Source organism: Mesorhizobium sp. M0491 (assembly GCF_040321265.1).
Lineage (GTDB): Bacteria > Pseudomonadota > Alphaproteobacteria > Rhizobiales > Rhizobiaceae > Mesorhizobium.
The window spans coordinates 112,860-209,276 of record NZ_JAMYRE010000014.1 but is presented as its reverse complement, the minus strand read 5'-3'; the positions used below and the strand labels follow the sequence as shown (position 1 = coordinate 209,276).

76 protein-coding genes, 1 tRNA gene and 2 pseudogenes (1 of these 79 cut by a window edge) are annotated in these 96,417 nt (G+C 62.4%); 28 read left to right on the top strand and 51 right to left on the bottom strand.

The features are described 5' to 3' along the window. Nucleotides 1–85: 85 nt before the first annotated feature. Nucleotides 86–418 (bottom strand): annotated as a pseudogene (locus NKI69_RS20015) (four helix bundle protein); the annotation flags it as partial. Nucleotides 419–467: 49 nt separating this feature from the next. Beyond that, a complete protein-coding gene (locus NKI69_RS20010) occupies nucleotides 468–1,904 on the bottom strand; it encodes a glutamine synthetase family protein (protein ID WP_023809183.1) in 1,437 nt (478 codons plus the stop codon). Between the two features lie 163 nt (nucleotides 1,905–2,067). Here NKI69_RS20010 and NKI69_RS20005 point away from each other — a divergent pair, with 163 nt between their 5' ends. After that, complete coding sequence (locus NKI69_RS20005) at nucleotides 2,068–2,781, top strand: HAD family hydrolase (RefSeq protein ID WP_023809182.1); 714 nt, start codon at nucleotides 2,068–2,070, stop codon at nucleotides 2,779–2,781. Between the two features lie 67 nt (nucleotides 2,782–2,848). Here NKI69_RS20005 and NKI69_RS20000 read toward each other — a convergent pair whose 3' ends face one another. From NKI69_RS20000 to aceA, 3 genes are all read right to left on the bottom strand, one after another. Next, a complete protein-coding gene (locus NKI69_RS20000) occupies nucleotides 2,849–3,301 on the bottom strand; it encodes an ANTAR domain-containing protein (protein ID WP_023809181.1) in 453 nt (150 codons plus the stop codon). A 230-nt stretch (nucleotides 3,302–3,531) separates the two neighbouring features. Next, nucleotides 3,532–3,774: an SMc00767 family acetate metabolism repressor gene (locus NKI69_RS19995; RefSeq protein ID WP_006202762.1), complete on the bottom strand. Its 243-nt coding sequence runs from the start codon at nucleotides 3,772–3,774 to the stop codon at nucleotides 3,532–3,534. 59 nt (nucleotides 3,775–3,833) lie between these two features. Then, on the bottom strand, nucleotides 3,834–5,123 hold the full coding sequence (aceA, locus tag NKI69_RS19990) for an isocitrate lyase (RefSeq protein WP_023809180.1): 1,290 nt from the start codon (nucleotides 5,121–5,123) through the stop codon (nucleotides 3,834–3,836). Between the two features lie 227 nt (nucleotides 5,124–5,350). On the opposite strand from aceA, the gene NKI69_RS19985 reads away from it, so the two are divergent. The 6 genes from NKI69_RS19985 (at nucleotide 5,351) to NKI69_RS19960 (ending at nucleotide 12,355) form a co-directional block, all read left to right on the top strand. Beyond that, on the top strand, nucleotides 5,351–6,793 hold the full coding sequence (locus NKI69_RS19985; RefSeq protein ID WP_023809179.1) for a helix-turn-helix domain-containing protein: 1,443 nt from the start codon (nucleotides 5,351–5,353) through the stop codon (nucleotides 6,791–6,793). Nucleotides 6,794–6,942: 149 nt separating this feature from the next. Beyond that, complete coding sequence (locus NKI69_RS19980; protein ID WP_023809178.1) at nucleotides 6,943–7,893, top strand: DMT family transporter; 951 nt, start codon at nucleotides 6,943–6,945, stop codon at nucleotides 7,891–7,893. Nucleotides 7,894–8,227: 334 nt separating this feature from the next. After that, the gene (locus NKI69_RS19975) at nucleotides 8,228–9,325 is read left to right on the top strand and encodes a polyamine ABC transporter substrate-binding protein (RefSeq protein WP_023809177.1); all 1,098 of its coding nucleotides are present in this window, start codon (nucleotides 8,228–8,230) and stop codon (nucleotides 9,323–9,325) included. A gap of 84 nt (nucleotides 9,326–9,409) precedes the next feature. After that, nucleotides 9,410–10,549: an ABC transporter ATP-binding protein gene (locus NKI69_RS19970; protein ID WP_013530249.1), complete on the top strand. Its 1,140-nt coding sequence runs from the start codon at nucleotides 9,410–9,412 to the stop codon at nucleotides 10,547–10,549. 8 nt (nucleotides 10,550–10,557) lie between these two features. Then, on the top strand, nucleotides 10,558–11,532 hold the full coding sequence (locus NKI69_RS19965; protein WP_023809176.1) for an ABC transporter permease subunit: 975 nt from the start codon (nucleotides 10,558–10,560) through the stop codon (nucleotides 11,530–11,532). Between the two features lie 4 nt (nucleotides 11,533–11,536). Continuing rightward, nucleotides 11,537–12,355: an ABC transporter permease gene (locus NKI69_RS19960; protein ID WP_013530251.1), complete on the top strand. Its 819-nt coding sequence runs from the start codon at nucleotides 11,537–11,539 to the stop codon at nucleotides 12,353–12,355. Nucleotides 12,356–12,378: 23 nt separating this feature from the next. Here the strand turns inward: NKI69_RS19960 and NKI69_RS19955 are convergent, their stop codons facing one another. Next, nucleotides 12,379–14,232 (bottom strand): AsmA family protein, encoded by a 1,854-nt coding sequence (locus NKI69_RS19955; protein WP_023809175.1) that lies wholly within the window; start codon nucleotides 14,230–14,232, stop codon nucleotides 12,379–12,381. A gap of 272 nt (nucleotides 14,233–14,504) precedes the next feature. On the opposite strand from NKI69_RS19955, the gene NKI69_RS19950 reads away from it, so the two are divergent. Continuing rightward, nucleotides 14,505–16,463, top strand: coding sequence for an acetoacetate--CoA ligase (locus NKI69_RS19950; protein ID WP_128302645.1), 1,959 nt, complete (start codon nucleotides 14,505–14,507; stop codon nucleotides 16,461–16,463). 261 nt (nucleotides 16,464–16,724) lie between these two features. On the opposite strand, the gene NKI69_RS19945 is transcribed toward NKI69_RS19950, so the two are convergent. After that, nucleotides 16,725–20,498, bottom strand: a complete 3,774-nt coding sequence (locus tag NKI69_RS19945; protein ID WP_352722411.1) for a PAS domain S-box protein — start codon at nucleotides 20,496–20,498, stop codon at nucleotides 16,725–16,727. Between the two features lie 247 nt (nucleotides 20,499–20,745). On the opposite strand from NKI69_RS19945, the gene NKI69_RS19940 reads away from it, so the two are divergent. The 6 genes from NKI69_RS19940 to NKI69_RS19915 all read left to right on the top strand — a co-directional run bounded on the left by NKI69_RS19940 (nucleotide 20,746) and on the right by NKI69_RS19915 (nucleotide 27,566). Continuing rightward, nucleotides 20,746–21,204 (top strand): phasin, encoded by a 459-nt coding sequence (locus NKI69_RS19940; RefSeq protein WP_352722410.1) that lies wholly within the window; start codon nucleotides 20,746–20,748, stop codon nucleotides 21,202–21,204. Nucleotides 21,205–21,562: 358 nt separating this feature from the next. Beyond that, a tRNA-His gene (locus NKI69_RS19935) sits at nucleotides 21,563–21,639 on the top strand. A 515-nt stretch (nucleotides 21,640–22,154) separates the two neighbouring features. Then, nucleotides 22,155–24,704, top strand: a complete 2,550-nt coding sequence (locus tag NKI69_RS19930) for a caspase family protein (RefSeq protein ID WP_023809172.1) — start codon at nucleotides 22,155–22,157, stop codon at nucleotides 24,702–24,704. Between the two features lie 17 nt (nucleotides 24,705–24,721). Next, entirely contained in the window at nucleotides 24,722–25,021 is a 300-nt protein-coding gene (locus NKI69_RS19925; RefSeq protein ID WP_245273064.1) for a hypothetical protein, read from the top strand. A 186-nt stretch (nucleotides 25,022–25,207) separates the two neighbouring features. Next, nucleotides 25,208–26,314, top strand: coding sequence for an OmpA family protein (locus tag NKI69_RS19920; protein ID WP_023809170.1), 1,107 nt, complete (start codon nucleotides 25,208–25,210; stop codon nucleotides 26,312–26,314). A gap of 7 nt (nucleotides 26,315–26,321) precedes the next feature. Beyond that, the gene (locus NKI69_RS19915; RefSeq protein WP_023809169.1) at nucleotides 26,322–27,566 is read left to right on the top strand and encodes a caspase family protein; all 1,245 of its coding nucleotides are present in this window, start codon (nucleotides 26,322–26,324) and stop codon (nucleotides 27,564–27,566) included. Here NKI69_RS19915 and NKI69_RS19910 read toward each other — a convergent pair. Further along, nucleotides 27,548–28,177 (bottom strand): DUF6931 family protein, encoded by a 630-nt coding sequence (locus NKI69_RS19910; RefSeq protein WP_352722409.1) that lies wholly within the window; start codon nucleotides 28,175–28,177, stop codon nucleotides 27,548–27,550. The genes NKI69_RS19915 and NKI69_RS19910 overlap by 19 nt on opposite strands. Nucleotides 28,178–28,338: 161 nt before the next feature. Between NKI69_RS19910 and NKI69_RS19905 the strand changes: the two genes are divergently transcribed. After that, a complete protein-coding gene (locus NKI69_RS19905) occupies nucleotides 28,339–28,875 on the top strand; it encodes an OmpA family protein (RefSeq protein ID WP_127321072.1) in 537 nt (178 codons plus the stop codon). A gap of 37 nt (nucleotides 28,876–28,912) precedes the next feature. On the opposite strand, the gene NKI69_RS19900 is transcribed toward NKI69_RS19905, so the two are convergent. From NKI69_RS19900 to tagH (NKI69_RS19865), 8 genes are all read right to left on the bottom strand, one after another. Then, entirely contained in the window at nucleotides 28,913–30,526 is a 1,614-nt protein-coding gene (locus NKI69_RS19900) for a caspase family protein (protein WP_023809167.1), read from the bottom strand. 216 nt (nucleotides 30,527–30,742) lie between these two features. Further along, nucleotides 30,743–33,112: a M23 family metallopeptidase gene (locus NKI69_RS19895; protein ID WP_023809166.1), complete on the bottom strand. Its 2,370-nt coding sequence runs from the start codon at nucleotides 33,110–33,112 to the stop codon at nucleotides 30,743–30,745. Further along, complete coding sequence (locus NKI69_RS19890) at nucleotides 33,109–33,519, bottom strand: DUF1036 domain-containing protein (protein ID WP_023809165.1); 411 nt, start codon at nucleotides 33,517–33,519, stop codon at nucleotides 33,109–33,111. The genes NKI69_RS19895 and NKI69_RS19890 overlap by 4 nt, the downstream gene beginning before the upstream one ends. 105 nt (nucleotides 33,520–33,624) lie before the next feature. Then, on the bottom strand, nucleotides 33,625–36,093 hold the full coding sequence (locus NKI69_RS19885; protein WP_023809164.1) for a serine/threonine-protein kinase: 2,469 nt from the start codon (nucleotides 36,091–36,093) through the stop codon (nucleotides 33,625–33,627). After that, on the bottom strand, nucleotides 36,093–36,872 hold the full coding sequence (locus NKI69_RS19880) for a PP2C family protein-serine/threonine phosphatase (RefSeq protein WP_023809163.1): 780 nt from the start codon (nucleotides 36,870–36,872) through the stop codon (nucleotides 36,093–36,095). Before NKI69_RS19880 ends, NKI69_RS19885 begins: the two co-directional genes overlap by 1 nt. Nucleotides 36,873–37,037: 165 nt before the next feature. Then, a complete protein-coding gene (gene tssM, locus NKI69_RS19875) occupies nucleotides 37,038–40,595 on the bottom strand; it encodes a type VI secretion system membrane subunit TssM (protein ID WP_023809162.1) in 3,558 nt (1,185 codons plus the stop codon). Between the two features lie 22 nt (nucleotides 40,596–40,617). Then, nucleotides 40,618–42,117 (bottom strand): type VI secretion system protein TssL, long form, encoded by a 1,500-nt coding sequence (tssL, locus tag NKI69_RS19870; protein WP_352722408.1) that lies wholly within the window; start codon nucleotides 42,115–42,117, stop codon nucleotides 40,618–40,620. Nucleotides 42,118–42,420: 303 nt separating this feature from the next. Then, on the bottom strand, nucleotides 42,421–43,467 hold the full coding sequence (gene tagH / locus NKI69_RS19865; RefSeq protein ID WP_352609940.1) for a type VI secretion system-associated FHA domain protein TagH: 1,047 nt from the start codon (nucleotides 43,465–43,467) through the stop codon (nucleotides 42,421–42,423). 240 nt (nucleotides 43,468–43,707) lie between these two features. Between tagH (NKI69_RS19865) and NKI69_RS19860 the strand changes: the two genes are divergently transcribed. Genes NKI69_RS19860 through NKI69_RS19850 form a run of 3 tightly spaced genes read left to right on the top strand, consistent with a single transcriptional unit; the run spans nucleotide 43,708 to nucleotide 47,642 of the window. Continuing rightward, nucleotides 43,708–46,035: a type VI secretion system Vgr family protein gene (locus tag NKI69_RS19860; RefSeq protein WP_023809159.1), complete on the top strand. Its 2,328-nt coding sequence runs from the start codon at nucleotides 43,708–43,710 to the stop codon at nucleotides 46,033–46,035. Between the two features lie 10 nt (nucleotides 46,036–46,045). After that, nucleotides 46,046–46,468, top strand: coding sequence for a DUF6484 domain-containing protein (locus NKI69_RS19855; protein ID WP_502900183.1), 423 nt, complete (start codon nucleotides 46,046–46,048; stop codon nucleotides 46,466–46,468). Nucleotides 46,469–46,478: 10 nt separating this feature from the next. Then, on the top strand, nucleotides 46,479–47,642 hold the full coding sequence (locus NKI69_RS19850) for a hypothetical protein (RefSeq protein ID WP_023809157.1): 1,164 nt from the start codon (nucleotides 46,479–46,481) through the stop codon (nucleotides 47,640–47,642). Between the two features lies 1 nt (nucleotide 47,643). Here NKI69_RS19850 and NKI69_RS19845 read toward each other — a convergent pair whose 3' ends face one another. The 18 genes from NKI69_RS19845 to tssA are packed head-to-tail and all read right to left on the bottom strand — an operon-like array spanning nucleotide 47,644 to nucleotide 67,629. After that, on the bottom strand, nucleotides 47,644–48,687 hold the full coding sequence (locus NKI69_RS19845) for a hypothetical protein (protein WP_023809156.1): 1,044 nt from the start codon (nucleotides 48,685–48,687) through the stop codon (nucleotides 47,644–47,646). Beyond that, nucleotides 48,684–49,769 (bottom strand): DUF2169 family type VI secretion system accessory protein, encoded by a 1,086-nt coding sequence (locus NKI69_RS19840; RefSeq protein ID WP_050592625.1) that lies wholly within the window; start codon nucleotides 49,767–49,769, stop codon nucleotides 48,684–48,686. The genes NKI69_RS19845 and NKI69_RS19840 overlap by 4 nt, the downstream gene beginning before the upstream one ends. 3 nt (nucleotides 49,770–49,772) lie before the next feature. Then, nucleotides 49,773–50,252: a hypothetical protein gene (locus NKI69_RS19835; protein WP_023809154.1), complete on the bottom strand. Its 480-nt coding sequence runs from the start codon at nucleotides 50,250–50,252 to the stop codon at nucleotides 49,773–49,775. A 3-nt stretch (nucleotides 50,253–50,255) separates the two neighbouring features. Continuing rightward, a complete protein-coding gene (locus NKI69_RS19830; protein ID WP_023809153.1) occupies nucleotides 50,256–50,681 on the bottom strand; it encodes a hypothetical protein in 426 nt (141 codons plus the stop codon). A 9-nt stretch (nucleotides 50,682–50,690) separates the two neighbouring features. Next, on the bottom strand, nucleotides 50,691–51,536 hold the full coding sequence (locus NKI69_RS19825) for a DUF4150 domain-containing protein (protein ID WP_196815287.1): 846 nt from the start codon (nucleotides 51,534–51,536) through the stop codon (nucleotides 50,691–50,693). Between the two features lie 19 nt (nucleotides 51,537–51,555). Next, complete coding sequence (tagF, locus tag NKI69_RS19820) at nucleotides 51,556–52,089, bottom strand: type VI secretion system-associated protein TagF (RefSeq protein ID WP_050592624.1); 534 nt, start codon at nucleotides 52,087–52,089, stop codon at nucleotides 51,556–51,558. Then, nucleotides 52,086–55,622, bottom strand: coding sequence for a type VI secretion system membrane subunit TssM (gene tssM / locus NKI69_RS19815; protein WP_023809150.1), 3,537 nt, complete (start codon nucleotides 55,620–55,622; stop codon nucleotides 52,086–52,088). Before tssM (NKI69_RS19815) ends, tagF begins: the two co-directional genes overlap by 4 nt. 1 nt (nucleotide 55,623) lies before the next feature. Then, nucleotides 55,624–56,946, bottom strand: coding sequence for a type IVB secretion system protein IcmH/DotU (gene icmH / locus NKI69_RS19810; RefSeq protein WP_023809149.1), 1,323 nt, complete (start codon nucleotides 56,944–56,946; stop codon nucleotides 55,624–55,626). Between the two features lie 4 nt (nucleotides 56,947–56,950). Continuing rightward, nucleotides 56,951–58,285: a type VI secretion system baseplate subunit TssK gene (tssK, locus tag NKI69_RS19805; protein ID WP_023809148.1), complete on the bottom strand. Its 1,335-nt coding sequence runs from the start codon at nucleotides 58,283–58,285 to the stop codon at nucleotides 56,951–56,953. 39 nt (nucleotides 58,286–58,324) lie between these two features. Beyond that, complete coding sequence (gene tssJ, locus NKI69_RS19800; RefSeq protein ID WP_023809147.1) at nucleotides 58,325–58,777, bottom strand: type VI secretion system lipoprotein TssJ; 453 nt, start codon at nucleotides 58,775–58,777, stop codon at nucleotides 58,325–58,327. Nucleotides 58,778–58,780: 3 nt separating this feature from the next. Continuing rightward, on the bottom strand, nucleotides 58,781–60,253 hold the full coding sequence (gene tagH, locus NKI69_RS19795; RefSeq protein ID WP_023809146.1) for a type VI secretion system-associated FHA domain protein TagH: 1,473 nt from the start codon (nucleotides 60,251–60,253) through the stop codon (nucleotides 58,781–58,783). Then, the gene (gene tssG, locus NKI69_RS19790; RefSeq protein WP_023809145.1) at nucleotides 60,250–61,317 is read right to left on the bottom strand and encodes a type VI secretion system baseplate subunit TssG; all 1,068 of its coding nucleotides are present in this window, start codon (nucleotides 61,315–61,317) and stop codon (nucleotides 60,250–60,252) included. Before tssG ends, tagH (NKI69_RS19795) begins: the two co-directional genes overlap by 4 nt. Continuing rightward, nucleotides 61,281–63,155, bottom strand: a complete 1,875-nt coding sequence (gene tssF, locus NKI69_RS19785; protein WP_023809144.1) for a type VI secretion system baseplate subunit TssF — start codon at nucleotides 63,153–63,155, stop codon at nucleotides 61,281–61,283. The genes tssG and tssF overlap by 37 nt, the downstream gene beginning before the upstream one ends. 1 nt (nucleotide 63,156) lies before the next feature. Beyond that, nucleotides 63,157–63,912: a type VI secretion system baseplate subunit TssE gene (gene tssE / locus NKI69_RS19780; protein WP_023809143.1), complete on the bottom strand. Its 756-nt coding sequence runs from the start codon at nucleotides 63,910–63,912 to the stop codon at nucleotides 63,157–63,159. Next, complete coding sequence (locus NKI69_RS19775) at nucleotides 63,899–64,360, bottom strand: Hcp family type VI secretion system effector (protein ID WP_027035516.1); 462 nt, start codon at nucleotides 64,358–64,360, stop codon at nucleotides 63,899–63,901. The genes tssE and NKI69_RS19775 overlap by 14 nt, the downstream gene beginning before the upstream one ends. 47 nt (nucleotides 64,361–64,407) lie before the next feature. Beyond that, nucleotides 64,408–65,913, bottom strand: a complete 1,506-nt coding sequence (gene tssC / locus NKI69_RS19770; protein ID WP_023809141.1) for a type VI secretion system contractile sheath large subunit — start codon at nucleotides 65,911–65,913, stop codon at nucleotides 64,408–64,410. Nucleotides 65,914–65,916: 3 nt separating this feature from the next. Beyond that, nucleotides 65,917–66,456 (bottom strand): type VI secretion system contractile sheath small subunit, encoded by a 540-nt coding sequence (gene tssB / locus NKI69_RS19765; protein ID WP_023809140.1) that lies wholly within the window; start codon nucleotides 66,454–66,456, stop codon nucleotides 65,917–65,919. 6 nt (nucleotides 66,457–66,462) lie between these two features. Beyond that, nucleotides 66,463–67,629, bottom strand: a complete 1,167-nt coding sequence (gene tssA, locus NKI69_RS19760; protein ID WP_023809139.1) for a type VI secretion system protein TssA — start codon at nucleotides 67,627–67,629, stop codon at nucleotides 66,463–66,465. 322 nt (nucleotides 67,630–67,951) lie between these two features. Between tssA and tssH the strand changes: the two genes are divergently transcribed. After that, nucleotides 67,952–70,759, top strand: coding sequence for a type VI secretion system ATPase TssH (gene tssH, locus NKI69_RS19755; RefSeq protein WP_023809138.1), 2,808 nt, complete (start codon nucleotides 67,952–67,954; stop codon nucleotides 70,757–70,759). Nucleotides 70,760–71,490: 731 nt separating this feature from the next. On the opposite strand, the pseudogene NKI69_RS19750 reads toward tssH, so the two are convergent. After that, nucleotides 71,491–71,706 (bottom strand): annotated as a pseudogene (locus NKI69_RS19750) (L-2-hydroxyglutarate oxidase); the annotation flags it as partial. A gap of 318 nt (nucleotides 71,707–72,024) precedes the next feature. Between NKI69_RS19750 and NKI69_RS19745 the strand changes: the two are divergent. Continuing rightward, nucleotides 72,025–73,371 (top strand): NAD(P)/FAD-dependent oxidoreductase, encoded by a 1,347-nt coding sequence (locus NKI69_RS19745; protein WP_023809136.1) that lies wholly within the window; start codon nucleotides 72,025–72,027, stop codon nucleotides 73,369–73,371. Between the two features lie 57 nt (nucleotides 73,372–73,428). On the opposite strand, the gene NKI69_RS19740 is transcribed toward NKI69_RS19745, so the two are convergent. The 6 genes from NKI69_RS19740 to NKI69_RS19715 all read right to left on the bottom strand — a co-directional run bounded on the left by NKI69_RS19740 (nucleotide 73,429) and on the right by NKI69_RS19715 (nucleotide 79,850). Then, nucleotides 73,429–74,697, bottom strand: coding sequence for a D-tagatose-bisphosphate aldolase, class II, non-catalytic subunit (locus NKI69_RS19740; protein ID WP_352722407.1), 1,269 nt, complete (start codon nucleotides 74,695–74,697; stop codon nucleotides 73,429–73,431). After that, nucleotides 74,697–75,683 (bottom strand): tagatose kinase, encoded by a 987-nt coding sequence (locus NKI69_RS19735; protein ID WP_128302642.1) that lies wholly within the window; start codon nucleotides 75,681–75,683, stop codon nucleotides 74,697–74,699. Before NKI69_RS19735 ends, NKI69_RS19740 begins: the two co-directional genes overlap by 1 nt. A gap of 156 nt (nucleotides 75,684–75,839) precedes the next feature. After that, complete coding sequence (locus tag NKI69_RS19730) at nucleotides 75,840–76,469, bottom strand: HAD family hydrolase (RefSeq protein WP_292336009.1); 630 nt, start codon at nucleotides 76,467–76,469, stop codon at nucleotides 75,840–75,842. Continuing rightward, nucleotides 76,469–77,989 carry an FGGY-family carbohydrate kinase gene (locus NKI69_RS19725; RefSeq protein ID WP_352722406.1) on the bottom strand — a complete coding sequence of 507 codons (1,521 nt, stop codon included), beginning with the start codon at nucleotides 77,987–77,989 and terminating at the stop codon, nucleotides 76,469–76,471. Before NKI69_RS19725 ends, NKI69_RS19730 begins: the two co-directional genes overlap by 1 nt. 160 nt (nucleotides 77,990–78,149) lie before the next feature. Continuing rightward, on the bottom strand, nucleotides 78,150–78,950 hold the full coding sequence (locus NKI69_RS19720) for a BtpA/SgcQ family protein (protein ID WP_023809131.1): 801 nt from the start codon (nucleotides 78,948–78,950) through the stop codon (nucleotides 78,150–78,152). A 39-nt stretch (nucleotides 78,951–78,989) separates the two neighbouring features. Next, nucleotides 78,990–79,850 carry a DeoR/GlpR family DNA-binding transcription regulator gene (locus NKI69_RS19715; RefSeq protein ID WP_352609946.1) on the bottom strand — a complete coding sequence of 287 codons (861 nt, stop codon included), beginning with the start codon at nucleotides 79,848–79,850 and terminating at the stop codon, nucleotides 78,990–78,992. A gap of 164 nt (nucleotides 79,851–80,014) precedes the next feature. Here NKI69_RS19715 and NKI69_RS19710 point away from each other — a divergent pair, with 164 nt between their 5' ends. The 6 genes from NKI69_RS19710 to NKI69_RS19685 all read left to right on the top strand — a co-directional run bounded on the left by NKI69_RS19710 (nucleotide 80,015) and on the right by NKI69_RS19685 (nucleotide 85,999). Further along, nucleotides 80,015–80,815, top strand: a complete 801-nt coding sequence (locus tag NKI69_RS19710; protein ID WP_352722405.1) for an SDR family NAD(P)-dependent oxidoreductase — start codon at nucleotides 80,015–80,017, stop codon at nucleotides 80,813–80,815. 175 nt (nucleotides 80,816–80,990) lie between these two features. Beyond that, entirely contained in the window at nucleotides 80,991–82,166 is a 1,176-nt protein-coding gene (locus NKI69_RS19705; protein WP_023809128.1) for an ABC transporter ATP-binding protein, read from the top strand. Further along, entirely contained in the window at nucleotides 82,163–82,987 is an 825-nt protein-coding gene (locus NKI69_RS19700) for a carbohydrate ABC transporter permease (RefSeq protein ID WP_081734746.1), read from the top strand. Before NKI69_RS19705 ends, NKI69_RS19700 begins: the two co-directional genes overlap by 4 nt. Nucleotides 82,988–83,082: 95 nt before the next feature. Then, nucleotides 83,083–84,378 (top strand): ABC transporter substrate-binding protein, encoded by a 1,296-nt coding sequence (locus NKI69_RS19695; RefSeq protein ID WP_352722404.1) that lies wholly within the window; start codon nucleotides 83,083–83,085, stop codon nucleotides 84,376–84,378. Between the two features lie 113 nt (nucleotides 84,379–84,491). Continuing rightward, on the top strand, nucleotides 84,492–85,406 hold the full coding sequence (locus NKI69_RS19690) for a carbohydrate ABC transporter permease (RefSeq protein WP_128302633.1): 915 nt from the start codon (nucleotides 84,492–84,494) through the stop codon (nucleotides 85,404–85,406). Between the two features lie 59 nt (nucleotides 85,407–85,465). Beyond that, a complete protein-coding gene (locus tag NKI69_RS19685; protein WP_352555009.1) occupies nucleotides 85,466–85,999 on the top strand; it encodes a hypothetical protein in 534 nt (177 codons plus the stop codon). Between the two features lie 44 nt (nucleotides 86,000–86,043). On the opposite strand, the gene NKI69_RS19680 is transcribed toward NKI69_RS19685, so the two are convergent. The 10 genes from NKI69_RS19680 to NKI69_RS19635 form a co-directional block, all read right to left on the bottom strand. Next, on the bottom strand, nucleotides 86,044–86,637 hold the full coding sequence (locus NKI69_RS19680; RefSeq protein WP_352722403.1) for a hypothetical protein: 594 nt from the start codon (nucleotides 86,635–86,637) through the stop codon (nucleotides 86,044–86,046). Next, nucleotides 86,634–87,224, bottom strand: coding sequence for a L,D-transpeptidase (locus tag NKI69_RS19675; RefSeq protein WP_352722402.1), 591 nt, complete (start codon nucleotides 87,222–87,224; stop codon nucleotides 86,634–86,636). Before NKI69_RS19675 ends, NKI69_RS19680 begins: the two co-directional genes overlap by 4 nt. Continuing rightward, complete coding sequence (locus NKI69_RS19670) at nucleotides 87,208–88,371, bottom strand: CpaE/TadZ family protein (protein WP_352722401.1); 1,164 nt, start codon at nucleotides 88,369–88,371, stop codon at nucleotides 87,208–87,210. The genes NKI69_RS19675 and NKI69_RS19670 overlap by 17 nt, the downstream gene beginning before the upstream one ends. Further along, nucleotides 88,368–88,991, bottom strand: a complete 624-nt coding sequence (locus tag NKI69_RS19665; protein ID WP_352722400.1) for a TadE/TadG family type IV pilus assembly protein — start codon at nucleotides 88,989–88,991, stop codon at nucleotides 88,368–88,370. The genes NKI69_RS19670 and NKI69_RS19665 overlap by 4 nt, the downstream gene beginning before the upstream one ends. Then, the gene (locus tag NKI69_RS19660) at nucleotides 88,985–89,479 is read right to left on the bottom strand and encodes a TadE/TadG family type IV pilus assembly protein (RefSeq protein WP_352722399.1); all 495 of its coding nucleotides are present in this window, start codon (nucleotides 89,477–89,479) and stop codon (nucleotides 88,985–88,987) included. The genes NKI69_RS19665 and NKI69_RS19660 overlap by 7 nt, the downstream gene beginning before the upstream one ends. Before the next feature lie 7 nt (nucleotides 89,480–89,486). Then, nucleotides 89,487–91,010, bottom strand: coding sequence for a TadE/TadG family type IV pilus assembly protein (locus NKI69_RS19655; RefSeq protein WP_352722398.1), 1,524 nt, complete (start codon nucleotides 91,008–91,010; stop codon nucleotides 89,487–89,489). Between the two features lie 70 nt (nucleotides 91,011–91,080). Then, nucleotides 91,081–91,353 carry a hypothetical protein gene (locus tag NKI69_RS19650; protein ID WP_352722397.1) on the bottom strand — a complete coding sequence of 91 codons (273 nt, stop codon included), beginning with the start codon at nucleotides 91,351–91,353 and terminating at the stop codon, nucleotides 91,081–91,083. A 4-nt stretch (nucleotides 91,354–91,357) separates the two neighbouring features. Next, complete coding sequence (locus NKI69_RS19645) at nucleotides 91,358–92,803, bottom strand: type II and III secretion system protein family protein (RefSeq protein WP_352722396.1); 1,446 nt, start codon at nucleotides 92,801–92,803, stop codon at nucleotides 91,358–91,360. Nucleotides 92,804–92,857: 54 nt separating this feature from the next. Continuing rightward, a complete protein-coding gene (gene cpaB / locus NKI69_RS19640; RefSeq protein WP_352722395.1) occupies nucleotides 92,858–93,880 on the bottom strand; it encodes a Flp pilus assembly protein CpaB in 1,023 nt (340 codons plus the stop codon). A gap of 92 nt (nucleotides 93,881–93,972) precedes the next feature. After that, complete coding sequence (locus NKI69_RS19635; RefSeq protein WP_352722394.1) at nucleotides 93,973–94,188, bottom strand: Flp family type IVb pilin; 216 nt, start codon at nucleotides 94,186–94,188, stop codon at nucleotides 93,973–93,975. 530 nt (nucleotides 94,189–94,718) lie between these two features. On the opposite strand from NKI69_RS19635, the gene NKI69_RS19630 reads away from it, so the two are divergent. Further along, the gene (locus NKI69_RS19630) at nucleotides 94,719–96,107 is read left to right on the top strand and encodes a TadA family conjugal transfer-associated ATPase (RefSeq protein ID WP_352722393.1); all 1,389 of its coding nucleotides are present in this window, start codon (nucleotides 94,719–94,721) and stop codon (nucleotides 96,105–96,107) included. Nucleotides 96,108–96,142: 35 nt separating this feature from the next. Continuing rightward, a protein-coding gene (locus NKI69_RS19625) for a type II secretion system F family protein (protein WP_352722392.1) crosses the window boundary here: on the top strand, nucleotides 96,143–96,417 show its start. Its footprint extends 658 nt past the window's final position; the window shows 275 of its 933 coding nt (coding positions 1–275); it begins with the start codon at nucleotides 96,143–96,145; the stop codon falls past the right edge of the window.

The window sequence follows — 96,417 nt, the reverse complement described above, 5'->3', positions numbered from 1 at the left end:
CGCGAGCACAAGAAGCTCGCTCTACGCCAAGCCGCATGACCAGCTTCATGATCGCCCATTTTGCAGAACTTGACGCACACAACCAGAGCGTTCCTACGCTCTCACTGCGGGTCATCAGTGGTTCGACCGTCTCGTGCGAGGCGATTCCGACGCGTTGCGCGATCAGCAGATGGGTCTCCAGTTCCTTGAGGGATCCCTGGGCGATCCTGAGAAATTGCTGATAGGAAGCTCGGCTTTCTCGCCCGTAACCTTCGGCAGTGTTGGCGGGAACGGAGGTGGCTGCACGGCGTACCTGAGTCGTCAGTCCGTAGAGCTCATCCCTTGGCCAAGCTCTGGTTGTTTCGTAGATCGATACCGCCAGATCCATAGCTTGCTGCCAGACAATTAAATCCCTGTACGATTCAATCTTGGCCGCCATCCTTGCCCTACTGCCCTACTGCCCTACTGCCTACTGCCCCCTTACTCCCCTACACATTCAGCAACAGATACTCCCGCTCCCACGGGCTGATCACTTCCATGAAGGTCTCGAACTCCGCCCGTTTGATCGCCGCGTAGGTAGCGGCGAAGGACTTGCCCAGATGCGCGCAGAGTTCCTCGTCGCCCTCGAACAGGTCGACGGCTTCGAGCAGGCCGCGCGGCAGGTCGATCTCGTCGGCATTGGCGGTGGTCAGCACGGGAGGCTCGGCCTTGATCTTGTTGGTGATGCCGATCAGCCCACAGGCAAGCGATGCCGCAAGCGCTAGATAGGGGTTAGCATCGGAGGACGGGATGCGGTTTTCGACGCGCCGAGCCGCCGGATCCGAACGTGGCACGCGAAATGCCGTGGTGCGGTTGTCATAGCCCCATTTGTTGTTGACCGGCGCCGACGCCGCCTGTGTCAGCCGGCGGTAGGAATTGACGTAGGGCGCGAACATCACCAGCGCGTTCGGCACATGCTTCTGCATGCCGCCGATAAAGTGGAAAAAATCGTCGGTTTCCGAGCCGTCAGCGGCCGAAAAGATGTTCTGTCCAGTCTTCTTGTCGATGATCGACTGATGGATGTGCATGGCGGAGCCGGGTTGCCCCTGGATCGGCTTGGCCATGAAGGTGGCGTAGATCTCGTGCTTCAGCGCCGCCTCGCGAATGGTGCGCTTGAACATGAACACCTGGTCGGCCAGTTCGATCGGGTCGCCGTGGCGCAGATTGATCTCCAACTGGCCGGCGCCTTCCTCGTGTATCAGCGTATCGATCTCCAGGCCCTGGCTTTCGGAGAAATGGTAGATGTCGTCGATCAGTTCGTCGAATTCGTTGACGCCGGCGATCGAATAGCCGGCGCCGCCGCCGATCGCGCGTCCCGACCGGCCGACAGGCGGGGTCAGCGGATAGTCCGGATCGGGATTCTTGCGCACCAGGTAGAACTCGATCTCGGGCGCCACCACTGGCTTCAGGCCGAGCTTGTCATAGGCAGCCACCACACGCTTCAACACGTTGCGCGGCGTGAACTCGACTGAGCGTCCGTCCTGGTGGACGAGATCGCAGATGACCGCGGCCGTCGGGTCTTCTTCCCAGGGCACCACCGTCAGCGTCGACAGGTCCGGCATCAGTTTGAGGTCGCCGTCGTCTTCCGGGTAATGGAAGCCGTTGCCATCCTCGGGGTAGCCGCCGGAAATCGTTGTCATGAAAACTGCCGACGGCAGCGCCAGCGAGGTGTTGGAGGTGAATTTCTTCGACGGCATCATCTTGCCACGCGCGACGCCGGCCTGATCAGGCGTGATGCACTCGATATCCTCGATGCCGCGCCACTCCAGCCAGGCGCTGACTTCCTTCCAGTTCTTGACGCCCCGTTGGTTTTTCACGAAGGCAGGCGTACGGACACGTCCTCCGCGGCTCGACGGACGGACTTCCTTTTTTGCAGGCGGCATCATTCACCAGATTGGGTTGCGGATTGTGGAGTATAGCCGTGCCCCCCTGTGGAAGGGAAGGGGAGCCGCGTCGGGCATTGGCCGGTGCGGTTGAAAATCACGCCAATCGGCCTAGTTTCGGCCGTTGCAATTCCAATCGAGGCCCAAATCTTAATCGAGAAATTGAATGCGGCCCAACGGCAAACTGACGACGATCGGATTCGATGCCGACGACACGCTGTGGCAGAACGAGCAGTTCTTCCGGCTGACGGAAAAGCGCTTTGCCGCCATGCTCGTCGACCATGGCGAAGCCGAGCATATCTCGGCACGATTGCTGGAGGCCGAAAGGCGCAACCTCGCCGTCTATGGCTTCGGCATCAAGGGATTTACCCTGTCGATGATCGAGACGGCGATCGAGGTCACGCAAGGCCGCGTACCGGCCTCGGTCATAGCAGAGATTCTCGATGCCGGCCGCGAAATGCTGAGTCATCCGATCGAGGCCTTGCCGCACGCCCGCGAGACGGTCGAAAAGCTTGCCGGCGCATTCCGGCTTGTGCTGATCACCAAGGGCGACCTCTTCGATCAGGAGCGCAAGCTGGCTGGCTCTGGCCTTGGCGATCTGTTCGACGCGGTCGAGATCGTCAGCGACAAGAATGCCGCCACCTATAGGAGGATCTTCAGCCGCCACGGCGATGGTGCCGCGAAAAGCATGATGGTCGGCAACTCGCTGAAGTCGGATGTGGTGCCGGCCATCGAGGCCGGCGGCTGGGGTGTCCATGTGCCGCACGAACTGACCTGGGTGCTGGAGCATGTCGAAGCGCCGGTAACCGAATCGAGGTTCCGCCAGATATCCGATCTCGGACAACTGCCCGGATTGATCGAAAGCATCATCGATCCGTGATTGCCGGGCCTTACCTAATTTGCTCAATTCCGGACGGAAAACCGTTACACACTTTCCCGCAATTAGCTTAGCGGCCGATGAGGCGATCGATCACCGGTTGCAACCGTTCGGGCGTGATCGGCTTGGCGACCACCACGTCGATGATACCAGACAGGCCCAGACTTTCCGTCGCGCCATTCTTGGTTGACAGCAGGATTACCGGTGGCAGCGATTTGCCCGAGGCGCGGCGCAACGCGGCGATGCTGGACATCAGGTTCTCGCAGTCCTTGTTGTCGGCGCCGCCGTCAAGGACAACCACACCGGGAATGAGGGACCGCAAGATCCTTGCCGCCGTGTCGGGAGATTCCGAAATCGGCTTGAGCCCGGATCGCTCGACGATCTTTGAAATCACCACGCGATTGATTGGCGATTTCCCGACGACAAGCACCTGCGACGGATCACGGATCGCCTCGGCGCTCGAGTCACGGGTCGCCAGATTCGGATGTCTTGGAGTCTCGCCTTCGCGGTTCACCGGGCACACAAGTCGGCCAAGAAGCTCGCCCCTATTTCAATGCAGAGTTGAATCCGGAGCGCAATTGGCGTGAGATCGGAGCCTATGTCAAGTTGAAATAAAAGTACCCTAAATCATCGCCGGGAGCAGTGAATTTCAAGCAACGCTACTGTACTCAACTGTCCACACGTGAGCTTGATGAAAAGAAAATTCACCTGCGTAGAGGCTGCGCAGGTGAAGGGTCGGTTGCATGGATTCGGTCAGCCGTGGCTCTGCTGCGTGACGATGACCGGGATCAGCAGATCGCCCCAGTTGCCGTCGCCGCCGTGATGTCGTGCCGAGCGCACGAGCTCGACCGAGACGCCCGCCTCGACCGCCTTCATCACCGACTGGTTGAGGCGGTGCAGGTCGTTGGCCAGCATGCGGATCGTCGCCTGCTGGTCGACGCTCATCGTCGTCGACTGTTCCTCGGCGCGTTCCTTGACGCGGCTTATCGATGCCATTGGTCTTCTCCTTGTGTTCCAAGCCCTGTTGGGCGTTCCCTCTGTATTTCTGCGGTCCGCTATTCCGCGGCTGGTTTGAACTGCGCGTGCTCGGTCGATTCATGCATGGCGGTGGTCGACGACTTGCCGCCGGTGATCGCCATAGACACGGCGTCGAAATAGCCGGTGCCGACCTCGCGCTGGTGCTTGGTCGCGGTGTAGCCATTGGCCTCGGCCGCGAACTCCGCTTCCTGCAACTCGGAATAGGCCGCCATCTGCCGTGCCTTGTAGCCGCGCGCCAGCTCGAACATGCCATAGTTGAGCTGGTGGAAGCCGGCGAGCGTGATGAACTGGAACTTGTAGCCCATGGCGCCGAGCTCCTTCTGGAATCTGGCGATCGTCGCGTCGTCGAGGTTCTTCTTCCAGTTGAACGAGGGCGAGCAATTGTAGGCGAGCAGCTTGTCGGGATGATGCTTGCGCACGCCCTCAGCGAATCTCCTGGCCTGTGCCAGGTCGGGTTTCGAGGTCTCGCACCAGATCAGATCCGCGTAAGGCGCATAGGCGATGGCGCGGGCGATGCAGGGCTCGATGCCGTTCCTGACATGGTAGAAACCTTCCACCGTGCGCCCGGCGTCGTAGTCGACGAAAGGCTGGTCGCGTTCGTCGATGTCGGAGGTGAGCAGCTTGGCGGCTTCCGCATCGGTGCGCGCGACGACCAGGGTCGGCGTGCCCATCACGTCCGCCGCCAGGCGCGCGGCATTGAGGTTGCGGATGTGCGCCGCGGTCGGGATCAGCACCTTGCCGCCGAGATGGCCGCATTTCTTTTCCGACGCAAGCTGATCCTCATAGTGGACGCCGGCGGCGCCCGCCTCGATGAAGGCCTTCATGATTTCGAAGGCGTTGAGCGGTCCGCCGAAGCCGGCTTCCGCGTCGGCAACGATCGGCGCGAACCAGGTCTCGACCGAAAGCCCGTTGCCTTCGGAGGTCTCGATCTGGTCGGCGCGCTGCAGCGTGCGGTTTATGCGCTTGACCAGTTCGGGCGCCGCATTGGCCGGGTAGAGCGATTGGTCCGGATACATCGCACCAGCCGTGTTGGCGTCGGCGGCAACCTGCCAGCCCGACAGGTAGATTGCCTTCAGCCCGGCGCGCACCTGCTGCATCGCCTGATTGCCGGACATGGCGCCGAGCGCGTTGACGAAGTCCTCCTCGTGGATCAGCTTCCACAGCCGGTTGGCGCCCATTTCGGCGAGGCTCTGGCGGATCTGCACCGAACCGCGCAGGCGCTTCACATCCGCCGCGGAGTAGGGCCGTTCGATACCGTCGAAGCGACCTTCCGGGGCCGATGGGACGAGGTTGTAAAAATCAGTCATTGGTCACTCCGAGGGATTGCTGATCTGTGTCAAGGCGTCAAGAATTTGGGGTCGTTGGGTATGACTGGATTTACATTTCTGCGCGAAATCAGCCACATAAATCCACAAAGCCGGCAGAATATAAGAGAAAACCTGTGTTGTGTTTGACAGAGGTGCATTGTAAATTTGTCATTGTTGTAAAAGGCCAAAGCCCAGAAAATTCGTGTAAATGCTGTAAAGGACAGTCCGTGGCTGACCAGAAGATCTTCGCCGGGCCGCGCATCCGCCGCATCCGCAACGCCAAGGGCCTGACCCAGACGGCGATGGCCGAGGGTCTTGGCATTTCGCCATCCTATCTCAATCTGATCGAGCGCAACCAGCGGCCGCTGACGGTGCAGCTGATCCTCAGGCTGGCCTCCGTCTACAAGGTCGATCCACACGAGCTGCAGGGCGAGGCGAGGGGATCTGTCGCTGCCTTGAAGGAAGTGTTCACCGACCCTCTGCTGGTCGGCGAGTTGCCGGGTGATCAGGAACTGATCGAGCTTGCCGAGGCGGCGCCCAATGCGTCCGCGGCGGTGATAAAACTGTTCCGCGCCTATCGCGAGCAGGCCGAGCGCCTGTCCGATCTCAACGAGCTTTTGGCGCGCGAAGGTCGGGCGACGGCGCTTTCCGGCGCCCGCCTGCCGATCGACGAGGTGCACGAGATTTTCGAGCGCCGGCCGAACCATTTTGCTGCCCTCGAGGAGGAGGCCGCGGCGTTCACCTCGGTGCTCGATCCCGGCGACGATCTGTTCGGCGCGCTGAAGGCCTGGCTGAAGCGCGAATATGGCATCGTGGTCAAGGTGCTGCCGGTCGCGACCATGCCGAACTGGCGCCGCCGTTATGATCGTCATTCGCAGCGCCTGTTCCTGTCCGAACGGCTGTCGCCGTTCGACCAGTTGCGCGAAGTCGCTATGGAGGCCTGCCTGATCCGCATGACGGTCGCGGTCGCCGGCGAGATCCAGGCGCTCAAGCTGAGCACCGACGAGGCGCGCCGCCTGGCCCGCTTCGAACTTGGCCGTTATGCGGCGCATGCGCTGATGATGCCCTATCAGGCCTTTCATGCGGCTGCCGTGCGCGCCCGCTACGACATCGATGTCCTGCGTTCGCGCTTCGGGGTCTCCTTCGAACAGGCAGCCAACCGGCTGACCATGCTGCAGCGGCAGGGTGTCTCCGGCGTGCCGTTCTTCATGCTGGAGGTCGACAATGCAGGCAACCGCTTCCGCAAGGCCGGCAGCCAGGGGTTTCCACAAAGCCGCTTTGGCGGCGGCTGTCCCAAGCTGCCCGTGCATGTTGCCTTCACCCAACCCGGCCAGATATTTGTCGAGACGGTGGAAATGCCCGACGGCGCCGAGTTCCTGTGCATCGCCCGCACACTGGAAGGGCCGCAAGGCGCGTTCTCGGAACGCCCGCGCCGCACCGCATTGCTGCTTGGCTGCGACATCGGCTTTCGTGACGACATCGTCTATGGCGCGGCATTACCCGGTGCGGCAATCACCGCAAAGGCTGGCAGTATCGCGGCGACGCCGGTCGGGCCTGCCTGCCGGCTTTGCGAACGCGTCGGCTGCCTGGCGCGCGCCGAGCCGCCGGTGACGCGCCCGCTCGGCCTCGACGAGATGGTGACGGGCCTGAGTGCCTTCGATTTCCAGTAGCCGTGTTCCTCTGAAATAGGAGCAAGGTGCCACAATTGTCGCCGGCCGCTGGCTCAGTTCCGGCCTGCGCCTTTGCGTTACGCGAACAGAGCATCTTTTTGTCGTCCCTTGCGCATCGTCCCGTCCACAAAAGCCCGACAGTCGCGCTCATGATCGATACCGCATCGCCGATCGTCGCATCGCCAGCCGTCTCGCCGCGCGAGGAACGCGTCGGCATGCTTTTGGTCTTCCTGTCGGCGCTGATGTGGAGTTTCGGCGGCACCATCGCCCGCTTCATCACTGTCGGTGACAGCTGGACGGTCATTTTCTGGCGCTCCGTCTGGGCAGCCGCCTTCCTGGTCTGCTTCATGGTCTGGCGTGACGGCTGGCGTGGCACGCTGAAGCTGTTCCGCGACATGGGTCTGCCCGGCCTTGCCGTCGGGATCTGCTTCGCCACCGCATCCACAGCCTTTGTCGTCGCGCTGGCCTACACCACCGTCGCCAACATCCTGTTGATGCAGGCCGGCGTGCCGTTGCTGGCGGCGCTGTTTGCCTGGGCATTGTTTCGCGAAAGGGTTGGTGTCGCGACATGGGTGGCAATCGCCGCCGTCATCACCGGCGTCGCCATCATGGTGTCGGAATCGCTGGATGGCGCCGTCTCGCCCATAGGCGATGGGCTGGCGCTGTTGATCGCGGTCATGTTCTCGGTCGCCACCGTCATCACCCGGCGGTTTTCCGGCGTGCGCATGACGCCGGCGACGTGCCTCGGCACCATGCTCGCGGCCGGCTTTGCCGTCTCGCAGGCATCGACCTTCGCCGTGTCGGTCAGCGACATGGGCTTTCTGTTTGCCTTCGGCGTGGTCAATCTCGGCCTCGGCCTCGCCTTCTTCGCCACCGGAGCGCGGCTGATACCGGCGGCCATCGCGGCGCTGCTCGGCACGTTCGAACCGATCCTCGGTCCGATATGGGTCTGGCTCATCCATTCCGAGGTGCCGTCGGGGCGCACCATCATCGGTGGCGCGGTTGTGGTCACGGCGCTGCTCGTCCATATCGGGCTCGAATTCAAGCGCCAGGCACGGCCCGAACGCGCCGGGGTCACCGGGGTGCCGTCGCCTAATTGAAGCGGCCTGCAGCTTTGCCATTGACAACGTCGCTGCAGCACGGGCAGGCTGGGAATACGGCAACAACAAGACAGGCGTATCTTGCCAAGTCTCCCAGCCGGTCCGATCGAGACCGGACCATATCGTCGTATCTCTGCCCGCGCCACGGCGAAAGCCTATGACGGTATGCCTCCCAGGCCGCCTCAGGGGCATCGAGCCATCTCATCGAACCGCCTGCATGGTGTCGGCAGTTCGCGCTTGTCGCCCCTTGGAAAGCTCAATAGTCTGAAGAAAATGCCGGTCGCGCTGATATCGCGACGAGCCGGTGAAGGAACACTCATCAAAGGAGAATAGCATGATCCGCAAAGCGCTCTGGCTTTCGGCTACCTCGGCATTCCTGACACTTTTCACCGTCGGCGGTCACGCCGCGGATCGTGTCGTCAACGTCTTCAACTGGTCGGACTACATCGACAGTTCGATCATCGACGATTTCACCAAGGAAACCGGCATCAAGGTCGTCTATGACACCTTCGATTCCAACGAAATCCTGGAAACCAAGCTGCTTGCCGGCGGCAGCGGCTACGACGTCGTCGTGCCCAGCGGCAACTTCCTCGCGCGCCAGATCCAGGCCGGTGTGTTCCAGAAGCTCGACAAGTCGAAACTGCCCAACATTTCCAACATGTGGGATACGGTTACCGAGCGCACCGCCAAGTACGACCCCGGCAACGAATACTCCGTCAACTACATGTGGGGCACGGTTGGCATCGGCTACAACATCAAGAAGGTGCAGGCGGCACTCGGCACCGACAAGATCGACAGCTGGGATGTCTTCTTCAATCCCGATAGCCTGGCCAAATTGAAGGACTGCGGTGTCTACGTGCTGGACTCGCCGGCAGATATCATCCCGGCGGCTCTGAAATATCTTGACCTCGACCCGAACAGCACGTCACCCGATGATATCGCCAAGGCCGAGGAGACCTTGCTCAAGGTCCGGCCTTACATCAGGAAGTTCCATTCCTCCGAATACATCAACGCGCTCGCCAACGGTGATATCTGCCTGGCGGTCGGCTGGTCGGGTGACGTGTTCCAGGCCCGCAACCGCGCGGTCGAGGCCAAGCAGGGCGTCGAGATCGGCTATTCCGTGCCGAAGGAGGGCGCTCAGATGTGGTTCGACCAGATGGCGATCCCTGCCGATGCGCCGCATGTCGCGGAGGCGCTCGAGTTCATCAACTACATGATGAAGCCGGAAGTTATCGCCAAGTCGTCGAACTACGTGCTCTACGCAAACGGCAACAAGGCCTCGCAGCAATTCGTCGACAAGGCATTGTTGGAGGATCCTTCGGTTTATCCCGATGCCGAGACCATAAAGAAGCTCTACACCGTCTCGCCGTACGATCCCAAGACCCAGCGCGTCATCACGCGCACCTGGACCAAGATCGTCACTGGCCAGTAAGCAATCCGACACGGTCCCGGCAGCCACCTGCCGGGACCGTTTCTACCTGGGGCAAGAAGCAAGAAAATCAGGACGGAGTGGGACATGAAATCGCTTGGCAGCATCCGCAGGGATTTTGCACCGTGGAACGACCCGAATGCCAAGCCGTACATCCAGTTCGACAACGTCACCAAGAAGTTCGGTGACTTCACCGCCGTCAACAATCTGTCTCTGACCATCTTCGAGCGCGAGTTCTTCGCGCTGCTCGGCGCCTCCGGTTGCGGAAAGTCGACGCTGCTCAGGATGCTCGCCGGCTTCGAGGAGCCGACAGCCGGCCGCATCCTGCTTGACGGCCAGGACCTGCGCGGCATCCCGCCCTATCGGCGGCCGGTCAACATGATGTTCCAGTCCTATGCGCTGTTCCCGCACATGACGGTCGAGAACAACATCGCCTTCGGCCTCAAGCAGGACGGCATGCCGAAGCCCGAAATCGCATCGCGCGTTGCCGAGATGCTGAAGCTGGTCAAACTCGAGCAGTTCGCCAAGCGCAAGCCGCACCAACTATCCGGCGGCCAGCGCCAGCGCGTCGCGCTCGCCCGCTCGGTCGCCAAACGGCCGAAAGTGCTGCTGCTCGACGAGCCGCTTGGCGCTCTCGACAAGAAGCTGCGCGAAGAGACGCAGTTCGAACTGATGGACCTCCAGCAGAACCTCGGCCTGACCTTCGTCGTCGTCACCCACGACCAGGAAGAGGCGATGACCATGGCCGATCGCATCGCCATCATCGACAAGGGCGAGGTGATGCAGGTGGCAACGCCGGCCGAAGTCTACGAGGCGCCGGGGTCGCGCTTCGTCGCCGGCTTCGTCGGCAATGTGAACATGTTCGAGGGCAAGATCGCGCGTGGCGAGGCCGGCAGCGCCAGTATCGACGCCGGCAACGGCATCACCATCCGCACCGACAATGCCGGGACGGCCGGCGCCGGGACGGCCGTCACCTTCGCCATCAGGCCCGAAAAGATCAAGGTGTCGTCGAAAAAGCCGGCCGAGGCGGTCAACGCCATCGAGGGCGAGGTCTACGACATCGCCTATCTCGGCGACATGACCGTCTATCATGTCAGGCTGGACGACGGCCAGGTGGTGCGCGCCAGCACCATGAACGCGGCCCGCATCACCGAGGATCCGTTGAGCTGGAACGACCGCGCCTGGGTTTCCTTCCGGCCCGACGCCGGCGTCGTGCTGACGCGGTAGGGGCGACCATGTCGAGCGCCGCCGTCACCACCGCATCAGCCTCTCCGACGACCAATGCCGGCAAATCCATCCTCGCCAGGCTGGGTGCTGCCTTCGTTGGCCGACTGGTCATCATCATCCCTTATGTCTGGCTGCTGTTCTTCTTCCTCATTCCGTTCGTCATCGTCTTCAAGATCTCGCTGTCGCAGACGGCGATCGCCATTCCGCCCTATACGCCGGCGCTCGATTTCAGCGGCGGCGTTTCCGGGTTCCTCGCCCAGCTGAAACAACTCAGCCTCGACAACTACGCCTGGCTGACGCAGGACGCGCTCTACTTCAACGCCTATGTGACCAGCGTCATCATCGCCGCGGTCTCGACGGTCCTGACACTGCTCGTCGGCTATCCCATCGCCTACGGCATGGCGCGCGCGCCGGCGACGATCCGCCCAACCTTGCTGATGCTGGTGATCCTGCCGTTCTGGACCTCGTTCCTGATCCGCGTCTACGCCTGGATCGGCATTCTCAAGCCCGAAGGGCTGCTCAATCAGCTGCTGCTCGCCACCGGCGTCATCCACCAGCCGCTGATCATCCTCAACACCTATACGGCGATCTTCATCGGCATCGTCTATTCCTACCTGCCGTTCATGGTGCTGCCGCTCTATTCCGCGCTTGAGAAGATGGACTATTCGCTGATCGAGGCAGCCAAGGATCTCGGCTGTCCGCCGACCAGCGCGTTCTGGAAGATCACCTTCCCGCTATCGCTGCCCGGCGTCATCGCGGGCTGTCTGCTGGTGTTCATTCCGGCCGTCGGCGAGTTCGTCATTCCCGATCTGCTCGGCGGATCGCAGACGCTGATGATCGGCAAGACGTTGTGGAACGAGTTCTTCGCCAATCGCGACTGGCCGGTATCGTCGGCCGTCGCCGTCATCCTGCTGTTGCTGCTGATCGTGCCGATCATGCTCTTCCAGCGGGCCCAGGCGCGCGCTCAGGAAATGGACAGGTGACCTCATGAACGCCACCTGGAGCCGCTTCAACATCACCTCGATCGTGCTTGGATTTGCCTTTCTCTATCTGCCGATCGTGCTGCTCATCGTCTTCTCGTTCAACGAATCGAAACTGGTCACGGTCTGGGGCGGTTTCTCGACCAAATGGTACGTCTCGCTGTTCCACAACCAAGGCCTCATGGACGCGACCTGGGTGACGGCGCGTGTTGGCCTGATCTCGGCCACGGTTGCGACGGTGCTGGGCACCCTGGCGGCACTCACCTTGACCCGCTACACGCGCTTCAAGGGCAGGGTGCTATTCTCCGGCATGGTCTTTGCGCCGCTGGTCATGCCGGAAGTCATCACCGGCCTGTCGCTGCTGCTGCTCTTTGTCGCCGTCGGGCTCGACCGCGGCTTCCTCACCGTGACGCTCGCCCACATCACGCTGACCATGTGCTTCGTCGCCGTGGTCGTGCAGTCGCGCCTCATGACCTTCGACCGCTCGCTGGAAGAAGCCGCGATGGATCTTGGCGCAACGCCGGTGAAGACCTTCTTCCAGATCACATTGCCGGTTATCATGCCGGCGATCGTCTCCGGCTGGATGCTGGCTTTCACCCTTTCGCTCGACGATCTGGTCATCGCCAGCTTCACCTCCGGGCCGGGCGCGACGACGCTGCCGATGAAGATTTACAGCCAGGTTCGCCTCGGCGTGACGCCGGAAATCAACGCCGCCTGTACCATTCTGATCGCCGTCGTGGCGATTGGCGTCATCATCGCCTCGCTTGCCAACAAACGGCGTGAGGTGCAGCGCCAGCTCGACGAGCAGGCCGCGCAGCGCGGGTGAAAGATAGGAGGCGCGGTGGCGGCCTATTCCCCCGAAACGCCGCGGCTGATCGGGGAAATGAACGGCGTGCTCCATGTCCCGCCGACGAAGAACGACGACTGGTTGGGACCTTGCTGGCCGTTGGCCTGCGTTGCCGCCTGCTCAGGCTGAATGACGCCGCCGGACAAGGCCAGTCCGCGCCCGGCGTAGGACGCGATGCCGGACAGCCAGATCTTGTACTTCGCTGAATTGGCCTCGGCCTTGTCGATCCGCGCCACGCCCTTCGAAATGGTGGCCTTGATCTCGGCGCCGTCGATCGGCAATGTTCCGTCAGAGACATCGTCGAGCGCGAAGAAGCCGCCCTGTTCGGTATGTTTGAGGAAGGCCGGCAGGTTGAGCTTGCTCAACGCACCCGGCCCGAAGGTCGCCGAGACCGAGCCGTCGGCATTGTCGAAGATGGAATCCCAGGTTCTGCCCGGCCCCTTGAGGATCACCGAGACGGTGCCCGTGCCGACTGGCACCAGCCGCGTCATCCCTGCCGCCGTACCGAAAGCACCGCCGTCGATGTCGGACGCCAGAAGGCGGATTTCGACCTGCGAGCCTTCCGGCTTGCGATCGAAGCGAAGGCTGGTCTGGATGTTGCCGCCGAAGGCCGAGGCATCGGAGATGTCGAAGACGGACAGACCATCCTTGACCTGGGCGGTGGCGGCGACGTCGGCGAGCTGGATCGGCCCCGCCGTGGCGTGCGCTGCCGACAGCCTGAGATCGAGATTGATCTTGTCGGCGAAACTTGTGTCGATTTCGCCGGGCCCCGCCCCTCCGGTCGGCACCAGCGGGGTGAAGGCTGACAGAAACGATCTGAGGTCGAGCGTGTCGAAGGCGAGCGTGCCGGAGATTACCGGTTGTGCTTCACCAAGCGAGAGGTCCAGTGCACCCATCCCCGGATTGTTGTCGAGCGCAATCGCCGTGTTGTCGAACTTGACGCGCCCGCCGGTCGCGGTGATCTTGCTCGAAATGCTGACCGAGCCGATCGCCGCACCCGGAGCGATGCCGGCCTGCGACCATTCCAGGACACGCCGCAGCGAGGGTGCCGAGAACTTCGCCTGACCGTCGAAATAGGTATTTTCAGACATGCTGGCCGTGCCGTCGAACGAGAAGGTGGCGGGTGCCGCCTTGAAGGACAGCGTCAGCGGCGCCGTGCCGCCGGCAAACAGCACAAGCGGTCTGGCCGAGGCGACGTCCAGCGCGACGCTTTCGCCCCGCCAGATCCCTGTTGCCGACAGCGTCGCATTGCTGTTCATCGCCGCCCAATTCGCCTGACCGTTCAAACTGCTCAGGATCTCGACGTCCTTGCCGCCGATGGAGGCGACCATACGGCCGTCGCGAAACTCGACCGTGCCGAAGGTGTCGGTAGGCAGCTTGTCGAGGTCCGGCTTGGCGGGGTCGGCATTGACCACGCCGCGCGCCGTGTCGATGGAACGCGTGATGCGCCCGCCGGTGGGGACAGCGGGCAGGAAAAGGCCGGCAGGTGTGCGCTGGACCCGGATCGTCGGCCGCACCAGCCGCGCCGTCGAAAACACCACGTCGCCGCGTAGCGCCGCCATGGCGGAAAGATCGACCTCGACCCGTTCTGCCTCGACCACAGGCGGCGCCTCGGTGTCGGTCCATTGTGAAAGCGTCACATCGGTCAGGATTGCGCGGAATGTCGGCCAGACCTCGATGCGCGGCGAACCGTCGATGGCGACACGGAAGCCGCTCCACGCGCTCATTTCCCAGGCGATGCGGTCGCGCACGATACGGGTGGAGGCGATCAGCGGCAGGGCGGCAACGACCAGCGCGACGACGATCACGGCAGCGCCGATCGCCCATATTCCGCGCCGGATCATAGATGATGGCATATGGCCCCGTATGCTTCCATTCCGACAAATCGCCCGACGGGTGTAACCCCAGTCGTCACCACGACCCCCAGTCGTCACTACGACTGCAGTCGTGACCACACTTCCGGCCGCCACCACGACTTCAAGTTGTCACTACGACTTAGGGCTGAGGCATTTCAAGTCTTTATGGCCCGGCGATGGCATTTGCGCACATCTGGTCGCATCAGCCGAACAAAATCTTGCTCTGCTGCGCTGCGATATGCATAAGCGATGGCGACCGTGGAGGAACGATCATGGCTGCCGGACAACCGCTCTGGACCCCGACGCAAGACCAGATTGACGCAGCACCCTTGACCGCCCTCACCAAGGCCGCCGGAGTGAAAGCCGGCGTAGCGTTTTCCTCGTATTCGCAGCTTCACGCCTGGTCGGTCGAGGACCGTGAAGGGTTCTGGAGCCTGATCTGGGATTTCTGCGGCATCGTCGGCGACAAGGGCGATAACCTGCTCGTCGACGGCGACAAGATGCCCGGCGCTTCTTTCTTTCCCGATGCGACACTGAATTTCGCCGAGAATCTGCTGAAGAAGACCGGCTCAGGCGACGCAATCGTGTTTCGCGGCGAAGACAAGGTCGAGCGCCGGCTGTCCTGGAACGAGTTGCACGCGCTGACCTCGCGGCTGCAGCAGCTTTTCCTGTCGCTCAAGGTGAAGAAGGGCGACCGCATTGCCGCCATGATGCCCAACATGCCGGAGACCGTCGCCGCCATGCTGGCCGCCGCCTCGATCGGTGCCGTCTGGTCGTCCTGCTCTCCCGATTTCGGCGAGCAGGGCGTACTCGACAGGTTCGGCCAGATCGAGCCCGTCGTCTTCATCGCGCCGGATGGTTATTGGTACAATGGCAAGGCGATCGAAGTCGCCGACAAGATCGCCGCGGTCGCGGCCAAGCTCGGCACTGTCCGCAAGATCCTGGTCGTCGACTATCTCGGCACATCGAGCGATGTCGCCGGGACCATCGACAAGGCGGTAGCGCTGGAAGAGGCGCTGTCGCCCTTCGCCGGCAAGCCTGTCACTTTCGAGCCGCTGCCGTTTTCGCATCCGCTCTACATCCTGTTTTCGTCGGGAACGACCGGCATTCCCAAATGCATCGTCCATTCGGCCGGCGGCACGCTGATCCAGCATGTCAAGGAACACCGGCTGCATGCCGGTCTCACCGATGGCGACCGCTTCTTCTACTTCACCACCTGCGGCTGGATGATGTGGAACTGGCTGGTGTCGGGGCTCGCTTCGGGTGCCACGCTGCTGCTCTATGACGGTTCGCCCTTCTATCCCGACGGCAATGTGCTGTTCGATTTCGCCGATGCCGAGAAGATGACCTTTTTCGGCACCTCGGCCAAATTCATCGATTCTGTGCGCAAGGCTGGTCTCAAGCCGATCCGCACGCATGATCTGGCCACTGTGCGGGCAATCTCCTCCACCGGCTCGCCGCTGTCGCCGGAAGATTTTCGCTTCGTCTATGACGGCATCAAGAAGGACGTGCACCTGGCCTCGGTCTCCGGCGGCACCGACATCGTCTCCTGCTTCGTGCTCGGCGTGCCGACGCAGCCGGTCTGGACCGGCGAGATCCAGGGACCCGGCCTCGGCCTGGCAGTCGATGTCTGGGACGACGACGGCAGGCCGGTCCGGCAGGAAAAGGGTGAGCTGGTCTGCGCAAAAGCCTTTCCGGCTATGCCGATCGGCTTCTGGAACGACCCCGATGGCAAGAGGTACCGGGCGGCCTATTTTGAGCGCTTCGACAATGTCTGGTGTCATGGCGATTTCGCCGAATGGACCGAGCATGGCGGCCTCATCATCCATGGCCGCTCCGACGCCACGCTCAACCCGGGCGGGGTGAGGATCGGCACGGCGGAGATCTACAATCAGGTCGAGCAGATGCCTGAGATCCTGGAAGCATTGTGCATCGGACAGGACTTCGACAACGACGTGCGCGTCATCCTGTTCGTGCGGCTAGCCGCCGGCGTGCAGCTCGACGACGATCTGGAAAAACGCATCCGCGCTAAGATCCGCAGTGGCGCCAGTCCCCGCCATGTCCCGGCCAGGATCGTTGCCGTGTCGGATATTCCCCGCACCAAGTCGGGTAAGATCACCGAACTCGCGGTGCGCGATGTCGTGCATGGCCGCGCCATCAAGAACAAGGAGGCGCTCGCCAATCCAGAGGCGCTCGAGCTGTTCAAGAACCTGCCTCAGCTGGCCGAGTAATTGGCAGCCGGCATGGTTAACGAAATATCTCGCTAGAATTTACCTAGATTTCATGAGTGGTACACATTCGTAAATTTTCCGGCGCCCCGGTAAGGAGTTGTTAAGGTCCGGCGTCGATAGTCGCACGTAACTTGAGGGAGAAATCCCGTTCCTCAGCCCCGAGGATCCGAATTCGCTCAAGCCCCCGTTGTGACAGCAATCCCATCTCTTAAGGCGTCCTTTGGGCGCCTTTTCTTTTTATCGGGACCGTAGAGGGCTGACCTATTCCGCGAGCACACGGGTCGACGGAAAAGCCACCTCGACCAGGGTGCCTTCGCCCGGTGTCGAATTGATGGTGAACCGGGCACGGTTGGCTTCCACCATCGCTTTGGTCAACGGCAGTCCAAGCCCGGTCCCGTCGCCGCGTCCGCGCTTCAGGGCGTTGATCTGCTTGAACGGCTTCAGCGCCTGCTCGATCTCGGCATGGCTCATGCCGATGCCGGTGTCGCGCACCCGCATGACGACGTCGCCCGACGTCTCATAGGCGGTCGAGACGATCACCTGGCCGCCGGCCTGGGTGTAGCGGATGGCATTCGACAGGATGTTGAGCGCGATCTGGCGCACGCTGCGCAGGTCCGCCACCACTTCCGGCAGCCGCGAAGCGAAGCTGGAGCGGATGATGACCCGTTCGCGGTTGGCCTGCGGCTGCATCATCGCCACCGTTTCGGCCAGCGTGTCGTTGAGCGACACCGCCTCATAGGCCATCTCCTGCTGGCCAGCCTCGATCTTGGAGATGTCGAGCAGGTCGTTGACCAGGTCGAGCACATGATTGCCCGAGCGGTTGATGTCGCGCAGATAGTCGCGGTAGCGGTCGTTGGCGACAGGTCCGAATTTCTCGTCGACCATCAATTCCGAAAAACCGATGATGGCATTGAGCGGGGTGCGGATCTCGTGGCTGATGCGGGCCAGAAAATCGGTCTTCTGCGAGGACGCGCGCTCGGCCACCGCACGTGCCTGCGTCAAGTCCTCTTCGGCCCGCTTCCACTGCGTGATGTCGCGAACGACGGCGCAGAAGCCGCTGTCGTTGGGCAGCCGGCCGATGGTCATGAACAGCGGAATGAAGCGTCCTTGCGATTCGCGCCCGATCACCTCGCGGCCGTCGTTCATGACACTCGCCACGCCGGGCTCGGACAGCCCATTGAGATAGTCGCGTGCCGCGCGCTGGCTTTCAATCGCAAACAGCGAGGCGAACGGCTTGCCGGTCACATCGTCGCTGTCGAAGCCGAACAGCGCTTCAGCCGGCCGGCTGATCGATCGGATGGTGCCGTCACGGCCGATCAGCACGACGCCGTCGGTGGCGGTGTCGATAATGGTGCGCATCTCGGCGATGCGCACCTTGAGCTCGGAAATGTCCGGCTGCGTCTGCTCGTCGCCAACCACATGCAGGCTCGCCGGCGCATCATCCTCGCCGGAGCGTCGCACGACCAGCATCAGCGCCTTGCCGTCGCGCCAGGGGACAGAGCGCAAAATGGCCTCGATCGGGAATTCCTGTCCGTCACGTGTTTTCAACCGCAGCGCGCGATCGGTGCCGTCGGAAACGCCGTCATCGGCGTAGGGGTCGGCAAACAACGCGCCGAGGCCGCCGGCATCCGCCAGATCGTCAAGCGCCTCGTAGCCGGTCAGGCTGAGGAATTCCTCGTTCGCATAGTGCAACTGGTCTCCGGAATGGATGAGCAGCGGCACGGGCAGCTTGCCGAGCAGCGACGTGTCCGGAGCCTTGTGTTCATCTCCGGCGGAAAACGCCGACGGTACGAACCCTTCGGCCTTGAGCGGCGGCACCTGCAGGCGAGGGCGCTCGACGCGTATTTCCGCCGCGTCGCCGCCTGCATTGACGGTTTCCTCGGCAACCGCCTGCTCGTCGGGCGGCGCGGCTTCCTCGTCGGGCTGCGCCCAATCCTCACTGTCTTCGGCATCGCGAAAATCTGCTGACGTCATGCTGTCGTCATCGAGGCCATCATGTGTCGCGTCAGTGGCTTCAGGCTTTTCGCCGGGCGAAACGGCAGCGGTGTTCTCTGGTTCCGCTGCCACGGGGCCACGTTCGTCATCTTGGCCGGCATAGTCGAGCAACGAGCCCGTCACATTCATCCCAGGGGGGGCTTCACGAGCCGCTTCGTCCGCGTGACCGTCAAGCCGTACCAGATCCCGCTCGTCTTCGGCATCGACATCGGGTGGCTCGACCGGTTCGTTCTCTGGCCCTGACGCAGGGATGACGCCGCTGTGCATCGGGTCGTCGGACGGCTTGACCGGAGCCTCGGCCTCCGCTGTCGACGCCTCCGCAGTCTCAGCCTCAGGCGGCTCGACCGGAGCACTATCCTTCTTCAGCCGCTCGCCGATTTCGCGGAACGCGCTGCGTTCCAGGGTCGACAGACCCTTGTCATTGGCTGGCTGGCGGTGTTCGGCGAGCCGGATCACCTTGTCGGCAAAGCGCCGCTCCTGTTTCGGCACGATAGTCAACGCCGGCACCTCGCCCTTGAACGGATCCGATGCCTGCGTGTCCTCGGCCTTGGGCTCCTCAGCGTTCGGCTGTTCGGGTGCGGGTTGGATGGCTTGTGGTTCCGGCGTTGCCGGCGCCTGGCTATTGGGCACCAGCGCCATGCCGATGGCCTCCGGATCGACGACCGCGTCGCTGGCGCGGGCGACGCCGAAGCCGCGGAAACCCTCGAAGGCGCGGCTGCGGCCATAGACAGGCAGCGCCGCCAGGTCGACCGGTATCTTCAGATCGGTGCCGACGACCGGCCACAGCACGGAGCGCCCGGACCAGGTATCGCGCCGTTCGAGGAGCCCCGATATCTCGCCGGAGGGGTCGAGGCCGAATGTAGCGGCGACATCCCTGAAGCGGCGGCCGATCACGTCGGCCGCCGGCTTGCCAACGATGTCGGCGAATTCCGGCGACAGCGCGCTGAACTTGCCTTCGGCATCGGTGCGCCAGACGAAGCGCACCGGCGCCGCTGCGCTGTCTATCGCCGAGACGGTCGTCGGCGTGGCCGTGGACTGGACTTCCAGGGCGGCCGGCTCTTGAGGCGCTTCAGGTCCGGACGCGGCAGGTCGCGGCGCCTGTTGCCCTCCGTCTTCGCCGGCGTTGAAGTACCAATGGTCGTGCTGCGCGGGCATACGCTCTGCTGCCGGCTGATCGCCGTTGGCCGCCGTCGGCGCCTGTCCGATCGCATCGGCGATCCCATGCTGCTGCGATGCGGCGATGTCGCCGGCCGGCTGCGAGGCGCTCGGTTCGTCGGTCGGTGCCTCGCGACCCTGTTCCGGCTGGGAGGCCGCGTCGCCAGCAGGTGCCGTCTCGGCAATGGTTTGCGTAGGATGTTCGCCCGCAGGGGTGGTGTCGTCGAGCTGGTCCTCGTCAATCACCACCAGCAGATGCCGCTCCTCGGTCAATCTTGCCAGCCCCGCTGGATAGGAGGCCGTGCCGCCGGGGACAAGGCGCTTGACGATGCGGTCGCTCTCGGCTGCGACGTCGGCAACCAGTGCCGCCAGCGTCTCCGGCAGGATGCCCAGTGCCGAAAATCCTTCCGAGGCCGCCTCGACGCTGCCCCTGGCATCGACAAAGGCGATGAAATGACCATCCTCGGTGAAGCCGCTAATGGCGCGCGCGGCGATTTCGCTGGCATTGCGTGACCCGGTCTGAGCCGCCGGGACTGCCAGCATGATCGCCTTTTCGGCGTCCGGCATGGTCACCGCACTGGCCAGGAAGCCGACGGCGCGGCTGGTCATTCCGGTCGCCAGCCGCACCATGATGGCGCGGTCACTGCCAATCTCGGGAAATCCGCTGGTCGCCATGATCTGGCGCCTGGCGATCACGGGCAACTGCGCCGAGGCGCCGATGATCGCCTCGATGTCGGGATACCCGAACATCGCGGCTCCTGGCCCGTTGGCCCAGATCACCTGCTCCAGATCCGCCGACAGGATCGCGATCGCGTCGCCTGCCGCAAAGCGCTGGCGGACCGCGTCGAGCACGGCGACATCGAGGAAGGAGTATTCGGACGGCATGCGCTTGGCGGACCTCACGGAGCGGCGATTTTGCAGTTAACGCTTTGTTAATAAAAGCCGGAGGCGCGAAGGTCCACAAGCCAGAACGTGCAAAGGCCGGAATCTGGGCTCTTGGTTAACGGCCCAAAGAAATTTATGGTGCACTGCAACAAAGATATTGCAATGCACAAAATTTGCCTTTATATTGCCATCATACATGAACGAGACGGCTTTCTGTCAAAGCCGCTGCCGCTGAAAAGGATGGAAAATGTCCAGGACCAAGACCGCCGAGACGATCGAAAACGTTGAATTCCCGAGCTTCGACGCTTCCAAGGCCACCGACCAGATCCGCGCTTTCGCCGAAAAGGGCGTTGAGCAGTCGAAAGAGGCCTACGCCAAGCTGAAGACCGGCGCCGAGGAGACCCAGAAGGCTCTGGAGTCGACCTACGAGACCGCCAAGACCGTTTCCAACGACCTGTCGCTCAAGACCATCTCCGCTTTGCGTGCCAATGCCGAGGCCGGTTTTTCCCACCTCGAGGCCCTGATCGGCGCCAAGTCGCTGTCGGAAGTCGTCGAGCTGCAGACCGCCTTCCTGCGCAAGCGCGTCGAATCGACCGTCGAGCAGGCCAAGGACTTCCAGGCCGTTGCCTCCAAGGCGGCCGAGGACGTCTCCAAGCCGATCAAGACCGCCTTCGAGAACGCGATGAAGGAAATCAAGGTTGCCTAACATTTGCGCATGATCGGAAGATGCAACAAAAGGTCGCATTTTCTTAAAAACGATCGGGTGTATGATGGCAGCCATCAAGGAATACCCGGTGAGTGGAACCTCCTCCCTCTGCTCCCCGGGGTGACCAGCCAGCACCTCCTCCCGCTGGCTCGTAACAGGAAAAGGCCGGCACCTCCTCCCGCCGGCCTTTTTCTTTGTCCGGCGCCTGGTCTTCTTGCCAGGCAAATGCCGCGTCGATGTGGGGAAGTGACCTTTGCTTTCCAAAAGCCTTGAATTAGAATCCATAAGCCCGTAAGGACGCATCGCCGAACGACAGAGCGGGCGGATGAGTTTCTGTTTCGATCCGCTCGGGCAACGTGCCGTTGTAGCTCAGATGGTTAGAGCGCCGGATTGTGGATCCGGAGGTCGCTGGTTCGATCCCAGCCAACGGTACCATCGGTTTTCCAGTAAGTAATTGAATTTATTGTAAAAGTTTACCTTTGGGACATAATTTGTATCACAGTAGGTCTCACAATGTGTATCACAAATAGGAACTGGGTGCGCTCGGAAGCGACGCGAAGTGATTGATACCAAAAAGCTTTTTTGCGACACGCGATGATCATTGTCGGAAACCGCAGGATTCTTGGCGAAGAAAATCGAACCGGAAAGGCTTCGGTGGACCGCTTCCCGTCCACCGTGGGAGCCGATGGATGGCATCAGGCGCACCCGTCGTTGGATTGGGACTTGGCGGGTGCGTCGGATCCAGACAGCCATGCCGGCGCCGTTTGACACTCATTGCGGATGGCTCGGCTCTGAGGTAATTTAGATCCTGATCGGATGGGAAAGTGCCTGCTGTCGCGACGGTTTTTTGTTTTCTGTTCCTGTCTCGGCTGATTGTGAGCTCTTTAACAGCCTTGATACCGCAACCTTGGGGGCTTGTGGTCATCAGGTAGCGACGGTGGAAACAGGCCATGCTCCGACTTTGCGGATTCATCGCGGTCTTCTTCGTAGCGGCCCTTACGACCTTCGATGCGTCGGCCGATCGACGGGTCGCCCTGGTGATCGGCAATTCCGACTACCGGCAATTCCCGGCGCTGAAGAACCCGGTCAAGGATGCCGAGGACGTCTCCAAGACGTTTCGACTGGCAGGGTTCGAAGTTTTCGTTGCAAGCAATCTCACCAAGCTGCAGTTCGAAGAGCAGTTCCGCAATTATCTTGCCGCGATCGATGGCGCCGACCTCGCCGTCGTCTACTATTCCGGTCACGGTTTCCAGATCGGCGGCGAAAACTTCCTGATTCCCGTCGATGCCTCGTTGAAGCAGGCGGCGGACATCGAGGTCCAGGCCATCAAGCTCAACGATGTCCTGGAACAGATGCGTTCGAAATCGAAGATCCAGGTGATCGTCCTCGATGCCTGCCGCAACAATCCGTTCCCGCGCAAGAATTACTGGCTGAGAGACCAGCTTATCACCTCCGGCAACGCCGGGCTCGCGCAGGTCAGAAGCTCGCTGAACACGCTCATTGCCTTTGCCACCGAGCCTGGGGCGGCGGCCTATGACGGCAGCGGCGACCTCAGTCCGTTTTCGGCGGCGTTTTCCCGTCGCGCGCTGGCCCCGAACCAGGAGATCCGCACGGTCATGGCGGCGGTGCGCCGGGATGTGGTGGAGGCAACAAAAGGCCTGCAGGTTCCCTGGGAGAACTCGTCGCTGATCGACGAAGTGGTGCTGATGCGCCGCAGCAACCGCCCCTCGCTGCCGCCGGTGCTGGAGAAAATCGTGTTGTCGGGAGTGGGCCCAGTCGATCTCGGCCTGCCGGAACCGGTCGATGTCGACGGCGGAACGATCACCGTGAGCATCGAGAGACCACCTGCTCTCGGCCGCCTCATGCTGGACGGCGAACCTGTCGAGGTTGGCGAACCGATCCAGGGCAAGGACCTGCCGCGTTTGCAGATGGATGTGCCCAAGGGGGTCGACGCGCAGGACGAGGTGGATATGCTGGCCTACGCCACGCATGACAATTGGGGCGGTCAAAGCCAGGGCATCCTGGTGTTCCGGGTCAAAAGCGGCGAAGGCGCCCATGGCGAACAGGTCATGGCCTCGCTCGCGGCCGAGCAAAAGCAACAGGTGGTGGAGCGCGGCATTCATATCACAGGTGCCGCCGAGGCGATCGAAAACCGTGACATTGATGTTCCCGTTGGCGTGGGCCCGGTTGCGCTTAACCTGGATTTCCCGACCGACGATCCCGCGGTCAGTCTCAAAGTTTCGGCATATCCCGCGACAGGAACCCTTTCGCTCCCCGACAGAACCCTGTCACCTCAGTCCAGCCTGATGGCCGCTGAAGTCGACCGCCTGCGCTACGAACCTCAGATCGGCGTAGCCGCGCCGGTCGAGGTCGGCTTCGAAATCCGTGCGGACAGCAGTTCGTCCAAGCCCGCCACGATGAAACTGTCGCCAACCGTCGATCCGTGCGACTCCGCCGCCGGCGAGCCTCTGGACCTGCAAGGCGTCGTTCCCGGCCTGCTGCCGAACGAAATCGGCGCCGGCGCCGTGGAGGTTTGCGAAGCCGCTGTGAAGGCTTATCCCGATGTCCCACGCTTCCGCTACGAACTGGGGCGCGCGCTGCTCGCAACTGGCAAGGTCGAGGAAGCGAAGACAGCCATCGAGGAGGCCGCCAAGAAGGGACATGTGCGTGCTGTGTTCGAACTCGGCTACATGTATGCGACGGGAACCGGTCTGGTCATCGACCGCACGCAGGCCAACGCGCTTTACGCCGCGGCATCCGACAAGGGCGATCCCTACGGCATGACGTCGTGGGGCCGCGCCTTGTTCAATGGCTATGGCGTCAAGCCTGATACCGCCAAAGGTCTGGACCTGCTGCTCAAGGCGGCCGCGATGGGGCACACCTATGCCATGAACGATCTCGCCGCGATCTTCACGGAAGGCCGCAACGGCGTGACCGCCGACCCGGCCCGTGCAGTTGCCTTCCTGGAGGCCGGCGTCCAGCGACAGGACATGTATTCTATGAACCTTCTCGGCCGTAACTACCTGGCCGGCGTGGGTGTCGAAAAGGACCCCAAGCAGGCGCAGGGGCTATTCCAGAAGGCTATGGATCTAGGCCAGCCCTACGCTCCGGCCAGCCTTGCGCGCATGTACCGGGATGGCGTTGGTGTCGAGCAAAACCTCGACGAAGCGCAAAGACTGTTCGAGTTGGCCACGGCACGCGGCGATCAGTCCGGCGCATATGATCGCGCAGCGCTCGAAATGCAGAAGGGCGCCAATGCCGACCAGACGATAGCGGTGCGCTATCTGGCCTTTGCGGTCGCGCTTGATCTTCGCAAGGAATTGCCGGGTGCCCAGACGACGCTGACGAAATTCGAAGTGAAGACGAAAACGGCCGCGCTCAAGCAATTGCGTGGCGAACTCAAGTCGAAGATCCCGGCGAAGGGCTCGCTTGACGACCAACTGGTCAATGCGGCCAGAGCGGTCTGGGAGCAAGCCAATCCGCGTCGGGACTTGTTTTGATCAGTGAGGAGGCAATCGTGGGCAGGGCAGTGAAGCAGGCATTGATCGCCACAGTTCTATCCGGCGCTCTGGTGGCAGTAGCGGGCTGCATGTCCGTTGCGCCCGCGCCCAAGGCCGAACCGACGGTGACGACGACAAAGCACAGGCCGAAGCTCATTCGCACGACGACCACGCCAAAGATCACCAGGCAGAAGAAGGCTATCGCCAAGAAACTCGTCGAACCGACTGAGGAAACCGCACCTGTCGTCGTTCCACCTTTGGGCGGCGGCAATGGCGGCACCGGTGGCACTGGTGGCGGAGGCGGCGGCTGGGGATAATGCTAACAGCAGGTCAGGGTTTCGCGGCACCGCTCGCCGAGGCCGCCTGCCACCATTTGACACGCCAACTCTGCCCCCGGACCTTGACCGGAAGACCGGCTGCAACTGCTCGCCAACCAGCCGCAAGTGCTCTATGCTCTCGCCAGGTGTCGTGTCGATACGGTGGTCCTGGTCAGGGGGCGTTCCATGTTCGAAGTCGTCGCATTCTGGTGGAAGACGAGGCTGAAAGGCCCCGCCACACGAGGTCTTGGCCTGATCGTCGCGCTTTCCGGCTTGCTGCTACTCGCATCGCAAGCCGCCAACGCAGCGCCGAACTGGACGCTTGATCCCACGGCTTCGGTGATCACCTACCAGTCGGTGAAGAAAAACACGATCGTCGAGACAAACAAGATCAGGAACATCACCGGCACGCTCAGCTCGGCGGGTGATGCCAAGGTCACCTTCGACCTCAATTCGGTCGATACCGGCGTCGACCTGCGCAATGTCCGCATGCGCTTCCTGTTTTTCGAGACATTCAAATACCCGACGGCCGAGCTGACGGCCAATGTGGATCCCGCCGCATTCGCCGATCTCGCGACAAAACGCAGGGTGAAGTCGACGCTGCCTTTCCGTCTCAATCTGCACGGCGTCGACAAGGACCTCGAGGCCAGCATCGTCGTCACCATGATCAGTGACGACATGGTCTCCGTTGCTTCGGAAGCTCCCGTCGCGGTTCACGTGGAGGATTTCGGCTTGCTGCCGAACGTGGACAAACTCCAGCAGGCGGCCAACGTCACCAACATCGTGCCCACCGCGTCGGTGTCGTTCGATTTCGTCTTCACCGCCGACGGCAGCAAGCCCGCTGCAACCCAGACCGCCGCGGCGAGTTCGACCGATGTAGGTCCCGTTGCCACCGACGCCGCCAAGGCGAACTTCAGCGATGAGGAATGCTTGAACAGGTTTGCCGTGCTCTCACGCACCGGCGCCATCTACTTCCGGCCGGCCAGCGCGCGGCTCGATGCGAAAAGCCGCCCATTGCTGACGGAGGTCGAAGGTGTCGTTGGCAAATGCCCAAGCCTGAAGGTCGAGATCTCCGGCTATACCGATTCCGATGGATCGCCGGACGCAAACAAGCAGTTGTCGGAGCGGCGCGCCCACGCGGTTGCCGACGCCTTGATTGCCGAGGGTATTCCGCGCAATCAGGTCAGCGCCGCCGGCTATGGCGAGGAGCGGCCGGTTGCCGCCAACGATACGCCGAAGAACAAGGCGCTCAATCGGCGGATCGAGTTTTCCGCCACCAAGCCCGTGAACTGAGGTTCCGGTGAGGTCCGATCTGATCGCCTGTTGCGGTGGCCTCTTTCGTGCCGCCGGGCTTGCCGCGCTTGCCTTGCTTTTGACTGTAACAGCCGCCAGTGCCGAGCGCCGCATCGCGCTGGTTCTGGGCAATTCCCAGTACCAGCACGCGGCGCCGCTCGCCAATCCGGTGCGCGACGCCCAGGCCATGGCCGAACGCTTGAAGAAACTCGATTTTGAGGTCGTTTCCGGCTTCGACCTGACCAAGCTGCAGACACAGGCGACGATCGTGCAGTTCGCGAAACAGGTGCGCGGTGCCGACATCGCGCTGTTTTTCTATGCCGGCCACGGCCTGCAGGTTGCGGGCAAGAACTATCTGCTTCCAGTCGACGCTGCGCTGGAAGATGAAACCTCCGTCGACTTCGAAGCCGTGTCGGTTGATTTCGTTTTGCGCCAGATGTCGCGAGAGACCAGCATCAGTCTGGTGTTTCTCGACGCTTGCCGCGACAATCCCCTCGCCGAGGTGCTGGCCAAGACCGCGGGCGTCAACGGCGCCAGCAGCGGCCTTGCCGAGATCCCGGTAGAGAATGGTGGCACCGGCACGCTCGTCGCTTTCGCCGCCAGTCCCAATCAACTTGCCTATGACGGGTCGGGCGAACATTCGCCTTTCACCTCGGCGCTCCTCAAGCGTATCGGCGAATCCAACGTCTCCATCACCGACGCCATGAACAGGGTCACCAGCGACGTCTTCAAGGCAACCTCCGGCAAGCAGCGTCCCTGGATCAACGTTTCGCTGAAAACGGATGTCGTTCTGCACAAGGTCGATCTCAATGCGCCGTTGATCGTGGGCGAGGCGAGCGCACCTCCAACCGAAGGCGGCTCCGACGCAAGCAACACCGGCGCTGCAGGCGCATCAGGCCAAAGTGACGACCAGCTTGCGCTCGATGTGCTGCGTCAGAAGATCCCCAGGCTGGCTTCGGACGATCCGATCTTTTTCGACCATCCGATCGATTTCGGTGATCCGGCAATCGATGGCAAGAGCATCGCCCAGCTGATCAAGGGCAAACCCCTGTTCAGCCCGGTGGAGGGATTGGACAAGTCGGTATGGGAGGACAAACATTGCGACGGCTGCCATGAATGGGACGAGGCACGGCTATGCGAACAGGCGAAAAATTTCGCCACCAACGATGCTTCTGTTTTGCGCCTGCAACATCCACTTGGAACGCGCTTCAAGGTGGCGCTTGCCAAATGGGCTCAAGGTGGCTGCAAGTAAGCATCCGCCGATTGGCGCAGGGCCTCGATCTCGGCCATCTGGATGCCCATTTCGACAAACGCGGAAAGAACGGCAAAGCGGTCCACCAGTGCGACACGCGCCAGCCCGGCCAGAACACCCGCATTGATTGCATGGGCGGCAGGAAACGGCTGCAAGGCCGATGGTGCTTCTGCGCCGACAACAGATCCGACAATAAAGGAACCATTGTCACGCCATCCCGCCGCCCGGGCAATCCAGGCTCCCGGCGTTGTTGGCGGCGTTGCCTCTGCCTGGCTCACCGCGGGGCGATGGCTGTCCGGTTCACCGACCCAGTCGCGAACATAGGCGAGCAACTCTTGATCAGTTCCATCGAGCAACTCGCTCAGATGGCTCAGGCATTCATGCGCCCACCAGACCGCAGCCCGGTCGGGAAGCAGGTAGGCACAGAACGTGATCGCCTCTTCGGGAACGCGCCCGGCGAGCAGGTCGCGGCAAAACTCGATCGATTGCTGTTCGGTTGGAAGGGCTCTCATGTCCCGGGCAATAGCGGGACAAGCCATGAAGAGATCCTGTGCCGTTTTGAATCGGAGCTCATTGGCCATGACCGCCACGCCTTCATCGAGAAGCTCCAACCACTCAAGCCCCAGGCGCGGCGCGGGTCAAGTCTCAACCGGTGACGCTGCAACAACTGCCGGCACCGCCGCATCCCCTGGCGTTTATCGACAGACAATTGCCCCGGAATTTGGTATGATCACCACCATCGAAATCGGATGCTCAAACAGGAGTAACCGCTATGCAGTGGGGCAGTTCAGCCTTGGTGTTGGCAGTCGTGTTTTTCTCGACTCACGCTTCCGCCGACCCTGTTCAGAAATCAGAAGACATCGTGAAGTTTTTTGCCGGCGCCGCCGACCTCGGCAAGTCGCGAGGAATTTGTGTAGGAACCGAGGAAGAGTGCAAGAGCAAGACCAAGGCAAAAGACGCGCCGGCCGAAAAATCCAGCCTCGATATGCTGATCAATTTCGGGTTGGATTCGGCCGAACTCGACGCGACAGCGCGCAGTGAACTCGACGAGTTCGCCAAGGCCCTGAAGGACAGGCGGCTGAGCACATTCAACTTCGTTGTCGAAGGCTACACCGATGCCACCGGCACGGTCCACTACAACGAGGGCCTGTCGCAACGGCGAGCGCAATCGGTGGCAGCCTTCCTGACGGCCAATGGTGTCGAGGCCGCCCGCATCAACCCGATCGGCATGGGCGAAAAGAATCCGCGCAGCCCCAACCCGTACGATCCGGCTAACCGCCGCGTGGAAATGCGGATAAAGACGCAATAGCACCTACCGCGTGCCACTGTTCCAGGAACGCCGGCGGTCAGTTCTTGAGCACGCCGCCCACAGCCACACCGGTGCCGAAGATCAGCGCCTTGGTGAGGAAGTCGTTGTTATCCCGGGGCGGCGGAAGATCATCATCCTGCCGCACCACTGTGTCCCGGTTGCGCCGCTTCTGAACGACCTGCTGTTGTTTGCGGGGTTTCTGTGCCACCGGTCTCTGCGTGCGGACCTTCTTTACCACCTGTTTTTTCGGCTGCGTCGCACGGGCCTGATCGGCAGCATATCTGGCGCGCACGGTTTCCATCATCGGATCAGTCTGGATCACGAGGAATGCAAGTTGCTCGCGTGTCAGATAGCTGGTCTGCGGCAGGCCGTTCTCCACCTGCCAGATACCGATCGCCTGGCGGGTCTGTGGGCCTATGTTTCCGTCGACGCGGCCAAGCTCGTTGCCCAACGCTTCGATGCGCAATTGCAAGTCGATGCGACCCTGGCGGTCGAGGCCAATGGCATTTTCCGTCAACTCGGTGCCCGGTGTTTGCTTCACCTCGTCGGGGACGCCGACCGAGGTGCGCACTGCGGAGCCGGAACTGGCGTTCGCCTGGTCCGTATCGAGTGCCGCGACCTGCCGGTTCTGGGCTTCCGGGTCGTTCAATTCGTCGATGTTCAGCCGCGCCACCGTGGCGAAGCGGCCGTTTGGGAACTGCTCGAGATAGGCCTCGTAGAACGGCACCGAGTTGCGCTTGGAGGCTTCATCCCAGAGCCGCTGCTCGACTTCCCAGGAAGGCGGGTCACCAACCACCAGCGTGGGGGCGGTTGCCGCCCCGGCATTGGCAGGCTGTGCTTCAGGCGCCGCCACGACAACGGGTTTTCCAATGAAGACCTCGCGCCCCAGCGACGCGTTGTGCCAAGGCCTCTGGCGACCTTGCGTCGTCTCGGTCACTTCGCCGCGCACGCGCGTCAGCGCGCTCTGGATCTCAATGCCGGGTTCGGTCAGGTGCCTGGCGAGCGCCGTGGAGTAAGGGCTGTTGACGCCGTTGCCGTCGAAAGCGATGGCGCCCGGATCCGTTGCATAGGCGATCAGGATGCCGCCCGTGCCTACGCCGTCCGATCTTGCTTCGATCGGTGCCAGACCGGACCCCAACGAACGCGACTTCGGCAGCGAGGCGGCCAACGTCCTGGCGAGTGGATTGTCGCGGCAGGCATCGAGTATGATGACGCCGACCGCCGGATCAGGCGGCAGCGCCGCCAGGAAGTCTTCGACCTGAATGGTGCGGGTCTTGAGATAGGCCGGCGACGTCAACTCGGCGTCGACCGGTATCAGGAAATTCTTGCCGTCGACCTGCATGCCGTGCCCGGCATAAAAGATGACGGCGAGGTCGGCATCGTAAGACTGCTCTGTGAACCGGCTGATGAGGCTGTGCATGCCGGCATTGTCCTGATCCATCCCCTCGATCACCTCGAAGCCGGCATTGCGCAGCGTGGAGGCGATGAGGTGCGCGTCGTTGGCGGGGTTGGGCAAAGCGACAGCATGAACATACTTGCTGTTGCCGATGACCAGTGCGACGCGCTTGGCGTCGGGCGCGGCTGCCTCAGCGCTGAACGCGGCAAGGATAAAAAGGAGAAATCCGCTCAGAAATACGATGAACGCTTTCATGGACCAGCCCTCCGCCCAGCAGGGCGCACTGTTGATGTCTGCGCATGCTCAATTTCGTCAGCGACAATGTCGCTTATGCCAAAATGGCTCTTGGGCGTATGTGATCCTGACCACGGTCTTGGTTCACAAAGGACCCGAAAAAAGTTGTCCATAGTAACACTTTGCAGCCGGAACACCAATGGTCTGACGGTGAACTCATGAACCGCGAGGGCAGGTTCAAAGGGTATTCTGAAGCGAGCTTATGACGGCCGTGATGGCTTGCTTGTATTCTTCGAACTCTGGCGACGTCTGGCGCACTTCCGTCGTGGTCGATACCGGTTGGCCTGCGCCGGTCCCCGCGGGGCTGAGCTTTCGGCCCATTTTCCTTTCGGCCCAGTCCACGACATAGCCGGCGGTCTTGCCGGTGAGGAACGGGTTGGCCTGAATGACGGCCGACCCGAGCACGGCGCTCAATTGCGCCGAACTCGACGCCGACAATACCTGATGGGCGCCTTCCATGCCCAGGAAATGGCAGAGATAGAGCCGGCCGGCTGTGATCTGGTGGCCTCGCGCCCGAAGATAGGCTTCACCCTCGCGCGCAAGATTGCGCACCATCTCGCGCGAGATCGTGTAGTCGTAGCGCAGAGCAAGGAGATCCGCATTTGAAAGTGTGCGCGCCAGTTCGGGACGGTAGGTGTTCATCATCCTGATCCAGGTCTTCGATATGAATTGGCCGGCACCGGTTGCTGAAGAAAGCGGGTTCTTGGCGCGGGCGCTGCCACCACTTTCGACATGAACGATACGGTCGGTCAGTGTTTCGACAGCAGGATCGCTCGTTGCGACCGCGGCGGTCACCGTGCCCAGCGGGTCGATCGCCCCGCCATTCTGATAGAGTTCGAAATGCAGATGCGGCCCGGTCGACAGGCCGGTGGTGCCGATATAGCCAATGATGTCGCCGGCCTTCACCTTTGTGCCGACACCGCTTGCTATCGCGAATTTCTGCATATGCGCGTAGCGCGTCTCGCGTCCGTTGGCATGCGCAATCTTCACCAGGTTGCCATAACCGCCGCCGTCGCCCTGGAAGGTGACCTCGCCGTCGAAAGCGGCCGCGATCGGCGTACCCACCGGAGCCGCCCAATCGACGCCCTTGTGGATGCGAACCACGCCCAGAATTGGGTGCTTGCGTGGACCGAAGGTGGACGTCATGACCCCGTTGACCGGCGTGACCATGCCGTTGATGACCGTCAGCGAGCGGATCTGATCGTCGCCGGTAACGCATGCAAACTGACCGTCGCTCTGCTGGAAGACGAAGCATTCGAAGCTCTTTTCAGCACCCTGCACGCCGACATACAGCACGCGTCCGTCGGTCTCGCCCTTGCCGCGCGGCGTTTGTGAATAGATCAGGACAAGGCGCTGGTCCTCGCTGGCGAAGGCGTCCAGGTCCCGTCCTCTCGATAGGTACATGATCGCTTCGCCGATCACGCCGGTCGGAACTTTGTTGCGCGCCGCCGTCGAATAGATTGCGTCGAGCAGGCGATATTGCCGCTTGTGCGTGCCTTCTTCCGGTGCACCCGAATAGTTGAACAGATCTTCGCGGACCCAGGGATCGACACCCGATACGAATGCACCCGCGGCGTTGCGCGTCAGCGTGCCGACAAAGACGCTCTTGGCGTAGATCGACACCTGCATGAGCGACATTGTTGTCGTCTCGCGCGTCGGCCTGAAACCACGCATGGCGACGACATAACCCGGTTCCAGGCCTTCCCGGTTGAAAAGCGCCTTCAGCGCTTCGCCCGCCCGCCTGGCGTCCTCGACGGAGAAATGCGCATCGAGCGCAACGCTGTCCAGGCTGCGGTCGTTGAGGATTTTCACGAACGTGTCTTCGGTCGCCTCGAACCGCTGATACTCATTCGTGACGGTTGCGACACTCGTGTTGTTTTCGATCTGTGTCTTCTGGAATGCGGGCAGGGCTGCTTCGCCTGCATCGATTGTTTCACCCCAGCCGGCTTCGGGATCGTCGGTGCCCATCTGCTGCCCCGAAGCAGCCGGAGCCTCGTTGGGGGCAGGCGAGGGCTGAAGATCGTTCTGCAGATCCCCCGCCGGCGGCTGAAGATCGTCCTGCAGATCGTTGGACGGCGGCGGGGCGGTCTGCCGTTGCGCCTGGAAGAATGCGAAGTCTTCCTGCGTCGACGGTATCGTCGTCATGAATTTTTCGCTGGCGCTGAGCATCACATCCGACAGGATTTCGATCTGCGGAGAAATCCCGGCCTGATCGAGATCCGCCGGCTTCGCGATCGAACGGCCCCTCGACGTGGCGTCGGCGTCGGGGGCAAGGGTGATCCACATCGGGTCCCCGGCAAGGTCGATAATGGCAGGCACATAGACCGATGCATCGGCCGGCACGTCGTCCACCCCTTCGACCGCGTGAAGCTCTTCGTCTTCGTCGCCGAACGACCAATAATCGGCGGTGAGGTAGAAGCCCACGGCGATCGACAGCATGATGATCGCGGCAAGACCGGCAAGCAGCCGGCGCCAGAGCCTGCGTCTGCGAAGCGCAAGGCGCGCCTGCTTCTTCTGCCTGAAGCTCGTGTCGATAGTGTGCGTCACGGGCTGTTTCCGGTCAGGAAGAACGTCCACCGCGCCTGTTCGAGCGTATCGACTTCGAGAAATTGCGCCGCGATATGGCCGCGTTGCCAGCATTCGTCGATGCCGCGGGTCGAGAAACGCCTTCGCTCGATGCACATTTCGGTCGATCCCGTCAGGATCGCGTGGCCGAAGACGTCCGTTGCGTAGATGTAGATGTAGCGGTTGGTCAGTTCCTCGCGAATGACATTCACGCACTGATTGGCGCCGATGGTCCACCAGCCGTCTGTCTGATCGGCATTGTCGACCTTCTGGCCGACTGCGAGATTGACGACGTCGAGTGTCTGATTGCAGACCGTGAATTCGGCTCGCGCTTCGCCGGATGACAGCACAGCCAGCAGCGCGGCGCCCGCGATGACCGCAAGCTTCATGTGGCCCGCCAAGGCGAGCAGGGCGCGAACCGGTTCACACTGCTTTATGGGCAGGTCGGCAGACGAGTGGGGCAAACACGAGCAGCGTTCCATCGGGCGCCCATGCTATCCGCCGAGCCGGAAATACTTGGCAGTGGCTGAGAACTGAGATCCGTTGGTCTCGATTTCCTCGAGAATTTTGGGTAGCAGCGCCGAGGCTGGCGTCGGCGCCGAGAATGCGGCCGCCTCAATATCCTGGGGTCCCGTGATCACCATTATGATCTGCGGCACGGCCTTTCCAGCGGCCTTGTCGGCGGCGCCGAGGCCAATCGGGATGCTGAAGGTGGCTTTGTCCGACTGTGCGACGATGCGATCGTCGAGATTAAACACCATGCCCTTGTGATCGATCAGCAACACGCTGGAAATGAGCCCGCCACGCGTCACCAGCGTGCCGCTGATCGGCGTACCGTTCGGCACCGACGTCCGGTCGAGAACAAGCTGCGGCTTGTCGGCCGCGGTCTGTCCCAGAAAGCGCAGAAAATTGGTGACTTCGCACTGGCTCGGCTCAATGAGGCGGACGCTGATGTCGGGCTCCACATGGAATTTCGCCTGGAAATCGCCCAGCATGCGTTCGAATGGCTGGACCGCTGTTCCAAATCCTTCGATCGCGGCTGCGGTGTCGGTTGGCGAATTCATGGTCGCATAGAAACAGTCGCCGCCGCCGAAGTCGCGAACCCAGGAGACTCGTTGCGCGATGTCGTCCACGGCCGGAGGAATGGCCGGTTTGGGTACGTTCAACGCGACGACAGGTTGGTCCGGCTGCTTGGCCGCCGGTGGCACAGTCTTTTGGCTCTCGGCGTTCGCGGCATCCGTCTGGCTTGCAGTGGGTTTGGGCGCCGGCCCGGCAACCTTGGGTTCTGCCGGCTGGCTGATCTGCGGCTCCGGTTTGGGCTTTGGGCTCTCCACAAACTCTGGCTGGGCCGGCGGTGTCTTTTCGGATGGCTGCTGCGCGTCCGTTGCCGATGACTCCGGGGGGCCCGCGGTTTGCGCGGGGACAGTGGGCTTGGCCGGCTCCGGCGTTTGCACTGCCTTGGCATCTGCCTGGCTTCCAGCCGGCGGCACGCCCGCCTCTGTTTGCGGTTGCGCTTCCATTGCCGGCGGTTTCTCAGATTCCTCGGTCTGCGAAGGGAGTTCGGCGGGCTTGGCCGGCTGCGGCTTTTGAGCCGCCGAGGCATCTGGCTGGTTTTCAGCCGGCGGTACGCTGGCCTCCGGCTGCACGGGCGGAACTGGCTTTGCCGGCTCAGGGGCGTTCGCGACTTTGTCCGTGAGGGTCGGCGCCGAAGTTTCCGGTGTAGGCTTTGACGGTTCGGGCGCGGAAAGCGATGTCTTGCCGGCAATCGGCGTTGCCGGCGTCATGAAGCCGCTCAGATACAGGCCCGCGCCTGAGGCGACAGCTAGTGTCGCCAGGGCAGCGATCGCGATAGTTGGGGTCTTTGTGGATTTCTTGGGCATATCCGCAGTGACCGCGCGCGGAGGGCCGGCGACCGGCGAAGGCAGCGGTTCGGACAAATGCGCGGGCCGGACATGCGGGACGAAGCGCTGCTCGCCCGGGCCCGTTGCCGTCGGCGCGTTGCGTCCCGCGACATTGGATGCCTGGCCGCCCTTGGGATCAGGAGTAAGGGTTTGCCCGGCTGGCCGGTTGCGGGGTGTGATGGACGTCGGCGGCGTTGTTCCTTCGTCTTCGCCACGCGTCATCCTGGCGATATCAGCCATGCTGACCGGCCGGTCTCGCGGATCCGGTTGCAGCATGGCTTCGACAATGTCACGAAAATCGTCGTCGATATCAGAGAGGTCAGGCACGGCCCGGCGCTTTTCGATGATCTCGAACTGCGATCCGCTCATGTCGATCGGTTTCCCGCGCAGAGCGGCAGCCAGCACCAGCCCAAGGCTGTAAATGTCGGACTGTTCACTGACGTCGCCGCTGTACAGCCCGAGCTGTTCGGGCGAAACGTAGTTGTACTTTCCCGCGAACTTCCCGCCGATCAGTGTCTCCCCGCCCACGGTCGCCGATCGCGCTATACCGAAATCGATGATCTTTGCGCGGTCGACCCGGCCCCCCGGCAGGATGATATTGTCCGGCGAGAGGTCGCGATGGATTGCTCCCGCTTGATGCACGGCGCTCAGGCCGGATGCGAGGCGATGGCAGAGCTTGCGCACCTCATCCGTCGGCATCGGACCACGTCGCATGATGTCGTACAGCGACTCGCCGTCGACGAATTCCATGGCAAGGTAGGGACGGCCGATCCCGGGATCGATGGTGAAGACGTGGTATCGCACGACCGCATCATGCGACAGGTGGTTGAGGATCGAGGCCTCCTTGCGGAACAAGGACAAGATCGTCTGGTCACGGGCAAATTCGGGCAGCACGATCTTGATCGCGACATGGTCGCCGGTCTGGATGTTGTGGCCGCGATAGACCTCGCCCATGCCGCCGAATGCGATCCGTTCGTCAAGTTCGTAGATGCCGCTGAGCTGCGTACCGACAGCGGTGTTGGCCACTTGCGGCGATATTCGCGTCTTATCATCGGCGCTCATCAGCCTCGGCCCTCCGCTCTGGACAGATCAGGGTGGAGCGATTGTCCATTGCGCCCGTTCCCAATCTTAACCAGCACAATGGTGACATTGTCCGTTCCGCCTCGCGCCAGAACCGTTTCCAGCAGGTTTTCTCCGGCCGCCTGAGGTGTAGCCGACACGACGGCGGCCTCGATCTCGGGGTCGGTGACATGTGCCGTCAGCCCATCGGTGGCCAGCACGAAAATGTCTCCCGGCATCAGTTCGCCCTGCTGGAAATCGATGACGAAGTCGTCACTGACCCCGATCGCATGTGTGATGACATTGCGGCGTGGCCAGGTGAGCGCCTCGACCGCGCTGATCATGCCTCGATCCAAGAGTTCCTGCACTTCGGTGTGGTCTTTCGAAATCTGCGAGATCGCGGCGTTGCGGATCAGATAAACCCGGCTGTCGCCCGCCCACAGGCAGGCAAATCGTCCGTCCATCGCCAACAGGGCGGCGACCGTGGAGCCGATGGTGATGCCGCGCGATTCCGATATGCTGCGGATTTCGGCATTGGCCCGGCTCAGCCTGTCCTCGAAGCGGGCCCGAAGATCGGGTGCCGAGCTCGCGATGCCGATTGTTGACAGATGATCGACGATACTGGCGGAAGCGACCTCTCCGGCGTCATGTCCACCCATTCCGTCGGCTACCACCCAGAGGCCAGTTTGTGGCTCGACTAGATAGCTGTCTTCATTGAGCTCACGGACACAGCCTTTGTGGCTCACGCCGAAGCTTTCGATGGAAAGGGCGACAGTATTCAAATTGCCACCAAGCGCTTTTCAAGCGTCCTTCTGCGGCGCACCTTTGGACGCTCGCTGGCGCCACTTTGCCACAGGCTCGAACATTAAAGTACCGAAAACTAAGGAAAACCGGGGTTTGAACTCTGGTCAGCGGATCGGCGCCATGATCAGCAGATCAAACCCATCTCAAAACGCCTTGGGACAGCTGAATCCGGAAAGGGCCGGGAGGAAGAAGTGGTTGGAGCCTGAACCTGTCTGGAGCGTATAAGTAACGTCGCGTCCGCCAATCACGAAGCGTGCTTGCATGTTGCTGTCGTGGCCGGTGACGGCAGCCTTGTCCAGAAGTCGCTTCAGGGCCCACGGCCCTTCGAACTTGATGGCGGATTCGCGGCCTGGCATCTCCGGCGTCAGGCTCAGACTGGCGGATCCGGAAGCCGCGCCGCTCGGCCAGGTCACTATGCTCGGCATGTTGCCCGCTTGGTTGCTCTGGACGGTCTGGCCGTCGACATCGAGCACCGCCGCATCGGCATCGCCATGCAGTGAGAAGGGCGTGAAGGTCACGCTCACCGAGGGCACCGAACCGCCCTGGGGAAAAAAGGCGCTACGGATTTCGGCCGCCAGCTGGAAGTTCTTCAGCGTCGACTTCGACAGGTCGCGGCCGAAGCGAGCATCCTGTTTCCAGCTCCAGTCCTGACCGGTCATATCGATCAGCGATGCGAGGTTCTGTGCGAAGAACCGGTCCATCAGCCCGCCCGGAGCGAACAGTTTGGCGAAATCCGCCATCGCGATGTCCTCGGTGCCATTGCGGGCGAAAGGATAACGGCCGTTGACCGCCGCCTCGCAGGGCTGTGTGACCGTCTGGTCGAGCATCTGGTTCAAATTTGCCACCGAGGTCTCGGTGACGTTGCCTTCAAACTCGTCTGCCGTCGCATTGACCATCCGGCCGAGTTGCTTGGGCAGTCGCGAGACATTGGCGCGAAGGGTGGCTATCTGGAGCTGCAGGTTTGCGTTGACGCGTTCCGTCTGGGAGGGGACGTCGGTCGCCAGTTGCAGGCTCTGGTAGATATCGCGGAAATTCTGGGTCAAGGCATCGATCGGGCGGTGTCCGGCAGCACCGCTCACCAGGGCCTGGAACGGCCTGAATTGCGCTTCGATGTTGGCCCCGGGATTCTGGTTTTGCGCGCTTAAGGATCCCGTGCCGGCACGGGTTTGCGATTTTCCGGTGGCGATTTGTATGCCGATGCGAGCCAGACCCTTGGCCACGCTTGCTGCGTCCTGTAACTGGCCCGCGCCGCCTTCAACCCCGGTGGCTGAGTCCTTGCCGGAAGCAGCGTCCCGCGTCAGAGCGGTTTCGTCGGCGATCGCCGTAAACAGCAGTTCGATCGGCGAGGTTGGCGAGGCGACGGCGGAAAGCGCGATATAGCGCGGCTTGTCCTTCAGCATCGCCTTGAATTTCAACCCGTCGAGAACGCTGTTCCACGCCGTTGCGAACTCCTTGCCATAGCGGTCGAGAAGTTCGGGACCGAGCTTGGGCAACTCCTGATCGATGCCGCCTTGCTCGCCGCCGCCACCGAGGACCCACTGGTCGTCGACGAGCGTCTGGGCAATGCGCGAGAGTTGCACGAGATAGAAGCTGTTGAAGCCGGCATAAGTATAGAGGCCGGGAACACGAAGGCCTGACAGATCGCCGCCATCGACCCGCTCGAACAGTAACGGGGCTTCCGGGCCGCTTTTCAGGGAAACAGAAAAATCATCCAGAGCTGCCGCGTATACTGCGGATTTGACCAAAGCCGAGGCACGGTCGGCAAGGCTCATGCGCCCGAGCGACCGTTGAGCGGCTTGGACGAGCGGCTGGTTGAGTTCGAAAACCGGATCGTAGGCGTCGTCCAAGGCAAGCATGGCACCCAGGTGCTTTTCGAGATGCTCGCGTCCTTCGCGGTTGTTTTCACCTGGATACCGGTTCTGCTCCCAATCGTGCTTCATCCAGGAAATGATCAACGCGTCGTCGACCTTCGGCGCCTTGCCGCCAAGCATCAGGTAGATTTTCAACGGCTCGTAGAGCGCGGCGGGATCGGCCATCCTGGCCTGGATCGTCCGCTCGGCCTGGATCAGCAGGCGCGATCGGAACATTCGTTCCAGCGCTTCCCGGTAAGCCGTCTTGGATGCCGAAAGAAGTCTCTCCCGCTGGCTGAGGCCGAACGTCTCCTCGATCGGTGTCGGCACGTCGCCGGTTTCGAACCCAGCCGGCAGATTGCGCAACTGGTCGAGCGGGCCAATGACGTTTTCGAGGTCGACATCGGTGACCTCGGTGCTTTTGAGCAACGCGTCCGCCGTCTGGCGATACTGGCTTATGGCCTGCGTGGTGGAGGCGATCAGCGACCTGTTGGCTGTGAAGCTCAGGGCTAGGGTGCCGAGGGCCGCCGCAGCGATCAACGCGATGGCGCCAAGGCCGGCGAACCTGGCGATCGTTGCACGTCTTACAGCTGATTTGTCATACGAAACCCATCCGGATTCGGCAAAAATGACGCCCGTCAGCAGATCGTGCAAAAAGAAGCTTTTGCCGGTTCCGGAAAGATGGGCGCGGGGGCTGCTGCCGAAATTGCGACCGATCGCGCCCAACACCTGATCGATTGGCGTTCCCTCTTGCGTGCCTGAAGAGAAGTAGAGTCCACGCAAGCTGACATTCACCTGGCTGCGGGTCGGATCGAACAGGCTGGCGATGAAATTGGTAATTCGCTCCTTCAGCGCGCCAAACTGCGCCGGAAAGCCAAAGATGGATATACGCGCGACCGGATCGGCCTCTTCCTGGAGGCGGTCAGGCATCTCCTCCACCAAGCGTCTTGCCAGTGCATCGAATTCGGCCGGAGCCTCGGCGGCCATATTCTTGTTGCGATCCGTGGTCTGGAATGTCGCGCCCCAGACCTTGCGCCGGCGCGGCTCGTCGAAGCCGCCGAAGTAATCCATGAACCCTGAAACCAGGTCGGCCTTGGTGAACAGCAGGTACACGGGAAACTGGATTTTCAGCGTCTCGTGGATTTCCCGCAGACGACTGCGTATCTCGACGACGTGAGCGTCAAGCTGCTGATCGTCGAGGCTGACGAGGTCGGCGAGGCTGATGGCCAGGATGACGCCGTTTATCGGTTGCCGTGCGCGGGCTCTCTTGAGCAGTGACAAGAAGGCAAGCCAGCTCTTCTTGTCGGTCTCGGCATTGGAATCCTGCGTCGTGTAGCGTCCGGCTGTGTCGATCAGGACGGCCTGGTCGGTAAACCACCAGTCGCAGGAGCGTGTTCCGCCAACGCCCGCAACTGGCTGGGCATCACCCGAACCGGCCAGCGGAAAATTCAGACCCGAATTGACCAGCGCCGTTGTCTTGCCGGCACCGGGCGGGCCGATGACGATGTACCAGGGGATCTCATAAAGGAAATTGCGTTTGCCGCTCGACCGCTTGAGCGCCGCCACGGCCTCATTCACGCGGGCCTCGAGCACCCGCGAGTCGTCATCGCGGTCGTCATTGTGTGTGACCACGGTTTCGAGTGCTTTTTGCGCTTTTCTCGCTTGCCAGAAACGCAGGCCGTAGAAAAGCGTGAGCGCTGCCACGATCACCCCGATGATAGTCGCGCGCAGCCAGGCAGGCCCGAGAGGACGGGTATCGGCGAAGCGGATCAAGGGTCCGGCAAACCACACTGCCGCCGCAAAGCCGGCCAGCGCAATCATGCTGAATATCCGCAGCAGCCAACGCGTCATGGCCGCTCCCGACTGGCCGTGCTCACAATGTTTCCTCCTTGGCGATCATCACATCGACACGGCGGTTCTTGGTGCGGCCTTCCGGCGTCGCATTGTCGGCGATCGGTTCGTCCTCGCCCTTGCCGTCCACCGTTAGTCGCGAAGGATCACTGAACTTCGGTGCCATCATTGCTTCGACGGCCTTCGCTCTGGCGACGGAGAGATCGAAGTTGGACTTGAATGGGCTCGATTTCCGCGGCTTCACATTGTCCGTATGGCCGACAATCCTGATCGGTCCGCGCTCGGGTTCCAGAGCCGCGGCGATATCTGCGGCAATGGGCTGGAACTCCGGCTTCGCCTCGGCCCTGCCGGACTGGAACAGCAGGAGATTGTTGATTTCCACAACGATGAAGTCGCCCTTCGTGCCGATGGTCAGCCCGCCGCCTTCGACTTCCTTGGCCAGTGCCGAACGGATGCGATCGATCTGCGTGGTTGTGGCGACGGGTGGGACGATTTTCGCCGGCTTCGCCAACGGCGCCACGCTGGCCCGTTCGATGGTAATCGGCGTCGATGGGTTGAGCGCCAGCAATTCACCGGCGGCAGCGTCGCCTTCGTTGGTGATGAAGACCCGCAGTGCGAAGAACGCAGCAGTCAGCAGCGCCGACACGGCTGCCGCGACGACCCAGAGCGGCAGGCCTGTCGACGGCTGCGTCATGGTCGACGCCAAGCCCTGCCAGTGGGGCGAGATGTCCGCGTCCGCGCGTGCCCTGAAATAGCGAAGCGTTTCGTAGACGTCGCGCCGAACGCGTTCGAGATTGCTGTCTTCGCGCGTCAGGCCCCGGTACTGGCCCTCGAACCCCAGCGACAGGCAGACATGCATCAGTTCGAGCAGATCGTAGTGTGCCTCGGGACTGGCCAGGACCTTGTTCAGCGCTTCGAAGAAGCCTGTGCCGCTGGGCTCGACGTGAAAGAACTGCGACAGCATGCTGTGCTGCGCCCAAGTATCTTTCTGTGGCCAAGGCAGGTTGCCGACGAGATCGTCGGCGGTTTCGCAGAGGATGAATTTCGCAATCCGCGCATCCTCTTCGGCAACACCTGATTTCTCGACTGTCCTGTCGAACCTATCGATCGCCTCAGTGACATGTTCGGCCAACGGCTCGGCTTGTCTCTCGACGGGGATAAGCCTGAACTGGCCGAACAGCATCAGCAATGGTGCGGCCGCGGCAAGGATCGGGTTTGCCGCGGAATATCTGACACTGTCCGTGACATTGAGCAGGGTCTCCTGCCGTAGAGCTGCCTCGGAAGCGCCGCTTCCTGCCGAAGCGGAAGGGGCTCCTTGATAAATCACTGTCCCGGATGCCCAGCCCGGCGGTGTATGCCGGCCGATGCCGGGATCGAATACGGTCGAATCCTTGATCTGCGAGGTTTGCCCGTCATCCGCGACGGGCACTTGAGGGACCGGCGCCGGTTTTCGCTCACGCCGTGGAGGGGCGCGAATGACGGTCTTGCCAGCCGGGCCGAAAGGATCGTCCTTCGAACTCATGGACGATCGTCCATGCAGGCGGTGTGCCCGCGACTGGGTGAGACAGGCGCAAAACGGTTTCTCGTCAGGTGAAGGAAACGCAACCCCTGCCGACCCTGACAGTGTCCGGAGGAAGGTAGGCTATATCTTACTATCCCGCCGAAAGATGACATTTGCCGCAGACCCCCAGGTCGATCAGCCTTAGCCGCTTAGCGAATTGTCGTATGCGATCGTAATCTCACAAACTCTCGATTGGAACCGGATGCCGCGCACCAAAGAGGTTTTCTTCGTCGACTTCAGCCTCGCATCCCCCTTTGGGCCTGTCTATTTCTGCTTGTCGGCCTTGGCATAGGCCTCGCTGAAATAGGCCAGGAATATGTCCAGCATGCCGTTCTCGTGGGCTTCCTCCATGGTTCGCCAGGTCGCGACAAAAGCGTCCCAGGCCTGGCTTTTCTTAGACGAGAACGATGTCGGGGGGAGTTTCTTTCCGATCGCCTCGGGCGACAGATCGTCGAGCAGCCGCGACAGCGCAGCTTGCATGGCGGCATAGGTGGCGAATTCGTGCGTCTTGAGATCGCGGAATGCATCTTTGATGCTGCGCCTGGCATCCAGATAGCCGGCCCTGCGGCGGGCGAACATGATTTCGAGGATGTCGTCGGTTCCCGGGCCGAACTTCAGGGGGTTGTTGTCGGCGGCGCTGATCATCGTCCGTTGTGTGCTCTTGGCCAGTATTTTCGCGGCCGTGCGCGCTTTCAAAAGCATGGTCAGTTCCTCGACCACAGTCCGCAGGACCGTGCCGATTTCGGCGGCAACTTCATGCGGATCGCGCGATTGAAGCAATTCCGGCGAGATGCCGGCCGCGATCGCGATTTCCCGCAGCACTTCGTCTCTGGTCGAGGGGAGAGGCGGTTGCGACGAGAACGCCGGAGCCGGAACCCGCTGCCCGGAATGTTGCTCCGAAGGAGTGAAGAACGGCTCGGCGGCGAATTCGAGCGGCCGGCCTGTCGCGGCCGGCATTTCTCGTTGTGTCGAACTGATATGGCCTGTCGTGGCGGGCTCGTCGTCGATCGATACGAAGATGACATGGCGGCCGATCAGCACCCGGTCGCCATGGCTCAGCCGATGCGGGCCGGTCATGCGCTGGCTCGATCCGTTGATGTAGGTTCCGTTGCGCGAGACATCGTGCAGCCAGAAAGCGCCTGCCTCGTAGCGAACCTCGCAATGCCGGCCGGAGATGAACTTGTCGGGGTCCGGCAAGGTCCAATCACAAGCCTCGCGTCCGATTTCGAAGCCGCGATCACGCGCCGCGTAACTGGTCGAGATGCCCGCAGGCAAGGCGTCGACATTGTTGATTTGCAGACTGATATACATCGAGGATCGCCGTCGAACGCTGATCGATACTCCACATTCTAGCAGTTTGCACATCCAACAGGACAGCGGCGTTTCGAGCCAATGCATCGGCAGGGTAAGGTTTTTCCGCTGTGCATCTCTTTGGTCGGCCGGACAACATGTGGTAGGCTCAACATAGCCTGGTGCGGCGGGCCAAAAAGTTCCTGGATGCGGGAACTTCAAACCCACTGCCGGCGGCCGCGTCCAGGAGGGGCACGACCCATGCCGAACGAACGTGCCACGGTTGTGCAAACACCGGTTGGCGCCGAGCTGTTGACCTTCACGCATCTTGTCGGTCGCGATGAGATCAGCCGTTGTTTGGCCTATACGGTAGGGTTCGTCAGCCCCAGCCCCGATATCGATCCGCTGAAGATGCTGGGGGGTGTCGTTTCGGTGGAAGGCGAATCCGATCCGAAACGTTGGTTCAGCGGTCTTGTGTCCGAGTTTCGCCTGACCCGCATAGAAGACCGGCTGGCCTACTACGAAGCGGTCGTCAGGCCGTGGCTCTGGTTCCTCGGCAACACCACCGATTGCCGTATTTTCCAGAACAAGAGCGTCGTCGACATCGTCAAGGACGTCTTCAAGAAATACAGCACGGCGGAGTTCGATCTGCGTCTGCAGGGTTCCTACCCTCCGCGCGAATACTGCGTACAATATGACGAGACCGATCTGGATTTCGTCCAGCGGCTGCTCGAGCATGAAGGCATCCTGTATTTTTTCGAGCATGACGAGGGCAAACACACGCTTGTCCTGACCGATGCGATGAGCAAGCTGAAGCCGGCGCCGGGCTACGAGAAAGTACCTTATCATTTTGAAGGGCAGGGCTCCCGGCGCGATGTCGAATACATCACCGAATGGATACCGGGCAGTTCGGTGCGTCCGGGCGCCTATGCCCACACCGACTATGATTTCAAGAAGCCGGGCGCCGACCTTATGGCCAAGTCGGCCCAGCCGTTCAGTCACAAGCTGGCCGCCGGCGAAAACTACCGCCAGCCCGGCGCGCATCTCGAAGTCGGCCGGGGCGACAACCTGGCCGCGATCCGACGCGAGGAGATCCAGGCCGTCCACCAGCGTATCGCCGCGGTCGGCACCGTGCGCGGCCTGTTTTCGGGCTGTACGTTCAAGCTCGATGGCTTTCCGCGCGAGGACCAGAACCAGGAGTATCTGGTGGTCAGCGCCGAATACAGGCTGTTCGATCCGGGATACAGAAGCCATGCCGACGTCGACAGCGAGAACTTCAAGGTGATCCTGGGCGTGGCGCCGACCGCCTTGCCCTATCGTCCGCCACGGATCACGCCCCGACCGATCATGCGTGGGCCGCAGACGGCGACCGTGGTCGGTCCGTCAGGCCAGGAAATATTCACCGACAAATACGCCAGGGTGAAGGTGCAGTTCCACTGGGATCGCCTGGGCAAGAAGGACGAGAACAGCTCCTGTTTCGTGCGGGTCTCACAGACCTGGGCCGGCAGCGGCTGGGGCTTCATCCAGATACCGCGCATCGGCCAGGAGGTGATCGTCGACTTTATCGAAGGCGACCCTGACCTGCCGATCATCACCGGCCGGGTCTACAATGCCTCGCAGATGCCGCCCTACGGGCTGCCGGCGAGTGCCACGCAATCCGGCTGGAAGTCGGACTCCTCGCTCGGCGGCGGCGGCTACAACGAGCTGATGTTCGAGGACAAGGCCGGCTCCGAACTGGTCAATTTCCAGGCGCAGAAGGACCACAACCTTCTGATCAAGCATGACCGTACCAAGCTGGTGCAGCACGATCAGTCGGACCGCATCGACCACGACGCCAAGCATTCCGTCGGCCACAACCTCGACGAGGACGTCGGCAACAACAAGACAGTCAAGGTCGGCGTCGACCAGACAACCGACATCGGCAAGAACGATACCGAGACGGTGGGCGTCAACCGCTCGCTTACGGTTGGCTCGAACGAGACGATCGGCATCGGCGCGAACTCGACGGAGACGATCGGGTCCAATCACACGCAGACCGTCGGGTTGATCCAGACGATCACCGTGGGCGCGGCGCGAGTGGATTCAGTGGGCGCAGCGGAAACCCGAAGCGTTGGCGCCGTCCAGACGAATCAGATCGGCGCATCGCGCTCGATGACAGTGGGGGCCGGACAGACTCACACCATCGGAGCGGCGGACAATTGGACAATCGCGGCCGCGCAGAGCGTGAAAATCGGCGCGGACCAGAGTTTCGCCATCGGCGGCGCGCAGTCGTCGCAAATCGGCAAAGGCAGGTCGGCAAAAATCGGCGCTGACGACGCAACCGATGTCGGAGGCGGGCACGCGCTCAAGGTCGGCAAGGGCAGCGGAATCCAGATTGCGGACGACAGCTCGATCAAGGTCGGCAAGAACCTGGTGATCGAGGCGGGTGACTCGATCACACTCAAATGCGGCTCGGCGTCGATCACGATGAAAAAGGACGGCACCATTGTTGCCGACGGCAAGGACATAACGCTCAAGGGCAGCGGCAAGATTACCGTCAAGGCCGACGGCGACGTGATCGTCAAGGGAAGCACCATCAACAACAACTGAGGGCGTCATCATGGAAGTGCTGGATCGTATCGACGGCGTCGTGATCGGCCTGCTGATCGGTTTCGAGGGCGGGGCACCGCTTGTTGTCTTCGTTGGCAATCCGCGCGAGACGGCGATTGCGGCGCGCAGCCTGACTGAACTGGACATTTCGGCGATCGGTTCAGAACTGGCCCTTCTGTTCGAGGAGGGTGATCCAACGCGGCCGTTGGTCGTTGGACGCATCGTCGATCCGGCGCACAAGAACAGGGAGCCGAAAGTCGCTCGCGAAGGCGACCGTGTCGTCATCACCGGAGACGAGCGCATAGAACTGCGCTGCGGCCTGGCGTCGATCATTCTGGAAAAGAATGGCCGCGTGACCATTCGCGGCAGCCAGTTGACGAGCCAGGCCAGCGGGACCAACCGTATTCGCGGTGGGGCCGTGCATCTCAATTGAGGCGTTGCCTATGCACCGCGTCGCGACCATCGCCGCCATCGTGGATCAGCATGCCGAGGACGCGGCTTTCCTGTGGCTGCGCCGTCGTCGGGAGATCGACGGTCCAATCCTCGACGAAACCGATATCGGTCGCATAGACCAGCGTCTCGAAGCCAATCTTGAAGGGCTCATGGCAGCCGGCAAGGCCGGTTGGGAAGCTGCTCAAGCGCGCTTTGCTGACTACGCCGAACCAGGCGAACTTTTCGTGCTCGGCACTCTGGCAATGCGTTGGAGCGATGCCAAACTGGTAACCTCCGCAATCGACGCCGGCGTAAGCGTGGGTGAAGCCGGCTTTTCAAGCTTGTCCGCTGCGATCGCGCGCACGCCGCGCGATAACCTGCGTCCCTTCGTGGCGCAATGGCTGGACACAAGCGATGCGCGACTACGCTGCCTTGGGCTGTCTGCGCTCTGGCATCACCGCGTCGATCCGGGACCGCGCCTGCATGATCTGGCCAGCCATTCCGACGCGAACGTCCGCCGGCGCGCCGTTCGGCTCGCCGGTGGGCTCGGGCGGCGCGACCTGCTTCCGGCAGTCCTGGCTGGCCTTGATGGCGAGACGGCGAGAGAACGTCTTGCGGCCGCCTTCGCCGCTTGCCTGCTTGGTGAGGCGCGGTCCGCGCACCCAGTGATCGACAAGATCGTGCTGACGGAGACGGACCAAGCGGAGGCGGCGATCGAGATACGCCTGCTGACAACGCCGCCCAAGGCCGCGAAAGGTTGGTTGCAGACGCGCCTCGGCCAGCCCCTGCTACGCGTGGCGGCAACGGCGTCGATCGGCCTGTTTGGCGATCCGTCGGTGATGCCCTGGCTGATCGAGAAGATGCGCGAACCGGAACTTGTCTTTGCCGCCGGGCTGGCGATGCGCGATCTGTTCGAGGTGGATTTCAACGACACCGACCTGTTCACGATAGACCCGGCCGATTTGGGGAAGGCGTTTGAATCTCTGAACCACAGCCCGTTGCCTGTCGCCGATCGCGTTGCTGCTTGGTGGGACGAGGGACGGGGCGGGCGCGGCCGCACGCCTTTCCATTCGATGCGCCGGTTGCGGCTCGACGCGTTGCGCGCGGCCATCGCGGCAACCGATACGCCGCTGACCGATTGGCGCAGGACGCGCCGGTTCCCGGCCTGGATGTAATCTATCGGCGGTTCGCCCGCGCCACGACGGCGGCGGCGCGCAATCCGTTCTCGGATGCGACTTCGCACATGGCAATCGATCCCGGCGCATAATTCTGGACAAGACTGTCGGCGGCCAGCATCAGCGCCAGCGCGCCGCTGGCCGCGCCGGTGTCGCCGACCGTCATCGCCGGATAGGCCGTCGCCATCAGGGTGCGGTGCGTGCGATAGAAGCGCGGTCGGGCAATCAGCATCTCCCAGCCATGATAGCGCTCGCCATTGCCGTTCGAGACGACGAAGTCGATGTCGGGTTCCGATGGTCCCGATCCCGAAACGGCGTCGCGCAGCGCGCCGAGCATGGCGCGGCCCTGGCTGTAGCGCTCGGAAAGGATGCTGTCCGTCTCCTGGGCCATGCCGATGCCATGGATAGCGGCCACGACAGGCTCGCGGCCAGGTTCCCGCAGCAGCCGCACGAAGACGGCCGCCTCGCCAGGAACCAGTCCTTGGGCGTTGTCCGCGCCCTGTAAACGTCCGGTCCGGCTGAGCCGGCCGAGGTCGGTGTGGTTGACGAGGCTGTCGACGCCACCGAGCAGCACTTGTGCGGCGCCTTGATCCTCCATCAGTGCAAGCGCCCGTTCTATCAGTCCCACACTTGCCGCCGCGCCGCCGTCGATGACGCACGAGGCGTGGTGGAATCTCAGGCCTGTTGCGTCGACAACCGCGGCCAGGAAATCGCGCGCCGGAATATCAACGAAAGCCGGATGGTTGCGAAAGCTCTCCGGCGTCGTGATGAGCAGCGCGGTGGCCGCCGCGACCCCCGGCTCGCCCGCGCCGAGCGCTTCGTTGATAGCGCGGGCGGCCATGTTGACCAGCCATTCGCCTTCGTTGCGGCGCAGATGCCGGTGAGTGGGTATGCGCGCGACTACCTGTGGCACTCCGAACGGTTCGGCGAGCGTGATTTCCTCGAAGGCCGAAAGGCTCGCCCGAATGGCTGCGATCGTTTGCCGCGCGTTCAGCCCGGCGGGCGTGACGGCGCCGCCGCCGGCGACGTAGAGCGGCCGCTTCATGGCTGCCACACGGCGCGGTCGACTGTGCCGTCGCCGCCACGCGGGCTGAGATAGCTCTTGCGCTTGCGCCGGGCCACGAGAAAGGCGGGCGTGACATGGCCGAAGACGATTTCCCGCAGCGCCGGCGTGTTCCGTTTTGTCACGTGTGAAAAGCGCGCTTTCAGTGTGACGCGCCACAGATCCGGCTCGACAATCACCGTGTCCGCGGCAAACGGACGTTCCTCGACCCGGTCGTCATAGATCAGCCGCACAGGCGCAACGATGCGCGGCAGGCGGAAGTCCCAGCGGCCGTTCGGTGTCATGCCGATGATCGTGACAGTCTCACCGCCATGGATTGCCGGCAGGTGCTGGTCCGCCGGGGCGCACAGATTGTAGCGCGGATCGAAATCCCCGGGAGGCAGTGGCCACTGCGTGTCGATCCAGGCTTGGTCGTAGGTGCCCGCGAGCGGCAGTCTCGGCATCCAACCCCGCCCGAGCGGGCCGAAGCTGGCCGGTCTGGGCCGATCGGAGGGACTGAGATAAGGTTCGGCGGGGTAGGTGACATTCGGGGCTTGTGTTCGCACTGCCGGATCGGCGGACGAGGCATGGTGATAGCCGACGCCGACCGGGTTGCGTCGGTCAAGCCGGCCATCTGGCAGCGTCCCACCATAGGCGCGCTCGTAAACGATCGGCATGGTTCGGAACAGGGCCGGCGCACTGTAGCCGCCGGCATCGTAGATGCGGTCTCCGACAACGTTGAGCACCTTTTGCAAGCCACCGACGCGGAAACCGACCTGCATCTCCGCCACCGGACGGCGGTTCGGCGCGTGCGCCGAACCGTTGACAAGGATTTCGGCGGCCGGCTTATGCGGCGCAATATCGGCTTCGTAGCGATTGGAGGAATTGGCTGGATCGCCGAACGGGATATCCCAGAGCGCGACCGGCATCTGGTCTTCGCAGACGTCCAGTGCCGGTGCGCCGTCGAGCGCATCGAAGCTTGCCGAGAACATGACGACCAGGACTTCCTGGCCGTCGGCGTCGAGTTGCACATGTGTTGCGGTGGCGAACGGCGTGCGATTCTCGATCCCGACCGCGAACGCCATCGCTCAGCACCAATTGCCGTGTTCGTCGAGGCCGATCGGCCAGTAGGGCATCGCGGTCAGCAGCGTCGCATAGTCGTCATGGCCGCCCTGGATCAGCCACTCGAGAAGTAACACTTCGGGAGGCACCGCACTCGACGCGGAACGCCGGTTTTCCTTGTCGCACGCGAGCCAGTACTTGCGCACGAGCCAGACCACCCTCGGGTGGCCGGCGGGGCCGGCAAGCCCCTTGGCCTCGATCGTTCGGAGGATTGCCTCGCCCATCGGCAGGCCGGTCTCCATGCGCTCCTCGACACTCGCGTTCCATGTCTCGGACGCGACAGCGAACACGTCCACGAAATCGAGCAGATAGGCGGCGAACAGGCTGCGATGTCCAGCCGAGCCGGTCCCCGGCGCCGTCCCTTCCGCGCGGCCTCGGACGTCACCGGGCGCGCGCAGCAGCCGGTAGGTCCCGTTCTGGATGTTGTGGTTGACGAGCAGTGCCATCGCTCAGGACTCCTCGAATTCCGGATCTTCCCCGATGGGAATGAAGTCGAACGGCCTCATGAAGTCCGCCAGCTCGGGCTCGGTGTCGCCCAGCCAGGAGAGGAGCAACGTCACGGGTGGGACCGGCCCGTCCCCCTCGCTCCCTTCGGACAACTGCTTGGCCTCGGAGCCCCACATCTCGCTCCTCCCGGGCTCCGGCCCGCCGCCCGAAAGCAAGTCGTTCAGTCGCGTCGTTTCGAAGTAGTACTTCCGAAACAGGGCAATGACCCGAGGGTGACTCGCTGGTCCCGCCGGCCAGCGGGCGTCGACAAGCTCCCTGTTGACTTCCTGCGCACGAAGGTCATGCCACCATTCCAGCAATGGTGGCACGACGATCTTCAACTCGTCTGTCCAACGATCATAGATGTCTTGATACGTTATCGAGATCATTTCATATCTCTATATGCCCAGGCCGCCAATGTGCTTGTTCATCGCATCGTAAAGCTCGCGGCGATCCAGTGCGCGCATATCCTGGGACTGCTCCATGCTGTGAGCATGACAATGCGGCTGGCACGGAAGGTCGCGCATCCGCTGGGCGAAGCTGCCCGGATCGTGGCACGCTCCCATCTCCCACGCGGTCTTCTGCGGCGGCTGGTGATCGGCGATCATCGTGACCTTGCCGTCAGTCTGCCTTTTGATTTTCTTGTCAATGTCCTTCAGCGCCTTGTCCTTGGCTGGGCCTGAAGCCCGACGAAGGATGTTGGCGCGGTCCTTCTTGCACTGCCAGCAGGTCTGCCCCTGCACGGAAGCGCGCTGGGTCTCGGTCGTGGGGGTATAGTCCTCCGAGTACTTGTAGTCGCGCGGGCAGTCTTCCTTCATCGCGTCCTTGCCCAGCACCACCGAGAAGTCGACCATGGCGGACACGTCGACCGTGTTCGGCAGCGGGCTCGCGGTATTCTGCTCCATCGGATCGCCGTGGCGGCAGACTCCCTTGCCCTCGACCTTGACCGTGAACGACCAGAGCTTGAACGAGCCCTTACCCTTGATGCGATGGGTGACCACGCCGGCGCCAAGTCCAGGCGTGGCCGCTTCGTTGCCCGTACTCAGCGCCACTTCGGAAGAGTTCTCCAGCGCCGTCGGTGTTCCCTGCACCTTGACGCTCTTGCTGCCTTTGATGAGATCGCTGGCCGAAAGCATGTTGACATATGGAACCGGCACCGGTCCCGCTGGCGGCGGCGGCGGGCTGAGGCAGACGTCGCCCGGCGCGACGCCCTTGCCGCCGCTTGCCTGGTGGAAGAAGCCCATCTTTTCGGCGTAGACCGTGTTACCCATGGCTCAGGACCCCGCCGTCTCCGGCGATGCCGCGCATCGCGGGCAGGGCATTTTGAGCAAGGTCGTGGATGTCGGCGAAGCCGAACTCCCTGACCTCCCAGTCGTCGCTCCAGAATGCGATCTTGTCGGTCGCGGCGGCGGCGCCCGGAGGTGGCAAAATCTGAAGGCTTTCGGCCAGCCGGGTCTGCGCCCAGTAGTTGTCGACGCAGTTCTGAAGAAGCGAGGCCACTGCATCGTACCACGGGTCGCCCGGCTCCGGCGGGGCCCCAAGCCGGACGATGGCGAACGGATAACGGCGGCCGACGCGATCCTCGCTCATGCGCCAGACGCCGGCACAGGGCTGGTCGCCGAAAATGCCGCCCTTGACGATGAAGCGCCAGACACGCGAATCCAATTCCCCCTCGTCTGGCCTCTCGCGCAGTTCCATCGACATCCACCGGTCCCAGCGGTCGATGAACGCTCGCGGCAAGTTCGCGGCGACAAAATCTCCGGTCGCCGGAATCTTGCCGAAGAAGCCGGTGCTCATATCTGCGGCGGACATGAGAATTTCTTGAACATTTGCAGGTTGTAAGGGTTTTCGACGCTGGCGGCCTTGAGCTCGAAATCGGCGTACATGCCTTTCGTGCCCAGCCGCAGGCTGTAGACATCGGACAGCGAGGTTCCAGTGAATCGGCCGCTGCGCAGCATCCTCAGCCACGCCCAGCTGCCGGTCTCGTTGAGCATGATTTCGGGCGAACCATCGATGGGCTGGAAGGCGAGCGAGATGACCCCGGTGCCCTCCTTGCCGGGCCAGGTCATCGGTTGCGGCCGCGTCGCGTTGTTGAAGTAGACGAGGGTCTGGCCATCGAGATTGAGCGTTACGCGCGTGACGTTCGGAGACAGGTCCTTGGGTTCCAGCGTGAAGCTCATCACCGGTCCTGTACCGCCGGGAAAGAGATCGTCGCGTATCCGCCTGGCCTGCTCGAAAGCCGCCAGCGCCGAAGGGTCGAGGCCGAAATCGGCACGCCATTTCCACGGCTGGCTGGCGGTGTCGACATAGCTGATCAAATGGTCGTTGGTGAACGCGTCGATCAGGCCCGCCGGTCCGAACAGGCGGGCGAAGTCGCGGACATTGACGTCCACCGCGCTTTCGGGACTGAACGGATAGCGGTCGTTGAGCGCCGCCTGGCAGAAGGGCAGGATGTCGGCGCGCCAGATGGCGTTGAGCTCCGAGGTGACCGCCTTTTGCGTCAACCCGCTGGTGTCGCCGGCGACACCGCCGAGCCAGTCGTCGACCGGGTCGGGCAGGATTTGCGCTTGCCTTGCGACCGCCCCCGTCAGTTCGGCGAGGCCGCCTTGCTTCTTGATGGCATCCTGGGGATCGGGATTGGCCGTGACCGTCTGCAAAACGTTGGACAGCGCCGTCAAAGCCACCACCGCGGCGTCGAGTGCTGGCGGCTGGCCGTCGACCTCGGCAATAGCACCTTTGAGCGGCTTGAAGTGTTCGGCCACCAGGTTGCCGGTAAGATCCACCTCGTCAGCTGAGCCCGCGCGTGGAAGCAGCTTTGCCCCCGTTTTGACGATCTTGCCGAGCTTGCCGAGTTTGCCGAGCAGTTTCGAGCCGCCCTTGGCCGCCGCCTTGTCGTCGGCCGGCGCTTCATCGGACCGGGTAAGCTCGGTCTCCTGAACGACCGCCGTGAGCAGGCGTTTCAGCGCTGAATCGGCGCTGGAAAGATCCTTCAGATTCTCACTGGCGACATTGAGGTCGCTCAACGGCGCCAGCCTCATATCGCGCAGGAAGCTGTCCCACTGTGCGATATAGTCGTCGTAGTAGAGCTTCAGGATGTCCTCGGACAGCGCCGACACGGACGTTTCGGAGTTCTCGGAGCAGCCCCCGGCGAAGACCGCCCGATCCAGCGCCGCTTGTGCTGCCACATCCTCGATCCGGTCGAGAACGGCGTCATGGAAGCCTGCATAGGTGAATGCTCCCGAAATGCCGACGCGAAGCGTCTTGCCGGAGCGACGCGCAAAAACCTTGGCGCCGTTGGGACCGGCGAAATTCGCCGGAATCCATTCTTTGAGCCCGGCCACTACCGGATCGGCCAGCAATTGCTTGTAGGCACGCGCCGGCAATGAAATCGTGCATACCGTTTTCAGCGCTTCGGCAACCAGCGCCTGGTCGGGCTCGATATAGCTTTCGTCGACCGTCATCCGGCGGATGGCCGCAAGCTGATGCTCTTCGGCATCGGCGGTTGGAAATGGTGCTGCGGCCGCGAATTCGGGAAGGCTGTTGACCCACCAGTTCTGGGTGTAGTCGGGATCCATCTGCGACAGACCCGTCATCATACGATAGGTCTTGAGAGCGCCGAGCATGAAATCCGGATCGCGGATCTGCCGCCACATGGTGGCCTCGAGAAGGGCCACCATGTGCGGCTCAAGCACGTTGCGCAAGGCGTGATCGTAGGTGTCGGTCTGAGCCCGCACCAGTTCCGCCGAGGCCGATGGCCCTAGCAGATCCTGGACAGCGGCCGGCGGTGCTGTCCGGGCATTTGAGACCGCGTCCATTGCCTCGAGCGCGCCGTCGATGGCAGGCTGCTGCACCGATGCCGGGTTTGCGGCAGCCGAGGTCAACGGCGTCTGCAGCGCTTCGAACTGGCTTGCCTGGGCCGAGATCGCATTGCGGTTGTCGTAGTAGGACCAGGCAAACACCGCACTGGCCAGCAAGCCCGCTGTGGCACAGGCAGCCGCCGCGCCCCGCCAGATCCAGGCGCGGCGGCGTTGCGCCAGCGGGTCGAACGTACCCAGGCCTGCTTCCTTGAAGATGACTTCGGTGAGCAGGTTCTTCAGGAAGAAGCTGCGTTTCTCGACCCTTGGTGCGGGCAGGACCCGCCGTGGCGGAAGACCGAAAGACGACGACAGCGCCGCGGTCAGTCGGTCGATAGGCGCCCCTTCCTGAGTCGCCGACGTCAGGTAGAGGCCGCGCAGCCATGCAGCCTCTTCATACCGGCTTTCGCCGAACATCGCCTCGACCAGCACCTGGATCGGTTCGGACAGGCTTGCGAGTTGGGCAGGAAACCGGAAGATCTCTGCACGGGCGGCGAGTTTTTCCTCATCCTCCAGGCGCGGCACCAGCCGCCGCTCCAGCTCCGTCGCCAGCGTCGAAATTTCGCGTTCGATGGTCTTGGCATCCACGCGCGCATCCAGCGCGAAGGTCGTTCCCCACACCTGCTCGCGCGAGGCGGTGGACAGACCGCCGAAGAAGGCTTCGAAACCCTTGATCAGATCGGCCTTGGTCAGCATCAGATAGACCGGAAGGCGGATTTCGAGCCGGTCGTTGAGCTCGGCCAACCGGCGGCGGATCTTGCGGCCGTGCGCCTTGATGGCTTCGTCGCCCTCCGAAAGCACGTCGATCGAAAGCGCCACGATGACGCCGTTGAGCGCGCGGCGGCCGCGATGCTTCTTCAAAAGGTCGAGGAAGCCCAGCCATTCCGCCGCGTCCACATCGGGCTGGCTCTCCTGCTGCACATAGCGGCCGGCGGTATCGATCAGAACCGCGTTTTCGGAAAAGAACCAGTCGCAGTTGCGGGTGCCGCCGACCCCTTGCAGGTCGTCGGTGAGGTCGATCGGAAAATTCAGTCCGGACTGCCGCAGAGCCGTGGTCTTGCCGGTGGCCGGCGGCCCGACGATCACATACCACGGCATGTCGCGCAGAAACTTGCGGCCGCCCAGCTTGCGGCGCTTCAGTTCGGCCATCACCTCGGCGAACTTGGCACCCACGGCAGCGACGTTCTCTTCGCCGGGGCTCAGCGGCTTTTCCACCGCGGGCGCGGCAATGTCGGCGACGAACAGGCGGTTGGCGCGGATCGCCCGGCGCTGGGCGACGATCAGCCAGATCAGCCAGAAGATGACCAGCAGCGCGATGATGACGATGCGCACATTTTCAGAGGCGAACGGTTCGTAGGCACCGACCCTGACGATCGGACCGAACACCCAGATGACCAGGGAAAGCAGCGTGATGCCGATCAGCGTCCACAGCCAGCGCGATGTCAGAACCGCCCAGAGGAAGCGCAGGATGAACATCTCACAGCCTCTTTTCGACAAGCACCTCGGCGCGGCGGTTCAAGGCTCGCCCCTGGCGCGTGCTGTCGCTGGCCACTGGATCGGTGGCCGCGCGGCCCTCGGAATGGACGCGGTCCCGTGGCACTCCGTTCTGGACCAGCATGTCGGCAATCGTCTGGGCGCGAGCCTCGGACAGCCGCTGGTTGGTCGACAGCGGATTGGTCTTTTGCAGAGGAACGCCGTCCGTATGACCGATCACCGTGATGTTTCCGATCAGCTCCTGATTGGCGAGGATCACCTTGGCGATCGAACCGATCAGAGGCTCGAAGCCTTCGGTCAGTTGTGGCCGCGACGACTGGAACAGTTCGGGGTTGGAGGCCTGGATGATCAGCTTGGCCAGCGAGACGCTCTCGGTGCCGCTGAGGGCGGATCTGAGGTCGGCCGGTGCACCGGCCTGAAATTCCGGCAACAGCGCAAAATCCACTTTCTCCGGCGGCGGGGCCTCGACCTTGGGCGACGTACGGCTGATGTCGCCGCGTGCAGGCGGCGGCAAGGTGCGCACAAGTGCGGAAAGCTCGACCGCCTGGCTGCTCAGTCCCATCGAGAGCCCGATATGGATCGCTGTGGAAACAACCGCCGCACCGAGCGCCATGACCCAGATCGGAACGATGAAGCGCTGCGGCTCGTCGGATGCGATCACGCCCTTCCAGTTTGGCGACAGTGGCGCGCCTTCAGCGTCGGCATCGCGCAGGAAGCGTGCCGCCGCCACGCGAACGGCATTGAGCGAACGGTCGCCTGATCGCCCAGGCACGCGATATTTGCCGCGGAAACCGAGCGCCATGCAATCATACTGCAGTTCCAGCAATTCGCGATCGCGGTTGGGATGGCGTTCCAGTTCGTCGAGACGCGTGAAGAACTGCGTGCCGGCATCGACATCGCCACGCAGCATGACCACAAGCGGCTGCCGAGGCCAGGCGCTGGCCCCACCCCAGGGCGTGTTCAGAGCCAGATCATCGAGCAACGCCGCCACGATCCAGGCTGCCTGGTCGGCCCTCTCCATCGAGGATCCCGTCGACATTGCCATGTCGCGTGCCCGAACCAGTTCTTCGAGCAATCGGGTGCGCAACGTTTCCGGATTCTCCGGCGGCAGCGCACTCTCGAGCTCGGGAGCGAACTCGAGCAAGGGTGCGAATGCGTTGACAAGCGCGTTCGGGTGGGTCCGAGACCGCTTTACCACCGCCCCCGGCAACAGCGGCGCCATCGGTCGCGGCATCGGCGCGCCGGTCAGTCGTATGCGGGTGCGTTCGCGATCATCCGACAGTCCGAACGGATCATCGCGGCTCATGATCTCACCTGTTCACCGAATAGCAGTCCACCTGCGGCTCGCTTGGCAACACGCCCGAAACGCCGATGACAAAGCCGGGAGCATCGAGCAGCGAGGCCCAATGCTCGCTTTTCTGGTCCAGCTCGAGGCACAGCCGATCGCCATCGTAGGGGATCTCGCGCGGCTGGGAATGAAGCGGTTTCAGCGGAATGCCGGGCAATCGCGATTTCCACAGGCCCTCGAACTGGTCGGCCGAGCCGACAGTCGCCTGATTGACGAATATCTTGCGCAGCGCGTCCTCCGACAGCTCCGAACCGACCCGGATGACGATCCGGCTGGCCACCAGCAGCTTCGGGTTGTCGATGCGGATTTTCCAGACATTGGTCGAATGCCGCATGACAGGCAGCGCACGCGATTTAGGCTCGATGTAACGCAGGCTGAGGATGAGCGAGCGCAGCGCATCCGCCAGCGCCGAATAGGCGGGGCCTGGCGCCATGTGATCGTAAGCGGGTAATTCGCCCAGGCGCCGCGCGCTCGATCCGTAGGTCGCCATCGAACCAGCGAGCCCGGCAAGTTCCAGGTAAAGCTCGGCCGGATGGAAGACATCCTGCGCCAGCATGTGGGCGAGCCGCGGACGCGCCGCATTGGCGAGATTGAGCATCAGCAGATCTTCGACGCTGCGCCCAGGCCCGCCCATGACCATCTTGCCATGCGCCTCGGCGATCTGCTCGAGGCCTGTGACAACTTCCAGAAGCAATTGCCGATACCAGGCCACCGCGCCGGTAATCAGTGTCGGCGGCAGGAAGGTCTCGTCCAGAGAGACGCCACCATCGGCTCGAACCCCCTTGAGGTCGGCTATCGGCAAGGCTGTGTAGCCACCGACCGACTTGCCGGGTGCAAGCAGCAGCGCCTGCGGACGGGCGATCTCGATTTCTTCAGGATCTGAACCGCCCTGGACGGCGTCACGCACCGAAACGACCCGCCCGTGATAGCGTGCTCCCGAGGCGGCTGCGTGTGCCGGATCGAAGCCGACACCTCCCGGAGGCTCCAGAGGCAAGGCCACCAGCACCGGCCCGGCGCTCGTGTCCGGGGTGACCGGCAATGGTCGCGGCGCGTCCATCATGTCTGGAATGGAGAAAGGTGTTCCGTCCGGAAAGATGCCCCGTGCGGACAGGATCGAGATCTGGCCGGCCTCCAGCAATGCCTGATCCAGCGTCAGCTGCTGGAAGCCGAACGTATGCAACTGCCCGGCCTGCAACGCGCCGCGCACCGTCGCCTCGAAAAAGCGATCCTGCTGCTGGAAATGCTGGGTCCGGAGAAACAGACCTTCGGACCACAGCACCCTGTTTGCATCGCTCATGCCGCTACTCTCTGCATCGAGCTCCCCTTGCCCTGGCCGTTAGGCGGAAATGCCGCCGCTGCCAAGCGAGACGTTGACCGTAAATTGTGATCCCGCCGACACTGACTTGGTCGTCCGCCAGTTCCGGCCGCCGGGCTCGCGGATCAGTGCAACGAAGCCCAGCGCCGTCGCGTCCGGCTCGACCGTGATGGTCTTGGACGCGGTCTTTCCCGGCCCGACGGCTATCTGGTCGGATCCGATGAGGTCGCCTGCGAGTGCCGAACCGGCATCCCCCTGCAAGGCAAAGTAGTCGGCGGAATTGAATTTGCCGGTGCTGCGCAGCCGCATGACGAGGACCGTCACCGGCCGGTCGCCGCCGCCCGGTCCCGGGTTCATACCGGCCCCGCCGGTCAGTTTGACGGTGATCACCGATGGTTTCGGCGGCCCGCTCTGGCAAGCCGTAAGCAGCCCGGTTGCGCCCAAGGCGACAATGAATTCGCGTCGATCGATCATGTCTCACTCCTCCTCATATGCATCCCGAAAATCAGCGCCGATTTCGCCCAGAAAGCTTTTTTCCGCGCTCTCGGCGATTTCACGGTGGCGTTTCTGGTAAAGCTCCCACAGCTTGGCGCTGCGTCCGCCCGAAAGCAGCGTGCCGATCGCGGAATTCGATTTCAGCTCTTCCTCGATCGCTGTCGGGTCAAAACGGTCAATCATCCGCCGCAAGGCGCCCTGTACGCCGCGCCAGGCGCGCACGTGATGTTGGGCGAGGTCGCGAACCGCGTCGGCGATTGCCGCTTCGCCGGCGAGAAATCCAGGGCTGCGCTCGGCGAGAAGCGTGACGATGGCGTCGTCGACCGTCGGCAGAAACTTGAGCGGATTGACTTCGGAAGCCCCAACCATGGTCTGGGCGACGCGAGCGTTTCCCTTTTCCTCGGCCCGTTTGCGCAGAAGCTGCATCAGGCCTTCCATCATCAACCGATATTCGCGGCCAAACTTCTCCATTTCCGCAATGCTGTCGCGCTCGGGGAAATCGGCTTCCTCGACACCCATGCCATGCAGGAATGCGGAGCGGAGCGCCATGTCCCCCAGTTGCGGCGCTGCCGGCAGGCGGGCGGGTTTGGCAGCAGCACCTGCCCGCGCCGGAGGCGGGACGTCAGCCGCTTGCGCGGGCAAATCCCAGGGATTGGCGGATTGTGGTCGTTGGGCGATGCGCTCGCGCTGCCCGGCCGAGCCGGTGCCGTTTGCCGAACCGGGCGCCGCGGCCGATCCGAAACCAAAATCATCCTTGAAATCGGACGGCTTTCCATGAGCGGGCTCGGCTCCCCGGCTGGGAGACGGCACGGGGTCGAGGCCGAAGGGGTCCGCCTGGTTCGCCGCGCCGCCCGGTTCGCGGTAAGAGGCGGCATTTTTCGACACAGGCGTTGAAACCGGATCGAGGCTGAACGGGTCATCGAAACCAGGCGAACTGCGCTGGCCGGAGGTGGCACGCTCGAACGCGCCTGGAACCGGCCGTTCGAACGGGTCCGGCAAATCCGCCGGACGTGGCCGTCGCGGCTCTTCTTCGACCGTGGCGGAAAAGAAGTCGTCGTGGCCGATGCTCACCGGCGCCCGGGATGCCGGCGGCAGGCGTTCCGGAGCCGGCTGGCCGGCTGTGGGTGCTTGGGCGGTTGGCGTCTGCAGATCGACATAGACGACGTAGTCGCCCAGTCTTAGCCGCATACCGCTTTGAAGACGCGTCGACTTGCCGGCGCCGAGCGGGCTGTCAGAATCGTTTATGAACAATCCGCTGCTTGACGTATCGGTGACGAAATATCCATCTCGCCCGCCCGAGATCCTGCAATGAGCTCGCGAAACGAACATGTCGGGATCGTCGATCTGCCAGCCTGCGTCCGCGCTGCGGCCGATCACCAGGTCGCCTTCGTCCAGCCGGGTGTGCCGTACGGCCTGGGTGCGTGGCCCTTGCTCCAGCGTCAGCAGCAGGCTCATGTCGCGACCCCCGCCATTTCCGGCTGCCATCCGACGATTGTGCGCAGCCGCAGATCGTCAGCATCGCCCCTTTCAACAGGCCGCGCAAGCCAGGCAGTTCGGCCGAGCTGTACCGCTCCGAGACGGGGCGGCGGCACGGCTTCCCGCGCAAGCACGATGCGCAGATCGACGTCGAGCGATTCCCCGACCATGTCGCGAACGGCTTGCTTGAACAGTTTGAACCGCTGGCCACCGGGCAGGAACGCCTTGAAGTCCTCGTACCCCAGCGGGCCGACACGGAGCTCGATTCGGCTTTGGCGGTTGAAAACGCGCGGGCCGATTGTCGCTCCTCGGCCAAGCCCTGCATAGGCTTTTGCAAGACGGGTCTGGAGCCCGGTTGGGATGATTATCCAGGCGGCGATGAACTCCTTAATCTGAACCGGCACCTTGAACGCTTCCGCCAGGAACAGCGTCAGCCGTTCCGGGCCGTCGACCTGGCTGGCGAGCGAAGCCGCCTGGCGAAGCTTCACCGTATCGAGATCGGTGTTCTGGGTGCCCGGAAGTCCTATTCCCGCCATGGCTTCGAGCATGGCGCGAACGCGCCCGCCGACCGCGCGTTCGACCTGTACGGCCGGATGCGCATCCGCCCATGCCCGATAATACAGGGCGATCATGCGGTGCTGAAGAATGTTGACGAAGTCCACGAATGTCGTGTCGCTGGTTTGCTGGGCATCGGCGCCGGTGAACCAGCGCTGCGACAGACGATCGAGCACCCAGCGTGTCAGATGCAGCGGCAGCGGACCTTCGGGTCCCATCAGGCCGAGATTTGCGACGGTGACCCTGGCCGGAGCCTTGTCCTTCGCGTCGTGGAATTCAACCACGTCCCTGGCCGAAAAGCTAAGACGCACATGCTGTCCGAGCCTTGCAGGCTCGCGCTCTGGCGAGCCGGAATAGCCGAACAGCCCGCCCCTCCGTTCGAGTCGGCGCAACAGTTCGAAGAAGTCGAACGTCCCGGACAGCGCCTCGGCATGGTTCGGGTCGACTGTGTCTAGATCAGGTAGCGATTGCCGGGCGTCATCGGCCATGGCACATCCTCCTGCTTCTGCAGCAGCCGCGTACGGGTTCGCACGAAGCCGTTTATCCCGGCATGCCGGGCAAACAGCCGTGCCAGCAGGGCCGAAAGCAGCAATGTGCTTTGCCCTGCCAGGACCAACTGGTCGACATGCAATGTTACTTCCGTGCCACGTCCAAAGCACATCGGGCCGTCGATCTGCAGCCGTTCGATGACCGACCGCGAGTCGATGCGAACGATCGAATGCACGTTGCGGGCAAGGCTCGGATCTCCCCGGTCGGCGTAAAGATCAAGCAGCGCATGCAGCGGATCGACGCCGCGGCCTTCCTTGGCAAGGCTGAGAAAATTGAGCGCCAGTTGCGCCACCAGCCGCCAGGCGAGATTGTCGGCGCGCGATTCGCCCGCCGCGCCCGAAGGCAGCGCCGCGGGGATGGCCGGGCGAGGCGGACGCAACGCGCCGAGAAGCCGCACCGTTTCGACCGGGTCGCCGGCCTCCAGCGTCAAAGTGGGATTGTCATCGAGGATCGGCAGATCGCGGTTGGTGCAAAGCGCCACGATGTCGACACGCTTCAGCGACCGGTTCGCCTGGCTTTCCACCGGGCGTGAAATTGCCAGGAAAACATCGTCCCCTGCGTAGGAGGTGCGGGTCAGCCCGTCGCGCCGCTCGTCTTCCGTCGCGCGACGAGGACGCCGCTCGGTCGAGTAGACCCAGCCACTGCCACGATTCTGACCCAGGCTGAAGAGCTCCGGAATTTCGGCATCGCTGCCCCCGGTGTCGGCGTCCTCCACGCGGATGACCCGATAGATTTCGAAGTCACGCGCCCGCGTTCGGTCGGCATGCAGCACCTGGCGCGTCCTGCGCGGATCAAGCTCGATGACGTTGCACTCACGCTCGAAGAGATTGATGATCGGCGTTGCGAAAAGTTCGAAATCGGCCGGGGTCAAGTCGGCAAGCTCGGGCACTGGACGCCTGAACATGAAGATGATCTCGAGCCCGGCGGCGCATCGGCGCACGACGGGCTGCAGTCCGGAAACCCGCGCATAGTGAAAGCGCTCGGGCATCATGAAATATTCGCGCAGCAGACGGTACCCCTCGAATGTCGGACGGGTCCGAGGCATCAGGGCTTCGTCGTCGCTGATGCCGATCATTTCGGGTTCCGGCAAGGGCGATACGGGGTTGGTCTTGCCTTCCGCGCGTGCGCCAACGGCCGAACAAGCGCCAAAAATCGCGTCGAGAATCAAGGGTGCCTTGGTGCGCCCGGAAAAATAGAGATCAAGCTTGTCGAGCGACAATTCGTCGAGCCTGCCTTTTCCGGTTCGGGCCAGCACGATGCGGAGCGCCGCCTCGCCGGCCACACCGCCGATCGGCCCTATGCCGGCCGCCGCCAGCGCGCTGCGATCTTGAAAATAGCTTACCGAAGTCACCGCTATCGGCCACAGCGTGACGTCCTGGGCGGTGGTGAAGGTGCAGCGCGTCGAAAGGCCGGGCTGCAGGCCGGAAACCAGCCGGGTGTTGCGCTTGACGACATGGCCGGCAACCATCGTCTGGACCTGCTGGCCGGGTTTCAGCACCACCATAGCCGTTGCCGGCGCCGGCGTGACCAGATCGGGATAGAGGACATCCAGCACGCTGCGTGAAAACCGCGAGCGCTCGGCATCGACTTTCAGCCGGGTGCGCGCCGCGAGAAAAGCGACGCCGTCAAGCAACCGCTCGACATACGGATCCGGACACGGCACCGTGTCGAGGGAGAGATTGCGCGCCACCGCCGGATGCAGGTCGGCAAATTCCGCCGCCAGCGCACGGATATGGGTCAGTTCCTCCTCGTAATATTCCACGAAGACCCGATCCATCTCAGGCCTCCCTAAATTCGGTCCGCGCCAAGCCGTTGTCGAGATTGATCGTGGTGCGCAGACGCATGCGTTCCGGCGTCGGCGTCATGATCAGCACCGCGTCAATCTCGATCTTCAAACCCACGCTCTTGTCGCCAAGCGTCACCGTGACCTTCGTCGTACTTTCCTTGAGGCGTGGCTCGAAGGTAGCAAGCACCGAGCGGATCTCGCGGGCGAGCGCCTCGCGATCAAAATCGCGGGAGGAACGGCCCGAAAAGGAGGGCACGCCGTAGTTGATCACGCTTCGGCGCACCTCCGGGAAATCGGCGAGCGACGGCGGGTTGTCCGCTGCCTGCTCGCTTTCGAGATCGGAAAGAAGCGGAACAGCCTCGAAACGCTCGGTGTTGAACAGGGCCTCGATATCGCGCCGCACGGCCTCCCGGAGCACGCGGGCCGACACGACCACGCCGCGGCTTTCCATCTCCACGCGATGCTGGATCTGAAAGGCCAGGCGGTGCAGGCGCCGCTTCTGATCGGCCGTCAGCTCCGCATCGGCATCGATGAGCCGCGCGCTGCCCGCAACCAGACCCTCCAGCCGGTCGGCGCCGAGTTCGTCCTGCAAGGCCTGGCGCAGCCCGTCTATCTCGGAGGTCATGCCCGGCAGGTCGTTTACGAGGCGGTCCCAGAGAGAGGGCTGGACCGCTTCGCGTTTTGCTCGCGAACCAGCGGTGACCTGCAGCTTGTCCGCGTCGGGCCGCCGGCCCTCACTTGCCGACATAGACATCCATTTCGATTTCGTCATTGCCGTCATAGACGAACTTGATCTTCTTGTAGGCGAAGCTGACCTCTTCCTCGATCAGGTCTTCCTCATCCTCCGCCTGCGACAGGTCGTATTCCATGATCGAGGCGTCGGTGAGGGTGACGACCAGGTAATCATTCGTCTCGCCATCGATGGTCCGGCGAGCCGAGAACACCACTTCGTCCAGCGCCTTGTTCTCGAACAGTGCTTTCTTCAGATAGGGCGAGGACTTGTCGTAGTGCTTGGTGAACTTGATCATTCCCAAGGAGACACGGCCGCGGCGCGAGAGCGAATTCGGATCGTATGGCGCGACTATCTTGTAATCGACCCCATGGATTTCGATTTCGTCCTCGTGGCCGTCACGAACGCTTGGGCCTTTGATATCCGGAACTTTTAGAAAGCCATCAATCTTCGTACCTGTGGGCATTGTCTTTCTCCACCGCTTTCAAAAAACCAAGATGGTGTTGCTGCAATTCAAGTCTTCACGGACGGTAGTTCCGAGACCAGTCGGAGCGAGGCATTGATGCCCTCGAGCTGGTAATGCGGACGCAAATAGAAGCGGGCGTTGTAATAGCCCGGCCGCCCCTCAACGCTGTCCACCTGAACCTCGGCCGCGGCAAGCGGGCGCTTGGCGCGCGCCTTGTCGTCGGCGAAGGCCGGGTTGGCCAGCACATATCGGTTGATCCATTCGGTCAGCCAGATCTGCATGTCGGAGCGCTCTTTGAACGAGCCGACCTTGTCGCGCGCAATGGCCTTGAGGTAATGCGCAAAGCGCGAGACCGGGAAGAGATAGGGCAGGTTGGCACTCAGCCGCTCATTGGACTGCGCGTCGGGGTCGACCAGCCGCCCCGCCCGCGTCTCGTCGTCCTGCAGTGAGTGTGCGCCGATGAAGGCCGCGAGATCGGTGTTCTTTCGATGCAGGATCGGCATCAGGCCGAGCTTGGCCAGTTCCGCTTCGCGCCGGTCGTCGATGGCGACTTCGGTCGGACATTTCATCGCGATCGATCCGTCATCGGTCGGGAAGCTGTGCACCGGCAGGTTAAGCACCGTGCCGCCATTCTCGACGCCGCGGATCTGCGTGCCCCAGCCATAGAGCTTGTGGCTGCGGTTTATGTTCACGCCCATAGGGAAGGCGGCGTTCATCCAGACATATTTGTTGTGATCGCCCTGCACCTCTTCCTCGAAGGTGAAGCCCTTCACCGGAACGGTATCCGTGCCGTATGGCAGCCGCGCCAGAACACGCGGCATGGTCAGGCCGATATAGCGAGCGTCCTCGCTCTCGCGCAACGACTGCCACGAGGCATAGGCCGGGTTGGAGACGATCTGCTGGAGATCTTGCGGGTTCGGCAATTCCTGCCAGCTGTCCATGCGGAACAGGCGCGGCGAGGCGGCTGCGATAAACGGCGTGTGTGCTGAAGCACAGATGCCGGAGATGTTACGCAACAAACCGACGTCGCGCGGGTGGTTCGAGAATTCGTAGGCGCCAATCACACAGCCGATCGGCTCGCCGCCAAGCATCGAATACTCGTCCGTATAGACTTTCTTGAAGATCGGGCTCTGATCCCACATCTGGCCTTCATAGTCTTCGAGCGTGTCGGCCAGTTGCTCCTTGGAGATGTTCATCACCCGGATCTTCAGCTTCTGATCCGTCTCGGTGTTGTTGATGAGATACCAGAGGCCGCGCCATGTGCCTTCCATCTCACGCACTTCGGGCGCGTGCAGGATCTCGTTGACCTGTGTCGTCAGCATCTTGTCGATGCCCGCGATCAGCGACTTGATCGACTTGATCGCATTGGAGGAGATGGTGGTGGTCTCGGAACGGGACTGCGCCGCGAGTGCGAGATTGCGCACGAGTTGCTGCAGTTTCTCGCTGTCGTCCTTCTTGACCTTGAAATCCTTCTCGAGAAGCCCGCTGAATTCTCCAAGATCTATGGCTTCCGCCTCGGCGGCGACGGCGGCGGTCTTTTGCTGTTCGGCCATGATTTACTCCCCAACCTTGTCGTCGTCGGCCAGCGCCTGGCTGGCGATCTTGCCAAGAAGTGGTTCGTTGTTCAGAAGTTGCGCGATGCGTTTTTCGGCGTCGACGCGGCCATCCATGAAGCCAAGCAGTTCCTCGAGTTGGCGGCGCATCTTGAGGATCTCGGCCAGTTGCGGCACCTGCTCGGCAACCTTGTCGGGAGCGAAATCGCCCATCTTGGTGAAGGTGAGATCGAGCGCCAGTTCCTCGTCGCGCTCCTGGCCTTCGGCTTGCGGCAGCGTGTTCTTCACCCGGGCTTTGACGCGCGGCCCAAGCGCTTCCATGAATCTGGGGAAGCGGTTCGCGTCGGTCTCGACGAAGGACCGGTCCAGCACCGATTTTGACGCTTCCTTGGTCTGCGAAGCGCCGGAAAGGTCGGCCATCACGGCCATGACGAAAGGCAATTCGATCGTGGTCGGACTACCGTAGGTTTCCACGTCGTAGGCGATCTGCACCCGCGGCGCGCGATTTCGTTCGATGACCTTCGCTTTGCTTTCGGCTGGCATGTGCTCTTACCTTTCATCCTTCTGAGCCGTCTTCTTGACATCGGGAACGCCGGCAAGGAGCCGGAATTCCTTCAGCCCAGACGGGGCGAGATCTTCCATCAGTTCAACGAAATCCATGTGCACCATGCGGCGCACACGCCGCGCCAGATGCGGTATCGGGCTCGAGGGTTCGGTGCGGTCATAAAAGGCGACGACCAGGTCGAGGCATTTGACCACGTCGTCGCGTGAGGAAATCCGGTCGGGAAGCCCCGTGCTGGTATCCGTGTAGCTTGCCGCACTTGCCATAGTCTCGGCTCCATGACCGTTTCGAGCAGGCGTTGCCGGTTCTGCCGCAGTGGGCGTCTTGGCCATGCCATTGGCCACCGCACCCGAGTTCCGTTCGAGGGTCGTCAGCAAACGCTGCAGAAACCGGTTTAAGTCCGGAACGGGAGCGCCGCCGCCCTCGAGGCGGGCGTTGAGGGCGGTTTCGACCTCGTCAAGGGCTGCGATCGCCGCCCGGACGTCGGCGGCCAGCGAGACCATCTCTGCACCGGCTTGATCAATCTGAGCCGCACAACCGGCGCGCACCCGGTTCAACAATTGTCCGTGCGCACTGACCAGTGCGGCCTTTTCCGCCGTGTTCAATCCCGAGGCGGCTTCCTGGAGCATGACACGGTCGTCGAGGGCGGCTTGTTCCAGGTCGCGTCCGCTGATCGGCCCGATCGAGCGTGGCGTAAAGAAAATCATCTGCCGCAGGTTCGCCAACAGCCCGTCCTGGCCATTCTGGAGATCGAGCAGTGCGTTGATCCGGCGCAAGGCGGCGTCGCGCGGCGAAGCGTTGGGCCGCAGGGCCGGATGCATGGTTTCCCAATGCTGATCGAAGGTCTGCGCAATGAGGGTCAGGCCTTGCGCCAGCCCGGCCAGTCCGTCTTCATTGGCCAGCGCGCGCGTGACAATGACGAGCAGGCGCAGGTCCCGGCCATGCGCGCGCAATTCCGCCGCCTTTGCCAGCACCGCGGACCAGTCGACTGGAATGGTGCTTTGCGAAGTGGGCTTGTTGTTGCCGTCGTGGACGACCTTGACCTCGGGCTCGGTCCGACGCTCCAGCTCATGAAAAGCCGGGTCGTTGCGCAAATCCTCCCCTGACGGATTTTCACCGTCGAGCGGAGTAAGCCAGAGTGCGACATCAATCACACCAACCCCCAGCGACCGGCCCTCAAACCGTACGTGACCCAACGTTATCACACCGTTGTACTTTACCACAATTCGACGACTGCTTAAAAATTAACAGAAGCTTAAATGCCGCCGCCTCTTGAGCGTGATTGCCGAACCCCGATTGTGAAATGCAATGCATGGAGGCCGGCAATTCCGTGGTTATTTGCGGCTGGTGGTGCGGGACTTTCCACAAACGCAAGGTAGCGGCTGAGCCGCGTATCGAGCCCCGTCCATCACGCGCTTTGTCAAGTGACGGCTTATGTGCCAGGTTATGGACTGGCAGATTGCAGGAGCACGTTCGATGGAACAGCGCCGGTCATCGCAGACCTTCAAACGCAAGGAACTGGTCGGCAAGCTCAATCCTGTTGGCCTGCGCGCCTTCAAGGCTGCAGCAGACACCGCCAAACTGCGCGGCAATCCTTACGTCGAACTCGTCCACTTCATCGAGCAACTGGTGCTTTCCGACCGCTCGGATATGCAAATGATAGTCGCCGATGCGGGGGTGGATGCGAGCCGGCTTACAGCCGATATGACCCGCGCGGTGGATAAGCTGCCTTATGGCGCAACGTCGATCGAGGAATTTTCCGACCATATCTTCCACGCCATCCAGGAAGCCTGGAACCTTGCAACGCTTGAGTTCGGCGTCGAGGAAGTCCGCAGCGCACATATTCTTCTTGCTTGCCTGAAGACGCCGGTGCTGGAAGGCCTGCTGTCGAAGATCAGCGGCGAGTTCGACAAGATCGACGTCGACGCGGTCATCGCGCGGTTTGCCGATGTGATGGAGGGCTCACTCGAAGCCGGCGCCTCGACTACGGTCTCCGCAGCGGAGGCACCGCGGCGGGCTTCGGGCGGGGATTCGGCGCTGGCGAAATATGCCACCGACCTGACCCAGCGCGCCCGCGACGGCAAGATCGACCCTGTTGTCGGCCGCGATCCGGAGATCAGGCAGATCGTCGATATCCTGATGCGACGGCGGCAAAACAATCCGATCCTGACCGGCGAGGCTGGAGTCGGCAAGACCGCGGTCGTTGAAGGTTTTGCTTTGCGCATCGCCCAGGACGATGTGCCGCTCCCACTGCAAGGCGTCAGTGTACGCATGCTTGATGTCGGATTGATGCAGGCGGGAGCAAGCGTAAAGGGTGAGTTCGAAAAACGACTGAAAGCTGTCATTGATGAGGTGCAGTCGTCCGAGACCCCCGTCATCCTCTTCATCGATGAGGCCCACACCTTGATCGGCGCCGGCGGCGCTGCTGGAACCGGCGACGCGGCCAATCTCCTGAAGCCCGCGCTGGCGCGCGGCGAACTTCGCACCATCGCGGCAACGACCTGGGCCGAATACAAGCAGCACATCGAGAAGGACCCGGCGCTGACCCGCCGTTTCCAAGTGGTCAAGATCGAAGAGCCGTCGGAGGCGGTGGCCGTTCTGATGTTACGCGGTGTGGCTGGCGTCCTGGAGCAGCACCACAAGGTGCAGATACTCGATGAGGCGATCGAAGCGGCGGTCGGCCTGTCACATCGCTATATCCCGGCACGGCAACTGCCTGATAAGGCCGTGAGCCTTCTCGACACCGCCTGCGCCCGTGTCGCCATATCGCAGCACGCCACGCCGGCCGAGGTCGAGGACATCATGCGCCGCCGCCAGGCGCTGGAGGTCGAGCGCGGCATCATCGGCCGCGAGGCCGCGATCGGCATCGAGGTCGCCGACCGGCAGGCGCGCGTCGAGACCGGGCTTTCCGAAACCAAGGTCACCCTGGCCGTAGCGCAGCAGCGCTGGGATCGTGAAAAGACACTTGTCGCCGAGATCCTCGAATTACGCGCCAAGCTGCGCGGCGAAGGAGTCCCGCTCGATGCGGCGGCTGCCGCTGAAACGGCAGCGGCGGACGCAGAAAGGACCAAGGTGCCCAAGACTGAGCCGCCCAAGGCTGAAACGGCGAAGGCGGAAACCACGAATACCAAAACAGCTAAAGCCAAGGCCGCCAATACCGATGCGGAGACACCGGACGCTGCCGACCCACCTGATCCTGCCGCCGATCTCGCCCGGTTGCGAGAGCTGATGGCCGAGCTGGCCGAGGCACAAGGCGAAACACCGTTGATCCTGCCATCGGTAGACCGCAACGCAGTGGCCGCCGTGGTCCAGGACTGGACCGGCATCCCGACCGGACGGATGCTGTCCAGCCAGACCGAAAAGGCGCTCAAGCTCGCCACCACGCTTTCGGAGCGGGTCGTCGGCCAAGGTCACGCCATGGAGATGATCGCCAAACGCGTGCAGACCAGCCGCGCCGGGCTTGGCGCGCCGGAAAAGCCGGTGGGCGTCTTCCTGCTCTGCGGCCCCTCGGGCGTCGGCAAGACCGAAACCGCATTGGCGCTCGCCGAAACGCTCTATGGCGGGGAGCAGAACCTGATCTCGATCAACATGTCCGAGTTCCAGGAGGCGCATACGGTCTCGACGCTCAAAGGCGCGCCGCCCGGTTATGTTGGCTACGGAAAGGGCGGCATCCTGACCGAAGCGGTGCGCAGAAAACCCTATTCGGTGATCCTGCTCGACGAGGTCGAGAAGGCGCATCCGGATGTGCACGAAATCTTCTTCCAGGTTTTCGACAAGGGGATGATGGACGACAGCGAGGGCCGGCGGATCGACTTCAAGAACACGCTGATCCTGCTCACCTCGAATGTCGGCTCGGAAGTCATCATGGACCGCACCAGGAACGGCACGCTGCGGGCCGGGCTCGATGATCTGGACACCGCCTTGCGCGGCCCGTTGCTGAAGGTCTTCCCGGCGGCCTTTCTCGGCCGGGTGGTGACCATTCCTTACTATCCGCTCTCGGATTCGATGATCGAAGCGATCACCCGTCATCAGTTCGCCAAGATTGCTCGCCGGCTGCGTGCAACCAACGATGCGGAATTGGTGATCGGCGACGGTGTCATGGATCTGGTCAAGGCCCGCTGCACCGAGATCGAATCCGGCGGGCGGATGATCGATGCCATCCTGAGCAACACGCTGCTGCCGGAACTGAGCCGCGGCGTGCTGAACCGCTCGCTCGAGGGCGAAAGGATGACAAGGGTAACCGTCGGCGCCTCCAAGGAGGGCTTCACCTATTCCTTCGAGTAAGGAAAGTTGATGACGGTTTGCTTCGGCTTCTTCGTGCATAGGCAAGCTGAGCCGACTAGCCTGGGAGCGGCCGGTGGCGGTGAATTCGTATGACGCAATCGGTTAGAAGAATGACGGTATTCTTTTACCTGCCACGACACCGGATCTGCGAGTGGCTTTAGTCAAACACGCTGCGGCCGCTGTGGGCGAAGGCATCCAAGGGTCGCGGAGAAGGTGCTACAGATTGTGATACCTATTGTGATACAAATCGGACGTTGGAGCAGAAAAAACATAATAAAAACAATAGCTTGATCCGGGGATAGGTCCCAGCCAAGGGTACCATAAATAGTCAGGTCATTTCAAAGACTTAAAGATTTCTGGCTTAGCCAAGCTGGCTTGAGTGTCAGTGCATTCTGTGGACGTGTACCATAGGGAGCTCGTCGAGCTATGCCTATGACGGTCGAACCTGCGACGTCGGCCGTCGTTTCGCTTGAGATCTTTGCGCAGCCAAAAATGCCGGCGTCCACAGGAGGCTAACGCTTGCGGAAACCGCAGGCCTGAGGCCGAGCGGCTATAGCCGGCAGGCCAAGTACCTTCTCGCCGGGAGCGGAATTGCTGGCCCGGTGGTGAGCGGATCTGGTTCTGACGCAAAAGCTGCGTTGCCCGCGGCCGGTGCCCCAATCCCTTTCTTGGCCAAGACGGATACTCCAGCGTTCAGCGGGCGTTGCGGCTCCATGCATACCGCCTCGTTTTCAGCAGCCCTGCATGAGGCGATCTCGAATCATCTCTGCAATCGGGATCGCCGAGGAGGCGGCGGGTGAAGGGGCGTTGCAGACGTGCAGCATGCGGTCCGTTTATGCGAACAGGAAATCATGGATGAGGGCACTGTCTTTGCGCACGGCTTGCGCGCGGATGCCTGCTTCGTGCGGGAGCAGGTCGGCGAGGCCGAGGCTCGGACAGTATTTCCGGCCAACAGCATCAGGCTGCAGCCGGGATATGTCTCAACCAGCCGCATGGCCGTCGCCAGGTCGACGATGCCGCCGCCGATAACGCAATAGTGGGGCACGCTTGCACAGTCGCCAGCCTTTGGCCGGCAGTTTCAAAACTCATTGTCCAGAGGGACTTCCAGACCCGCGATCTGTCGCCGTCCTTGTCGGCAAGCAGTAGCTGACGATCAATCTCCTCGCGTGGTATCGACATTTCACGGCGGCCAGATATCGCTGCCCAGATCTCGCTGCCAGCGTGGACCGGATGTCGCCGCAGCATACCAAGAAGGACGGTGCTCTTTGACAATCTTCCCCTTCACCGAAGCCACCTCGATCCAGTTCCAGCAGCCCCTGCCGAAGACTTCGGACGTCGTGATCATCGGCGGCGGGGTCATTGGCGTGAGCACGGCACTGTTCCTGGCGCGACGGAACGTCTCGGTGACGCTGCTGGAAAAGGGCCGCATCGCCGCCGAGCAATCCTCGCGCAATTGGGGCTGGATCCGGCAACAGGGCCGCGATGCCGACGAACTGCCGATCGTCATCGAAGCGCAGCGCCTCTGGCGGCAACTGGCGCAGGAATGTGGCGAGGACATAGGACTGAAGCAGACGGGCGTTACCTATCTTGCGCGGACAGACAAGGAGATGGCCGGTTTCGCGAAGTTTCTCGAGATTGCCCAGGCTCATGGCGTCGACACGCGTCTCCTCGACCAAGGTGAGTTGGCAAGCCTGATCCCGGCCATGTCGCGACCGTTCAAAGGCGCAATGATCACCCCATCGGACATGCGGGCGGAACCTTGGGTCGCGGTGCCCGCGCTTGCTCGCCTGGCGGCCCGCGAAGGTGTGACGATCATCGAGAATTGCGCGGCACGTATGCTCGACATCTCCGCGGGACGCATCAGTGGCGTCTGGACCGAGAAAGGGCGCATCGCGACCTCGAGCGTCGTCGTCGCCAGCGGCGCGTGGACGTCGCTCTTTCTGCGCGCCCACGGCATCTCGATTCCGCAGCTCAGCGTCAGGGCGACCGTCGCCGCGACAGCACCGATGCCGGAGATCTACGCCGGTGCCGCCGCGGATGAACGCATCGCTTTCCGGCGCAGGCAGGATGGCGGGTATACGCTCGCATCGGGAGGCAGCAGCCAACTCTACATAGGGCCGGACGCATTTCGCCATGCGGGCAAATATTTCAGCGCCCTGATGGCCAATCCCTTCGGCACGCGCTACCTGCCGGCCGCGCCGCGAGGATACCCGGATGGCTGGTCGACGCCGCGCAGATGGAACGCGGATGAAGAAAGCCCTTTCGAACGGATGCGGGTCCTCAATCCCGCTCCCGAGACGTCGGCGCTCCGCGCCATCGACCGCGGGTTCAGGGAGCTTTTCCCTCAGTTCACGACTGTACCGCTCAAGGCGAGCTGGGCGGGCATGATCGATGCGATGCCTGATGTCGTGCCCATCGTCGATCGCGCCGCTGCGATCCCGGGTCTCGTTATAGCGACCGGGATGAGCGGCCACGGCTTCGGCATCGGACCCGGCATCGGCCGTGTGTTGTCCGACCTCGTCCAAGGCAACGAGACTGGGCACAACCTCTACAGGTTCCGTCAATCCCGTTTCAGCGACGGCAGTCCGATCCGATTGGGGCCATCGTTGTAAGCGTTCCTGCCGCCCGCCAGCCCATCCGCTCTGGCCTTGAAGGACCGGACGAGGATCTCAGGTGCCGCATGCCCGGGCGTAGGCCTCGATGCTCCGCCGGACGTGACCGATCGCGATCTCCTCGACGTCGCAGGCGCGGTCAGCCCATGTGACTGCAGAAGGCAGGTGCTGGAGAAACAGCATCACCGGCACCTTGCGGCCGTTCAACGTATCGAAGAGACGGTTGCAGGCGGCACGGGCTTGCGGGATCGCCCAATAATATCGGATGCGATCGGAATAGGAGTAGTGGCGCAGCGTCCGCTTGTCGGCATCGCTTCCATGATAGTGGCTTGCCCAATTCTTGGGGGTGCCTTGCATCAGCTCTTCCATTGCGTGGTAAAGCGGCCGCTCGCCATAGTCAGGCACCAGGTCGGAAGCGATCAGGTCGAGCGAGTACAGCGCCTCGCGCAGCTTGAAGGTCAGCTCGGGTCCGACCTTGAGGACGGCGAAGCCGTCCTCGACGAGTTCACGCAACGGCCTCTCACCCTGATAGTCCGTCGAATGGGCTTCGAAAATGAGCGACGGCAATCTGTCGAGGGTTGCCGCCAGGTCGCGGGCCTTTGCCCGATCGTAGAAAATCACATTCTGGTTGCCGAACTCCACGCCCGGCTGCACCACAAGCCCGATGACGCGGGAAAATGCGCTTTCAAGCCCGGCGGTTTGGAATGCCTGGGCGTGAATGGCATGTGTCTGGCTAGCCGCCTCCGGACTGGTCGGGGTGATCGCATCCAAAGCGTGATCGGCGCCACCGGGCGGCGGCACCTCCGTCCCGATGATGTAGACCGGGCTTGCCCCGCCGCTTTGCGCTGCCGCCTGCTCCGCGACGCCCGCCAGCCTGGCCGCGCGCCCGGCCACCGTGTGGTCGTCTAGCGTCGCCGGTTCACCCGCGCAGCCCATCGAAGCATCGAGGTGGATCTTGCGGAAGCCGGCGCGGACATAGGCATCGACCATCGTCCCGGCCTGCGCCATCGCCTCCTCGGCGGGCCGGTCTTTCCAGGGATTAGGACCGAGATGATCCCCGCCAAGCACGATCAGCTCTTCCGGGCACCGCTCGGCTGCCGCGAGCGCTTCCACCATCGCCGCGAAATCGGCCGGCGTCATGCCCTTATAACCGCCCAGATGATTGACCTGATTGCACGTCGCCTCGATCAGCACGGTGGTGCCGGTTTCCCGGCCGTGGCGCAGTGCGGCTTTAAGCACCAGCGGGTGCGCCGAGCACACCGAGGTCACCCCGATTTTCTTCCCGTCCCTGTGCAGGGCCGGCAAATCTTCGATCGCCACACGCATCAATTTCTTCTCGCCGTTCTTGCCATGAAATCTTCCAGCTCGGCCGGCGTGCCGGCTCCCTCCATGGGACCGTGGCGTGTGACGTTGCGCGCCCCTGCCGCGTTGGCGAATTCGAGCGCCGTCTGCAGCGCCATGCCCAGCCGCCGGCATGCGACATAGGCTCCCCCGAAACAGTCGCCGGCCCCGGTGGGGTCCGTTTCCTCGACGATCAGGCCGGGGCAATCGGCGCGGGCTCCGGTGCTTTGACGGGCTGACGCGCCATGTTCGCCGCGCTTCACGGCGATCTCCTTGACCCCTCGTCTGAACAGCGCCTCGATCGCGCGTTCCTCGCCGTCCGTGCCGGCGGCCAGGAACAATTCATTGCCCGACGGCAGCAGCAGGTCCGCTTCGTCCACCAGACCGGCGAATTTCTCCTCGGTCTGGCCGTGCGCCAGCAATTCCTTGCGCAGGTTCGGATCGAGCGACATCGTGCCGCCGCGTGCCTTGATCAGCGGGATCGCGCGTTCGGTGATCGCCCAGGCTGCGGGACTTGCGAACACCGTTCCCATGACATGGATATGCCCGCAACGCGCGATCAGCGCCTCGACCTGCGGGGTCCATTCCAATCGAGCGGCGGCGGATTTGGCGATGTTGTAGACGAAATCGCGGCTTCCGTCCGTGCGGTAGCGAACAAAGGCGCTGCCCGTCGGATAATCCGGGGAAACAGCGATGGCGGAAGTGTCTACGCCGTCCCGCTTCAGGCGCTCCACGTTGACGACGCCGAAATCGTCGTCGCCGACCACGCCCACCATTGCGGCCGCTCCGCCCATACGTGCGCATTGATCGATGAAGATGGCGGGCGCGCCGCTCGGAAAGGGGCCAATGAGGTCGATAGGTTCCCGGAAGCCGGTGCCTGTCTGCCTCGCGACGATCTCTACCAGGATTTCTCCAATCGTCACGGTTGGCCCGAGCGAGTCCGCTGCAAGTGTTTGGGGGAGGTCGTTCATCAAGCGTCCATCCTGGTGTGGTGTCGTTTGCGGTTTCACGACGCCGAGGCGCAAGGGGGATTCCTACCGGTCGATGTGAATCGATCAGTTGCCATCACGCTACGATCCTGAATGCATGGTCAAGCGCACACCTGGAAGGTAACGACGCGCAAATCCTCAGCCTGGAAACAGATCCAGGATCGACGACAGACGGTTGGTGCTGAGATCGACGTCGCCGAGCAGGCCGCCGCTGGGGAGATAGCCAACCACGAACAGACCGGCGGCTCGTGCTGCCTTAGTGCCGGTGCGGCTGTCTTCCACGGCCACCACCGACCCTGGAGCTACGGCGAGCTGCCGGCAGGCCTCGCGATAGGGCGTGGGGTCGGGCTTGCCGGCCGACACGTCGTCGAGGCTGATTGTGAGACTCATATGATCGAGCACGCCGAGCGCATCGAGATTGGCATTGACGACTTGCCGGCCGGAATTCGAGACGCAGACCTGCGGGACGCCGCGGTCAGCCAGGGTTCGAATCGTCTCGACCGCCTCGGGGATTGGGACGGCGTTCGCCCGGTTCGCGACGTAGTGGGCATTGATAGCGGCGAGCCACTCCGCCTGGTCGAGCCCGACTGGGAGACGCGGACGCAGCATTGTCCAGACGTCGCCCATATGGATGCCGCGAAAGGCTTGGTCGGGCAGGTCGTCAAGATCGACGTTCCAGTTGCGGCAGCCGGCGAGGAGGGATTGATGATGCAACGGCTCGCTGTCGATCAGCGTTCCGTCGATGTCCCAGGCGACGGCGCGATACATCACGATGACGATCCCGCTCTGGTCGCGCCAGGAGCCGACAGGCGCGCATAAAGATCGCGATAGCGGCGATAGCCGTCGCGGTAGATGTCAGCCTTGCGCGGGTCGGGATCGAGCCGGTCGGCGAAGCTGACGAAACCGGAAACGCCCGACCAGTCGTCGGTTAGGCCGACGCCGATCGCCGCCGTCCAGGCAGCGCCGATGCAAGAGCCGGGGTGCCCGGTCAGGCGTTGGACCGGCTTTTGCAGGACATCCGCGACAATCTGCATCCAGACCTTGCTGCTTGAGCCGCCGTCGGAGGCGAGATAGCGCTCGGTCCGGTGGCCCATGTCGTTGAGCACCTCGACATGATGCGCGATGGCAAAGGCATAGGCCTCGAGCAAAGCGCGCCAGACATGGCCGATATCGTGCGACAGCGTCAGCCCATCGATCACGCCACGGGCCGCTGGATCATGGATCGGCGTCTTCTCGCCGAGGAAATAGGGCAGGATGATGAGGCCATCGGCACCGGCGGGACGCTCTGCCGCCAGCGCATCGAGCCGCTGGTGTACCGAAATACCCTCGGCCTGTGCCGCGACCATCTCGCCGCCGGCGAAATTGCGTACGAACCAGTTGAGGCCCGAGCCGCCGGTCGACATGCAGCCATTGGGCATGAACAGGCCCGGCACCAGATGGTAATCGAGATACATGCGCGGATCTGGCTTGATCTGATCGGTGGCGATCAGGATATCGACCGAGCCGCCGAATTTCAGGAGGACATCGCCTGCTTTGGCAACTCCGGCGCCGAGCGCGGAAGCGATCATGTCGGCCGCACCACCGACGACAGGTGTTCCCGCCATCAGGCCGGTCTCATCCGCGGCCTTTGCCGAGACGGAACCGAGGATCTCATGCGAGGCGATCTTTCGTGGCACGGCCGAGCGCGGTATGTGAGCGAGCGCCACCAGATCGTCGTCGATCCGGTGCGTCGAAACATCGACGAAGCCTGCCTCCAGCGCCCAGTTCTGCTCGACCGCACGTTCGCCGGTGAGGCGCCAGTTGATATAGTCATAGGAGCCGAAAACGGTGGCGATGCGGCTGAACACCTCCGGCTCGTGACGCTCTATCCAGCGCAGCTTTGCGGTGACGAGCTGTTGGTTGATGCCGTTGCCGGCCTTGGCGATGAAAGCCGCCTCATCGCATTCGGTCCGCAGTTCGGCCACTTCGGCGCCACAGCGGCCGTCGCTCTGCTGAATGCTTGGCCGCAGCACTTCGCCCTGGTCGTCCAGGAGAACGACCGCCGGCAGCATGCCGGTGGTGCCGACCGCCACGATCTCCTCGGCCTTGATGCCGCTGGTCCTGAGCAACTCCTGCACGATGTCGCGGACATTGATCCACCATTGCGTGGGATCTTCCTCGGCCCAGCCCGCATGCTCGGAATGCAGCGTGACGGGGCGCGAGGCGAGGCCCAGCACCTGATCGGGAAGCCGGATCAGAATGCCGATCGTCGAGGTGGTGCCGATATCGAGACCGAGAACGAACGCCATGTCGAATCCATTGAAATGCCGGGAAGGGCAGGCGGGCGAACCTGTCTGCCTCGTTGTGTCCCACTGCTCGATACCAGTCGATCATTCCGGACGCCGGCCCGCAACGATCGATATGATCACCGCGAGCCGGCGGTGGCCGGCATCGCCGTGGAAGCCGTCCTCAGCGCAAGGTGGCGACAACGTCCATGAAGCGCTTGACCCGATCGCCGTCGACGGCGTTCCAGGTATTGCCATCGATCTTGAAATGGGTGCCGATCACGACGCCGCTCGCCAGCGAAAGGACATCGCGGACATTGTCGATGTTCACGCCGGTGTTGGCGAAGACCGGCACGTCCTTGATCGTCTCGCAGACGCTGCGCAGGTGGGACTGGTCGGCCGGCTGGCCAGTGATCGGACCGGAAACGAGGATGGCGTCGGCCATCGACGAGAACACCGCGCTCTTGGCGCGCAATTCAATAGGACGCTGGTCGAGCGAGTGTGCGAACTCTGCATTGATGTTGAAGAGAAGCTTCATGTCGTCGCGGCCAAGATTGTGCCGCAGGCGCGAGGCGGCGGCGCAATCGGGCTCCCACAAGCCCATGTCGGAAGCGAACAGGCCGGTGAAGATCTCGCGCACGAAACGGGCTCCGGTGGCAGCCCCGATCGCGACGCTGGCGGTCGGATCCCAGAGATAATTGACGCCAAACGGCACTTTCAGTTCGGGCTTCACCGCCTGGACGATCGCAGTCATGGCGGCAATGCCTTCCGGCGGCGCCTTGAAGACATAGGGGCGGTCGTTCTCGTTGCCGAACATGATGGCATCGACGCCGCCGCTCTGCAGCTTGCGGATGTCGGAGAGTACGCCATCGATCAGCTTGTCGAGGCCGCCATCGGCATCATAGAGGGGCGTTCCCGGCAGGGCACCGATGTGGGCCATCGAGATGACAGCCTTCTTCTTGTCGCCGAAAAATTCAAATACCATCGAGTCGTCTCCTTGGGGATAAAGTGAGAATGTTGCGCCTCAGTCGCGCGTCAGTGGCGGCGCGATGCGCAGGTCGACCTTGGCCGCGGCGAGCGCCGCGGCGATCTTGGCCGGCGGCTCGGCATCGGTGATGAGGATATCGATGTCCGATAGTGGCGCTATCCGCACCAGCGACATGCGCAGGAATTTGGCGGAATCGCAGAGCACGATCTTGGTGCCTGAGCGTCTCAGATAGGCGCGCTTCATATCGGTATCATCGAAGGAATAGTCGAAAAGGCCGTCCGCCGTGATGCCGGAGACGCCGATCACGGCGACGTCGAACCACAGCGCCTCGAACTGGGCGATAGCCGCGGGTCCGCCGGTCGACATCTCGTCGGCTCGTACGCGGCCGCCGGCAACATAGACTTCGGGCATACCGCCGTTCAGCGCCGCCGCGATCCTGAGGCTGTTGGTGAACACCTTGGCGTGCGGAAGGTCCTTGAGGTGCTCGGCCATCAGATAGGTGGTGGTGCCGACATCCAATGCGATCGTGCGGTATCCCGAAACCAAGGCGGCCGCGGCGGCGGCAATCGCGGCCTTCGGGTCACGGCGCTGGCGCAAGCGCGAATCGAAACTCGGCTCCTCACTGTCCATGGCGACCAGCGGCGGGTTATCGGCCTCGATCGCGCCGCCATGGATTCGCACCAGCCTGCCCTCGCGTTCCAGTTCGACGAGATCGCGGCGGATCGTCATGTCGGAAACGGCGAGTTCGGCCGCTGCCGCGGCGACGGTGAGCGACCCCGTCCGGCGCAGGAAAGCGAGGATGCGGGCTTGTCGATCGTGCGCGAGAAGGCGCTGACGATCGGCATCGCGCGGTGCGCCATGCGTGGATGTCTCAGGAGCGGCGGTGTCGTCTGCCATCGATGTATCCGGTGGGTAAGCCGCTGACGAAGCGGTCTGCAGTTTTGACTCTATCGCATGATCAAACATTTTCAAACAAAAATATGTTTGCAGTGTTCGAATTTATGGTATGCATCTCCATATCAACAGAACGCATTCCGTCACCAAGCAGAGAGAATACGACCATGCCGGCTGTCTCCGTCATTCCTCCAGTGCTTGCCGAACTCGCGGGCAAGCGTGCCTTCGTGACGGGCGGCGGCGCGGGGATCGGTCGCGCGATCGCGACCGCCCTGACGCGGCAGGGCGTCGCCGTGGCGATCGGTGATCTGGATCCCGACGCGGCACGCAAGGCGGCTGAGGAAATTGGCGGCGATGCCGCCGCCGTCACGGTCGATGTTCGCCGCCGCGATTCCGTCGAGACGGCCTTTGCCACTGTGCTGGAAGCGCTAGGCGGCTGCGACATCCTGATCGCCAATGCCGGCGTGTCCACCATGCAGCATGCGCTGGACCTGACCGACGAGGAGTGGGACTTCAACTTCTCCGTCAATGCACGTGGTGTATTCCTGGCAAATCAGATCGCTGGACGGCATTTTGTCAAGCAGGGCACGGGCTGTATCGTCAACACCGCCTCGCTTGCGGCGAAGATCGGTGCGCCGCTCCTAGCGCATTATTCGGCGTCCAAGTTCGCCGTGCTCGGCTGGACGCAGGCCTTTGCCCGCGAGCTCGCGCCCAAAGGGATACGCGTCAATGCCGTCTGCCCGGGGTTCGTCAAGACCGGCATGCAATCGCGAGAAGTCGAGTGGGAGGCGCATCTGCGGCAAGTCACGCCCGAACGGGTGGTCGCCGACTATATCGCGCAGACGCCGCTCGGCCGGCTCGAGCTGCCGGAGGATGTCGCCGACGTCGTCGTCTTCCTCTGTTCGGATCAAGCCCGCTTCATGACTGGCCAGGGGGTCAACGTGACCGGCGGCGTCTACATGACCTGACGGCTTTTGGCGGCTGTAACCGGATCCTGATGCTGGCACGCGCCATCCAAAAAAAGTGAACACATATGATCAGAAGGCAGGCTTTCAATGTTATATTTTGTTCTCTAAGATGACCGTTCGCTCGACTCCGGCCTTCGGCGTTCAGCCGGGTCAGACGGGTTCATGAGGAAAGTCTATGGCGTCTATCGAGCTCGATCGCGTTTCCAAGCTCTACGGCAATGGCAATTACGGGGTGCATGAGGTCGATCTCACCATTCCTGACGGTGAATTCGTGATCTTTCTCGGCCCGTCGGGATGCGGCAAGTCGACGACGCTGCGGATGATTGCCGGCCTGGAGAGTATCTCTTCCGGCGATCTCCGCATCGGTGGCAAGAGCGTCGCCAATGTCGCGCCGCGCGACCGCAACGTCGCGGTGGTTTTCCAGAGCTACGCGCTCTATCCGCATATGTCGGTGCGGCAGAATATGGCCTTCGGGCTGAAGATGCGCGGCACCGACGCAGCGGTCATCGATGCCAAGATTGCGGACGCCGCTAACCTGCTCGGGCTGCAGAATCTTCTCGGCCGCAAGCCGGCAGCGCTTTCGGGCGGCCAGCGGCAGCGTGTCGCGCTCGGTCGGGCGATCGTTCGCGAACCGGCGGCCTTCCTGCTTGACGAGCCGCTGTCCAACCTCGATGCGCAGCTGCGTGCAGAGATGCGGCTCGAACTCGTCAAGCTGCACCGGCGCCTTGGCCGCACCATCGTCCATGTCACGCATGACCAGGTCGAGGCCATGACCATGGGCGATCGCATATGCATCATGCGCGATGGTCGCCTGGTCCAGGCCGGCCGGCCGCTTGAAGTCTATGCCGACCCGGTCAACACCTTCGTCGCGCGCTTCCTGGCGACGCCGCCGATGAACCTCATTCCGGCCACGCTTCAGCCCGCACCTGGCGAAGGGCTCTCCGTCGTGACCGACAGTGGTGCCGTGCTTACCGTCCCCGCCCGCCACCGCAACGCCTATGGCGAGCGTGTCGGGCGCCGCGTCATTCTGGGCGTTCGAGCCGAAGATTTCCACGAACGCGCCGACAAGCCGGACTGGCAGAAGATTGCCGTACGGGTCGTGGCCGTCGAGGCTCTCGGCGCCGAGAACGTCCTGATCGGCCAGATCGCGGGTCAGGCCACCGGCAAGGATCATGCCCACCCCGCCGGAGACGACAAGCCGTTGGAGATCGCCGCCCGCCTGAGCCGTTATTTCACGGCGCCCGTCGGCTCGATCGTCGAGCTCTACATCGACCCGCTGCCAATGCACCTGTTTGATCCCGAGACCGAACTGGGCATCGCGCGGCCGAGCCTCATGGGGGCCACTCGATGATGGACAGAAACGAACGGCCTGCCTTTCGCCGCCGCTTCGGCCTGCATTTCGGGCTGATTGTCGTTTGCGCCATCGTGCTGCTGCCGCCGCTCTGGGTGCTGCGGACGAGCTTCGTGCCCGAGCAGCTATCCTACAGCAACGAGCTGATGCCGGCCTTTACGACGGACAATTATTCGGCGCTGCTGTCAGGTCGCTTCGGTCAGTCCTACCTCAACAGCCTGATCGTCGCGCTCGGCTCGGTTCTGCTCGCTTTGCCTTTCGCCGCCACCACCGGCTATGCCTTCGCCCGCTTCCGTACGGGCGGTCGTTGGGCGCGCTTTGCCGTTCTGGCGACGCAAATGCTGCCGCCCGTGGCGCTGGTGCTGCCGACCTTCACGCTGTTCCGAAGCCTGGAGCTCAGCAATTCGCTGACCGGGCTGATCATCGTTTATGCCGCGCTCAACCTGCCTTTCCTGACCTGGATCCTGATGGGCTTCTTCGAAGGCATTCCAGTCGATCTGGAGTGGGCGGCGATGACCGACGGCGCGACCGCCTGGGGCGCCTTCTGGCGCATTGTGCTGCCGGTGTCGATGCCCGGTATCGCGGCCGCCGGCGTGCTCGGTTTCATCCTGGCGTGGAATGAGTTTTTGTTTGCCCTGGTTTTGAGCGGGCCGAAGACGGCGACCATACCGGTTGCGCTCGCCGCGTTGCAGACCTCGAACGGCGTCCAGATCGCCAAGGTTTCTGCCGGCGTCGTGCTTGCCATCCTGCCGCTGGTCGTGGCTTCCCGCTTCATCCAGCGTTTCATCGTCCAGGGCTTGACGTTCGGCAGCGTGAAATAGGCCGGCCGCTCCGAGAGCCGACATGGCTCGCTAGCCGGTTAGGAAATCGTGGCGGGATCACCGCCGCGTCCAGAGGGAAAGAGGAGTAGAGAGTTATGACTTGGAACAAGCAGACCTTGATCAAAATGCTGATGACGGCCGTGAGCGGGGCAGCTGTTGTCAGCGCATCGCTTCCGGCCAGGGCGGCTGAGCCCATCACCTTGCACGCCTTGATGGAGGACGTGCCGGAAACCAAGATCATCGAAGCGCTGTTGCCCGAATTCGAGAAGCAGACCGGCATCAAGGTCGAGTTCGAGAAGATCGGCTATCCCGACATGCACGACAAGCTGGTGTCCCAGCTGACCGCGCCGCAGAGCTACTACAATGTGCTCGAGGTCGACTTCCTGTGGGCCGGCGAATTTCCGGCCGCCGGCTGGCTCGCCGATCTGAAACCCTTCGTCGAGAAATCCAAATACGATCTGAGCCCCTTCATTCCCTCGACGCTTGACCTGCTCGGCCGGACCAAGGACCAGCTGTTCCTGGTGCCCATGTACAACTACTCGATGGGCCTCCTCTACCGGACGGACCTGATCGGCGACGAGAAGCTCAAGGCCGCCTACAAGACGGCAACCGGCAAGGAGCTCGCTTTGCCGACGACGCTCGAAGACTATGTGACGATTTCCAAATTCATGAAGGCCAATGCCGGCGTCGCCGGAGCCGCGATGCAGGGCCAGCGCGGCGATCCCAACAGCATGGAATTCTCCAATTACCTGTTCTCCGCCGGCGGCAGCTATCTCAATGCCGACGGCAAGGCGAGCCTCGACACGGCAGAGGCCAAGAAGGCGCTCGATCTCTATGTCGACAACATCCAGCACGGCGCCCAGCAGGGTGCCGTGTCGGCGACGCTCGATGACACCATGCGCCTGATGTGCAGCGGTTCGGCCTTCAGCATGGTCACCTATTGGTGGATGCTGCCGCAGATGGACGATGCCGTGAAGTGTCCGACGGTCGCCGGCAAGGTCGGCCTGTCGGTGATGCCGGGTGGCCATGGCGAAAGCGGCGGTTGGGGCTGGGGCATTCCCAAGAACACGTCGCCGGAAGAGCAGGAAGCCGCCTGGACCTTCATCCAGTGGGTGCAGAGCAAGGATGTTTCGGTGAAGCGCGCGCTCGAGGGCCACGCGCCCGTGCGCAGCGACGTCTATGCCGATGCGGCGGTGCTGGCGAAATATCCCTTCTACAAGACCGCCGAGGATGTGGTGGCGACCGGCAAGTCGTTCCCGATCTTCACCTATTCGGCGCAATACGAGGATCTGCTCGGTACCCAGCTCTCGCTGGCGGCTGGCGGCCAGGCGACATCGGACGCAGCGCTGAAGGCGGCTTCCGACGGCCTGCAGGGGCTCCTCGATAAATAGCGGTCCGGCTCGGCAAGGAGATCCGGCGCGGCGGTGTCAGCCGCGCCGGATCTTGTCCAGACCCCGGATCCTGACGAGATCAGCAACGCCACCCCGACCAAGGCTCGGCTACGATGCACAATGCGATCAAAAAAGGATGGGCTGCCCGTGGCCGCGAGTGGCGGACCGGCTGGGCCTTTGCCTTGCCCGGCCTGCTGCTGCTGGCGATCGTGATGGGCTTTCCGCTGGCCTATGCCTGCATCCTCTCGATCTCCTCGATGACCTTGATCAAGCCGCAGCTTCTGCCGCTTGTCGGGTTCAAGAATTTCGCCTCGATGATCGGCGATGAGCTGTTCTGGAACGCGCTCTGGCTCACCGTGCGCTATTCGGCGGTGACGGTTGTCGGCGAATTCGTGATCGGGCTCGGTATTGCCCTGATGCTCAACCGGACGGTCCGGATGAAGCCGGTCTATTTCGCGATTCTGACCATTCCCATGGCGATGTCGCCGATCAGCGTCGCCTTGATCTGGCGCATGCTGCTCCAGCCCAATCTCGGCATCGCCAATCATCTGATGGAAACGTTCGGCCTGCCGCGCCTCGACTGGCTCGGCACGCCAGGCATGGCGCTCTGGACGATGGCGGCGATCGACATCTGGCAGCAAATGTCCTTCGTCGTGCTGATCCTCGCCGCGGGGCTCGCCGCTTTGCCGCGAGATCCCTATGAGGCAGCTGAAGTGGATGGCGCACGCGGCTGGCAGCAATTCTTCTACATCACGCTGCCGATGCTTCGGCCGGTCGCGGCGATCACCATCATCATCCAGCTGATCAACGAGTTCCGGACCTACGATCTGCCCTATGTCCTGACCAAGGGCGGGCCAGGCAATGCGACCGAAGTGCTGAGCTTCTTTGCCTATCGCCGTGCCTTTCTCGGCCTTTCGCTCAACGAAGGCGCGGCGGCCGCGTTCGTGCTGCTGCTGATCGTCCTTCTGCTCACCGTGATCTTCTTCGCCGTCCTCGAACGCTCGCAATCGGGAGAGGGCCGGAAGTAGGCTGTTAAGCCTTGAGCAATCTATACGGCCTATCCTGGCTTGCAGATTGTCGAGGGAACATGAAACGCAAGCCGCTTCTGCTTTTCGCCTTTCCGTTTCTCATTCTGGCGGTCCTGGCAGGGGAGCGCGTGGCGACCTTGTTGCTGGGCACCTATCCAGCCAGCCCCACCGCATGGTGGCTATGGCTTGAACTGCGCCCTCTGTCGACGGTGCTTTGGCAGCAGGTCGATGTCTGGCTGGGTGGTTCCATGGCTGTCGACGCCGTCATTCTTGCCGCGGCAGCGATCGTCTGCTGGGTGGCGTGCCACACCAAAAAGTCGGCATTCTCGTTCCTCGCCAACCACGTCGCCTTGATTTTCGCTGGCCTGATGATCGCCGTCGGCAGCCATTCGGAAACGGCGAGCACGATTGCCGAATTCACCTCGCCCAAGGGTCTTCCGTATTCGCTGGCCGTCGATTTCACCTTGAAAAACAGCCTGGTGCTGCTTTTGGGCATCGTGGCCTGTGCCTACTGCCACATCGCCTTCCTCACTGAGGCGCGGGAGCGGTCCGTCCGGGCCATCCGTATCCTGGCGCTGCAGCGCGATCTCTAGACCGATCGCCACCTGCAACCCGCCCGCTCCGGGCTCTGCCGGGTCTAGTTGATCCGGCGGTAATAGACCTTGCCGTCGGGCTGCTGGATGCGCTGGTAGTTGGAGCTTGGGGCAGGGGGCGAGGCCGACGCGATTCTCTTCCTGGGTGCGGGCGCTTCGATGACGCCGGGTTCGCTCGCGCTCTCGCCGTCGAGGGCTTCGGGCGCTTGTGCCAGCGTGCTGGTGGCGATCTCGGACGGTTCTTGCGCACCCGGCATGGTCTCGCCGCCGGCGACCGGCACATTGCGCCCCAACCGGGCAATGTTGCCATCGATCTCGTTGAAGCTGCCTTGCAGCTGGCTGTCCAGTTTCTCGAACCGGCTCTGAAAACCGTTGTTGACCGTGTCGAGCCGGGCCGCGATCCGCTGCTCGAACGCGCCGAGCTGCTCCAGCCGCGCTTCGACGAAACGCAGGTCGCTCATGCCCCGATAGAGATAGACCGCGGCCGCCATGTTGATCGCGGTGATCAGAAGCGCGCCACCGGCGACGATGACGCCGATCGTCTTTGCCTTGCTGGGTTTCCCGGTGGCAACCGGTTCGCGCTGTTCCTGGTTTCCCACGTCGATCGCCGGCATGTCCGGTTCGCTGATCATCGTCATTGGACCACCACCTTTGCGCCGACCGCGACGCGCTTGAAAAGATCGATCACATCCGTGTTGGTGAGACGAAAACAACCCGATGTCCCGTCGAAGCCGACACCCGACGGGGCGTTGGTGCCGTGAATGCGGTAGAGCGTGTCGCGCCCGTCCCGCGACAGGTAGAGCGCCCTTGCGCCGAGCGGGTTGTAGGGGCCGGCGGGCACCATTTTCGGCAGCTCCGGCTGGCGGGCCCGCATTTCCTGCGGCGGGCGCCACTCCGGCCATTCGGTCTTCGCCCCGACCTTGACGGTGCCGGTCCAGCCGAACCCGTCGCGTCCGACGCTGATCTGGTAGCGCAGCGCCTGGCCCTGGCGGGTCACTAGGTAAAGCGCCTTCTCGTCCTTGCGGATGACGATCGTGCCCGGCTGCTCGGCGGTTCTAAAGGCAACGGCCTTGCGCAGGCTGGGCCCCATCGCCGGCAGCGGCGGCCGCTCCGAAAGCGCCGATCGCGCCTCGGCGAAATCGTGGACGGACAGCGCCAGCGCCACGCCGAGCACGCAGGCGCCGGCGAGCTTTGGGACGATCCGATATCTATCGGGCAGCGTCATCGAGCCGCTCTTTGAACATCCGCTTCAGATCCTTGTTGAAGCGCGCCCGCCCATCCACTTCCGATGGCGGGATGGCCCTGTTCAGCGCATCGGTCAGGAGCGCGTTGTCGAGCGCGACCGACTTGATGTGCGGCGCCTTGAAGATCTTTTCGAGCTCGCTGCGCGAAAAATGGTTCCCGAACCATTTGCGCTTGTGCTTGTTGGCGACAAGCGTGATCGAGACCGCATTGCCGCGCAGCTCGCGGATCTTCTTGTAGAGCCGCTTGCCTTGCCGCAGCGAAGCGACGTTGAGCTCGAAGACGATGAAGATCTCGTCGCTCGTCGAAAGCACGGAATTGTGCCAGGGCGTTTCCAGATTGGGCAGGTCGATGACGATGTCGTCGAAGCGGTAGGCGACGAGGTCGAGCAGCCGGAAGACGAAATCGCTGCCATGCGGCTCGAATGGCAGTTGCGGCCGCTCGAATGCGTAGAGCGTGAGCCCGGACGGGCGGGACAGCTTGATGACGTCCATCAGCTCGACATCGAGCCGCTCCGGCTGGCCGATGATGCCGGCAAGGTCGAACTGGTTGAACAGATTGAGATAGGCGCCGCAATTGGCGCTCTGGAAATCCAGGTCGACGAGACAGGTGGACGCCCCGCGCTCAGCCGATTTCGACGCCAGGAATTCGGCCGCCGACAGCGCCAGCGTCGTGGCGCCGGCGCCGCCGCTGGCGCCGATGAAGGTGATGATCCGGCTCTTCGTTCCCTGGTTGCCGGTGTCGTGGAAGGTCACCGCATTGAGCAGCTCCTTGCCGTCGAGCGGCTTGTGCAGCCAGTCCGAAGCGTTCATGCGCACCAAAACGCGCGTCTGCTCCGAGCTCAGCTCGTCGGAAACCGCGATCAGCGGAACGCTGGCCCACAGCGCGCGCGCTTCGACGATGCCGGGCCTGCCGAGCAACTCGCCATTGCCGAGATCGAGGATGACGATGCCCGGGCGCGTCTCCGCCGGTGGCCCCTTGAGAAAGTCGCTCGTCTCGGAAACCCTGACGTCATAGATCGCCAGCGCATCGAGCCGCGTCGCCACATCGCGCTTGAACTGCGGATCCGACGAGAACAGCGCAACCTGCTTGCGCTTGGTCGGCGTAACCTTGGTGTTGATGGCGTTCATGGGAAGGTGCTCTTTAGGTCTTCGCCCGTGACTGTGCTCAGCATGGAGGGCATGGTGATATTTGCGAATCCGAGGAAGAAGAACTGGAAGGGATGATTGGTGATGCTGACGGTGACTGTCGGTACTGGCCCGCTGGGGCGCGTCCAGTAGCCGAGGCCGGATGCCTGGTATTGTATCCGCACTTCGGACTTCGCCAGCATTGGCAGGAAAGTCTGCATTCCGGCCCGACTGCTGTTGCCGCTGAAAATGAAATCAAAAGCGGCCTGGCTCACATTGAGATTCTGACACGTGGCGCCTGTACCACAAGTGCAAGTGACGCTTCCCGCGGTATTGGCAGTGCAGATATAGTTGTAGGTGTTTGCGGCCACTGCGGTGCCGATTTTGGTTACATCGCTCTGCGTTATCGTCTCGGCCAGAAGCCCGCTGGCGACAGGTGTAGAAATCTGCGCCAGCCTTGCGCCGGCTTGCACCGCTTTATTCCCGGCATTCCATTGGTAAAAAGCGTAGCCGAAATCGACGAAGCCAAGCAGAAGCGTCAACAGTAGTGGCATCACTATGGCCATTTCGACCATAGTCGCTCCGGACTGGTTGGCCCAAAATTTGATGCGCTCCGTCACCATCCAATGACTCGTTCCTGATGGGACACGCTCAGAGTGAGAGCACCAAAGCCGAGATACGACCAGAAGCCGACGTCCGGATAAGAATAGGAGGTACTGACGTCCACGACATCGACAGTGCTCTTGCTGCTAAGATAAAGCTGTGTGCCCGTGGCCACATCAACCGCGTCTAGCGAGCGCGCCTTGGTGATGGCAACTGCCGCCGGCAGCCATCCGGTCACCCTGGCGGTGCCGTTGGCGACCGCCCCGTTGGCAGCAAGGTTTTGAGCCCGCCCCTTGCAGGTCTCCCAGTCACTGCTGCATCGTGCCATGTAGCGACCCGCATCCTCGACGCCGGCTTCGAGAAGCAGGCGCGTGTTCAGGATGTTGGAGAACTCGAACACACCAGCCGATAACAGAAATACGAGTGGTATGGTGATCGCGGCTTCCACCAAAGCGGCGCCATTTTCGTCGCCTTGGAACCGCCCAATGATTTTGCCGAACCTAGTCATGTCGACCCTACCGATACAACTGGGCTTCGTTGCGAAATGCTTTGTCTAAAAGGGTGTTATTGGCAAACCCTCCATCGACGTCGACGATCTCCAGGCTGATAGGCTTCTCCCCGGCTGTGGAGTCTTCGTCGTTCTTGCTGTTATCCTGCTTCTGGATGGGGCTGTTTATGAAGACACTGGCATAGCCGTCAGGCTTGAGCTGGACATGGCCATTGATCTTGTCTTGGTTGGCGATGCAGTCGACGATCGCCATGTTGAGCAGCCGGCGATCGGGGTCAGCTGTCGGCGTCGTGCCTTTGAAGCATGCTGGAACGCCGCTTTCCTTTGTCGGCGCGAGGGACTTGTCCCCGACGAGCCCGTTCGCAATCTCGTATTTGTAGACGTCATATCTGGAAGCTGGCACAGCGGCGCCAGTCGGGTTGGTGGTGCTTGGGACGGAGGGGTATGCCACACCATGGTTGATCAGCCAGTAATTGGTGCGATCCCAGGTCGAATTCGTCATCCCGGTGGCGGAATCGAAGCTATCGCCCGGCGGCAGCGCCATCGCCGTTCCGTCTGTGTTGGTCGTGTATTTGTTGCAGTTTGCCGTCTTATCCACGCCCTTGCGCACATTGCTCGCCGGCCGATATTGCCAGTCGGTGTCATGGCTCTTCAGCGAAGTGCTATAGATGTCGAAGCGGACATTGAGACCAGCGTTGACCTGGCCCAGGGTGACGCCGGTTTTAGTGGTGAGCTTATCGCGTTGATAGCAGGTGCCGGCAGTTCCCATAGCGAGCGCATCCCGCAGCGACGCCAGATTGTTGTCGATCAGTCCGAAATTGCCGGGGCCAGGGTTGCTGTCGACCTTGAGGACGCGGAGTTCGCGGCTGTATGTGAGCCCGGCTGCAAAGGCCTGCTGGATCGTTTTGCTGGTCGACGGATCGGGCGTCTCGAACGGATTGCACATGAAGATCGGCACCGTTTCGCAGATCGACTGGACAAAGCCGGCCACGGCCTGTGGCCTTAAATCCATGGTGTCGCCGCCGCCTAGAAAGCTTGCCGGGAATATTGTCGCGAAGGCGCCTGCGCCATCCGCCAAGCCGGAAGCGTTCACCGTCACCAGAGAGAATGTCACAGCTTTGGGATCGGTGCTTGACCAGTCATGGCCGGTAGAATCGACACCGGCGGCGCTCAAAGTGGTGCTGTCGTCGGCGGGTATTCCCGTCAGATATTTCACGGTCACATCGGCCGCGGCGAGCGTGTGATCGTGAGAAGTGGGATCGTCAGAGGTAGAAAACTTGGTTTTGTTGGTGAGTAAGGTCGTCATCGCCCGGTTCGCTCGGTCGATTGAATCCGCTCTGCCATCCAGTTCCGCAGCGGTCGCAAGCGCGAGCGCATCGACACCCTTCTGCAGATCGTTATGCAGTCCGCTGGCCCGGCTCATATCGATGGCCAGCAGAGCAAATCCGACAAGCACGGGCAGCATGATAGCCACGAGGATCATCGCGACGCCGCGTTGATCGTTCCAGAAGGCACGAATGGTCCCTAACATGACCTTACTCTCTGCTTTCTTGCGCAGAGCCCCTCGCATGCCCGGCGCCCTCCGCATCCTTCCGTTCAGTTCACGGCGTCACACCCGACCCGCCGACATTGACCGTGATCGCCGGCGGCGGCGGCGGCGGCGGCGGATATTTGTAGGCCTGGGCAACGGCAGCGGCGCGCGCGCCGTCACCCTCGATCTTGGTATTCCTTGCGTTAGGATTGAGCGGGTCGACCGTCTGCAGCATCGAATTGAATTTCTGCGTGTCGCCGGCGGCCAGGGTCACCGAATCGTAATGGTTCAAATAGTCCGCGGCGCAGCCCGACAGCGCGCTGGCGCACAGAAGAAGGATCAAGGCGCTATTTCTTGACATAGAGCATCTTGTCCTTCGATTTGAAGTCGAGCATGTGGCCATAGGGGCCGGTGACGCCTTCGCCCAGTTCATATTTGCGGACCATGTCCTTGGTCACTTCCAGCTGGCCGAGCACGAAGAATTCCGGATCGTTGGCGGGCCGCGTCTTGTCGAACGGCGTCGCCAACTGCTCGCCGGGCTTCACCGGCCGCACGATGTGCGGCGTGACGATGACGACCAGCTCGGTCTCTTCCTTCTGGTTGCTCGAATTGCGAAACAGCGTTCCGATGACAGGCACTTGGCCGAGCCACGGCACCTGGTCCTGGAGCTTGGTGGTCTTGCTCGACAGAAGCCCGCCGACGGCGAAACTCTGGCCGTCGCGCAGTTCGACGACGGTTGCCAGCTTGCGGTTGGTGAAGATCGGGTCGCCGGCGGTGGTGAAGCCGGTCAGGTCGCTGACTTCCGGTGCCAGCCTCATATGGATCTTGCCGTCGTCGAGCACGACCGGCGTGAATAGCAGGTTAACGCCGAATTGCTTGTACTCGATGCTTATCTCGCCGTCTTTGTCGAGAGTGCGAATAGGCACTTCGCCGCCGGCGTTAAAGCTGGCCGGCTCGCCGGAAAGCGTGGTGAGGTTGGGGTTCGCGAGCATGCGCACCGCGCCTTTGGACTCGAGCGCCTCGATGATCAGATCGACCTTGATGTTGCTGTCGATGACGCGGGTGATCAGGGCTCCGAAGGGACTGGAGGTCGACAGGAGGCCGCTGACCAGACCGCCCGGTCCGAGCACGACATTGTCTTCGTCAACGGCAGCAATACCAGTACCGGTACGGGTCGTGCCATCGCCGTTCCTGCTCCTGATCGACACGCCGAGGTCGCGGCCGGTGTTGCGCTTGGCTTCCAGCACGCGCACTTCCAGATTGACCTGCTGGCTGTCGTCGACGATGACGGAGTTGATGACGGCGTCAGGGCCATATTGCTGCGCAACCGCCATGATAGCCGCCAGCGTGGCGCCGTCCTTGACGTGGCCACCAAGTCTGACCCTGCCGTTGACCGAGCCGACTTCGATGCGCGACTTTGGCGCCACCTGTCGGATCGCCTGCGCCATGTCGCTGACGTCGACGCCGACCTCGATCTGGAGCGCGCCGAGCGAGCGCTTGTCCGTGGAGAACAGATTGACCGTGGTGGTGCCCGCGCCCTTGCCGATGACATAGAGCGTGCGGTCGGTCATAGGCTGGGCATCGGCGATCTTCTCGTCGCCGACGACGATGTCGCCCAGATTGGCACTCACCTGGATCGTCACCGATTGCGACATCGGCAGGAAGATACGATGCACGCTGGGGGTCGACACGTCGATGAAACGGTCGGCAGCGCCAGCCGCCAGGTTCGACAGAAAGAGCGCTGCCAGACAGAACAACGCCGCCGCCGCCATCCTTACTCGAAACCCCTGCATCCCCGTCTCCCCACTCGCTGCTGATGGCAACCCCGTTTTATTAGTTGCATCTTATCATGGTTGTCGCGGCACGTCATATGTCTCGAGCTTCACACCCCGAAAAACGCCAATCGTCGCCCGTGCCGGAGGTTCAGGCTGCACGTATTTGACCACTTCCTTGGTCGCCGGTGCCGCGACAGGAACCGGTTTGGCCCGGCCAAGTTCGTCGAGACGGCTTCCCACTTTTTCCACGGCCTGGGTCAACCCGGCAATCTTATCCTCGGCGCGCTTGCGCTCGGCGGCAGTCTCCGCTTCCGCCGCTGCCTTCCTGTCGAGTTCCGCCTGCCTGGCGGCGACGTCTGCCGGCGTTTCGCCGGTCAGGTCGGAAAGCGTCACCCGTTCCGTCGTCTCGCCCTTGCTGGCTGCGGCCTGGCGCAGCGCCAGCGACAACTGCCCGGCGCCTGCCGCCAGCGTCAGTTTCTGGGCATCCCTGGTGCTGGCCTCGAGTGTCACCGACTTCACCACCGTCGGGCTGTCCTTGCTTTCGTCGGCCACCTGGTCGATGGCGAGCACCTTCATGCTCTGCAGCAGCACGTCGACGAAACTCTTATCCGTGCCATCATCACCCCGCGCCGTGCGTGTCAGCAAGACGTCGACGCGGTCGCCGGGGAAGACGAAGCCCGCGACACCGAGCACATCGTTCACGCGAATGGACACGGCCTTCATGCCTTCGCCGAGCACTGCCGAAAGCGTGGCGCGCTGGCCGGGGCCAGTTATTTTGGTAGCGAGAATCGGCTCATTGACGCCGATCGCTTGCAATGCCTGCTTGGCACCGTCGCCAGCTAACAGGTCTTTTGTTGACTTGAATGCCCCGGCTGGAACTGCGCCCGCCGGCCATGCGACTTCGCGCAGTTTATCAGCGCTCAGAGCGTCACCGAACTTCAGCGGCATTGCCGCAACCACGACCGTGCTGCCTTGTACGATGCCCGTTTGTGCCATGGCGCTTCGCTGGCCGGCAAGCCAGATATTGACCAGGACAACCGCCAGGACGCCGAACACGCCGGCGAGCACGATCATGATAAGTGTGTTGGCGCGCATGTCCCAAGCCCCAAGCCCCAATGCGGGATTCGCCCGCCGCGATCGGATTCAGGCCCGGCTCGAACGATCCGGGCCTGAATGTAGTCAGGCGATCAGGAACCGGTGCCCGCAACCGCGTTGCAGGTGCCGGGCCCCGCGTCGAGGGCGGTGCAGAGACCGAGGAACCTGGCGTTCACCCAGGCGCCGATGGCGATGACAGTCAGGATCGATGCAACGGCAATGATGCCGATGAGGATGGAATATTCGACCATGGCAGCGCCGTTCTCATCGTCGCGGAACTGCCGGGTCATCGTCATGAGCTTCTTCATGTCAATTTCTCCCTTTGGAGGTTTGAACCCGACGAGACAGAGCAAAGGATGAAATCCATACCCAAGCATCCCCCGTCATCTCGATCCTAGGTCCCGAGAAAACGCAGAGTCAAACGAGATTAAGAGTTCCTTAACTTTCATGTACCTGATTCGGAAAGAAGATTGCAAAGTCGAATCTAACCAAGGGCTTGATTCTTTTCATTTTTCAACCGACCTTAACCATTCGTTCACAATTCAGCCGCGGGTGTGGCGAGATTGAGGAAACATTAGCAATATAGCATATTCCTTTATATCTAAGGGCTTGCAGGGTCTTTTGGGCGGTTTGACGCCGAAAGGCACACGGGCTCGGAAAGCGGAATCAACAATCAGACCGCAAACGAACAGCCACATCAAATAAACACGTTATTACAGGCTCCGCATCTTAACTATGTAGAAAGTATTGCGGATGCGCGGGCAGCCTGGGCGCTTGTGCCTCCCTTGGTTAACGGTTAGTTTCCGCTAATATGAGTTCGAGGGGAGTATAAGCGATTATGCTGGGGCGGTTCATCAAGGGGCCAAGCGAACAGCAGGCCGTGACAAAGGTCGAGCCTCCCGCGGTTTCGCCTGTTGCTCAGCCCGTTTCGATCGCCGCTGATATTGAATCGCATGGCGATGATTTTCTGACGCTGAAGGTCGAAATTCATCGCCATCTTATCGATCGGTTCAACCTGACCGCGCTTGAAAGTGCTTCCAAGAATGAGATCCTGAATGAGATCCGGCCGATCGTGCGCGAGTTCGTTCGAAACCGGAACGTGCCTTTGAATGCCCGCGAACTCGATCAATTGACCAGCGACACCGCCGACGAGATGCTGGGACTTGGGCCGATCGAGCCGCTGCTCAAGGATGATTCGATCACCGACATCATGATCAACACCCACAAGCGCGTCTTCATAGAGCGGCGTGGCATGATCGAAGAAACGGCAATCCGTTTTCGTGACGAGGCGCATCTGTTGCGCGTCATCAACAAGATCGTTTCGGCCATCGGCAGGCGTGTCGATGAATCGTCGCCTATGGTCGATGCCCGCCTGGAAGATGGATCGCGCGTCAACATCGCGGTGCGGCCGGTCTCGGTCGACGGTCCCCTGGTGTCGATCCGCAAATTCTCGAAAAATCCATATTCACTCGAGCGTTTGATGGCGTTCAATTCGATCCGTCCGCCGATGATCGAATTGTTGCGGATCGCCGTGCAGGCGCGCAAATCGATCCTGGTTTCAGGCGGCACCGGCAGCGGCAAGACCACCCTGCTCAATGCATTGTCGAGTTACATCCCCTCGAAGGAGCGGCTGATCACCATCGAGGATGCGGCCGAACTGCAACTGCAGCAGCCACATGTCGGGCGCCTGGAGACGCGTCCGCCCAATGTCGAGGGTCGGGGCGAGGTGCGCCAGCGCGAATTGTTGAAGAACGCGCTGCGCATGCGGCCGGATCGCATCATCGTCGGCGAGGTGCGCGGCGAGGAAGCCTTCGACATGCTGCAGGCGATGAACACGGGCCATGAAGGCTCGATGACCACCATCCACGCCAATACGCCGCGCGATGCGATCTCGCGGCTGGAGCAGATGGTCGGCATGGCCGGCATGCCGATGACGCATGAGTCAATCCGCGCGCAGATCGCTTCGGCCATCGACATTATCGTGCAGACACAGCGTCTTTCGGACGGCGGCCGGCGTGTCACCTCCATATCGGAACTGACTGGCATGGAAGGCAATGTCGTCCAGCTCCAGGAAATCTATCATTTCGTCCGCCGTGAGGTGACAGCCGAGGGCAAGGTCATCGGAGATTTCCGCGCCACCGGCGTTCGTCCGCGCTTCGCTCCGGAGGCCGCAACCCTAGGGCACCATTTTGCCAAGGACGCCTTCAACCCGCAGGTTGCCCTCTGATGCCGACCGGTCAAGCTCTGCTCTACTTCATCTACATGCTGGCGGCAGCCTCGGTCATCCTGGCAGGCGAAGCTCTCTATCTTTCCTTTGCCGGCCGCCGCTCTCGGTCGCTAGCAGTCAATCGCCGATTGAAGCGGCTCGCCGGCGACGTCCCGGCCGAACAAACGTTACAGGGATTGCTGCGGGAGCGTGGCCTCACGGACTCCGGAGACTTTCTTTTTGGCATGGTCTGGTTGAACAGGCTCTATACCCAATCCGGCATTACCGGAAATCCCCTGACGTTCGCCGCAACATTTCTGCTTGCGGGGCT

Bases quoted from the DNA above. Each gene is read 5' to 3' on its own strand.
- NKI69_RS19675 (WP_352722402.1), bottom strand. From the start codon at position 87,224: ATGACGCTGCCCGATAGATATCGGATCGTCCCAAAGCTCGCCGGCGCC.
- NKI69_RS19930 (WP_023809172.1), top strand. From the start codon at position 22,155: ATGCTCCGACTTTGCGGATTCATCGCGGTCTTCTTCGTAGCGGCCCTT.
- NKI69_RS19970 (WP_013530249.1), top strand. From the start codon at position 9,410: ATGAAATCGCTTGGCAGCATCCGCAGGGATTTTGCACCGTGGAACGAC.
- NKI69_RS19835 (WP_023809154.1), bottom strand. From the start codon at position 50,252: ATGGCACTGCTCGTCAACCACAACATCCAGAACGGGACCTACCGGCTG.
- NKI69_RS19680 (WP_352722403.1), bottom strand. From the start codon at position 86,637: ATGACGATGATCAGCGAACCGGACATGCCGGCGATCGACGTGGGAAAC.
- NKI69_RS19700 (WP_081734746.1), top strand. From the start codon at position 82,163: ATGATGGACAGAAACGAACGGCCTGCCTTTCGCCGCCGCTTCGGCCTG.
- aceA (WP_023809180.1), bottom strand. From the start codon at position 5,123: ATGACTGATTTTTACAACCTCGTCCCATCGGCCCCGGAAGGTCGCTTC.
- NKI69_RS19705 (WP_023809128.1), top strand. From the start codon at position 80,991: ATGGCGTCTATCGAGCTCGATCGCGTTTCCAAGCTCTACGGCAATGGC.
- NKI69_RS19885 (WP_023809164.1), bottom strand. From the start codon at position 36,093: ATGAGCGCCGATGATAAGACGCGAATATCGCCGCAAGTGGCCAACACC.
- NKI69_RS19695 (WP_352722404.1), top strand. From the start codon at position 83,083: ATGACTTGGAACAAGCAGACCTTGATCAAAATGCTGATGACGGCCGTG.
- NKI69_RS19660 (WP_352722399.1), bottom strand. From the start codon at position 89,479: ATGACTAGGTTCGGCAAAATCATTGGGCGGTTCCAAGGCGACGAAAAT.
- NKI69_RS19630 (WP_352722393.1), top strand. From the start codon at position 94,719: ATGCTGGGGCGGTTCATCAAGGGGCCAAGCGAACAGCAGGCCGTGACA.
- tssC (WP_023809141.1), bottom strand. From the start codon at position 65,913: ATGGCCGAACAGCAAAAGACCGCCGCCGTCGCCGCCGAGGCGGAAGCC.
- NKI69_RS19890 (WP_023809165.1), bottom strand. From the start codon at position 33,519: ATGAAGCTTGCGGTCATCGCGGGCGCCGCGCTGCTGGCTGTGCTGTCA.
- tssH (WP_023809138.1), top strand. From the start codon at position 67,952: ATGGAACAGCGCCGGTCATCGCAGACCTTCAAACGCAAGGAACTGGTC.
- NKI69_RS19905 (WP_127321072.1), top strand. From the start codon at position 28,339: ATGCAGTGGGGCAGTTCAGCCTTGGTGTTGGCAGTCGTGTTTTTCTCG.
- NKI69_RS19975 (WP_023809177.1), top strand. From the start codon at position 8,228: ATGATCCGCAAAGCGCTCTGGCTTTCGGCTACCTCGGCATTCCTGACA.
- NKI69_RS19900 (WP_023809167.1), bottom strand. From the start codon at position 30,526: ATGAAAGCGTTCATCGTATTTCTGAGCGGATTTCTCCTTTTTATCCTT.
- NKI69_RS19720 (WP_023809131.1), bottom strand. From the start codon at position 78,950: ATGGTATTTGAATTTTTCGGCGACAAGAAGAAGGCTGTCATCTCGATG.
- NKI69_RS19950 (WP_128302645.1), top strand. From the start codon at position 14,505: ATGGCTGCCGGACAACCGCTCTGGACCCCGACGCAAGACCAGATTGAC.
- tssG (WP_023809145.1), bottom strand. From the start codon at position 61,317: ATGGCCGATGACGCCCGGCAATCGCTACCTGATCTAGACACAGTCGAC.
- NKI69_RS19645 (WP_352722396.1), bottom strand. From the start codon at position 92,803: ATGCAGGGGTTTCGAGTAAGGATGGCGGCGGCGGCGTTGTTCTGTCTG.
- tssM (WP_023809162.1), bottom strand. From the start codon at position 40,595: ATGACGCGTTGGCTGCTGCGGATATTCAGCATGATTGCGCTGGCCGGC.
- tssF (WP_023809144.1), bottom strand. From the start codon at position 63,155: ATGGATCGGGTCTTCGTGGAATATTACGAGGAGGAACTGACCCATATC.
- tssB (WP_023809140.1), bottom strand. From the start codon at position 66,456: ATGCCAGCCGAAAGCAAAGCGAAGGTCATCGAACGAAATCGCGCGCCG.
- NKI69_RS20005 (WP_023809182.1), top strand. From the start codon at position 2,068: ATGCGGCCCAACGGCAAACTGACGACGATCGGATTCGATGCCGACGAC.
- NKI69_RS19965 (WP_023809176.1), top strand. From the start codon at position 10,558: ATGTCGAGCGCCGCCGTCACCACCGCATCAGCCTCTCCGACGACCAAT.
- NKI69_RS19655 (WP_352722398.1), bottom strand. From the start codon at position 91,010: ATGTTAGGGACCATTCGTGCCTTCTGGAACGATCAACGCGGCGTCGCG.
- NKI69_RS19740 (WP_352722407.1), bottom strand. From the start codon at position 74,697: ATGCGTGTGGCGATCGAAGATTTGCCGGCCCTGCACAGGGACGGGAAG.
- NKI69_RS19665 (WP_352722400.1), bottom strand. From the start codon at position 88,991: ATGGTGACGGAGCGCATCAAATTTTGGGCCAACCAGTCCGGAGCGACT.
- NKI69_RS20010 (WP_023809183.1), bottom strand. From the start codon at position 1,904: ATGATGCCGCCTGCAAAAAAGGAAGTCCGTCCGTCGAGCCGCGGAGGA.
- NKI69_RS19735 (WP_128302642.1), bottom strand. From the start codon at position 75,683: ATGAACGACCTCCCCCAAACACTTGCAGCGGACTCGCTCGGGCCAACC.
- NKI69_RS19710 (WP_352722405.1), top strand. From the start codon at position 80,015: ATGCCGGCTGTCTCCGTCATTCCTCCAGTGCTTGCCGAACTCGCGGGC.
- tssK (WP_023809148.1), bottom strand. From the start codon at position 58,285: ATGAGCGATGCAAACAGGGTGCTGTGGTCCGAAGGTCTGTTTCTCCGG.
- NKI69_RS19690 (WP_128302633.1), top strand. From the start codon at position 84,492: ATGCACAATGCGATCAAAAAAGGATGGGCTGCCCGTGGCCGCGAGTGG.
- tssJ (WP_023809147.1), bottom strand. From the start codon at position 58,777: ATGATCGATCGACGCGAATTCATTGTCGCCTTGGGCGCAACCGGGCTG.
- NKI69_RS19670 (WP_352722401.1), bottom strand. From the start codon at position 88,371: ATGAACGCCATCAACACCAAGGTTACGCCGACCAAGCGCAAGCAGGTT.
- NKI69_RS19635 (WP_352722394.1), bottom strand. From the start codon at position 94,188: ATGAAGAAGCTCATGACGATGACCCGGCAGTTCCGCGACGATGAGAAC.
- NKI69_RS19830 (WP_023809153.1), bottom strand. From the start codon at position 50,681: ATGATCTCGATAACGTATCAAGACATCTATGATCGTTGGACAGACGAG.
- NKI69_RS19960 (WP_013530251.1), top strand. From the start codon at position 11,537: ATGAACGCCACCTGGAGCCGCTTCAACATCACCTCGATCGTGCTTGGA.
- NKI69_RS19955 (WP_023809175.1), bottom strand. From the start codon at position 14,232: ATGCCATCATCTATGATCCGGCGCGGAATATGGGCGATCGGCGCTGCC.
- tssM (WP_023809150.1), bottom strand. From the start codon at position 55,622: ATGTTCATCCTGCGCTTCCTCTGGGCGGTTCTGACATCGCGCTGGCTG.
- NKI69_RS19860 (WP_023809159.1), top strand. From the start codon at position 43,708: ATGCCGAACGAACGTGCCACGGTTGTGCAAACACCGGTTGGCGCCGAG.
- cpaB (WP_352722395.1), bottom strand. From the start codon at position 93,880: ATGCGCGCCAACACACTTATCATGATCGTGCTCGCCGGCGTGTTCGGC.
- NKI69_RS19730 (WP_292336009.1), bottom strand. From the start codon at position 76,469: ATGTATCGCGCCGTCGCCTGGGACATCGACGGAACGCTGATCGACAGC.
- NKI69_RS19845 (WP_023809156.1), bottom strand. From the start codon at position 48,687: ATGAAGCGGCCGCTCTACGTCGCCGGCGGCGGCGCCGTCACGCCCGCC.
- NKI69_RS19685 (WP_352555009.1), top strand. From the start codon at position 85,466: ATGAAACGCAAGCCGCTTCTGCTTTTCGCCTTTCCGTTTCTCATTCTG.
- tssE (WP_023809143.1), bottom strand. From the start codon at position 63,912: ATGTCGGCAAGTGAGGGCCGGCGGCCCGACGCGGACAAGCTGCAGGTC.
- icmH (WP_023809149.1), bottom strand. From the start codon at position 56,946: ATGAGCCGCGATGATCCGTTCGGACTGTCGGATGATCGCGAACGCACC.
- NKI69_RS19980 (WP_023809178.1), top strand. From the start codon at position 6,943: ATGATCGATACCGCATCGCCGATCGTCGCATCGCCAGCCGTCTCGCCG.
- tagH (WP_352609940.1), bottom strand. From the start codon at position 43,467: ATGTATATCAGTCTGCAAATCAACAATGTCGACGCCTTGCCTGCGGGC.
- NKI69_RS19850 (WP_023809157.1), top strand. From the start codon at position 46,479: ATGCACCGCGTCGCGACCATCGCCGCCATCGTGGATCAGCATGCCGAG.
- NKI69_RS19995 (WP_006202762.1), bottom strand. From the start codon at position 3,774: ATGGCATCGATAAGCCGCGTCAAGGAACGCGCCGAGGAACAGTCGACG.
- NKI69_RS19775 (WP_027035516.1), bottom strand. From the start codon at position 64,360: ATGCCCACAGGTACGAAGATTGATGGCTTTCTAAAAGTTCCGGATATC.
- tagF (WP_050592624.1), bottom strand. From the start codon at position 52,089: ATGAGCACCGGCTTCTTCGGCAAGATTCCGGCGACCGGAGATTTTGTC.
- tagH (WP_023809146.1), bottom strand. From the start codon at position 60,253: ATGAGCCTGCTGCTGACGCTGGAGCAAGGGCCACGCACCCAGGCCGTA.
- tssL (WP_352722408.1), bottom strand. From the start codon at position 42,117: ATGAGTTCGAAGGACGATCCTTTCGGCCCGGCTGGCAAGACCGTCATT.
- NKI69_RS19945 (WP_352722411.1), bottom strand. From the start codon at position 20,498: ATGCCGTCCGAATACTCCTTCCTCGATGTCGCCGTGCTCGACGCGGTC.
- NKI69_RS19855 (WP_502900183.1), top strand. From the start codon at position 46,046: ATGGAAGTGCTGGATCGTATCGACGGCGTCGTGATCGGCCTGCTGATC.
- NKI69_RS19715 (WP_352609946.1), bottom strand. From the start codon at position 79,850: ATGGCAGACGACACCGCCGCTCCTGAGACATCCACGCATGGCGCACCG.
- NKI69_RS19940 (WP_352722410.1), top strand. From the start codon at position 20,746: ATGTCCAGGACCAAGACCGCCGAGACGATCGAAAACGTTGAATTCCCG.
- NKI69_RS19840 (WP_050592625.1), bottom strand. From the start codon at position 49,769: ATGGCGTTCGCGGTCGGGATCGAGAATCGCACGCCGTTCGCCACCGCA.
- NKI69_RS19725 (WP_352722406.1), bottom strand. From the start codon at position 77,989: ATGGCGTTCGTTCTCGGTCTCGATATCGGCACCACCTCGACGATCGGC.
- NKI69_RS19825 (WP_196815287.1), bottom strand. From the start codon at position 51,536: ATGGGCTTCTTCCACCAGGCAAGCGGCGGCAAGGGCGTCGCGCCGGGC.
- NKI69_RS19920 (WP_023809170.1), top strand. From the start codon at position 25,208: ATGTTCGAAGTCGTCGCATTCTGGTGGAAGACGAGGCTGAAAGGCCCC.